We start from the raw sequence: 113,195 nt of genomic DNA on the forward strand, positions 1-113,195 counted from the left end.
CCCGCAGATCCATCGAATAGGGCCGTCCCATCGCTTCCAGCATCCATCAGTCATGATGGAAACCTTGAATCATATTTCCAAGCCGTTGGGTATCCCCTTGCGATTCAACCTAAATTCATCCCGCTCTAGCGGCGGGCGAAAGCGGTGCGCAGCACCTGCTTCAAGGGCTCCCACGCCACCAGCACCTCGCACGCGGCAAGGTTGGCCCAGCGTGCATCCAGCGCGTCATCGCCGGGCATGGGCTCGCCCGCGATCCAATCTGCCTCCACATCCACGATGGTATAGTGGAAGGCCAGCCGGCCCTCGGCGTCACGGACGATATTGTCGACGGCGGTCAGGATGGATCGCGCCTGCGCGGTGACACCTGTCTCCTCCATCACTTCGCGTTCCGCCGCTGCAAACAGCGTCTCCCCCAGTTCCTGCGACCCGCCGGGCAGGGACCATTCGCCATATCCGGGTGGCTTGCCCCGCCGGATCAACAGTACCTGCCCGTCCTTCCAGACCAGACAGCCGACACCGACGCGGGGATGGGTGGGAGGGGGCATGGGGGCCATGGGTGGGGGGTGACGAACAATCTGCCCCAACATACTCATTTATGAGGGTCTTAGGAGGCATGAACGTGAGCAGATTTGACCATATCGGGGATTTGCGGGGCATCCTCATCAGCCTGCTGACCGGCATGAGAGGCCGATCTCGTCAACCAGTGATCTATGGCGATCTGGTTGGTTTACGGGTCGATGATGATTTGTCCCTCCCAGATGGCGTTCAGGGACCTTGTACCGATGATGGGTCGTAGCGCGGATTAGCGAAGCGCAATACGCTTGCTTCCGCAGCGACGTGCCGCGGATTACGCTTTGCTAATCCGCGCTACAAAATTGGGCTATCGCGACCCCTGCAACAGGGGCGGGCGCCGTTTCCGACGCCCGCCTTGCACGTCTTAATACATGTGCTGGCCGCCATTGATGGACAGGGTGGAGCCGGTGATGAAGCCGCCTTCGTCCGCCACCAGGAACAGTACGCCACGGGCGATTTCGGAGGCCTGGCCCAGGCGGCCCACCGGGACCTTGGCGACGATCTTCTTCAGAACGTCGGCGGGCACGGCGCGGACCATGTCGGTGTCGATATAGCCGGGCGCGATGGCGTTCACGGTGATGCCCTTGGCGGCGCCTTCCTGGGCCAGGGCCTTGGTGAAGCCATGGATGCCCGACTTGGCGGCGGCGTAGTTCACCTGACCATACTGGCCGGCCTGACCATTGATCGAGCCGATATTGACGATGCGGCCAAAGTTACGCTCGCGCATGCCGTCGATCACGGCGCGGCAGGTGTTGAAGCAGCTGGTCAGGTTCGTCTGAATGACGGCGTTCCACTGCTCAAAGCTCATGCGGTGCATGGTGCCGTCGCGGGTGATGCCGGCATTGTTGACCAGCACGTCGACCGGACCCAGGTCGGCCTCGATCTGCGCGACGGACGCCTTCACCGCGTCGAAGTCCGATACGTCGAACTTGTAGGCCTTGATGCCCGTGCGCTCGGTGAACTCGGCGGCGGCCGTGTCATTGCCGGCGTAATTCGCGGCGACGGTGTAGCCGGCATCCCTCAGCGCGACGGAAATCGCCTCGCCAATGCCGCGCGTACCACCCGTCACCAATGCCACTCGTGCCATTTGTTTCCCCCGTTGTTGTGGCCTTAAGGCCGGCTGTAATTTGATGATTAAAACATGTAGGTCAGGGCAGTCCTCTCCCTGAAAGCGAACGGGGGTGCTTTTGGCACCCCCGCTGAAACTATCGTCAGTCGCGTTCGACGCAGAGGGCAACGCCCATACCGCCGCCGATGCACAGGGTCGCCAGACCCTTCTTTGCATCGCGTCGGATCATCTCATGCAGCAGGGTTACCAGCACGCGGGCACCCGATGCACCGATCGGATGGCCCAGCGCGATGGCACCGCCATTGACGTTCACCTTGGAGGTGTCGAAACCCAGGTCGCGGTTCACGGCGATGGCCTGTGCCGCAAACGCCTCGTTCGCTTCGATCAGGTCCAGCTGGTCGATGGACCAACCGGCCTTGCGCAGCGCCTCGCGGCTGGCCGGGATCGGGCCGGTGCCCATGATGGTGGGATCGACACCGGCGGTGGCCCACGACGCGATGCGGGCCAGCGGGGCCACGCCACGCTTGGCGGCATTGTCGGCCCGCATCAGCACCAAGGCGGCAGCCCCGTCATTGAGGCCCGACGCGTTGCCGGCGGTGACCGAACCCGTCTTGGAGAAGGCGGGGCGCAGCTTGGCCAGCGTTTCCGCCGTGGTGCCATGCTTGGGATACTCGTCGGTATCGACGATGACGTCGCCCTTGCGACCCGCGACCGTGACGGCGGCGATCTCATCCTTGAAGCGGCCTTCCTTCTGGGCGGCTTCGGCCTTGTTCTGGGAACCGGCGGCGAACGCGTCCTGCTCCTCGCGGCTGATGCCATACTTGGCGGCCACGTTTTCCGCCGTCTGGCCCATATGGTAATTGTTGAAGGCGTCCCACAGGCCGTCCTTGATCATGGTATCGACCATGGCGGCATCGCCCATCTTGGTGCCGCCACGCATATACATGGCGTGGGGCGACAGGGTCATGCTCTCCTGGCCGCCGGCCACCACGATGTCGGTGTCGCCCAGCAGCAGCGACTGATAGCCCAGCGCGACCGCGCGCAGGCCGGAGCCGCAGATCTGGTTGATGGCATAGGCGGTGCGACCGGCGGGAATGCCGGCGGCGATGGCGGCCTGACGGGCCGGGTTCTGGCCCAGGGCGGCGGTCAGCACATGACCCAAAACCACCTCGTTCACTTCCGCCGCGTCGGTCTTGGCGCGTTCCAGGGCGGCGCGGATGGCCACTTCGCCCAGCTTGTGCGCGGGCACGGACCCGAGCGCGCCATTGAACGCGCCGATCGGGGTGCGGGCTGCACCGGCAATTACCACTTCGACCATGGTTCCTCTCCTCACACGTGCGGGGTCCGGATCCGGCCCCTGCTTGTCGCCATCACGCCGGAAGCTTAGGCGGAAGCGCACCGGTGGCGCAAGCCAAGGGTCCGCGACAGCCCTGTCCCAGCCGCATTATTGCACTGCGACATGGTCGGTGGACAGGTCGGTCGGGGCCGGTTCCGGGGGCTTTCCGGGGCTGATCCGGGGGAAATTCAGGGTGAACAGGGCCCCACCCTGGGGGGCGGCACCCACCCGCACCGTACCGCCCATGCGCACCGTCACGATATTATACAGAAGATGCAGACCCAGGCCGGACCCGCCTGTGCCCCGGCGCGTGGTGAAGAAGGGTTCGAAGATGCGGGGCCAGAGTTCGCGGGCAATGCCCTTGCCATCATCGCTATAGGCCAGTTCGACCCGGTCGCCATCCAGCACGCGGGCGGCCAGACGCAGGGTGCCGTCGCGCCGCCCGTCCGGATAGGCATGGACGATGGAATTGATCACCAGATTGGTGATGATCTGGGCCATGGCACCGGGATGGCCATCCATCTCGATCCCGTCAGGCACGGCCATTTCCACCTTGTGCCCGGCATGGCGGATGCGAGGCGCCAGACTGGCCAGCACCTCCGCCGCATAGGCCCGCAGGTCATAGGGGCGGCGGGCATCGGAAGATTGGTCCACCGCCACTTCCTTGAAAGACTGGATCAGTTCGGCGGCGCGGGTGGCGTTCTTTTCGATCAAGGTCGCCAGTTCATCCACCACCTGCAGATATTCATCGAAGGTGGAGCGGCGCAGTTGCCCCTGTGCTGCCAGCGCCATGATGTTGGCGGTTTCGGTGCGCAGTTGCGAGGCGCCGGTGACGGCCAGCCCCACGGGCGTGTTCACCTCATGCGCCACGCCGGCCACCATCGACCCCAGGCTGGCCATCTTTTCCTGCAAGATCATCTGCTCCTGCGCCTCGCGCAGGTCCCCCAGGGTCTTTTCCGCCCGCCGCCGCCCCTCGATCGCGGCGTCGCGCGCCTGGGCCAGCATGCGGCGCGTCTTGGTGCGGGCCGATTGCGAGGACAGGTTGGCCAGGACCAGCAGCAGCAGCGCCGTCAGCAGAAAGGCGAATCGGCTGTGGATATTGGCGGGTGCCTCCCCGCTGTAAAGCTGCCAGGCATAGGTGCCGCAGATGACGGCCAGGAAGCCTGAGAAGAAGTAAAGGATGGCGCGGTTGCCGCCGAAATTGCCCGTGGTGGCCAGGGCCGTCAGGAACAGCGGCACCAGGGGGGAGGCGATGCCGTCCGTATAATGCAGCAGGATGGCGATCAGGCTGAGGCCGGCCAGATTGTTGGCGATGGTGATCTCATGAAACCGGCCCGTCAGGCGCACCAGCACCAGATTGCCGCCGACCAGCAGCGCATAGACGGCCCAGGCCAGGCTGACGGGATCGAACGGCCCCTCATTCACGGCCCAGACGGCATAGAGCACCAGGATGCCGGACAGGATCAGCAGTGTGATGCGGATGAAGGCCCGGGCCCGCAGCACGGCCTTTTCATCAAAGCCACGTTCGCGCATCGGGGCGGGCAGGAACAGGTCCGTCGCCGTGCGCAAGGCCCGTGCCGGCCATGAACGCCAGCTGTCAGCCCCCATGCGCGCGCCCTCCGACAGTCGGTTGCTCCCTCAAAAGGCTGGCCGAATTCCGACAAAAGCTCAATGGCTTAAGCGGGTGAGACTTGAGAATTTCACGGGCGGGCGATTTTTTTTGATCCCCGGCGTAACCTTCCCTGACAGGCTACGAATGAAGAGATACGGACGCCGATGACGGCGCCGCTTCTCCCTGGACCCCGTTCGAAGGAAACGCACCCATGTCGACTTCCGTCCGTCTGACCGCCCTGACCCTTGGCGCCGCTGTTGCCGGCGCCCTGTCGCTGGCCGCCATCGCCGCCCCGGCCCATGCCGCCGACGCGGAGAAGGTGAAGTGCTATGGCGTGTCCAAGGCCGGCGAGAATGACTGCGCCAACAAGGCCGCCGGCCATTCCTGCGCCACCCAGTCCAAGGTCGATTACAATGGCCAGGATTTCAAGGCCATGACCAAGGAAGCCTGTGAAGCCGCCGGCGGCAGCATGGCCGCCTTTGAAGGCACCAATGCCAAGGCCAAGAAGTAAACAGCGCCTTTCCAGTAGGTTTCCGCATGCGTCCCCCGGCTCAAACCACTACCCTCCCTCGCCTGGCCGATGCGGCCGGTGTCGGGCTTCGGCACCTGCATGTGCCGGATTTCCTGGCGGCGGCCCAGCCGGTCGGGTGGCTGGAGGTGCATGCGGAAAACTATCTGGTTCCCGGCGGTCCGCGTCTGGCGCAGCTGGAAAGGCTGCGCCGGGATTACCCCGTCTCCTTTCATTCGGTGGCCCTGTCATTGGGGGCGGCGGATGGCGTGGATGGGGAGCATCTGGCTCGGCTGAAGGCGCTTTATGCGCGGTTTGAGCCGGCGATGGTGTCTGACCATCTGGCCTGGACCGGGCTTGGCGGCATGCATGTGCCCGACCTTCTCCCCCTACCGCTGACGGCGGAGACGCTGGATATCGTCGCCGGCAATGTGGCGCGGGTACAGGATGCGCTGGGCCGGCGTCTGCTGGTGGAAAACCCGTCCGTCTATCTGCGGTTCCAGGAGGACCAGATGGAGGAGGGGGAGTTTCTGGCGGCATTGGTGGCCCGCACCGGCTGTGGCCTACTGCTGGACCTCAATAATCTCTATGTCTCGGCCCGCAACCGGGGGCAGGGCGCGGCACGGCTGCTGTCACGCTTTCCCGGTGATGCGGTGGGGGAAATCCATCTGGCCGGGCATGCCAGCCTGGATGTCGATGGTGCCACCCTGCTGATCGATGATCATGGCAGTGCCGTGCCGGACCCGGTCTGGGCGCTGTATGATCTTGCCACCCGCCAGTTCGGGCCGCGCCCCACCCTGGTGGAATGGGACACGGCCCTGCCGCCGCTGCCGGTGCTGCTGGCCCAGGCGGCGAAGGCGGATGCGGTGCGGGGGGCGGCATCATGCTGATCGACCTGCAACGCGCCATGCTGGGGGCCTGTTACGGCGATGCCGACGCGTTTGCCCGCGCGCTGCCCTTTCTGCGCCCTGCCGCCGTGCCGGTGGACAAGGCATTGTTCATCCACACCGCCACCGTCACGGCTTCCCTGACCGGTGTCCTGGCCCAGGCCTATCCCAGTGTGGAACGGGTGATGGGCGCGGATGCCTTTACGGAGGCGGCAAAACGCCATCTGCGGATCCACCCGCCGGGGCCGGCTATGCTGTCGGCCTATGGCGAAGGGTTCGGGGCGGATTTGGCGGGGGAACTGCCCGTGCTGGCCGCCGTCGATTGGGCCGCACATTGTGCCTATTTCGCTGCTGATGCCGATCCGCTGGGAGCCGCGGCGCTGGCGGCTTTCGCCCCCGATGCGCTGGCCCGCCTGCGCCTGAAGCTGGTGCCGTCTTCGGCACTGCTGGCCGGCCCCTTGCCCGTTCTCGGCCCCTGGTGGGAGGGGCGGGCGGATATCAAGGGGGTGGCGGCACCCTTGCCGCTGACGGGACCAGACGCGGTGGCGCTGATCTGGCGTGGGCCGGACCTGCTGGTGGCGGCGACCTTGCTGCCGCCCGATGCCGGTGGCTTTGTCCTGGCCCTGTCCGAGGGGGCCGATCTTTTGATGGCGACCGGGCATCTGCGGGATGCCGGTGCGCTTTCCCCGCTGCTGGCGCTGTTGCTCGGCCATGGGCTGATCGCCGCCGTAACCGATGGTGAGCAATCATGATCCGCTCAACGCTGCGCTTTCTGGTCGATCCTGGTCCCACGGTGGGGGCGACGAACCTTGTGCGCTGGGGCGGGGGATTGCTGCTGCTGGCGGGACGGCTCTGGCTGGCCTGGCCGTTCGCCACCGCCGGCTGGCACCGCGTCTTCACCTGGGACAGCCAGGCCTTTCTGTTCACCGATGTGCATCCGGTGCCGTTTGTGCCCGCCGCCATCGCGGCCCCCCTGACCACAGGCGCGGAGATCGTGCTCAGCCTGATGCTGGCCCTGGGGCTGGCCGGACGGGTGGGCGCGGCGGGGCTGGCGGTGATGTCGGCGGTGCTGTTTCTGGTGATCGGTCGCACGCCGCAGGGAATTGAGAACGGTATCGCCATTGCGGCGGAACAGATTCCATGGATCATGGTGGGGCTGGTCCTGTTCCTGACGGGGCCGGGGCTGTTGTCGCTGGACGCGGTTTTGCGCGGCCTGTGGCGACGCCTGCTTGATCCTGTCCAGATTGCGAGGTGACGCCATGTCCTTTGTTCGCCGCATCCTGCCCTTGCTGCCGGTGTTGCTGCTGGCCCTTGTTCCGCCGGCCCTGGCACAGAACAGCGCGCCCGGCATGAGTGCATCGGAAAAGGCGCAGAAGCAGACGGCGAACGAAGAAGCCGAACAGCTCTGCAAGGCCATCAAGGACCCGGACAAGTTCAATGAATGCCTTGACCTCTATTTCCTGGATGCCAAGAAATTCAAGGCCTTCCTGGAAGAACACGGCGTTGCCAAACCCTCTCAGCCGCCCAAGTGACAGGGCCGGGCCGGATGGGGTTCTGGTGACGGACAAGGATGCCGATCTGAGCCGGTTGCTGACCGCCGCGCAGGAGGGCGACCGCGCGGCCTATGGCGCCTTTCTGCGCGCCGCTGTGCCCCTGGTCCGGGCGGTGGGGCGTGGCAAGCTGGCCCGGCCCGCCGATCTGGAGGATTTCGTGCAGGATGCGCTGCTGGCCCTGCATCAGGCACTGCCCACCTATCAGCCGGGGCGACCGGTTGGGCCCTGGCTGGGCACCATCGCGCGCAACCGGCTGTCGGATGCGCTGCGCCGCACCTATCGCCGCCGGGCCGTGGAGACGGAATTCGATGACGGCCTGGCCGATACGGTGCCGCAGCCGGAGGCGGATATGCCGCCAACGGTCAATCTGGGGCCGTTGCTGTCGCAACTGCCGGAGCGGCAGCGGCTGGCCATCGACATGCTGAAGGTTCAGGGCATGAGTTTGAAGGAAGCGTCCGAGGCCAGCGGCGTCAGCGTCGGCGCGTTGAAAGTGGCCGTGCATCGCGGGATCGCGGGGCTGCGGCAATTGTTGCGGAAGGATGTGGACCATGGCTGACGTAAGCCACCTGATCGACCGGTTGAGCGCGGAGGGTACCCCCGCCCGCCGTCTGCCGCCGCCGGTTCTGCGGCTGCTGCGCTGGGCCATCCTGTCCATCGGATTGATGCTGCTGGCCACCAGTTGGCATGGCGTGCGCGGTGACTTGTCGGTGGTGGTGACGCGGGCCGACTGGCTGGCGGAGCAGGGATTGGCGCTGGTGACGGCGCTGCTGGCCGGGTTCGCGGCCATTTCCTTTTCCGTGCCGGGGCGGCGGGGGTGGGAACGGCTGATCTGGCTGCCGGCGGCCCTGTTCTGGATGCTGGTTCTCTGGGAAAGCGGGCATCAGGATGCGGCGGCGCAGGAGATGCCGGAACTGGTGCACCTGTTCTGCCCCTGGTGCTTTCCCGTCATCTCCATCGGTTCGGCCCTGTTCCTGGCCGCCGATATGCGCCGCGCGGCCCCGGTGGCGCCGGTTCGCATGATGGCGCTGCTGCTGATTGCCGGCGGGGGCATGGCGGTGTTCGGGGAACGGATGATCCATGACGACCTGGACGCCCCCCTGCTGGTGGCGATCCAGGTGGTGGCCATCGTCATGTTGGGCGCCATGCTGGCCCCGCTGGGCCGCGTGCTGTTCCGCTGGCGGCGTGACCGTAGCGCGGATTAGCGCAGCGTAATCCGCGGGGCGACGCCGGGAGGCGGGTTTCCGCGGATTACGGCTTGCGCCTAACCCGCGCTACAGACTTGGCGGGTTGGCCGCCAGTCGGGTGGGGCCAGTTCGAACTTCGCGAACTCAAAGCCCGGTACCACGGTGCATCCCACAAGCGTCCAGGCCCCTAGGCTGACCGCCGTCTGCCAATGGCCGGCGGGCACGATGATCTGGGGCCGGTGACCGGCGGCCAGATCGCTGCCCAGATAATGGGCCGACGCATCGTGGCCGTTGGGCGACAGGGTCAGGACCAGCGGCGCGCCGGCATGGAAATGCCAGATCTCATCAGCATCCAGCACCCGGTGCCAGTGGGAATATTCCCCCGCCTGCAACAGGAAATAGATGGCCGTATGCGCCGCCCGCCCGCCATCTGGGGCGGTTGCGCGGAAGGTTTCCACATAATGGCCACCTTCGGGATGCGGGCGCATGCCCAGCAGGTCGATGATCTGCCTTGGCGTCAGATGGTTCATGAAATTCATTCCGTTGGCGGAAGGGTAGCCAAAAAGCTGTTTCGTTTCGAAGCCGTGTCAAACCATTGCGCCAACGAGGGCCTGCAGGGTTTGGGGGCGGTGGGGGCGGGATCAGCCCCGGAAATCATCCTTCGCCTTGCGGATGGCGGCGAAGATGCTGGTCTGTGGCGCACCGGTCAGGCCGAAATGGGCCGCCAGCACCGGGTCATCGGCGCGCAGGAAGGGATTGGCCGCCAGTTCGTCCGACAGGCGGGCGGGAATGGTGGGCAGGCCCTTGGCCCGCAATGCCGCCACCTCCTCCGCCCTGGCCTTCAGGGCCAGATTGTCCGGGTCGATGGACAGGGCGAAACGGGCATTGCTGGCCGTGTATTCATGCCCGCAATAGACGCGGGTATCGGGCGGCAGGGCGCGCAGTTTCAGCAGGCTGTCCCACATCTGCGCCGCCGTACCTTCGAACAGACGCCCGCAGCCCAGGGAGAACAGCGTATCGCCGCTGAACAGCACTCGCGCCTCTTCACAGAAAAAGGCGCAGTGGCCGCGCGTGTGTCCCGGCGTGTCGAAGACGCGGACGGTCTGGCTGCCCAGGGTGAAGCGGTCGCCATCGCCATAGGTAGCGTCCATTTCGGGAATGCGCTCCACCTCCGCCCTGGGTCCGATCAGGGTGGCATGGCTGTCGGCGCGCAGGTCATTGATGCCACCGATATGGTCGCCATGATGGTGGGTGGCCAGGATATGGGTCAGCCGCCAGCCGCGTTCGGCCAGAAAGGCGCGCACCGGCCCTGCCTCCCCCGGATCGACCACGGCGGTGAGGCCATGGGCCGCGTCATGCAGGATGTGAATGTAATTGTCGGTCAGTGCCGGAATGACATGCACCTCAACCATGGACCAGCCTTTCTCACGCCCGTGCCGACAGGGTCTTGGCCTCATAGGTTGGGATCATCGCATCCGCCGTCACCAGCAGCAAAGCCTCCATCCTGGCCTGCGCGATCAACATGCGGTCGAACGGGTCATTGTGGTGATGGGGCAGGGCAGCAGCGGCCAGGGCGTGGGGCAGGGTGATGTCAAGGACCTGCATGCCCATGCTCTCCAACTGGGCATCAAGGTGGTCCATTGGGAAATGCAGCCGGCCAGCCGCATGCTTGATGGCGATCTCCCAGAGGCTGGCAACACTGACCATCACGCGGGCGTCACCATCCGCCAGCAAGGCGCGGACCTTGTCCGAGACTTTCTCCGGTGTCAGGGATAGCCAGATAACGATATGGCTATCGACGAGGTAGTTCATGTGCCCTCGCCCCGGAAGGCCTTGGCAATTTCCTCAGGTAGGGGATCATCGAAATCATCACCGATCCAGAACCCTTTGCCTGCCAGTTGACCGAACACGCGCTTCGGCGTTGCTGGGTTCCCGCTCTCCACCGGCGGCACCAGCCGGGCCACGGGGCGGCCGGCGCGGTAGATGATGATCTCCTCCCCCGCCTCGGCCCGTTCGATCAGGCGGGTCAGGTTGCTGGCGACATCGGTAAGGTTCACGCTGTCCATGGCCGGCCTCCGGGGCTGCGCGTCTGGGATCAGAGTGGGGGCGGCATGGCTTTCCGTCAACGGCCAGGATCGGTGCTTGACCGGGTGCGATGTGCCTTCGTAGACAGGCCACCCGTCTGACACCCGACCCAAGGACATCCCGGATGCGTTTTGCCTGGCTTCTGGCCGCCGCTCTGCTGTTCACCGTTCAGGGCTCCCCCGCCCAGGAAAGCCTTCCCGCCTATCAGGTGGAACGCACTAGCGTCCATACCGTGACATCGGCGCAGAATGACCGAACCTACGATCTCTATGTGAAGCTGCCGCCGGGATATGCGGACCCGAAGAATGCCGGCAGGCGCTATCCCGTGCTGTACCTGACCGATGGCGATTACACGTTCCAGGTCGCGTCGGGCATCACGCGGCTGGCCCATAATCTGAAACGGCTGGAGGAATTCATCCTGGTCGGGCTGCCCACAGCCAAGGGCGAGAATGGCATGGACAGCCGTCGCCGCGACCTGACGCCCTGGATCGATGAGAATGCTGGCGGCGGACGGCTTGGCGGCGGGGCGCCGGCCTATCTGGATTTCCTGGTGAAGGAGGCGATGCCATTGGTCGAGAAGACCTACCGCATCGACCCGGCCCGCCGCACCCTGGTGGGCCAATCCTATGGCGGGCTGTTCGGCCTGTGGGTGCTGTTCACCCAGCCGCAGCATTTCAGCAGCTATATCCTGACCAGCCCGTCCATCTGGTACAAGGATTATGCCCTGCGCACGCTGGAGGCGGATTATGCCAAGGGTCACAAGGACCTGAAGGCCAGGGTCTACATGACCACCGGGTCGTTCGAGGCGGCCAAGCCCGGCGATGCCCGCTATAACAGGAACCGCGACATGGTGGCCGATCAGCAGGATATGGCCAAGCGTCTGCGGGCACGCAAATATCCGGGCCTTCAGGTCGTGTCGGAAGTGTCCCAAGGCACCTATCACGAAACCACCTTCCCGGTCGGGTTGATCCAGGGGACGCAATGGCTCTATCCGGCGCCCTGAACCATCCGCCATGTGTCGATAACCGGCCATTCATGCGCCGAACCCGGCTTGTCGGCGGGGCCTGTAATTGGTACCAACCGGGCCTATGATGACCAAGCATATCAAGATCGCTCCGTCCATCCTGTCCGCCGACTTTGCCCGCCTGGGCGAGGAGGTGCGCGCCATTGACGCCGCCGGTGCGGATTACATCCATATCGATGTCATGGACGGGCATTTCGTGCCCAACATCACCATCGGCCCCGGTGTCGTGAAGGCCCTGCGCCCGCACACGGCCAAGGTTTTCGACGTGCATCTGATGATCGCGCCCGTCGATAACTTCATCCAGGCCTTTGCCGATGCCGGTGCGGACATTATCAGCTTCCATCCAGAGGCCGGCGCGCACCCCCACCGCACGGTGCAGCTGATCCGGTCCCTGGGCAAGAAGCCCGGCATCGTGCTGAACCCGCATACGCCGCTGTCGATGGTGGATTATCTGCTGGGTGATCTGGATCTGGTGCTGGTCATGTCGGTCAATCCCGGTTTTGGCGGGCAGAGCTTCATTTCGTCCCAGTTGGACAAGATTGCCGAGCTGCGCCGCCGCATCAACGCCGTGTCGGAAGCCCAGGGTGGCCGGCAGATCGACCTGGAGGTCGATGGCGGCGTGAATATCGAGACGGCCAAACAATGCATTGCCGCCGGTGCCGATGTGCTGGTGGCCGGCACGGCGACCTTTGTCGGCGGGCCCTCGGCCTATGAAGCCAATATGCGCGCTCTGCGCGGCCAGAACGGTTGATGGCGCAGCATGGCCGGGGGCATGGCGCATAAAAGGTTCAAGCCAGGATCGGGCGGCTGGTACCGCGCGACCGGCCTGTACCAGATGATGGCCCTGTCGGGGCCGGCGCCCAAGCAATTGTCGCTGGTCCCGCCCGATCCCTGGCCCGGCGATGCCCATCATGGGCAGGACCTGCTGAACAACCGTTTCCGTTTTGCCGGACAGGGTTTTTCGGGCGAGATGCCGCCCTGGCTGGAACCGACGGCGTCGGCCCCCTGGCTGGCGGAAATGCACGGTTTCGACTGGCTGCGCCATCTGCGCGCCACGGGCGGCGATGCGGCCCGGCGGCAGGCCCGTGTCCTGGTCAGCCATTGGCTGGACATGTTCGGGAAACGCTGGCATCCCGTGGCCTGGGCGCCCGATGTGCTGGCCACCCGTGTCACGGCCTGGATCGGCCAGCATGATTTCTTCCTGGCCAGTGCCGACGACCAGTTGCGCGCCCGCGTGTTCGACAGTCTGGCCCGCCAGATCCGGTTTCTGGAACACACGGTTCCGGGGCGGCTGAAGGGTGCGGCCCTGCTGGGCACGCTAAAGGGCATGGTCTATGGCGGTCTGTGCCTGTCGGGCCTGTCGCGCGCTGCGGAACGGGCCCGCGCCCTGCTGAACCGGGAACTGCCGAAGCAGGTGCTGCCCGATGGCGGCCATGTCGAACATTCGCCGGCGGCACAGTTGCTGGTGCTGCGCCACCTGATCGATATCCGCGGCTGTTACCGCGCGGGGCGCGAAGATGTGCCCGAAGCGGTGCAGCACGCCATCGACCGCATGACCCCGACCCTGCGCTTCTTCCGCCATGGCGACGGGGGCCTTGCCCTGTTCAACGGCGCGCAGGAAGGGGAGGCGGTGCTGATCGACACTGTCCTGGGTCAGGCCGACGCGCGGGGCCGTCCGTTGAAATCCACCCCGCATATCGGGTTTGAGCGCATTACGGCGGGCCGCACCTGCATCCTGATGGATACGGGCCTGCCACCGGCACCGGGCCTGGATGAACATGCCCATGCCGGCACCTTGTCGTTTGAGATGAGCATCGGGCGTGAACGCCTGATCGTGAATTGCGGGGCGCATCCGGGTGATCAGGGGCCATGGCGCGCGGCCCTGGCGGCCACGGCGGCGCATTCCACGCTGGCCATAGATGATACCAATTCCAGCGGCGTGAATGACGAGGGCGGGTTGTCCCGCCGGCCCGGCAAAGTACAGGTGGATCGTCAGGATGGCGATGCCGGCACCCTGGTCGATGCCTATCACGATGGTTACAGCGAACGCGGCAGCCTCATCCATTACCGTCGCCTGTTCCTGGCCGAAAGCGGGGAAGATCTGCGCGGCCAGGACCGGCTGACCGGTTCCGCCGGACGTGATTTTGCTGTCCGCTTCCATCTGCATCCCAGCGTGCGCGTCGCCACGCTGGAGGATGAGGCGGCCCTGCTTCTGCGCCTGCCATCGGGTGCCTTGTGGAAGTTCCGGGCCAGTGGGGCGGAGATCGAGACCACCGACAGCATTTATCTGGGGCAGGGCGCCGACCCACGGGCGACCACCCAGATCGTCCTGCGCGGTACCACGCAGCCGGGGGAAACCCTGGTCAAATGGGGCCTGCGCCGCGAAGGCAGCGATATAGATAGTTAGCGTCCCCTCAAGCGCCGGGCGGGCGCATCCGCGCCCTCGGGCTTACGCGACCATGGGGTCGCGGGCGCTCAATGCGCCAACCAAACGGCTCGTCGCCGTTTGGTATCAGTCATCCCCGGGCCGGTCCAGATGGATCGGCCCGGTTCCGTTTGTTCCATGTACCATCCGCCAGGATCACGACCCATGAGCATCGATCTCGTCCCCATCCGCCGCGCCATTATCTCCGTCTCTGACAAGACGGGCCTGATCGATCTGGGCAAGGCCCTGGCCGCGCGCGGCGTTCACATCCTGTCGACCGGTGGCTCTGCCAAGGCGCTGGCCGATGCCGGGATCGCCGTGACGGAAGTGTCCGACCATACCGGTTTCCCGGAAATGATGGATGGCCGGGTCAAGACCCTGCACCCCAAGATCCATGGCGGCATCCTGGCACGGCGTGACTTCCCCACCCATACCGATGCCATGTCGGCGCACGACATCCCCGGCATCGATCTGGTGGTGGTGAACCTGTACCCGTTCGAGGCGACGGTGGCCAAGGGTGCGGATTTCGAGACCTGCATCGAGAATATCGATATTGGTGGCCCGTCCCTGATCCGTGGTGCCGCCAAGAACCATGATTTCGTGGCCGTGATCACCGATGCGTCGGACTATGCCGAGCTGTTGAGCCAGCTGGAAGCCAATGACGGCCAGACCACCCTGTCCTTCCGCCGCACCCTGGCGGCCCAGGCCTATGCACGCACCGGTTCCTATGATGCCGCCATTTCCCGCTGGTTCGCGGGTCAGTTGGGCCAGGAATATCCCCAGCGCCTGACCTTTGGCGGGGAGCTGCGCCAGACCCTGCGCTATGGCGAGAACCCGCACCAGTCGGCGGCCTTCTACACGACCGGCGACAAGCGTCCCGGCATTGCCACCGCGACACAGCTGCAGGGCAAGGAACTGTCCTACAACAACCTGAACGACACGGATGCGGCGTTCGAGCTGGTGTCGGAGTTTGACCGTCCGGCCATCGCCATCATCAAGCATGCCAATCCCTGCGGCGTGGCCGAAGGTGACAATCTGCTGGATGCCTACACAAGCGCCCTGGCCTGCGACCCCGTGTCGGCCTTTGGCGGTATCATCGCCATGAACCGTACCCTGGATGCGGCCACGGCGGAGCAGATCGCCAAGCTGTTTGCCGAAGTGGTGATCGCGCCGGACGCGGACGAAGCCGCCAAGGCCTTCCTGGCCACCAAGAAGAACCTGCGCGTGCTGCTGACCGGTTCCATGCCCAACCCGGCGGAACCCGGCCTGTTCGTGAAGAGTGTCTCCGGTGGCTATCTGGTGCAGACCCGCGACAATGGCCGCATTGCGCAGGCCGATCTCAAGGTCGTCACCAAGCGTGCGCCGACGGACGCCGAACTGGCCGACCTGTTGTTCGCCTTCCGCGTGGGCAAGCATGTGAAGTCGAACGCCATCGTCTATGCCAAGGGCGGGGCCACCGTCGGCATCGGCGCTGGTCAGATGAGCCGCGTGGATAGCAGCCGCATCGCCGCCTGGAAATCCGCCGATGCCGCCAAGGCGGCCGGTCTGGATGAGGCCGGCACCAAGGGTTCGGTGGTCGCGTCCGACGCCTTCTTCCCGTTCGCCGATGGCCTGCTGGCCGCAGCCGATGCGGGCGTGACGGCGGTGATCCAGCCGGGCGGGTCCATGCGCGACGCGGAGGTGATCGCCGCCGCCGACGAGCGTGGGCTGGCCATGGTCTTCACCGGCATGCGTCACTTTCGGCACTAAGCCGAAGCGGGGTTTCCGCGGATTACGGCTGCGCCTAATCCGCGCTACGCGTGACGTTGGTTTGTAGCGCGGATTAGCGAAGCGTAATCCGCGGAAACCCCTCACACCGTTTCCGTCTTGAAGGGCCGCGTCATCAGGGCGTCGATGATGGCGTCCAGGTTGGCGCCATGGTTCAGCAGGGCATCCACGGCCTGACAGAGCGGCATGTCCACGCCCTTTTCCGCTGCCAGCTTCGTGACGGCGCGGGCGGTATAGACCCCTTCGGCCACCGACCGCCGCTCGCCCAGCACCTCTTCCAGGCTGCGCCCCTGGCCCAGGGCCGCACCCAGCGACATGTTGCGGGATTGCAGGGAGGAGCAGGTCAGCGTCAGATCGCCCAGGCCCGACAGGCCCATCAGCGTTTCGGCCCTGGCACCCAGCCGCGCGCCCAGCCGGGCGATTTCCGCCAGACCGCGTGTGATCAGGGCGGCGCGCGCATTGTCACCCAGGTTGCGGCCATGGACCACGCCGCAGGCGATGGCCAGCACATTCTTCACGGCGCCGCCCACCTGTGCCCCCACCAGATCATCCGACAGATAGGGGCGGAAGGTACGACCGCCCAGGGCCGCCAGCAGGCGGCGACCTAGCGCCTCGTCCCGGATGGCCAGCGTCACGGCGGTGGGCAGGCCCTTGGCGACCTCTGCCGCGAAGGTGGGGCCGGACAGCACGGCCACGGGCTGGCTGCCCAGTTCTGCCTCTGCCGCCTCGCTCATCAGGCTGCCGGTCTCGATCTCGATCCCCTTGGCGCAGATGATGACGGGCACGCCCGGCTTCAGGTCTGGCTTCAAGGCCCGGCAGGCGGCGCGCAGATGCTGTGCCGGGGTGACCAGCAGCAAGGCATCGGCATCCGCCGCCTCACGCATGGACGCGGTGGCGCGGATGGCGGGGTCAAGCGGGATGCCCGGCAGGAACAGGCTGTTCTCATGCCGCGCATTCACGCTTTCGACCACGTCGGTCTCACGCGCCTGCAGCACCACCTCGGCCCCGGCGCGGGCCGCCGCCATGGCCAGCGCCGTTCCCCAGGCCCCGGCCCCGATCACACCGATGCGCCGCATGGCTTGTCCCCTTTGCTTATCTCTGGCCGGGGCTTGCCACCCCGTTTCTGACAAAGGCTTAGCGCGCGGGACGCCAAAAATAAACAGGGCCGGGCGGGGTGATCCCCGCCCGGCCACGATTTGTCCATCACTGGATCGGTTTACTGCACGGCGGTCGTGCCGGCAGAAGACGCCTGGATGGAGCAGTTGGTGCCGCTCGCCTCGCACTGGACCAGGGCGTCGGCGCGGGCCTGTTCCTCGCTATCGCGAACCACCCAGCCGAAGGCGCCGTCATCCGACATGGCCAGCGCCTTGGCGCCGGCGGCCTTTTCATAGTCGGCCACCACCTCGCCGCGCAGGTCGGCAGCGTCGGTGTGGTTACGGGCCAGCTCGCCCAGCGTGCTGCCGCCGGTCACGGCCTGACCATCGACGGAGATCACGCGGCAGGTCTCACGCGTCACCTCGGCGCAGCGGGCCAGAGCGGCGATTCGGGCCTCACCGCTGTCAACGCCAGAGGCATAGCCGACGGCGCCATCATCGGCGATGGCCAGAGCCTTGGAGCCCTGCAGCTTGTCATACATCGCGACCGCCTCCTGGCCCACACCGGACAGGTTCTGCAGGCCCTTGTCGGTCTTGGCGGCATGGGCCAGGACGGGGAAGGCGATGATGGCGGCGGTGGTGGCCAGAACGAACTTGATCTTCGACATGATATCCCTCCGATGAATGTCGTGCCGTCCCATCCCGGGCGGCTTCGAGGGAAAAACATCCGGGAAAGGCCTTGGTTCCCACCTCAATGCGGAAGTCACGAAATCACCTTGGTTTCGCCGGATTCCGAAGCAGTCGCCACATTGACGCCATGGATCGCCGGCTTTGAACCCGGCATGATGAGTGCAAAGCATAGTAAGACCAAACCGCCGAGGGTTTGACCCTTGGCAGTTTGGAGGCCGGCGACCGCCGGCCCGGCGCCCATGCGCCGTAAGCCAAGCCGCCGGATGGCGGCGCCGGGCGCGTGAGGGAACACAAAATCCGGAGGATGCCATGCTGCTCTATGATGACGCGATCGCCCCAACGCCGCGCCGCGTGCGCATGTTTCTGGCCGAAAAGGGGATCGATATTCCGCGCCGGCTGGTGACCATCGGCAAGGGGGAGCATCTGTCGCCCGATTACCGCGCGCGGGTGCCCAGTGGCCGGGTTCCGGCCCTGGAACTGGAGGATGGCACCGTCATTTCCGAAAGCGTGGCCATCTGCCGGTATCTGGAGGAACTCTATCCCGAACCCAACCTGATGGGACGCGATGCCAAGGAACGCGCCCTGATCGAGATGTGGCAGCGGCGAATGGAATTCGAACTGCTGCTGCCCCTGGCTGGCGTGTTCCGCCACACTCATCCCAAGATGGCCGCCCTGGAATGCCAGGTGCCCGCCTATGCCGAGGCGCAGAAGCCGCAGGCGGAGAAGCGTCTGGCGCGGCTGGACAAGGATCTGGGGCAGACGGAATTCATCGCGGGTGACCGTTTCACCATCGCCGACATCACCGCCTATACCACCTTGACCTTCTTTCCGCGTCTTTGCGCCATCACGCTGGAGGCGATGCCCAATATCCAGCGCTGGCTGGCCAGCATTGCCGAGCGTCCCAGTGCCAAGGTCTGAAGCAACCCTAAGCGGGTATGCCCTCTGTATAGGTCTTTGAAAGAAGGCCATAATTTGGCGGATGTGAAGGCGTTTCTTAACGACTTCCCGCTAGACATTGATAATCATCGCCTTTAGCTTGGCGGGAAAGCGAGACATCAGACGGCGTGCAGGGGGATTGGGGCATGGGATTCACGACGGTATGGCGGCGTTCCACGGACCGTTCCCGCAAAATGGTGACCGCCGTCGCCCTCGCGGCCCTGGTCAGTATTACTGCCCCCGTCGCGGCACTCGCCAAATATGCCTCCATCGTCATTGATGCCAAGACGGGGGAGGTGCTGCATGAAGCCAGTGCCGATACCCGTAATTTCCCGGCCTCCATGACTAAGATGATGACCCTGCATCTGGTCTTCGATGCGCTGGATTCCGGCAAGATCCGCCTGAACCAGCCGCTGGCCGTCTCCCGCCATGCCTCCAACATGGAGCCCAGCAAGCTGGGTCTGCAGCCGGGCGACAGCGTGACCACCGAACAATGCATCCAGGCGCTGGTAACCAAGTCGGCCAATGATTGCGCCGTGGTCCTGGCAGAGGCGCTGGGCGGCAGCGAGGCGAATTTCGCCCGCATGATGACCGACCGTGCGCGCCAGTTGGGCATGACCCGTACCAGCTTCCGCAACGCCTCGGGCCTGCCCAATGCCGGGCAGCTGTCCACGGCCCGTGATTTCGCACGGCTGGCGCAGAGCCTGATCTATGATCACGCCAAGTACTACCCGTACTTCTCCGCCGCTTCCTTCACCTACAAGGGGGCCGTCCACCGCAACCATAACCGGCTGATGAGCCGGTATGATGGCATGGATGGTCTGAAGACCGGCTATATCCGGGCATCCGGCTTCAACCTCGCCGCCTCGGCAGAGCGCAATGGCCGCCGCCTGATCGGCGTCGTGTTCGGGGGGCAGACTGGCACCTGGCGCGACAACCACATGGCCGACCTTTTGGACGATGCCTTCACCGGCAAGCGCGGCGCGCCCATGCTGGTGGCCAGCAACCAGTCCAAGCCCGCCAAGGGCAAGACCCGCACCAAGCCGACAGCACCGGAGGCCGTGGTGGCCGCTGTGTCCGACAGCATCGTCGGCACCGCCAATGCCGCCCCGGCGGTCGCGAGCGTGCCGGCATCGCGCGCCAATGGCAGCTGGGCCATCCAGGTCGGCGCCTATAATGACAAGGGGCAGAGCCAGCGGGCCGTGAACCAGGCCACGCAGAAGGCAGGCACCCTGCTGGACAGCGCCACGCCGCACCTGATGGAAGTATCCACGGCCAAGGGCACCCTGTACCGCGCCCGCCTGACCGGCCTGGATGAGAAGACGGCGCGGCGCGCCTGTGCGCAGCTGTCGAAGGCCGGGCAGAAGTGCCTGACCCTGCCGCCGGCCTGATCCCGTCCGGAAGACCCCGATGATCGCAACGGCCCGCCCCTGAAAGGCGGGCCGTTCTGCTTTCCGGCGTCGATAAGCAGGCCGCAGATCGTATACTCGTTGACGGCACCGGGATTTTGCCTTTACTGCATCCCGTTAACCAATTTTATCGGTACGTCCATGGGCGCGCAGACGATCGCCATTGTCGAGGATGACAGCGATTTACGGGGCATGCTGACCGAGTTTCTGTCCGGTCAGGGCTTTACCATCCATCCGGCCCCCGACGGGGCCAGTTTCCGTGCGCAGATGGCGGCAGGCACGCCCGATCTGGTGATCCTGGATATCGGGCTGCCGGATGATCATGGCTACACGATCATGCAATGGCTGCGCGAACGCGGCGCCGATTGCCCGCCCATCATCATCGTGACGGGCGCCACCAGCCCGCGGGACCGCAGCGCCGGGCTGGACCTGGGTGCCGATGATTATATCTGCAAGCCGTTCGACCTGGGCGAGCTGCTGTCACGCGTGAAGGCCGTCCTGCGCCGCACGGTCCGGGCGGTTCCGTCGGTGCCCGCCGGTGACCTGCATATCCGGTTCGGGCCCTGGCTGCTGAAACGGGATGACAGGGTGCTGGTGTATGAGCCCGATGGCCGGGTCGTGGACCTGACGGCCATGGAATTCGATCTTCTGTCGGTCATGGTGCAGCGGCCCAATCAGGTGCTGAGCCGGGACGAGCTGCTGCAACTGGCCCATACGCGCAAGGCGGAACCGTTCGACCGCGCCATCGATGTGCGTATCACCCGCCTGCGCAAGAAGATCGAGGTCAATCCCAACCATCCCGGCTATATCCGCACCATCCGGGGGATGGGATACATGTTCCATCCGGAGGGAGCGGTTTAACGCTCCACCAACCCCGCCAGTTCCGGCCCGATCACCGCACCCTCCGGCCAGACCCTGACCGCCGGCGCCGGATCGCGGCGGCGGGCCATTTCCAGCAGCGGGCGCAGTTCGAAGCGGAACAGGCTGGGCGCGCCATCCAGCACGATCAGGCGGGGGCGCATGCCGGCGAACAGGGCCAGCAGGGCAGCGGCCCGCCGTTTCTTCCAGGATGGGTCGGCCACATGGCCGTCGGCATCCAGCATCAGGCCCGGCACCTCCGCACTTTCCCACGCGCCCGGCAGCGGGGTCAGTGTCACGCCGGGCGGCGGCGTTGTGGCAAGGGGCAGGCCACCCCAGGCCAGCATCACCGCCCCTTCCCGTGTCAGCATTTCCGCCTGGTCCAGCCGTGCGGACACGTCGCCCGGTCGCATCGGCTGTGCCCGGAACAGGATCGGTTGCGGATGTTGGACAAGGGTCATGGCGGGGTAGGGCTGGACAGAGGGGGGCGGTTGCGGCACCACTTATATAACAAGGCGCCCCATCATAAACCGGCGCCACAGGGAGGGAAGATTGATCGCCAGCCTGACCGCGCAGGTCGAGGCGCTTCGGCGCCTGCCCCTGTTCAAGGATGTGGAGACGTCGCAGCTGAAGCTGCTGGCCTTCACCAGCGAACCCGCCTGTTTTCGCGACGGTGACGCCCTGTTCCGCCAGGACGAGGCATCGGACGCCGCCTATGTCATCCTGGAGGGCAGGGTGGATATGGTGATCGACACCCAATCCGGCCCTATCGACCTGGGTACCTTTGCCGGTAGCGGCATCATCGGTGAGGTGTCGATTCTGTGCGACCGGCCACGCATGGCCACGGCCTTTGCCGTGGGCCATGTCGCCACCCTGCGCATCGGGCGCGATGCCTTTCTCCGGCTGATGGAGGAGTTTCCCCGCATCGCCCTGCCCATGCTGCGCGACGTGGCACGGCGTCTGGAATTCATGACTTTGGAGCTGAGCCGCGCGAAAGGCTGAGCCGGTTTCGCCAACCGGATGACTTCCCACGCCGGCCCGCCCTTTGGCATAAGGGATGTTGAACCGACCGACCGGGAAGGAACCCCCCATGGCCCGCCGCGCCCCGAAACTGCTTCTGCCCCTACTGCTGCCGCTTTATCTGGCGGCCTGTTCGACCAACCCCGTCACGGGTGATCGGCAGATGACGGGCCTGATGCCGCCGGAAAAGGAAGCGGCCATTGGTGCGCAGCAGCATCCGGAGATGCTGAAGGAATTCGGCGGCAAATACGCCGATGCCAAGGTTCAGGCCTATGTCGACCGGCTGGGCCAGCAACTGGCCGCCAAGACGGAAATTCCCGGCACCCGCTACACTTTCACGGTGCTGGACAGCCCTATCATCAACGCCTTCGCCCTGCCCGGTGGTTATGTCTATGTCAGCCGGGGCCTGATGGCGCTGGCCAACAGCGAGGCGGAACTGGCGGGTGTGGTCGGGCACGAGATCGGCCATGTTACCGCCCGGCACTCCGCCGACCGCTATGGACGCGGCGTGCTGGCGCAGGGTGGGGCGGTGCTGGCCGGCATCTTCCTGGGGCAGCAGGTGGGCCAGATGGCGCAGCAGGGGGCGCAGGCGGCGCTGGCCAGCTTCTCCCGCGGGCAGGAGCTGCAAGCCGACAATCTGGGCATCCGCTACATGACGGCGGCGAGCTATGACCCGCGTGAAATGGCGGGGTTCCTATCCTCCATGGGCCGGCATGCGCAGTTGGAGGCGCTGCTGGCCGGACAGGCGGGCAAGGCCGACCAGTTCTCCTATCTCCAGACCCATCCGCCCACGGGCGACCGGGCCGAGCGGGCGGCGGCGGCGGCCAATGTGACGCCGGGCGCCAGCTATCTGGTCCGGCAGGATGAATATATGCGGGCCATCGACGGCATGATCTATGGCGACAGCCCCGATCATGGCTTCGTCCGGGGCCGCGTCTTTGCCCATCCGGGACTTGGCCTGCGGTTCGAGGTGCCGAACGGGTTCCGGCTGCTGAACAGTGACAAGGCCGTGCTGGGTATCGGCCCCGATGGTGCGCAGATGGTGTTCAGCGAGGCGCCGGCCCAGGGTGCCTACAGCGCCGGGGACCATATTGTCAGCGTCTGGGCCAAGGGCGCGCCACTGTCCGATCTGCGCTCCCTGACCATTGACGGGATGCCGGCCGCCACCGCCATCACCCGCCTGTCCGGCAAGGATGGTCTCGTCTTCGCGCGGCTGGTCGCCGTCGCCGGCACCAATGGCAGCTATTACCGGTTCCTGTTCACGGCGGGGCTGGATCAGGCAGGCCGCCTGGATGCCGGGTTCCTGTCCACGGCCCAGGGTTTCCGCCGCCTGACCGCAGCGGAGAAAGCGGGGCTGAAGCCCTACCGGATCAAGGTGGTGCAGGTGAAGCCGGGCCAGAAGGTGGCAGATTTCGTGGCCGCCATGCCCATCAAGGATTATGCGGAGGAGCGGTTCCGTGTGCTGAACAACATCCCGCCGGGGACGGAGCCGCGACCCGGCCTTTGGATAAAGACCATTATCGAAGGCTGAGACAGGGCCGGTTATTGCCGGCCTACCCCCGCTCCTGTACCGTCCGCGCCCATGAAGACCATGCTGACCCTGCCCGGATGTGAAGAGACGACAGCCCATAAAGGCCGCTGGCGCCTGCCCATCACCCTTGTCCTGACGCTGGGTTTCGGCGGGCTGATGCTGGTGGCCGTGGCCAGCGTCTTCTGGCTGGGCGTACAGACATCGGGCCGCAACACCTACAACCTGCTGGCCGACAAGGCCGAGCTGGCCATGAATATGGTGGAGGCGCGTGTGCGCGCCCAGCTGGACCCGGCCCGCAATCAGGTGGATTACCTGACCAACCTGCTGGCCATGGGGCAGGTGTCGATCCAGGATCAGGACCGGATCGAGACGCTGACGCGCGGGGCGCTGGCCGCCACGCCGCAGGTGGCGGGCATCGGCGTGCTGCGGGCGTCGGATGGGCGGCTGTTGGGCACCACCCGTATGGTCAACACCGAATCGGCCTTTTCCATGGACAAGCCGGCGGACGCGGCGGAGATCCTGGCCGATGTGCTGAAGACCGGGTCGGCCCACTGGCTGGACCCGATCTGGGCCGACGAGATCGCCACCACCGTGATGCCGGTGCAGGGCCCGCTGCGCAAGGATGGGCAGTTCATCGGTGCCGTCGCGTCGGTCGTGGGCTTCAATGGCCTGTCGCGCTTCCTGCGGGATGCCGACAAGGGTATGGAAAACGATATCTCCGCCTTCATCCTGTTCGATGATCATTATGTCCTGGCCCACCCGGCGCTGGCGGAACGCAAGTTCGACTTTTCCAAGGTCACGGGCCGGCCGCCGCTGCCGACGCTGGAGGAAGTGGGCGACCCCGTCGCCGCCGCCATCTGGTCCGTCGTGGGGCCGGACGGGGTGGGGACCAAGCTGGCCAAATGGAACGAGGGCAAGAAGGTCGACACCCGCGTGCATGAACGGCGCAGCGATGTGCAGTTCCGGCAGGCCGAGGTGGATGGTGTCTCTTACTTCTATCTGCTGCGCTCCATCTCCGACTATGGCGAGCATCCCTTCACCCTGGTCGCGGTGATGCGGGAAGAGGATGTGGACCGCGAGATCGAACGGTTCCAGCATCTGCTGATCGTCGGGTTCAGCATCCTGATCGGGTCGGTTCTGGCTGCCATGGTCGTGGGCAAGATGATCAGCCGGCGCATCCGCCTGCTGTCCGGGGCCGCCGTCGCCCTGCGCGATCTGGATTTCCAGAATGTGCCGCGCCTGCCCGACAGCCGGTTCCGGGAGGTGGCGGATGCCGCCGCCGCCTTCAACGCCATGATCAGCGGCCTGCGCTGGTTTGAGACCTATGTGCCGAAATCGCTGGTCCTGCGCCTGATCCGCCGCGATGGGGCGCAGGCCGAAATCCCGTCGGAGGAACGCGAGGTGACGGTGCTGTTCACCGACATCAAGGGGTTCTCCGCCATGGCGGAAAAGATGTCACCACAGGAGACGGCAGACTGGCTGAACCGGCATTTCACCCGCATCGCCGCCTGTATCGAGGCGGAGGGCGGGACGGTGGACAAGTTTATCGGCGATGCCGTCATGGCCTTCTGGGGCGCCCCCGATGAACAGCCCGACCATGCCGCCCGCGCCCTGCGTGCCGCCCATGCCATCGCCAGTGTGGTGGCGGAGGAGGCGGAAGAAGCGCGCGCCGCCGGGCGTCCGCCCGTCTGCCTGCGCGTCGGTGTGCATTCCGGCCCCGTGATTGTCGGCAATATCGGCGCTGCGACCCGCATCAACTACACCATCGTTGGCGACACCGTGAACACGGCGGCCCGTCTGGAGGCGCTGGGCGGGGAGATGATGGGCGATGAATGCTATGTCGTGCTGGTCAGCGACGATACCGTCCGCGCCGCCGGCAATTGCACCATCGACATGCCCCTGGCCCCCATCGGCGCCTTCTCCCTGCGCGGGCGGGTGGCTTTGGTCGATGTCTGGCGGCTGATCGTACAGCAGCCGCTGGGCTGACAGGATTTCAGTAGAAGTTCCGTCCGGTGCGCAGGATGCTTGCGTAACGGCGGATAAGGGTAGGTATTTTGTGCGGACGTGCCAGCCGCCTGAACAGTCGGCCATCGACGATATGGGCCCATGTCTCGATAAGGATCACGAGACGCGGATAGTTGGTGACCAGACAGAGCCGGCGGAGAACCCGTTCATCTGCCGGCAGCGGATTGGGCAGTCCAAACAGCTGGTTTGTGATGGTCAGGAATGGCCGGGACCAGGGTAACCAGCCCTCTGTCCCCAGCCGCGTCGCCAGATCGGGAGGCAAGCAGGTCCAGCTTTCGCCGGCGCCGATCCGGATCACGTCCAGCGCTTTCATCAAGGGGCTGCGGCCTGTGCCGAAATCCGGTACCGCCATTAATGTTGCCTGAACCATGGCATGCACAAGCCGGTGGGGCGCAGAGGGTACCCCGATCCGCGCCCCCTCCCAATCCCGCCAGACAAGATCGTGCCGGACGTCATCGTCCGGCAGCAGGGTGGCGAAGCGCGGGTCGATCACATGACGGTGCGGTTCCACCCGGACTGGCCAGTCATCGCTGACCCGTGGCGCATAATGGTGGGACATGTACCAGTCCTCATCCCGGAAGCCCGCCATGGCGCGGTATCCCAGCCCATCGAGCAGCCCAAGCGCATCACCATGGCTGTCCGGGTCGGGAAACCAAAGGTCCAGATCATTCATGATCCGGCCCGATGCTGCCCATCCGTCTTCCAGCAGCCAGACCGCCCCCTTCAGCCAGACATGGCGGATGCCCGCCCGGGTCAAGGCGTGTGACAGGTGCAGCATCTGTGCCCGCAGCCGGCCATTGCGGTCGGCATTCAGGAAATGCACAGCCTCCAGCGTCTCCAGCACTGCTGTGGGCATCGCCAGGGCAGAGCCGTGGCGCAGGGCCGCCAGATACAGCTCTGGCAGCAGCAAATGCTGATCCGCCAGGGCCATCACGGCCCGCCATGCGTCCGGTGGCAGCGGCGTGATACTTTCAGGTGGCGTCAGCGGTGACAGGGTGCGGCACAACCACGCCAGCAAGTGATCTGACCGCGCCATCATGATGCCAAGGGTGCCAGTACCGCTTCCGCTGCCTCCAGGCTGTTAAACGCCAGATGATATTTCGGCAGCCCTTCCAACAGGTCGAACAATGGGTCCAGGCGTGCGGGTTCCAGCCTGTCGCCCGTGGTGAAGCCGCAAACCACCAGCCGCAGCAACGCATCCAGGGTGGTGATCGGCTCCAGCCTGTTGCCGCCCGCTGCATCGAAGCGCGGAAAGACCAGCGCCACGGGCACCCGGTCCATCTGGTCCGGGCCGACATGGGATGCCAGCGGCAGCGGCAAGAACCGCGCCTGCTTGCCAGCATAGGGTGTCACCGGCAGTTCCGGCAGCACCGGATACTCCCGGGCCAGCAAGTCCCAGCTTCCCGGCTTCACCGATGCCGCCGTGGCGAAGGGCAGAATCGTAAGCGGTTCCGTTTGCGACAGGGCGATGATGTCGTCACCGCCATAGGTCCAGCCGCGAGCGACCAACCCCGCCGTCAGAGTACTTTTCCCGCAGCCCGACAGGCCCGGCATTAAAACCAGACCCTTACCCACCCGCCCCACAGCGGCGGCATGGATGGTGGCCAGCGGCCGGCGGCCCGGATCGGCGGCCAGGAACAGGCTGTAGACCAGATGGCTCAAGGCGTCGTTGGACAGCCTGGTCCAGACCAGCCCCTCTGCCGTGTCGATCCAGATACGGTCGCCGCCGACGATGAAGCGGAGGTCGGCAGCACTGCCCGCGTCCTCTGCCACCGGAAAGCCGGACAGGACGGCGCGCAGCCGGGGGATCAGATCGGGATCGATCGGGTTGGCGACAGCCCCAAGCCGCACCGTTGCCGTCCCGTGCAGCAGCCGGATGGTGAAGGTCTGCAACGCCACATCCGGTACGGTGCCACGCAGCGCGTCGCCCGGCGGCACGGGAGTGACGATCCCCGCCTGCCGCGCCGCCGAACGCTTATCCGTCAGGCGCAGATGGCCATCGTCGCCGTCATCTATCCAGCCCAGGTCACGCCATTCGGCCAGACAGGAGGCCACATCCTGCGCGATCTGTTCGGGTGCGGCTGGGGCCGCCTGTCCGGCCAGCAGGGCGATGAGCCCGTCCGGCGTGCAGGGGCCAAGGGAGAGCGACAGCCAGAGGGCCGCCGCCGACGGATTCAGCACCCGCATTTCCTGTTGCCAGAGATCGATGACGACCAGATGACCATCCACCAGCCGGGCGAAGAACCGATCCGGCACGGTGGCACCGTCATTCAGCATGTCATGCTGCAGGCGCTGGCCTTCATGCTGAGCGTCGCCATGGTCACGGGTGCGGCGTAGATCGCGGCCTTGCCCAGACGGCGCAGCATTTCGCGGCGCCGTTCATCGGTGGGGGAGGTAGCCGTCTCACCTGGATTGTCGCCGGTCGTTGCGGGCGTGCCGTTTGTGTCTTTGTTGTTCATCATCCTGCCCCAATGATTACAATGGTAGGATAAGTGTGGCAGTGGGTTTGGTCAACGATACGCTGTGGCGGCGTCGGCTGTCTGCGCGTGGCACCCTCGCCGCAGTGCACACTCGACATTGCGGGCCATAAAGGCCACTCTGCCCGCCGGTTTCCTCCACCGGTTTCAGTGTGAACCAGGGGCCGACGATGCTGCGCCGCCTTCTGCCTTTGCTGCTTTGCCTGTTTTGCGCCTTGCCGGTGGCGGCGGAAACCATGCTGCGTGTCGGCAATGGCCCCGACAGTGAAAGCCTGGACCCGCACCGGGCCGTGGGCGCCGGGGACAGCCGCATCCTGACATCCCTGTTCGAGGGGCTGCTGACCCCGGATGCGGCGGGCCGCATGGTGCCGGGCGCGGCGGAGCGCTGGAGCATCAGCGAGGATGGGCTGACCTATACTTTCTACCTGCGCGCCGATGGCCGCTGGTCCGATGGCAGTGCCGTGACGGCGGCGGATTTCGTCTGGTCCTGGCGCCGCGCGGTGGACCCGGCCACCCGCCCGCTTTTCGCGGATTTTCTCTATCCGGTCCAGAATGCCGAGGAGATTGCGGCGGGCCGGCTGCCGCCCGACAGTCTGGGTGTGGTGGCGTTGGATGACCGCACCTTGCAGGTCCGCCTGAAGGCGCCCAAGCCCAATTTCACCGACTATCTCTATCACCGCGCGACATATCCCGTGCACCGGCCCAGTGTGGAGAAATATGGCGATGGCTTCGCGCGGGCCGGCAACCTTGTCTCCAACGGCGCTTACATGCTGGTGGAACAGGTGCCGCAGTCGCATGTGACGGTGGCCCGCAATCCGCATTTCCATGGTGCCGCAGCGGTCGCCTATGGCCGGGTGCTGTTTTACGCGACCGAGGATACGCAGGCCGAGCTGCGCCGCTTCCGGGCGGGCGAGCTGGATGTTACGGAGACGGTGCCGCCCAGCCAGATCGACTGGGTGCGCGAGAACCTGCCCGCCGAGTTCCGTCTGGCCCCGCGTGCGGGCATCAATTTCATCGCGCCCAACCTGAGGCGGGAGCCGTGGAAATCGAACCGCGCCCTGCGTCTGGCCCTGTCGCTGACCATCGACCGGGAGGGGATTGCCCGGCGCATCCTGCACGATGGTGAGCCGGCCTTTACCTTCGTGCCGCCGGGCCTGCCCGATTACGCGCCGGCCCTGCCGGTCCAGGCCGCCTGGACACAGGATGCGCGTGATGCGCTGGCCCGCGATCTCTTTGCCCAGGCTGGGTATGGCCCTTACCGGCCCCTGACCCTGACACTGCTCTATGCGACGAAGGAAGCGAACAAGCAGATGGCTGTCGCCATCGCCGCCCGCTGGCAATCGGTGCTGGGCGTGAAGACAGTGCTGGAGAACCAGGAATCCAAGGTGGTCCTGGGCCGGATGCGGGATGGTTCCTATCCCGACCTGATGCTGCGCGAATGGTTCTGGGTCTTCCCGGAGAAGTACCTGGAAATCATGCGCAGCCGGGAACAGCGCAATGGTAACGGCTATCAGAACCCCGACTTCGACGCCGCCATGGCCGTCGCCGACAATGCCGCCAGCCGTAGCGATTTTGCCCAGGCGTTGCAGCGGGCCGAAGGCTTGCTGCTGTCCGATGCCGCCCTGATGCCCGTCACCTTCGCCACCAGCCGCCACCTTGTCGCCCCGCACGTCACCGGCTGGACCGACAATCTGCGCGACAGTCACCCGGTGCGGTATCTGGCGCCGAAGTGATCAGTCATCTCTGAGGTAGTTCCGGCGCTGTCCCAAAGGGCCGGTTCAGGATCGACAAGATCTCGGTGGCCGCAAACAGGCGGTTGCGACGGTACCCTGTGCGCTCTGTCAGCACACCCATGGAGACCAGCGTATCGATGGCATTCGTCGCCGCCGGAAAAGTGATGTCCAGCCAACCTGCCAAGCGGTTGACGGTTATTACTGGATAGTCAGACAGCAAATCGAGGGTGCGCAGGGCGCCCGACCCACCGCGCATCTGTCGCCGTCCCTCCCACAACTTGCGAAGTGACTTCAGCGCTTGTCGTGTGGTCTTCAGTTCCGCGACCGTAGCGATCACTGCCTCTGCCATGAAACCCGCAGCCGCGCCCCAGTTCAGTTGCTGCTGGGCAGCCTTCAGGCTGGCATAATAACGATCCTTGCGCGCCTCAATATAAGGCGAGAGGTAGAGCGGCACTTTTCTGTCAGCAGCCATCATCAGGGGCAGCAAAAGACGACCGACACGGCCATTGCCATCCCTGAATGGGTGGACAGCTTCAAAATGAGCGTGTGCCACAGCCATGCGTGTCAGCAAGTTCTGGGTTTGGACCTGTATGCCTTGGTTTTGCAGATAATTGACCGTATCCAGAAGACAGCCTTCGACACGATCAGGTGGTGGCGGGTTGAGAGTGGATTGCTCGATCCGTGAGCCACCGATCCAAACGACTTGAGTTCGCCATTCCCCTGGTTCGTCCCTGTAATCCGGATTGTCCCGCATCACCGCGCGATGCAGTTGGCGAATAAGGTCCAGGTTGAAGATGCTGGGACCGGTGGCGCGCGCCGCCGGCACGAGCATATCCAGCGCCAAGGCATAAGACCGCACCTGACGCGCGTCATTTCTCGCGCCATCGTCCGCATCCGCTTCGACGCTGAGCACCTCGTCCAGTGTGCTGTGCGTGCCCTCAATGGCAGAGCTGGAAAGGGCCTCCTGCCGGGCGATGATCCGACTGACAACCCATGGGTCCGATATCTCGCCAGCCAGTGTTTCCACCTCACTCAACGCGGCGATAGCCGCTTCCATGGTGGTGCGTGCGTCACCGATGGCAATCGCCTCTTCGGGCGGCGGTGCCGGGACAATGCCGTAATGACTGGCATAGGGGGGTGGCAGTCGGGTCAGCGTCTGGCGTACCCCATGGCACAGGTCATCCCTGTTCATTGCCCGTAACCTTTAATATGACCAACTTATCCACAGTTATATTTAAGCTTATGATGATAAAATTCAATAAGGCTGTTGTTGCGCACCCCATATTAAACTTTATGTCAGCCGCCGACGGAAAAGGGCCGCCCTTTGCCAGGGCGGCCCTTCCTTACTCCTACCTCTCAGGCGGCGATCAGTGCCCGCTGCCCGACAGGTTCTTTACGATCTCTTCGGTCACCTTCTTGGCGTCGCCCAACAGCATCATGGTGTTGGGACGGAAGAAGAGTTCGTTTTCGACACCGGCGTAACCGGCACCCATCGACCGCTTGATGAACAAAACGGTCTTGGCCTTTTCCACGTCCAGGATCGGCATGCCGTAGATGGGGCTGGCCGTGTCGGTCTTGGCGGCGGGGTTGGTCACGTCGTTGGCGCCGATGACATAGGCCACGTCGGCCTGACCGAAATCGCGGTTGATTTCGTCCAGTTCGAACACCTCGTCATAAGGCACGTTGGCTTCGGCCAGCAGCACGTTCATGTGGCCGGGCATGCGGCCCGCGACGGGGTGAATGGCGTACTTCACCTCCACGCCTTCCTTCTTCAACAGGTCGCCCATTTCACGCAGCGCGTGCTGGGCCTGGGCCACGGCCATGCCATAGCCGGGCACCACGATCACCTTGGAAGCGTTCTTCATGATGAAGGCGGCATCGTCGGCGGAACCGGCCTTGAAGCTGCGGTCGATGGCGGCGCCACCGGCGGCAGCACCGGCGGCGGCATCACCACCGAAACCACCCAGGATCACGTTGATGATCGAGCGGTTCATGCCCTTACACATGATGTAGGACAGGATCGCGCCCGAGGCACCGACAAGGCTGCCGGTGATGATCAGCAGGTTGTTCTGCAACGTGAAGCCGATGCCCGCCGCCGCCCAGCCGGAATAGCTGTTCAGCATGGACACGACCACGGGCATGTCAGCACCGCCGATGGGCAGGATCAGCAGGAAGCCCAGCGCCAGGGCCAGGATGACGATGATCCAGAACAAGAGCGGCGACTGCGTGATGCAGAGCAGCACGATCAGGGCGACCAGCGCGATACCCAGGCCGGCATTCAGCATGTGCTGACCACCGAACACCAGCGGCTTGCCGCTGACGCGGCCGTCCAGCTTCAGGAAGGCGACGACGGAGCCGGTGAAGGTGATGGCGCCGATGGCCACGCCCAGGCTCATTTCAATCAGCGAGCCGACATGGATGTCGCCGGTCTTGCCGATATTGAAGCTTTCGGGCGAGTAGAAGGCGGCGCCGGCCACGAACACGGCAGCCAGACCCACCAGGGAGTGGAAGGCGGCCACCAGCTGCGGCAGCTGTGTCATCTGGATGCGCTTGGCGATGACCATGCCGGCGGCACCGCCAATGGCAATGCCGGCCACGATCATGACCAGACGCGTGAATTCCAGCGACTTGCCGGTCAGCGCCGGCAATGCGATCAGCGTGGTGACGATGGCCAGCGCCATGCCGATCATGCCGAAGCGATTGCCGGTCTGGGCGGTTTCCGGGCTGGACAGGCCGCGCAGGGCCAGGATGAACAGCACGCCGGAGGCGAGATAGAGAAGCGATGCGGTGACGAGCATTATGGTTCCTCCCCGATCACTTCTTGGCGGCGCCGGATGGCGCCTTCTTCTTGTACATGGACAGCATGCGCTGCGTGACCATGAAGCCGCCGAAGATGTTCACGCTGGCCAGAACGATGGCCAGGAAACCCATCAGGGCGGACAGGCCGTTATCGGCGGCACCGGTGGCGATCAGCGCACCGACGATGATGACCGACGACACCGCGTTGGTCACGGCCATCAGGGGGGAGTGCAGGGCCGGCGTGACCTTCCAGACGACGTAATAGCCCACGAAGCAGGCCAGCACGAAGACGGTCAGGCCGATGACGATGAAGGGCATGCCGCCGGCATTGGCAAGCTGCGCCTCCAGCACGGCGATACGTTCGGTCATCTGGACCGCCTGCTCACGCGCGGCGTCCAGGTTGCTCACGATATCCGCATCAGCAAGGATCATGATGTGCTCCTCAGGCGGCGGGCTTGTTGAACGACGGGTGGACGACGGCGCCGTCACGGGTCAGGCCCGTGCCTTTTACCACGTCATCTTCCCAATTCATCTTCAGCGCCTTCGTGTCCTTGTCGACGAAGGGCGTGATGAAGTTCAGCAGGTTCTTGGCGTACAGCGCGGAGGCATCCACGGCGATGCGGCCCGGCATGTTGATGCGGCCCACGATCTTCACGCCATACTTTTCCACGACCTGACCGGCCACGGCGCCTTCGACATTGCCACCCTGCTCACAGGCCAGATCCACCAGGATCGCACCCTGCTTCATGGTCTTCAGCATGTCGTCGGTGACCAGGATCGGGGCCTTGCGACCGGGGATCAGGGCCGTCGTGATGACGATATCCTGCTTCTTGATCGTCTCGGCGATCAGGGCCGCCTGCTTGGCCTGATATTCCTTCGACATTTCCTTGGCGTAGCCGCCGGCGGTCTGTGCCTGCTGGAATTCCTCGTCCATCACGGCGACGAAGGTACCGCCCAGGCTTTCCACCTGTTCCTTGGTGGCGGGGCGCACGTCGGTGGCGGACACGACCGCCCCCAGACGCTTGGCGGTGGCGATGGCCTGAAGACCGGCCACACCGGCACCCATGATCAGGGCGCGGGCGGGAGGGACCGTCCCGGCAGCGGTCATCATCATGGGGAAGGCGCGACCGAACTCGTTCGCGGCCTCGATCACGGCGCGGTAGCCGGCCAGGTTCGACTGGCTCGACAGGATATCCATGCTCTGCGCGCGGGTGATGCGCGGCATGAACTCCATGGCAAACGCGTCGATCTTGGCGGCGGCATAGGCGGCCACGGTCTCCGGTGCGCCATAGGGCGACAGCGCGGCGATCAGGATGGCGCCGGGCTTGATCAGCGCCAGCTCGTTCACATCGCCCTCACCCTCGGCCAGCGGACGCTGTACCTTCAGGATGATGTCGGCACCGGTCAGGGTGCTGGTGACATCAGCGGCGATGGTCGCCCCGGCGGCGGTGAAGGCATCATCGGTAATGGCGGAACCCAGGCCGGCGCCCGTTTCCACCACCACCTCGAAACCCAGCCCGATATATTTGCGCACCGTATCCGGCGTGGCTGCGACACGCAGCTCATGCGCCCGGCGCTCCTTCGGAATGGCGATTTTCATGCGATCCGATTCCCCCTCATGGAAAAGTTCCTAAAGTCTCGGCAGGCGACCCAGGGTGCCGGTGTTCCGTTTCAGGATTATGCCGGCTGTCATTATGGTTTCGCACGATGACGCATCCGGTAATCTTTGTGAAGCTTTCCGGGTGCGCCGCGTCATGGTCGGAAAGGCTTTTCCCGCCTGACGGAAAGGAACGGTGGGGGTGGGCGACAGGATCGGTCGGGCAAGCGCAGTGCCGGTTTTGTAGTGCGAACCCGGTAATTTTGTTCCCGATACCAAAAATCCCCAATGGGAATAAGGCATTAAGATGTAAGCATTTTTATGGTAACCGGTTACCATGAATTATGTAACGCCGTTACCGAAATTGGCCCCGCGACCAAAGTCGTTCTTGCGCATCGCGATGGTTTTGTGACCGACGCATGGAACCGTTGTTATGCGGTGACGGTGGGGTACGGTTGCATCCGGGCCGGGGTCTGAAAGCCGGGCTGGACCCCGTCATGCCGGTGGGGCAGAGTGTCGCCCAACCCAATCAGAGCCCAAAAAGCCCCATGACCGATCCGCAGATTCCCGAAAAGCACCCCCTCGCCGATGCCGCCCGCACCCTGTTCAAGGAATTGACGGACGCGGGCCGCCCCGTGGTGGGCACCGGCATCGGGGAAGGGCGCATCTTCCTGCGCGTGGCCGGCCCGGATCATGGCGCACCGGCAGAATATCGCGGATATCCGGTGGTGGTGCTGACGGACGAAGGGATCAAGCGGTGAAGTGTAGCGCGGATTAGGCGAAGCCGTAATCCGCGGAAATCCCGTCGACGTTGTTCCGCGGATTACGCTTCGCTAATCCGCGCTACACTCGCAGCCACTCCATGAACCAATTGGCGTCCCAGGTTCTGCCGCCGTCGCGTGACACGGTTTGATACCAGCGATGGCCGGTGGGGGTGATGCGGTCCCAGGTGCCGCGCACCTTGATGGGCTGATCCCCATCCATCTCATCGGCTTCAAACACGCCTTCACCATTGCGGAAGATGCCGGTCAGGCCGGGGGTGGTCAGCACCCCGCTTTTGGCGTTCACCCAGAAATCCGACCAGATTTTCCGCTCTGCCTCGAAAAGCCTGATCCCCACACCGGCGAAATTGCGGGCGGGGATGCGCAGTTCCTCAATGCTTCCGGCCCCGTTCAGGATGGTCCAGCAACTGGCCTCGCCCGTGAATTCATCCCATTCGCCTGTCTCCGGCTTCAGACGGCGATGGCTGATCCGCCACTCACCGGCCAGGAAATTAAAATCGCCGGGTCGCCCCTCTGCCTTATCCTCTGCCGCCGCCGGCAGCGTAGTGGCGGCCAGCCCCACGGCCAAGCCGAGGGCCGATTGCAGCACGGGGCGGCGGGCGATGCCGCCGGTCTCATCAGTCATTTTTCCCTCCATCCGATGGTCTTGCCCGTTTTGCCGGGAGACGGGGGCAGTGTGCCGCGCTATACCTGACATCCTGTGTCAGGTAATTGTCGGGTGGGTCGAAAATGCGGGCGAGCCGGCTTCTTTCCCTGCTGTTGCTGCTGCAACTGCGCGGTGGCCTGACGGCGGCGCAGATGGCAGCCGAACTGGAGGTGTCGGAACGCACCATCTATCGCGACATCGACGCGTTGAGTTCGGCGGGTGTCCCGGTCTATGGCGACCGGGGGCCGGGCGGCGGGTTCCAATTGCTGGAGGGTTACCGCACCCGCCTGACCGGGCTGGCCAGCGACGAGGCGGAGGCGATGTTCACCATCGGCCTGCCGGGGCTGGCCGGGGCGCTGGGCGTGGGACAGGCGGCGGCCAGGGCCTGGAACAAGCTGATGCTGGCCCTGCCGGCCCAGGCGCGGGAGGAGGCGGGGCGCATGGGTGACCGGTTCCACCTGGATGCCGCCGACTGGTACCGCGTGGCCGAACCCACCCCCTTCCTGCCCGATTTGGCCCGCGCGGTTCTGGATTGCCGACGGGTGGTGATGCGGTATGAAAGCTGGAAGGGCGAGCGGGAATGGACCATCGATCCGCTGGGTCTAGTTTTGAAGGCCGGCACCTGGTACTTCGCGGCACTGTCCGGGGAGCGGACCCTGGTGTTCAAGGTGGCGTCCATCCGCACGCTGACGGTGACGCGGGACGGGTTCGTGCGGCCCGTGGATTTCCACCTGCCCGGTTTCTGGGCAGGGCATCTGGCGGAATTCGAGGAAAGGCTGCATCCCGAACGGGCGGACCTGTCGGTCAGTGCGGGGGGCCGTGATCTGCTGTCCCGCCAGGGTGCCTATGCCGCCGAAGCCGTGGCGGCGGCGGGACCGATGGATGCTGATGGCTGGGCCGACCTCACCTTGCCGTTCGAGACGGTCGATCAGGCGGCCCGCCTGCTACTGGGTTTAGGGCCGGAGGTACGGGTGCGCGCACCCGATGCGCTGCGGGCAAGGGTGATGGAGATGGCGCAGGGGATATTGGCGCGGATGCAGGCGCCACCCCCTTGACCCGCAGCCCGCGCCCCGTCACACTTCAAACAATTGTTTGAATGAAGCAAGGGGAGGAGTGGAGATGGTTAAGGCGTTGCTGTGCAAGGGGTTCGGGCCGCCGGAAAGCCTGGTGCTGGAAGAGGTGGAGACGCTGCCGCTGGCGGCGGGAGAGGTGCGGATCGCCATCAAGGCGGCGGCGCTGAACTTCGCCGATACCCTGATTATCGAAGGCAAGTACCAGGAAAAGCCGCCCTTTCCATTTACCCCCGGCATGGAATGCGCGGGCGTGGTGACGGAGTTGGGCGAGGGCGTGCGGCACCTGAAGGTGGGGCAGCGCGTCATGGCCCTGTCGGCCAAGGGGGCGTTCCGGGAAGAAACGGTGGTGGAGGCGGGTGCCGTCCTGCCCATCCCCGATGGCATGGATTTCGCCAACGCCGCCGGCTTCCCCGTAGCCTATGGCACCTCCCATCTGGCCCTGACCGACCGCGCGCAGTTGCAGGCCGGGGAAACCCTGCTGGTGCTGGGGGCGTCGGGCGGGGTCGGCCTGACGGCGGTGGAGATCGGCAAGGCCATGGGTGCCAGGGTCATCGCGGCGGCATCATCGCCGGAAAAGCTTTCCGTGGCACGGGATCATGGGGCGGATGAGGTGATCGACTATGCGGCGGAGGACCTGAAAGCCCGGTTGAAGGAACTGGCGCCCAAAGGTGTGGATGTCGTGTTCGATCCGGTGGGTGGGGATTATTTCGACGCGGCTCTGCGCAACATGGCCTGGTGCGGGCGGATCATCACCATCGGCTATGCGGCGGGGCGCATCCCGCAGGTGCCGGCCAATTTGCTGCTGGTCAAGAATTGTGCAGTGCTGGGCCTGTTCTGGGGTGCCTACCGTAAGCATAACCCGCAGCGCCTGGGCCAGAGCCTGATGGAACTGCTGGCCCTGTGGGGGCAGGGGAAGCTGCGACCGCATGTGTCGCACGCCCTGCCCATCACGGATTATGCCCAGGCTTTCCATCTGCTGTCGGGGCGCAAGGCGACGGGCAAGGTGGTGCTCACGATGGAGTGAGCCGCGGTCGTCCGACCGCGGAGGCCGGCGACCGCCGGCCCGGCGCCTGAGGGAACAAAATAAAGACTACCCAAAAACAAAACCGCCGCACCGGGTGCCCGGTGCGGCGGTCTGTCTTTCAGGCCGGGGCCTGAGACTTACTGGATGCTTTCGCCATGCAGCGCCAGATCCAGGCCGTCACGTTCCGCATCCTCGTCGACGCGCAGGCCGGTGATGGCCTTGACGACGTAGAGGATGATGGTGGTGGCAATGCCGGACCACAGGATGGTGGCGCCGATGCCGTAGATCTGCGTCCAGACCTGGCCGATATTGCCTTCCAGGGCGCCGGCGGTCCCGCCGATGGCGGCCTTGGCGAAGACACCCGTCAGGACGGCGCCGACGATGCCGCCGACACCATGCACGCCCCAAACGTCCAGGCTGTCATCATACTTCAGAGCATGCTTCAGCGTGGTGGAGGCGAAGTAGCAGATGACGCCGGCGGCGACGCCGATGCCAAGTGCACCATCAACACCGACGAAACCAGCAGCCGGGGTGATGGCGACCAGACCGGCCACGGCACCGGAAACGGCACCCAGCACGGAGGGCTTGCCCTTCACACCCCATTCCACGAACACCCAGGCGAGCGTGGCGGTGGCGGCGGCGATCTGCGTCACCAGCATGGCCATGCCCGCACGGCCATCAGCGGCGACGGCGGAACCGGCATTGAAGCCGAACCAGCCCACCCACAGCATGGCAGCGCCGATCAGCGACAGGACCAGGTTGTGCGGCTTCATGTCCGACGTGCCATAGCCCTTGCGCTTGCCCAGAACGATGGCAGCGACCAGACCGGCAACACCGGCATTGATGTGCACGACGGTGCCGCCGGCATAATCCAGCACGCCATCGCCCATCAGGAAGCCGCCGCCCCACACCCAGTGGCAGATCGGGCTGTAGACGATCAACGACCACAGCGCCGTGAACAGCAGCAGGGCCGAGAACTTCATGCGGTCAGCAAAGGCGCCGGTGATCAGCGCCGGGGTGATGATGGCAAAGGTCATCTGGAAGGTGATGAACACCGATTCCGGGATGCTGCCCGACAGGCTGCCAACCTCAAGACCGGACAGGAAGGCCCGGCTGAGATCACCGATGAACAGGTTGCCGGGGCCGAAGGCCAGGCTGAAACCGACAACGGCCCACAGGACCGAGATCAGGGCGGTGATGGCGAAGCTCTGCATCGCCATGGTCAGGACGTTCAGCTTGCGGACCATGCCGCCATAGAACAGCGCCAGACCAGGAATGGTCATGAACAGCACCAGCGCCGTGGACGTCAGCAGCCATGCGGTATTGCCGCTGTCCAGCGTCGGGGTCGGTGCCGCGTCCTGAGCGAGGGCCACGCCCGGAACCAATGCCAGGCACGCCGCGAAAAGGGTCTTCAACATACGATTCATCTGGCTCCCCATTCTTGTGGGCACGGGGCCGACCGGCCGCCGCACACGCCGCTGCTCCTCTATTCAAAGTCCGTGCCGTTGTGCAAAGCGGCGGAATCCCTACGCTGTTGCAGCCAGACGCCTGAATGGAATCCACCCCGCGGACCCGCGACTCCGCCTGAAAACCGGCTATATGCACAAAAAATGTGCTGTTTCTGATGGCGACTTTTGAGGAAAAATTGTTGGAAATCAACATGATGATAGGGATGCCTCCTTTCGGGGCACCCCGATTCAGCGGCTAAAAATGTGACAGATTAAAAAATAGGCAGACATTCGGGGGCATGTCGTGCTGCGCTGCCGATTGGGACCGATCCGGGCCTTTCGCCTTTTCGTTGTCTGCCTTGCCCGCGATTGCACACGCAACATACGTATCCATACGTGACCCGGCACGCAGCATGTGACACCATCCCGGTTGAATGAGCCGCCGGTCTAAGCGGTCGGCACAGCGCGACAGAGCCGCGCGACATCAGGGAGGATGTGGAATTGGTGACCAGTCAGTCCGAACAGCGTCTGGACCGTGACCTGCGGCAGGCGCCGCGCCATGCGCTGGCCCTGGTGCTGGCGGGCGGGCGCGGTAGCCGGCTGAAGCAGCTGACCGACCGCCGTGCCAAGCCGGCGGTGCATTTCGGGGGCAAGTTCCGCATCATCGACTTCGCCCTGTCCAACTGCATCAATTCCGGCTTCCGCCGCATCTCGGTCATCACGCAGTACAAGTCGCACTCGCTGCTGCGGCATTTGCAGCGCGGCTGGAACTTCCTGCGCGGTGAAATCGGTGAATTCATCGATCTGCTGCCCGCCCAGCAGCGCATCAACGAAACCAGCTGGTACCAGGGTACGGCGGACGCCGTGTATCAGAACCTGGACATCCTGCGCTCCCACAAGGCGGAATGGGTCCTGATCCTGGCCGGCGATCACATCTATAAGATGGATTACGCCAACATGCTGGCCAGCCATGTCCGCACGGGCGCAGATGTGACCGTGGGTTGCATCGAGGTGCCGCGCATGGAGGCTACGGGCTTCGGTGTCATGCATGTCGACAGCGACAACCGCGTCGTCAGCTTCCTGGAAAAGCCCGCCGACCCGCCGGCCATGCCCGGCAAGCCCGACATGGCGCTGGCGTCGATGGGCATCTACATCTTCAATGCCGAGTTCTTGTACAAGAACCTGGAACGCGACGCGGAGGACCAGACGTCGAGCCGCGATTTCGGCAAGGACATCATCCCCTATCTGGTGGACAACGCGAAGGTCGTCGCCCACCATTTCAACGAAAGCTGTGTGCGCAACAAGGCGCAGCCCGGCACCGCCTACTGGCGTGATGTCGGCACCGTCGATGCCTATTGGGAAGCCAATCTGGACCTGTGTACCGTCTCGCCCGACCTGGATCTCTATGACCGGGAATGGCCGATCTTCACCTATCAGGAACAGCTGCCGCCCGCGAAGTTCGTGTTCGATGATGATGGCCGCCGGGGCATGGCCGTGGACAGCATGGTGTCCGCCGGCTGTATCACCTCTGGCTCCGTCGTCCGCCGCTCGCTCCTGTTTAACAAGGTCCGCATCCATTCCTATTGCGAGGTGACGGATGCCGTCATCCTGCCGGAGGTGGAGGTGAACCGGAATGCCCGCCTGACCAAGGTGGTGGTGGATCGCGGCTGCGTCATCCCCGCCGGCCTGGTGGTGGGTGAAAATGCGGAAGAGGATGCGCGCCGCTTCTACCGTTCCGAAAATGGTGTGGTATTGATCACCCAGGAGATGCTGGACCGTCTGGGGAACTGATGGTTTGGTTCGGTGACGCGGCAGCGGCTTGAGGGACGATGAAGACCTATCCGGGTAATTTCGTGCTGGACCCGCTGGGACGGCGGGTCACCCTGCATGGCAAATCGGCTTTTGCCGCCCTGCACCGGGCTGGTGCGGTGGCGGCGGCCTGCCTGGACCATATCACCCCCCACATGCAGCCCGGCGTCACGACGGCAGAGATTGACGACATCGTGGCCGCCTTTTTGAAGGCGAACGGGGCGCTGGCGGCCACGCTGGGCTATCACGGATTTCCCAAATCCTGCTGCATCTCCCCCAATTCTGTCGTCAATCACGGAATCCCGTCGGACAAGGTACGGATGAAGGCGGGTGACATCGTCAATGTCGATGTCACCGCCATCGTCGATGGCTGGTACGGCGATACCAGCCGCATGTATCTGGTGGGGGATGTCACGCAGAAGGCGGCCCATCTGGTCCGCACCACCTATGACGCCATGATGGCCGGTATCGGGCAGGCGGTACCGGGCAAGCATCTGGGCGATATCGGCCATGTCATCGAACGGGCCGCCAAGGCCGTTGGCTATTCCACCGTCCGCGACTATGTCGGCCACGGCATCGGCCGCGTCTTCCATGACGCGCCCGATGTCATGCATTTCGGCAAGCCGGGGCGCGGCATGAAGCTGGTGCCCGGCATGGTCTTTACAATCGAGCCGATGTTCAATCAGGGTGGTGCGGGCCTGCGAACGCTTCCCGATGGCTGGACCAACATCACCCGCGACCTGTCCCTGTCGGCACAGTTCGAACATACGGTCGGCGTGACCGAAGACGGGGTGGAGATTTTCACCCGCTCCCCGGCGGGGCTGGATTGTCCGGTGGGGGTGGAGCCTTAAGGCCTACCCAGTTCAACTGTTCAGGATAGTGCCTCCCCGGCGAAGGCCGGGGCCCAGGGGCCAAGCGCCCCAGGACAGTGCGACTTGATAGCGGGGCAAGTGGAAAGGCTCCAGCTTATGGCCCCTGGGCCCCGGCCTTCGCCGGGGAGGCAGTCTATGGTTTTCAATGGGTTAGAAAGCTTCTTGGGCGCGACACATCCGGTCGGCGCAGGCGATCAAGGAGTGTGGGCAATGAGCAAGGCTTCCTACGTGCTGAAACTACCGGCCTCCGTAAAAACAGCGGCACAACGTCTTGCTAAGGAAGATGGTGTGTCGCTGAACCAATGGATTGCCGTGGCGGTGGCCGAGAAAATCGGAGCGGTGGAGATGGCGTCAGAACTGCTGGCGCGGCGTGGACGGGATGCGCAGCCTGAAGATATGCTGCCTTTCCTTTGAAATGCGGGCAAGGAACCGCTCCAGCCCGGCGATGAGATGGCCTGAACCAAATCAACGCCGCCGGAACACCATAACTCCCGTCACCCCAAGGACCAGCAGCCCAGCCCCCAGGAACGCCGCCCGCATCCCCGCCGCGATCAGGCTTGGTGTGGCCGTGGCGATGTCTGCCGTACCGACGGCCAGGGTGAAGACTGCGCCCAGGCAGGCGGCGCCCGTGATTAGGCCCAGGTTGCGCGACAGGTTCAGTAGGCCGGAGACAAGGCCGCGCCGGTCCGCCGGCTGACCACTCATCACACCGGTATTGTTGGCGGCCTGGAACAAGGCGTAGCCGCTGGTCATCAAGGCGATGGGCAGCATGTAGCCGGCAACACCCCAGGCGGCGGGTGCCGTCGCCATGAACAGGCAGCCAAGGCCGACCCCGCCCAGACCGGTCAGGGTCATGCGGCCACTGCCGAACCGGTCCACCGCCCGGCCTGAGGGCACGCCCGCCAGGGCGGAGATGCAGGGACCGGTCGCCATGACCAGCCCCGTCAGGGCCGGGGACAGGCCCAGGACCCGCGTCAGGTAGAAGGGCCCCAGCACCAGGGTCGCCATCATGATCATGGAGACCAGGATATTGGCCAGCAGCGCGGCGCGCAGGCCACCATCACGGAACAGCGACAGGTCCAGCAGCGGCGATGGGGCGGCCACCTGCCACAGGATGAACATCCCGGCCAGCAGCAGGGCCGCCACCACCAGCATCGGCCCGAACCCGCCGCCCTGCCGGCCCATGGTCATGGCCAGCGCATAGGCAGCCAGGGCGCCGGCCAGCAGCATGGTGCCCAGCGGGTCACCGCTTCCCCTTTGCATACCCATTCCTGTATCCGCCGGCACCTGCGTACGGACCAGGGCGAAGGCCGCAATGCCCAGCGGCACGTTGATCAGGAACAGGCCCTGCCAGCCCGCGACGGCCAGGATCATTCCGCCCAGCGACGGCCCCAGGGCCGTGCCGACCGCCGACATGCTGCCCAGCATGCCCATGGCCCGGCCCGTGCGCGTCTTGTCCACGATGCTGCCGACCAGGGCCATCGACATGGCCATCATGGCTGCCGCCCCCAACCCCTGCAACGCCCGCGCGGCAATCAGCAGGGGCAAGGACGGGACTAACCCGCACAGGCCGGAAGCCAGCGTGAACAGGGCGATGCCAGCCAGCAGCAGGCGCCGCCGCCCGATGCGATCCCCCAGGCGGCCCGCGCTGACAATCAGGGTGGTTGTGGCCAGCAGATAGGCCAGCACCACCCACTGCACCTGCGCGAAGGGCACAGCGAAGGACGCGGCCAGACTGGGCAGGCCGATATTGGCGATGCTGGTACCCAGCGAGGACAGAAGGATGGACAAAGACAGGGCGGGCAGGGCCCAGCTGCGTGGCCTGTCATCCGTCCTCGTCGTCAATGCCTGCTCCACCACCATCGCTTCCTCCAACCCGGATCATTGCGGATGAGGCTATGCGCCGGTCTGACATGGCGGAAGGCGCAGCGATTGCATTATATTCATGCATCAGACGCCCTATATGGTGCCGGCCATGAACATTCCCGACCTGAACTTGCTGTTGACGCTGGATGTGCTGCTGTCGGAGGGCAGTGTGGCCGGTGCGGCGCGGCGTCTTCGGCTTAGCCCGTCGGCCATGAGCCGGGCGCTGGCGCGGCTGCGGGAGGCGACGGGCGATCCGCTGCTGGTGCGGGCGGGTCGGGGGCTGGTGCCGACGCCGCGCGCCCTGGAACTGCGCGGGCAGGTGGGGCCGCTGGTGGAACAGGCGCTGGCGGCGCTGCGCCCGGCCAGCGCGCTGGACCTTGCCCGCCTGGAGCGCATCTTCACCCTGCGCAGCAGTGAGGGGTTTGTGGAAACGTTCGGGGCGGCCCTGATCACGCGTGCGGCGGCGCAGGCGTCCGGTGTGCGGCTGCGTTTCATGGCCAAGCCGGAACGGGACAGCACGCCGCTGCGCGATGGCACCGTCGATCTGGAGACGGGCGTGGTGGGGCCGGATCTGGGGCCGGAATTGCGGGTTCAGGCCCTGTTCCGCGACCGGTTCGTGGGCGTGGTGCGGCCCGGCCATCCGCTGCTGGACGGGCCGATAGCGGCACAGGCCTATGCCGGCGCATCGCATGTGGCGGTGACGCGGGCGCGGCCCGACAGGGGGCCGGTTGATCGGGCCTTGCAGGTGCTGGGCCTGGAACGGCGGGTGGCGGCCTTTGTCGCGGGCTATGCCGGGGCGCTGGCTGTGGCGCGGGGTAGCGATCTGGTGGCCACCGTGTCGGCCCGGCATACGCAGGGGCTGCGGGCCGGGATGGTGGCGTTCGACCTGCCATTCGACATCCCCGCCGTCACCGTTTCCCTGCTCTGGCATCCACGGCTGGACGCTGATCCCGCCCATCGCTGGCTGCGGGGGCTGGTGCGGGCGGTTTGTGGTGATGATCCGCTTGCCGAAACCGTTGCTTGCGTTCACTCATAGGTGGCGGCCCCGCCCCCTGCGATCAACAAGCCCGGACCCGATCATGCGCGTTCTTTTTGTTACGTCGGAATGCCTGCCTTATGTGAAGACCGGTGGTCTGGGGGATGTGGCCGGCGCCCTGCCGGCGGCATTGCGGGCAGAAGGGGTGGATGTCCGCACCCTGATCCCCGGATATCCGGGGGTTCTGGACCGGCTGGAAAATATCAAGGTGCTGCGCGATCTGCGCGGGCTTCCCGGCTTGCCGTCGGCGGCACCGGCGCGGCTGGTGGCGGGCCGGGGTGTTGATGGCGGCACCGTCTATGCCCTGGATATCCCCAGCTTTTTCGGGCGCAAGGGCAATCCCTATCTGGGGCCGGATGGCAAGGACTGGTCCGACAATCATCTGCGCTTTGCCGCCTTGGGCCGCATCGCCGCCCTGATTGGGTTGGCGGGGGATGGTGCGGTGGGCCGGGCCGCGTGGAAGCCGGATGTGCTGCATGGTCATGACTGGCAGGCCGGTCTGGCCGCAGCCCATCTGCATTTCCCGCTCTGGCCGCTGGCGGGGCTGAAACGGCCGGGCACGGTGTTCACCATCCACAATCTGGCCTTCCAGGGCCTGTTCCCGGCGGAAACGGTGCCGACCCTGGGCCTGCCCTGGGACGGGTTCACGCCGCAGGGGTTTGAATTCTACAGCCAATTGTCGTTCCTGAAGGCGGGGCTGGTCTATGCTGACCGGTTGACGACGGTCAGCCCGACCTATGCCACCGAAATCCAGGGGGAGATTTTTGGCTTCGGCATGGATGGGCTGCTGCGCGCCCGCGCCGATGTGCTGGACGGCATCCTCAACGGCATCGACACCGATGCCTGGGACCCCGCCCGCGATCCGCAGCTGAGCGCCCATTATGATGCCGACACTCTGCCGGCCAAGACGGCCAACAAGGCCGATATCCAACGCGCCTTTGGCCTGTCGCCCGACATCCATGCGCCCTTGTTCGGCATCGTCAGCCGCCTGACGGACCAGAAGGGCATCGATCTGGTGGTGCAGGCCATCCCGCATATCGTGGCGCGCGGCGGGCAGCTGGCGGTGCTGGGTACGGGCACGGCGTCGCTGGAACAGGCGCTGGCCGGGGCCGCGCGGCATTATCCGGGCCGGGTCGGGCTGGTCCTGGGCTATGACGAGGCGCTGTCGCACCGGTTGCAGGCGGGGGTGGACGTGCTGATGGTGCCGTCGCGGTTTGAACCCTGCGGCCTGACACAGATGTATGCGCTGCGTTATGGCACTTTGCCGCTGGTCAGCCGTGTGGGCGGGTTGGCCGATACGGTGACGGACTGCACCGATGATGCGCTGTCCGATGGAACGGCCACGGGCTTCACCTTTGGCCCTGTCACCGTGCCGTCCCTGATCAACGCTATCGACCGTGCCTTCGCCTTGCACCCGCAGACCGACCGCTGGCGTGGGGTACAGCGTTCCGCCATGGCGCGCGACGTCTCCTGGGGTGCGTCGGCCCGGCATTATGTGGAGACGTACAAGGCTGCGATGGCGGTGGCGGAGCGGGGGTAACGGGGGCGTGGTTCCCTCACCCTCCCATTGGCGGGCGCCAATGGGCCCCTCCCTCTCCCACATTCGTGGGCGAGGGGCGAAACTCTGGGGGTGAGCCTTATTTCGCCCCTCGCCCGCCTGGCGGGCGAGGGAGGGGCCCGAACGCGTCAGCGTTTGGGAGGGTGAGGGAACAGACGTTTATTTCTTACCCACCAGCGTGCCGGCCCCGCCCTCGGTGAAAATCTCCAGCAGGATGGCATGCGGCACGCGGCCATCCAGGATCACCGCGCCCTCGACCCCGCCGACAACGGCGTCGATGCAGGTTTCCAGCTTGGGGATCATGCCGCCCTGGGCGGTGCCGTCGGCGATGGCGGCGCGGGCGTCGGATACGGACAGTTCCGGTACCAGTTCCTTGTTCTTGTTCAGGAAGCCGGCGACGTCGGTCAGCAGCAGCAGGCGCGAGGCATCGATGGCGGCGGCAATGGCGCCGGCGGCGGTGTCGGCATTGATATTATAGGTCTGGCCATCCTCGCCGATGCCGATGGGGGCGATGACGGGGATGAAGCCGGCATTGCGCAGCTTGTGCAGGATCTGCGGGTTGATGCGGAACGGCTCGCCCACGAAGCCCAGATCGACAACCTTTTCGATATTGCTGTCGGGGTCGCGCTTGGTGCGGGTGGCCTTGCGCGCTTCGATCAGGTCGTCATCCTTGCCCGACAGGCCGATGGCGTCGCCGCCGGCATCATTGATCAGGGCCACGATTTCCTTGTTGATGCTGCCGGACAGCACCATTTCGGCGATCTCCATCGTGTCCTTGTCGGTCACGCGCAGGCCGTCGATGAATTCCGACTTGATCTGCAACCGGTCCAGCAGCCTGCCGATCTGGGGCCCGCCGCCATGCACCACGATGGGATAGGCGCCCACCTGCTTCAGCAGCACGATGTCGTTGGCGAACTGCCGCGCCAGTTCCGGGTTGCCCATGGCGTGGCCGCCATACTTGACGACGATGATCTTGCCGTCATAGCGGCGCATGTAGGGCAGCGCCTCCGACAGGGTCTGTGCCTTGGCGAGCCATTCCTCGCGGGTCAGCGTCGGGGTGACGGAAACGGTCATGGGCGTGGGCTCCGGTCGGGGGCGTCAGGGCCAGGGATTGTGACGGGCAAACGGCGTCGTGTCTAACACCGGTGGCGGGCGGGGGCAATGCGCTTTCCCATGGGATAGTCCCATCGCGCGCTTGCAGGATTGTTCATGATGTGTTCACCTTGGTGGCGGGCGATGCCAGGAGGACGAACCATGTCGGGCAAACCGGTGCTGTACGGGGCCAGGGGCTGTGGCTCCGCCGTTGTGGAGGCGGGCTTCATCCTAGCGGGTGAGGGTTACGATTATGTGGAGGCCAGCCCGTGGGAGCCGTCGGACGGGCTGACGGCGCTGAAAGCCATCAACCCGCTGGTGCAGGTGCCGACCCTGGTCCTGCCCGATCACACCGTCATGACGGAATCGGTGGCCATGCTGCTATGGCTGATGGACCGGCATCCGGGCCGGCTGGGTCCGGGGCCTAGTGATCCGGCGCGGGCATCGTTCCTGCGCTGGCTGGTCTATCTGCCCGCCGCCATCTATCCCATGTATACGGTGCGCGATTTCGTGGATCAGTTTGTCTCGGGGGAGAAGGCGACGGGGGAACTGAAACAATCCACCGTCAACCGTATCCTGCTCTGCTGGAAGAATATGGAAGCCGCGTTGAAGCCGGCGCCGGGGGCGTGGCTGCTGGACACGCCGGACCTGACGGCGCTTGACCTTTATATCTGCATGATGACCCGCTGGACGCCCCGACGCGACGCCATCCGGGTCGTGGCGCCGGGCATCGTGGCCGTGGCTGAGCGTGTGGACCATGATCCGCGCGTGGTGGCGCTTTGGCGGCGGCACTTCCCGGATGCGTATAAGGATCTGTAACGCTAGACGTCAGTCCCTGTCCGGTGCCCCCAAGGGGAACAGGTGCCGGTATGGCCGCCCGCCCTCCACGGCATTCATCACCGATGGCCGGGCCAGCAAGCGAGTGCGGTAGGCGCGCAGGGCCGTGTAGCTATCGGCAATAGGGTGGGTCCAGTCGGCATAGAACAGCGCCGGGGCGGCAGCGCAGTCGGCCATGCTGAATGTGTCACCCGCCGCCCAGGTGCGGTTTGTCAGGTGGGTCTCCAGCCACGCATAAGCACGCTCCAGTTTTCCCACCGCCATGGCCATGCCGTCGCGGCGTTTTACCGGATCACCGGTAAGGGCACCGTCCACGGCATGCTGCGCAGCGTTCATGACATGCTGATCGAAGAACCTGTCCATGAAACGCACATCCAGGGCCGCCATCGCATCATCCGGCAGCAAGGGGACGGGGCCGGGATGAGCCAGATGCAGATACTCGATAATGATGCTGGTTTCCGCCAACTGCCGGTCGCCATCGACCAACAGCGGAAATTTGCGGATCGGCCAGCGCTTCAGCCATTCCGCTGCGTTGTCGGGATGATCGGGACCAAGGCAACGGAAGTCGAACGACGTCGCATTCTCCGTCAGCGCGATCAGCACCTTCTGCGTGTAGGAGGAGAAGGGGTGACCAAACAAGACCAATGGCATGGCAGCAACTCCGGCAGAGTGACCGGTCGATGGTAGGGCAGGTTTACCCGCCAAGCAATTGACTGTCCGGGCGGAAACTCACGCCGCGAACCGCACCCAATGGCCCGGTGTCACCTCCCGCAGGTCGCCCGGCCCTTCGCAGCTTTCGCGTACCTGTGCGGCCAGGGGGGCCAGGCTGTTGCCCTCCCCGAACGGGCTGCCTACCTCCGGCACGGCGGCCAGCAGCAGTCTTGTATAGGGGTGGCGCGGGCTGTCGATCACCTGGGCCGTGGGGCCACGTTCCACGATGCGGCCCCGGAAGATGACGGCGGTTTCTTCAGCCACATAGCGGGCAGTGGCGATGTCGTGGGTGATGTAGAGCATGGCGATGCCGCGTTCCCGCTTCAAATCGCGGAACGTGTCCAGCACCGACAAGCGGATGGAGACATCCAGCATGGAGGTGGGTTCATCGGCGATTACCACCGATGGGTTGACGGCCAGCGCGCGGGCGAGGTTGACGCGCTGCCGCTGCCCGCCGCTCATCTCGTGCGGGTATTTGCGCAAGCTGATGGCCGGGTCCAGGTCCACGGCGCGCATCAGGTCGGCCACCGCGTCCCGCCGCTGTGCCGCCGACAGGTCGGGCCGGTGCAGGGCCAGAGGGCGGGTCAGATGATGTTCGACAGTGTGGGCGGGGTTCAGGGCCGCGAACGGGTCCTGAAACACCATCTGCACGGCAGACCGGTATTCCAGAACGGCCTTGCGACCCGTCAGGTTGGTGACGTCGCGCCCGGCATGGAAGATGTGGCCGGCACTGGCCGTCAGCACATGGGTCAGCAGTTTGGCACAGGTGCTTTTGCCCGACCCGCTTTCGCCCACCAACGCCAGGGCGCGGCCCGCATAAAGGCTGAAATCGGCACTATCCAGGGCGCAGAAGGACCCGAAGCGCATGGTCAGGCCGCGCGCCTCCAGCACGGGGCGGGTGCCCAGTTCCGGCAAACCGTTCATTGCGGCGTCTCCTTCATGCGGACCAGCGTTTCACCGGGTTTCGGGTGCAGGGGCGGGATGGAGGCCCAGAGGCGGCGTGTATAATCCTGCTGCGGGTCGGCGATCATGGCGGATGGGGTGGACAGTTCGATCAGCTGCCCGCGCAGCATCACGCCCACCCGGTCGCAGAACTGGCTCATCAGTGCCAGATCATGGGTGATAAACAGGACGGCGAAGCCCAGCCGGTGCCGCAGGGCCGCCACTTCTTCCAGCAACTCCCGCTGCACCACCACGTCGAGCGCGGTGGTCGGCTCGTCCATCACCACCAGTTTGGGGCGCAGGGCCAGCGCCATGGCGATGACGATACGTTGGCGCATGCCGCCGCTGAACTGATGCGGGTAATCGTCCATGCGGTCGGGTTTGATGCCGACCATCTGCAACAGGTCGGCGGTGCGGGTGCGGATATCGGCCTTCCCCGATACCCCATGCGCCTTGAACATGTCCGCGAACTGCGCCGACACGCGCAGCACGGGGTTCAGCGCATTCATGGCCGATTGCAGGACCACCGACAGGTCGCGCCAGCGCCAGGACCGCAATTGCGTGTCATTGAGCGCCAGGACATCGGTGCCGGCAAGGTTGATCGACCCGCCGGTGATGAAGGCAGGCGGTCGGTGAAGCCGGGCAATGGCAAAGGCGACGGTGCTTTTGCCGGAACCGGATTCTCCAGCCAGACCAAGTACTTCACCGGCAGAAATGTCGAAAGTAACGTTTTTGACGGCGCGGGTCAGGCCGTTGGGCGTGGCGTAATCGACACAGAGATCGCGCACGGACAGGATGGGTTCGGTCATGCCTGGCCCCCTTGGTTGGAGGTGCGGTTGGTCAGGGCGGCCAGCACCTTGGCCGGCACGCGCAGGGTGCGTAGGCGGGGATTGGCAATCTCATCCACCGCAAAATTGATCAAGGACAGGCCCGACCCGAACAGGACCAGTGCCAGACAGGGCGCCGCCATTTCCCACCACGCCCCGACCTGCAGGGCGGACGTGGATTGGGCGTGATAGAGCATGGTGCCCCAGGACACGACCATCGGGTCGCCCAACCCTAAGAACTCCATCGTCGCTTCCGTGATCACCGAATAAAGGATGGAACCGATGAAGTTGAAGCCGATGATGGAGATCAGGTTGGGCAGTAGTTCCACCGCAATGATCCGCCATGCCGGCTCGCCCAGCATCTCGGCCGCCAGGATATAGTCGCGCTGCCGCAGGGACAGGGTCTGGGCGCGGGTCACACGCGCCCCCCATCCCCAAGAGGTCAACCCGATGATCAGGGCGATGACGAACGGCCCCGTTTGTCCGATGAAGGCGGCCAGCACCAGCATCAAAGGCAGGTTGGGAATGACCAGGGAGATGTTGGTGAACAGGTTCAACACCTCATCCACCTTGCCGCCGAAATAGCCGGCGGTGACGCCGATGGCGGTGCCCAGCACCGTGACCAGCAGGCCGGCGGCAAAGCCGACAATCAGGCTGGTCTGCGTGCCATGAATGGTCTGGGACAGGACATCGCGGCCCATGCGGGTGGCGCCCATGACATGGTCGATGCCGGGCGCCTCATGCGGGCTGGCCACCCGCTGGTTGATGTCGAACGGCGCCACCAGGGGGGCGGCGAGCGCGATCAGGATAAAGAAGGCCACGATGGCAGCGCCGATGGCGGCCTTCCGGTTGGCAAGCAGGATGTTGAGCAGGCCGCGCATGGATCAGCCCTTCCGCAGACGGGGGTCGAGGGCGACGTAAAGCACGTCGGCGATGAAATTGGCTGTCAGCATGGCCAGCGTCATGATCAGCAGCTGACCCTGGATCAGCGGGTAATCGCGCGCCGTGATCCCCTGGAACAGGGTGTAGCCCAGGCCCGGATAGTTGAAGACCACCTCCGTCACCAGCGCGCCGCCGAAGGAGGCACCGAGCGTCATGGCAAAGCTGGTGACCGTGGGCAGTAGGGCGTTGCGTGCGGCATAGGCCATGCGCAGGCGGCGGTCGGACAGGCCCTTGGCCGTGCCCAGCACGATGTAATCCTCGCCCAGCAGGTTGATCATGCTGTTGCGCATGGTGATCAGGTAGCCGCCGACCTGCGCCAGGGCCATGGTCACGATGGGCAGAAAGGCGTGTTTAAAGATTGAGCAGAAGAATTCCAGGGTGAAGCCGGGATCGATCTCCGGCTCATACGCGTACCCGGTCGGGAAGACCGGCCAGTGGATGGCGAAGACGAACAAGGCCAGCAGTGAGGTGACCAGCGGCGGCATGGCCTGCATCATCAGGGCGATGGGCGCGCCGATACTGTCGAACGACCCGCCGCGCCGCCAGGCGGCCAGAATGCCGGCCAGCGACCCGATGGCAAAGGCGATCAGCGAGGAGGTAAGCACCAGCATCAAGGTCCAGGGCAGAGCCCGCAACAGCACCTCATTCACCGTCAGCGGGTGGAACTTCACCGACAGGCCCAGGTCCCAGGTGAACACGCTTTTCAGGTACGTGACGAACTGTGCCGGCCAGGGCTGGTCGATGAAGCCGAAGGTCTCCTTCAGCGCGGCCAGCGCCTCGGGCGGCAGGGTGCCGCCCGCCTGGGCGAACATGATGTCGACCGGATTACCGGGCATCAGACGCGGGATCAGGAAATTGAACGTCGCGGCGACAATGAAGGCGGCGACATAGAATCCGACCCGGCGGAGAAGGAAGGCCATGGGGGGTCCTCTCCCGAAACCGAAGATCTGAAGGAAAACAGGTTGTGGTGTGGTTCGATGAGGGGCGATGGCCCCTATGGATCAGCCGCCGCCATTCACCGGCTCCAGCGCCAGCAGATGCAGCAGCCGTTCCGGCGTGCCATCGAACACATCGGGCCGGGCCACCGGATTATCGGCGTTGAACCAGCCCTTGAAGCGTTTTGTGTTGTACTCGTACCAGATCGGATTGCTGAACAGCGGCACATAGGGCGTGTTGGCGGCCAGGATCATCTGCACCTTATCCATGGCCCGGCGCTGTTCATCCGGGTCGATGGTGGCGACAAAGGCATCCAGGGCGGCGTTCAGTTCCGGATTGTTGAACCGCGTCGGCGCGGTCCGCGTCTTGCCGGAGAAACGGGCATGGAAGCCGGTGTCGAAGGACCGGTGCGGCGTCTCACCCGTGAAATAGCCATTGATAGCCATGTCGTAATCGCCCTGGATCAGCTTCTGCGCCCAGGAGGCGGGTTCGGGCGTGGAGACGCGGACATTGATGCCGATGGCGTTCAGCCCCTCCACCACCAGCTGGGTGGTGTTGACCCAGTCGGTCCAGCCATTGGGGGCCAGGATGTCGAAGCGGATGGGCTTGCCATCGGGATTATCGACATAGCCGTCGCCATCCACGTCGCGAAAGCCGCTTTCGGCCAGCAGCGCGCGGGCGCCATCCTTGTCGTACTTCGCGAACTTGCCGAATTGGCGTTCGGCATCCTGGTTCACCCAGTCCTGGTATAGACGGCCCAGGCCCGACGCATATTCGTTGACGATGGGATAGCCATAGCCCGCGATATCCACGATGGCGCGGCGGTCCATTGCCATGCTGACGGCCCGCCGGAAATTCACATTGCGGAAGGCGGCGCGGTTGCCCGGATTGGGGCTGTCGAAATTGAAATTCACGGCGACCGTACCGCCGGGCGGGAACCAGTAGCGGTGATGCACGGGATCGGCGGCGACATAGGTGCGCTCAATATCCGGCATGAAGGCGCCGAACCAGTCCAGCTTGCCATTGCGGGCGGCGGCCAGAAGCTGTTCGTTGTTGCCGATCTGCGGGAAGGACAGGCAGTCAACCTTCAGGCTGGCCGCATCCCAGTAATGGGGGTTCCGGCACTGCACATAAAGCTGGTTGGTGAAGCGCCGCACCTCCGTCATCGGGCCGGTGCCCACGGGATCGGGGTTGGTGAAGGTGACGGGGTCCGCCACCTTCGACCAGACATGCTTGGGCACCACGGGGATGCGGGCCAGTTCGAACAGGCTGTTGGCGTTCACGCGCTTCAGCGTGAAGATCACGGTATGGGCATCCGGTGCCTCCACGGCGGCCAGCCGTTCCCAGATATCCAGCGTGTCCAGCGCCTTGAAGCGCTTGAACATCTCATACGTGAAGACGACATCCTGCGCCGTGAAGGGCTGTCCATCGGACCAGAGCACGCCGTCACGCAGCGTGAAGGTCAGCTTCAACAGGTCCTTGGAGAAATCGTACCCCGTCGCCAGCCGATAATGCGGGCGGCCATTATGGAGGGTGTTGAAGATGATCAGGGGTTCGTAGGCGAATTCCCGCGCGCTGTAGAGACGCGTGGTTTCGTTATACGGGTTGAAGTTGCGCACCCAGCCGGTGGAGAAATTGGCCACGACCGTCAGCGTGGACGGGTTGTCCAGCGGGGCGGCCTGGGCCATCGCCTCTGTTGTGCCCGCTGCGGCTGGCAGCAGTGCCGCCAGCGCGGCAAGGTTGCGGAAGAACTTCATCCCGTTGACCCCTGTTGTCCCGGCCGGCCCCCTTGTTTCGGGCCTGTTCCGTTTGCACGACTGTCGGGCAGACATACCCGGCAGGGCTACACTCAACTTCGTTGATTTCGTCGTTCACCGCCATTATCGGCGGGGATTTTGCTGCAAATGGACGGATTGTTACCCGAAATTTTGTGTGTGTTGAATATTTCAATCCAGAATGGGAGCGGTGGCGATCTTCTCTTTTCGTCATCCCGGCGAAAGCCGGGACCCAGCGTAGAGCGGCGTCTGCCGCGATAAGAGTCATGTCGGCGCTGACCGCGCCTCACGCTGAGTCCCGGCTTCCGCCGGGTTGACGTTAGGGATTATCGGGCTTCACCCAACAGCATCCGGATCTCTTCCAGCGCCGCGTCGACATCAACCATGGCGCCAGGCGGCGGCAGGTGGCGGGAGAGGCGCGCGGCGGCAGCATTGGTCAGCGGCTTCACGGAGGCGGCAATGGGGGTCCATTCATCCACGTCGCCATGGCTGGACAGGACGATATCCACACCCGCCCCCTGCACCGCGGCGGCCCGTTCGGCCAGGGTTCCCCCTAAGCTTTCCATATAGATGCAGTCGGAGATCAGGACGCCGTCAAAGCCGATCCGGTCGCGGATGATCGTCTGTACCGCATCCTTTGAAATGGTGGCGGGGTTCTGCGCATCGACGCCCGTATAGACGACATGGGCGACCATGGCCCAGGGGGCCGTGCGATTCAGGCGGGCAAAGGGCAGGAAATCGGTACGGTCCAGCTCCGACAGGTCGGTATCGACAAAGGGCCGATCCTTGTGGCTGTCGACCAGGGCGCGGCCATGTCCGGGGATATGCTTGATGATGGGCGTGACGCCCACCGATGCCATGCCATCCATGAAGGCGCGGGCCAGAATGGTCACCACCTCCGGGTCGCTGCCAAAGGCGCGTTCGCCGATGACGGGGTCGGCACCGGCCACCGGCACATCGGCCAGCGGCGCGCAATCGACCGTAACCCCATGCTGGCGCAGCAGGCTGCCGATGGCGGCCCCGTTCAGACGGGTGGCGCGCAGGCCCGCCAGCGCGTCCTTTGCATAGAGACGGCCAAAGGCGGCGGGGGCGGGGAAGGCGGGCCAGACGGGCGGTTCCATCCGCTGATGCTCGCCACCTTCGAAATCGATCAGGATGGGGGCATCTTCGCGGCCCACGGCATTGCGGAAATCATCGCACAGACGGCGCACCTGATCCGGGCTTTCGCAATTTCGCTTGAACAGGATCAGGCCCAGCGGGTTCGCGTCGCGGTAGAATGCCTTCTGATCGGCGTTCAGAACCGGATCGGGGGCGCCAAAAATGACGGCCAGGGGCCGCGACGGGGCGAAGGAAGCCATGATGCCATGCCTTGCGGTGATGTCCGGGGAAGGGGCCCTGGCCGCGACTGTTGCGCGGAAATCCCAGGCTCCGCGCAAAGCCTTGATACGCCCCACCGATCCGATCAAGCCCTCCTTGCCGGATCAACGAAATTGACGGTATGGTGACGGGCATGTGCGGGGGATGCGCTATAAGTCCCTGGTGAACACACCGAAACCATAGAACAGCACAATGCGCGGTAAAGACGCCAGGGGGCATGCAAGGTGGGATTTTCCAGACCCGATGTAAAGGCGGCCCTCAAACTTGGCGGACCCCTTGTCGCTGTGCTGGTGGCCGCGCTGTTTTTCCTGTCCCTGGCCGTGGATGACAAGGTCGATATTCAGATCGACAATGCCAACCGCAGCGTTGAACGGGAATTGACGACGCTGGTCCAGAATGCCCGCAGCCAAAGCTCGGCCTTCGCTTCCACCAGTTTCATCGGCTATTCGGTCGGTCGCTATTACGGCTTTGCCTCGGCCTTTCAACAGATCTCGCCCGATCCGGAACGGGCGGCGGCCATCCTGCGCGCGACATATCCGCCAGGGGACGCGCCGCCATCGGAAATTCCGGCGGCGCTAACGGCCTATGCCGCTGTTCATGACCGGTTCCATGCCAGTTTCCGCGATCTTCTGGCCTCCACCGTCTTTGACGATCTCTACCTGATCGACCGGTTCGGGCGCGTTGTCTATTCCTTGCGCAAGGATGCTGCCTTCGGCGCCGATCTGGCCGCCGCGCGTCAGCGGGAATCGGCGTTGGGCACGCTGTTCCGGGAGGTGATGGGCCGGTTGCCGCAGGCACAGACGCCCGAACAGGTCATGGTGCTGACCCAGCCCCTGCCGCTGGATCAGGGGCATGGCATGCTGCTGGGCCGGCCCGTGGTGCGGCATGGCACCGTCGAAGGCGTCGTCGTCTTCCGTGTTCCCATCGGCAAGGTTCAGGAGCGGCTGGCCCGCCTGACCCAGGACGGGATCGGATTCGCCCTGCTGGATGGTGCCGGCAATATGGTGACCAGCGCGCCTGCCGGGGAACAGCTGAAAGGCTGGGCCCGGCAGGAGGCGCGCGTTCTGGAAGATGGCGGCTGGCGCTATGTCGTGCTGTCCGACGCGGCCAAACTGGCGGGCGGACTCAACTATATAAGGTGGCTGCTGCTGCTGGCCGGCTTTGTCGCCATCACCTTGTTCATGAAGGCTTTTCGGGAACCGGCCCCGGCCACGGATGCCGGGGGCTTCGTGCCGGTCGGTCCATCCGCCCCGCTGGATGTGGCGCCGCCCGTGCCCGTACCCGCCGCTCCCGCTGAACGGCCAGAAACCCCGGTAGCCCCATCCCCGCCGGTCGCCGCCCCCGTGGCGGAGGAACCCGAGCATCATGATCACGCGGATGAGGGCGATCATGCCGCCGCCCTGGACGCCGACGAAGGCTATCGCCGCTGTCTGGTCGATGTCATGACGCTGGCCCTTGATTACTGGCAGAAGGCCAAGCGCAAGGGGAAGATTGAGCTGGCGGAGGAAAGCGGGCTGTGGCGTGTCTATATGGACCGGTCATCGTTGCAGACCCGCACGCTGGATAAATATCTGCTGGTTGAGACGCTGCCCCGCAACCCGCGCTGGCGTGATGTGGTGCGCACCGCCGAATATGTGCTGCGCCATTGTGGGGAGCCGCAGGGTGAACGCGAGACGCTGTCGGTAGCGCTGGGCCGCCTGAAACAACATTTGCGTCAGGCCGAGAGGGTCTGATCCACCGGTTACGTCCCCAGGGAGCCGAACAGAATGTCCCGCCCGCCGATTTCCAAGATTCTGTACCCCAAGGATCCCTATGAAGGGTTCGATTATCAGGCCTATCCCCTTGATATCCAAGGGTGGGGGGCGGAGAATCTATTGTTCCAGCATCTGATCGTCACGCACCGGCCCCAGACCATTATCGAGGTCGGTACCTGGAAGGGGCGGTCCGCTGTCACCATGGCGGGATTCCTGAAGCAGTTGGGCATTCAGGGAGAGATTGTTTGTGTGGATACGTTCCTGGGCTCTGTCGAGCTATGGAGCCACCCGGTATGGTATGAAATGCTCAATCATAAGCATGGGTACCCGACGCTTTATTATCAGTTTCTGGCGAATGTCTGCCATATGGGTTTCCAGGATTACATCACCCCCTTCCCGATCAGTAGTGATGCGGCTGTCCAGTATTTGAAGCAGAAGGGTGTTCAGGCCGATCTGATCTATATCGATGCGGGCCACAGCTATAAAGAGGCGTTCAACGATATCGATCAGTACTGGCCCCTTGTGCGTCCGGGTGGCATTTTGCTGGGGGATGATTTTATAGCGCCCGAGGTTTATCGCGCCGTTATCGACTTCGCCAAGATCAACGTCCTGCCGCTGCAGTACTATCAGGAAAAGTATTTTTTCACCAAAGTCTGACCGTGGCGCACCGGCAGGTTGCCGCCCCGATTTGTCAGCCTATTCGTGAAGGTCGCCCCATATGTCCCGGCCCCCAATCTCCCAACTGATTCACGCCCTCGACCCCTATGATGGCTTCGACTATCAGGCCTACCCCGAGGACGTTCAGGGGTGGGGGGAGATCAGCGAGATTTTTGCCCACGCCATCATCACCTATCGTCCCAAAACCATTCTGGAGGTTGGGACGTGGAAGGGGAGAACCGCGATATCGATGGCCACCATCCTGAAACATTTGGGAATGGAAGGCGAGATTATCTGCATCGATACGTTTCTGGGCTCAATCGAACATTGGCTCGATCCCATGTATCTGAAGATGCTTAATCAAAAGAATGGTTATCCAACCCTTTACTATCAATTCCTTGCCAATGTCTGCCACACGGGCAATCAGAAGATCATCACGCCGTTCCCGACCACCAGCGACAATGCAGCCCAATTCTTTGTCCATAAGGGCATCCAGGTGGACATGGTTTATATCGATGCGGGGCACAGCTACGACGACGTGCTGCGTGATCTGAACCATTATTGGCCATTGATCAGGCAGGGTGGCGTCCTTGTTGGGGATGATTTCAGCGACGATTGGCCCGGCGTCATCCAGGCGGTAATCGATTTTGCCAAGGCAAACGCGCTGCCACTGCGGCGTTACAAGGATAAGTACATGTTCCCGAAATGACCCCAGGCCGTCCTCCCGGCTTGCCATGTCGGGACGAATGATTGGCCGCAACTGGGTCGAATCGAGCTACAGGGTGTAATGTTACAGTTTTTGATGGCGTTTAGAAACAAAATTCCGTCTTTTTCCGTCATTTTCGGCGTTCTGCCGGAACCGACCTTTCGGAAATCCCGCATTCCGCTTTCCTGAAGCCCACCAGCCGGGAGCAACCCGACGCGTTCGGGGACCCCGCAACGGAAATCGTGCCAGCGACAGCGCCAAGGCACGGGGAACAGGGCTTACGAGGAGGCAAAGGTCATGCAGTTCAAGAAAATGCTCATGCGGGGTACCGCCAGCGCGATCGCCATGATGGCCATCGCTGCGACGGCGCAGGCGCAGAGCGCTCCGGCGGCGGAAGGCACGCTGGACGAGATCGTCGTTACCGGCATCCGCGCCAGTCTGGTGCAGTCGATCAATACCAAGCGTTTCGCCGACGCCATCGTCGACGCCATCTCCGCCGAGGATATCGGCAAGTTCCCCGATAAGAACGTCGCTGAATCGCTGTCCCACCTGCCAGGCGTGCAGATCGACCGTGATTTCGGTGAAGGCGAGCGTGTGGCCATCCGTGGCACCGACCCGGCCCTGAACCGCACCCTGCTGAATGGCCAGACCGTTGCCTCGACCGACTGGTTCATCCTGGATGCGCCGGGCCGTACCTTCAACTATTCCATGCTGCCGCCCGAAGTGGTGGGCCAGCTGGAAGTCTACAAGTCGCCGGAAGCCCGCATCGACGAAGGCTCCATCGGCGGCACCGTGATCCTGCATACCCGCCGTCCGCTGGACCTGAAGCCGCTGGCCATCAATGCCTCGCTGGAATACGGCTATAATGACCGTGCCAAGGAGGGTTCGCCCAACGCATCCGGTCTGATCTCCTGGTCCAATGATGCCTCCACGTTTGGCATCCTGGCCTCGGTCACGCACCAGGAGCAGGACCTGCGCCGCGATGGCTTCGAGAGCTTGGGCTATCCGACCGTGACGCTGGCCAACGGCACCAAGGCGATCATGCCCAACGTGATCAACGCCGCCCTGTTCAAGCAGAAGCGCGAGCGCACCGGCGGCACGCTGGCCATCCAGGCCAAGCCCAGCGACAACCTGGAAATCAATGCCACCGGCCTTTACATGAAGGGCAAATACGACAACCTCAACCAGAGCCGGTACTACTTCAACAATTTCCGCGGGCTCCCGAATAATGCCGTCGTCAAGGATGGCGTCGTCGTCAGCGGTTCCTACACCAATGCCGGCACGCCGACGGCCGGTCTGATGCTGCTGGACGCCATCGCGCGTGAAAGCACCATCGAGACCTATGCCACCGACCTGAAGGTCGATTATACGGGCGACGCGCTGAAGGCCAGCTTCCAGGGTGGCTATACCAAGTCCACCGGCGGCACCAAGCAGCAGTTCCTGGGTGAGTTCGAGCAGCTCACCGGCTACAGCTTCGACATTTCCGGCGCCAATGGCCTGGCCTCGGTCACCCCGCAGATCGCATCGACCAGCAACCAGGGCTCCACGCTGGGCTTCGCCCAGCTGCGCCAGCAGCCGACCGCCGACGAAGAGACCTATGCCCAGGCCGACTTCACCCGCGACCTGGAACTGGGACTGCTGTCGAACGTGAAGTTCGGCGTGAAGTACCGCACGCATGAAACCAGCCAGGACGCCAAGCTGCGCCGCGTCGTGGGCGGTGCCGCCCCGCAGGATGGCTTCGTCGATGGCAGCACGCCGGGCAACTTCCTCAGCGGTTTCAACGTCAATGACACGCTGAAGAACTGGAACCAGATCGGCAGCGACAAGCTGAAGACATGGTTCCTGGGCCGTCCGGCGTCGGGCTATGTCGACAGCGCCTATTTCGACTATCTGCCCTCGCAGTTCAAGGTGTCGGAAGACATCTGGGCCGGCTATGCCCAGCTGGGCTTCGAGGCAGACGGTTTCCGCGGCAATGCCGGTGTCCGTTACGTCCATACCGACCAGACCTCCGAAGGCCGCCGCGACCGTCTGGGCGGTCAGTTCGGTCCGCCGGTGGCCCCGGCCTCGCAGATCGAAGCGATCAAGCTCAACAAGTCCTATGATGACTTCCTGCCCAACATCAACCTGACCTTCGATCTGGACCCCAAGACGGTTCTGCGCCTGTCCGGCTCGCGAGTCATGGCGCGTGCCAACTACGCCGACCTGTCCACCTTCCTGGAAACCAACAACACCCTGCACACGGCCAATGGCGGCAATCCGAACCTGGACCCGTACCGCGCCAACAATTTCGACGCCTCGATCGAATATTATCTCGACAAGGTGTCGCTGCTGTCGGCCACGCTGTTCTACAAGGATATCGGTTCCTACATCTATCGTGCCACGGGCACGGAGATGCTGATCAACACCGATACCAATCCGCTGACCAACCCCGGCGGCACCACCGTTCCGCAGGCCTTTGAGGTCAGCCGTCCGCGCAATGGCGGTTCGGCGGAGATCAAGGGCATCGAACTGGCCTATCGCGGCGACGTTTACGAGAATTTCGGTATCGAAGCCTCGTACACCTATGCCGACAGCGAGACGGCTGACGCCTCCGTGGCCCTGCCGTTCAGCTCCAAGCATTCCTTCACGCTGACGCCTTACTATGAAGACGAGATGTTCAGCGCGCGGGTCACTTACAGCTATCGTTCCAAGTATTTCCGCGAGGTCAATCGCGCCACGTCGGTGATTAATGACAGCTATAACCAGCTGGACGCATCGCTGACCGTGAACCTGACCGAGCAGGTCGCCGTCACGGCCCAGGCACAGAACCTGCTGGACGAGATGCAGTATCAGTATGTCGGCAGCAAGAACGTTCCGTTCGCCGCCTACAAGAACGGCCGCCGCTTCTTCGGTGGCGTCCGCTTCTCCTACTAAGTGTTTTTGTGAGGAGGGGGCCTCCGGGTTTCGCGGCCCCCTTCGGTTCCTCTCTCCCTTATGAGGTATCTCCCGACTTGTCCCGGCCATCCGCAAGGGTGGTCGGGTTTTTGTCGTTGGGAGTGGAGTTGCCCTCACCCTCCCAAGCCTTGGCAGGCTTGGGCCCCTCCCTCTCCCACGTTCGTGGGCGAGGGGCGAAATTCTACCCTCGCTCGCTTGCGGGAGAGGGAGGGGCCCGAACGCGTCAGCGTTGGGGAGGGTGAGGGAGCCACGCTAACCCTCAGTGCGACCCCCCCTCCAGATACGCCGCCCGCACCTCCGGGTTGGCCAGCAACTCCGCCCCGCCGCCTTCCAGCACCACCTGACCCTGGGCCAGCACATAGGCGCGGTGGGCCAGTTTCAGGGCGTGGTAGGCGTTCTGTTCGACCAGCAGGATGGTCATGCCGCGCGTCTTGTTCAGGTCGGCGATGACATCGAAGATGCGGCGGATGATCAGGGGGGCCAGACCCAGCGACGGTTCATCCAGCAGCAGCAGGCGCGGCCGGCTCATCAACGCGCGGGAGATGGCCAGCATCTGCTGTTCCCCACCCGACAATGTGCCCGCCCGCTGATCCCGGCGCTTGGCCAGGATGGGGAACAGGTCCAGGCACCAGGCGGCGTCTTCGTCGAAATGCTCAGGCTTGCCCAGGGTGGCACCCAGTTGCAGGTTCTCGAACACCGTCATGCGTGGGAAAATACGCCGCCCCTCCGGCACCTGCGCGATGCCCAGCTTCGCCGTCTCATGCGGGGGCAGATCATTGATGATCTGACCGTCGAAGATGATGCTGCCCGATGCCGGTTTCGGCTGACCACAGATGGTCATCAGCAGGGTGGATTTGCCAGCACCATTGGCACCGATCAGGGTGACGATCTCCCCCTGATCGACATGCACATCGACGCCGCGCAGCGCCTCGATAGGGCCGTAATTGGTACGGACCCCTGTCAGTTGCAGCAGGCTCATGCCCGGCCTCCTTCCTGTCCGGCCACGTCCTCGGCGACGATGGCGGGCAGTTCCTCTTCATCCGGCTCGCCCAGATAGGCCTTGATCACGCGCTCATCGCTGCGGATCTGTTCTGGCGTGCCCTCGGCGATCTTGCGGCCATATTCGACCACATGGATGCGGTCGGAGATGCCCATGACCAGCCCCATATCATGTTCGATCAGCAGGATGCCGATCCCGAACTGTTCGCGGATGCCCTGGAGCAGCTCCCCCAGCACGCCCGTTTCCTTGGGGTTCAGGCCAGCAGCGGGTTCGTCCAGGCACAGCAGCAGCGGGTTGGTGTTCATGGCGCGGGCGATTTCCACCCGGCGCTGAACGCCATAGGAAAGGTTGCCCGCCTCCTCATCCGCGACCGATGTCAGGTCCAGGCGTTCGATCCAGAAACGGGCGCGGTCGATGGCTTCCTTTTCCGCCGCACGCCAGCCCTTCAGGCCGATCAGGCCCGCCACCCCGAACGCCGCCTTCTTCATCAGCCCCACATGCTGGGCCACCAACAGGTTTTCCAGCACGGTCATGCGCGGGAACAGGCGGATATTCTGAAAGGTACGAACCACGCCGTGACGCGACACCTGATAGCCCGGCAGGGACTGCAGCGATACGGGCGCATGGTCCGGGCGGTTCAGGGTCAGTTCGCCCGATGTCGGCTTATAAAAGCCGGTCAGGCAGTTGAAGATCGTGGTCTTGCCCGCCCCGTTGGGGCCGATCAGGGCCGTGATCTTGTTGGTTTCAGCCGTCAGGTTGACGCCATCGACGGCCACCAGACCGCCGAAACGCATGGTCAGGCCCGTGACGGACAGCAAAGGCGCGTTCATGCCGCGTCTCCCTTCTGGCTGGACAGGCGGATGGTGGGCACGCGCTGTGACAGCAATCCGCCGGGACGCCAGACCATAATGGCGATCATGGCAATGCCGAACACGATCATGCGGAAATCAGCAAACTCACGGCCCACTTCCGGCAGCAGCACGATAAACAGGGCCGCGATGACCACACCGATCTGGCTGCCCAACCCGCCCAGCACCACAATGGCCAGGATCAGGGCGCTTTCCATGAAGGTGAAGCTTTCCGGGGACACGAAGCCCTGGCGGGCCGCGAAGAAGCAACCGGCAAAACCGCCCAACATGCCGCCGACCGCATAGGCCGACACTTTGGAGGCCACCGGATTGATGCCGAGCGAGCGACAGGCGATCTCATCCTCGCGCAGCGCTTCCCAGGCGCGACCGATGGGCAGGGCACGCAGACGCTTGATCACCCAGGCGGCGGCCAGCACCAGCGTCAGCGCGATCATGTAAAGAAACATCAGCCGGTGTTCGGTGGCGAAGCTGATGCCGGTCACTTCGTGGAAGCTGATCAGGCCGTCGGGCGGGCGCCTGTCGAAGGACAGGCCGAACAGCGAGGGGCGGGGAATGCCGGAAATGCCGGCGGGACCCCCGGTGAAGCTCTGCCAGTTCAGGATGACGATGCGGGTGATCTCGCCAAAACCCAGGGTGACGATGGCCAGATAATCACCGCGCAGGCGCAAGATGGGCATCGACAGCAGGGCCCCGAACAGGGCCGCGATCAAACCCGACAGCGGCAGGCAGACCCAGAAGCCCCAGCCGAGCGTCGTGGACAGGATGGCGAAACTGTAGGCGCCGATGGCGTAGAAGGCGACGAAGCCCAGGTCCAGCAAGCCCGCCAGACCGACCGTGACATTCAGACCCATGCCCAGCAGCACATAGATCAGCACGGTGGTCCCGACATCCATGATGTAGCGGTCGGAAAAGGGCATGAAGGGCAGGGTGATGGCGAACAGGGTGATGCCGATGGCGAAGCCCTTGGAGAGCTTTGCGGTCAGGGCGTCGTCACGCTTGGGCTTTGTTCCGGCGGCCAGTTTCGGTTTGGCGGCACGCCGCGCGGCCAGTGCGTCGCGCACCAGCGCCATGGCAAGACTGCCGCCCAGCACGATCAGGCCGGACCAGAAGACCCAGGGCCAGCGGGTCTGCACCACCAGCCCCTGATCGGTGGAAACGGTGTACAGGCCGATGAAGGGTACGGCCAGGACCATGGCGACAAGGCCGGCGATGATGCTGGTCTTCAGATGGTTTTGGATCGGGGTGGCCATGGCTCACACCTTCTCGATATCGGGGCGGCCCAGCAGGCCCGTGGGCCGGAAGACCAGCACCAGGATCAGCACGGAGAAGGAGGCGACATCCTTATAGGCACCAGACACATAGCCGGTGAAGAACGCCTCGATCAGGCCGATCAGCAACCCGCCCAGCATGGCGCCCGGCAGGCTGCCGATGCCGCCCAGCACGGCGGCGGTGAAGGCCTTCATGCCCGCCAGGAAGCCGATATAGAAGTCGATCACCCCGTAATACATGGTGACCAGCACCCCGGCGACGGCGGCGAGCGCCGCGCCCATGACGAAGGTCAGGCTGATGGTGCGATCGACATTGATGCCCAGCAGGCCCGCCATGGTGCGGTCCTGCTCGCACGCGCGCTGTGCCCGGCCAAGGGCGGTGCGGTTGATCATCTGCGTGAAGCCCAGCATAAGGGCCACGGTCAGCAGGATGATGAACAGCTGAATGTAGGAGACGTTCACCGCGAACCCATCGCCCTGCCACAGCGTCACGCCGCCATTCATGACAGGGGCCAGCGGCTTGGGCCGCGCACCCTGCGTCTGCATGACGTAGTTCTGAAGCAGGATCGACATGCCGATGGCGCTGATCAGCGGCGCCAGTTTCGGTGCGCCGCGCAGGGGCCGATAGGCCACCCGTTCCACCGTCCAGCCATAGGCGGCGGTAAAGGCGATGGCCATGACCAGCACCAGCAGCAGCGCCAGCGGCACCGACGTCACCCCGGCCGCCGCCAGGATGGAGAAGGTGGTGACCGCCACAAAGGCGCCGATCATATAGATCTCGCCATGGGCGAAATTGATCATGCGGATGATGCCGTACACCATCGTGTATCCGATGGCGATCAACCCATAAATGGCCCCCAGTGCCAGGCCATTGATGAGGTATTGGAGAAACGTCCCCAGCGCTGACGCGTCCATGTGCCCCCAGTCCGAATTGGCCGGCTGCCCCTTTCTCTTTGGTGGGGCTTGCACCGGCGAAGGTGCGCCACCGTAACGGAAGGGGGCGGGGGGCAGCAAGGGTGCTTGGGGGGATTTGTGCGCGGGTGCGTGGTTCCCTCACCCTCCCAAGCCTTGGCAGGCTTGGGCCCCTCCCTCTCCCACCTTCGTGGGCGAGGGGAGAAGTTTGGCCCCTCGCCCGCTTGCGGGAGAGGGAGGGGCCCGAACGCGCCAGCGTTTGGGAGGGTGAGGGAGCGTCACCCCTTAAGAACTCAACCCCTCCTCATGCACCCGCAGATGCAGCAGGGCCAAATCCAGTAGCGGCGTCGCCGCGCCATGCGCCCGCGCCCGTGCCGCCATATGGCCCAGGATATGCTCGGCTTCTGTCCGGCCACCCTTGGCCACGTCGCGGGCCATGGAGGCGTTGACCTTGCTGCCGGCATCCACGATCTGCGCGCCATATTCATCCAGCAGGGCAGGGCGGGGCGCGTACCCTTCTGCGGTAGCCACGGCGGCGCATTCGGCCAGCAGCGCCTTCATGAAATCCGTTCCTCCCGGCTGCCGGTTGATGGCCCCGACGGAGCCGCGCATCAGGCAGGTGGAACCGGCCAGCGTGGCCAGGAAGAAATATTTCTCCCACAGGTCCAGCATGATGGTGTCGGACACATGCCAGTCCACGCAGGTAGGGCGGAAAGCATCGGCCAGCGCGGTGACCGTCGCCTGTTGCGCCGCATGCCGGGCGCCGAAAACCAATTTATGGATGGTGGACAGGTGGTGGACGGTGCCCTGTTCGTCCAGCGTGATCGGCATATGGCACAGCCCGCCCATCACCCGTTCGCGCCCGAAGGCCGCATCCAGCGCCTCCATGTGACGAACCCCGTTCAGTAGCGGCATCAGGATGCTGTCGGGGCCCATCGCGGGCATGACGCTGTCGATGGCGGCGTCCATGTCCCAGGCCTTGCAGGTCAGGATCACCAGATCATAGGGCTTGCGCGCCTTGGTCACGGTCTGGGCCGGCACGCGGATATTGCCATGCGGGCTTTCCACCCGCAGCCAGTTCTCCATCAACTGCGCCTGGCGCCGGGGGCGCACCAGGAACGTGACATTGGCCCCGGCTTCCATCAGCCGCCCGCCGAAATAGCCGCCGACCCCGCCTGCGCCTAAAAACAGGATACGCATCGCTTTCTCCCCGCACATCTGCGGCGCCTTCATACCATCCGCATCGCCATCGATTCGACGGAAAATCGAGTGATATCAGGCATGGGCTGTCCTTATGGTCTGATTTTCCGCTTACCTGAATAAAGCGGCTGACAGGCCAGTCCCCGGTCCCGCGATGGTGTGTGAAGACTTTCAAGCTAAAGGGATTGTCATATCCAAGCACATGAAGGCAGACTATCCTCCGAAGATGCGTGAAGGTTTCGGCCATGGGCCGGCTTTGCGCGCCGTTGGGGCATCCAAGGCATGGGCGATGGGGACCCGGCGGCGGATTTTGGTGCTAAGGTGTGGATGAAAGCGACGTTACCGCCTGAACAGGCCGAGACGGACATCCTGCCGGAAAGCGGGACGGCGGAGACGGCTGCGGTGGCGCGCGTGCCGCTGCGTAAACGCTTGTCTTTCAAGCAGGCGCGCAACACCGCACTGGTCACCCTGATGCTGGGTCTGGTCCTGTCCACGGCCCAGATCACCATCGACCTTCTAGACATGGAACGGCAGTCCGACCAGCTGGTTCGCCAGGTCCTGTCGATCATGCGCGAGGCGGCGGCGGAGAGCGCCTATTCCTTCGACCAGGCGCTGGCCGACCGCGTCGTCACCGGTCTTTTCGAATATAAGCCCATCTACCGCGCCGTCATTCTGGAGGATTTCGGCAATCAGCTGGCCGCTCGTGAACGTCCCCAGGCGGAGGGGCAGCTGAAATGGCTGGCGGAGATGCTGCTGCCGGTGGAGAAGACCTACTCCATCCCGCTGGTGATCGAGCGGCATAACCAGAATGTCGGTGAACTGCGCGTCTCCATCGACCGGTTCCTGATTGCGCAGGAATTTTTCCGCCGGTCGGGCGTGGTTCTGTCCACGGGCATCATCTGGACGGTGGCTTTGGCCCTGATCCTGGTCGTGATGTTCTATTCCACCCTGACCAAGCCGTTCCTGCGCATGTCGTCGGCCATTGCGGAGATCAATCCGCAGCGCCCGGCCGACAAGCTTCTGTCCGTGCCCAAGCGGCATGAGGATGATGAACTGGGCCTGCTGGCCAAGACCATCAATGAGGTGCTGGTGCAGTTCGACCATTCGCTGGTCGAGCGGGTGCGCGCCGAACATGCGCTGCGGGAGCGTGAAACGCGCCTGTCCGGCATCATGGACAATGTCGCCGACGGCATCATCACCCTGGACGAGGATCTGCGCATCGAAACCATGAATAGCGCCGCCGAGGCGCTGTTCGGCTATGCCGATGGCGAGGCGGTGGGGCAGCCCTTCGTCACCCTGATCGAGGAGCGCGACTGGACCCGCGTGGCCGTGGCCCTGATGGCCTGTCTGCGCCGGTCGGAGGAGGAGCAGCGCCCCGACAATCGCGCCGAAATCCAGGGCCGCCGCCGCCAGGGCGAGGTCTTCGCCATGGCCTTCGGCGTCAGCCAGATGCGCCTAGGGGACCGCCGCACCGCCATCTGCGTGGTGCAGGACATCACGCAGCGCAAGCGTGCCGAACAGGCCCTGCGCGAGAGCGAGGAGCGGTTGAAGCTGGCCGTGCGCGCCACGCGGTCCGGCGTGTTCGACAATTCCTATACAAAGGGCACCTATTGGTGGTCGCCCGAATTCATCGAGATGCTGGGATATGACGCGGTCGACGCGATGTATGCCAACAAGCTGTTCGACGGGCTGCTGCATCCCGATGACAAGGACATGGCGCAGAACCAGATCGAGCGCTACCTGAACGGGGAGGTGGGCGATTACCTGTCGCTCTACCGCCTGCGCCACCGTGACGGGTCCTGGGTCTGGATCGAGGCGCGCGGTCAGGCCATCCGCGATGATAGCGGTCGCCCCCTGCGCTTCACGGGCACCATGACCGACGTATCGGACCGCAAGCGGTTCGAAGAACAGCTGATGTATGTCAGCACGCATGACCCGCTGACGGGCCTTCCCAACCGTACCCTGGTGCAGGACCGGTTGCAGCATGCCTTGGCCCATGCCGGGCGCAAGGGCACGGCGGTGGCCGTGCTGCTGCTGGACATTGACCGTTTCAAGCTGGTCAATGACAGTCTGGGCCATCAGGCGGGCGACAAGCTGCTGCGCGCCCTGGCGCAGCGGCTGGGTAGCTGCGTGCGGGCTGCCGATACGGTGGGCCGCTTGGGCGCGGATGAATTCCTGATCGTGGCGGAGGATCTGCCCGATCCGCAGATGGCAGCCCGCGTGGCGGAGACCATCCTGGTCAGCCTGTCGCGCCCCTTCGGCATCGACGGGCAGCAGCTGTTCGTCACCACTTCCATCGGTATCGCCCTGTTCCCGGGCGACGGGGCGGATTTCCATGCCCTGATGCGCGATGCCGACACGGCCATGCACAATGCCAAGGCGTCGGGCGGCAATGGCTACCGCTTCTTCACACCGGAAATGAACGAGGCGGCGGTGGCCCGCCTGTCACTGGAACATTCCCTGCGCGAGGCGCTGGAGCAGGGTCAGTTCTTCCTGCATTACCAGCCCAAGATCGCCATGGCCGACATGCGGGCCGTGGGCGTGGAAGCCCTGATCCGCTGGCAGCACCCGGAGATCGGCATGATCCCGCCGGGCAAGTTCATTCCGGTTGCGGAAGAAACCGGGCTGATCGTGCCGCTGGGCGAATGGGTCATGCGCGCCGCCCTGGCCCAGATCCAGGATTGGCGCCGGCGCGGCTTTGCGCCCATCCCGGTCGCGGTCAATGTCTCCGTCCGGCAGATCGCCACGCCGATGTTCGGCGAACGCGTCTTCGCGCTGTGCCAGGAATATGGCGTGCCGCCGGAACTGCTGGAGATCGAGATCACCGAAACGGCGATGATGTCCAACCTGGCCTATATCGCCGACACGCTGAACGAAATCCGGGGCCGGGGCATCCGAATCGCCATCGACGATTTCGGCACGGGCTATTCCTCGCTCTCCTATCTGCGCCGTCTGCCCATCACCACCTTGAAGGTGGACCGTTCCTTCGTCAGCGAGGCGCCGACCAATGCCGATACGGGCGCCATCGCCGCCACCATCATCGCCATGGGCCGCCAATTGGGCCTGAAGGTCGTGGCGGAGGGGATCGAGACAGAAGAGCAGCTTGAATTCCTGCGCCTGCATCATTGCGATGAGCTGCAGGGCTTCTTCTTCTCCCGACCGCTGCCGCCGGGCGATCTTGAAACCCGATTCTTGCAACCGGATGGTGTGCTGGAAGTTGCAGGTTGACGTAAACGTCACAAGGGGTTGAGAGGCATTTTCGCCATTCGCAAGTGCAAAATTACCCGTATCGCGGGAGCGTTGCCCAATAAACGGGCGTTTGACCGGAATGCCCCAAATCCGATCAAGCCATTGGAAACTGGACAAAAAATGTGTCTTTTTTGCCAGTCCGCGCATCAAACGACCCCGCCGGAGACATAACGCGCATAGAAGCCTTGACGTGCCCACATGGCGGCCTTTACGACAAGGTTACGCGAAATTCCCCCGGCTCCAAAAAAGGGGTCGGCCGCCGGCCCATAGCCGGGGAATGATAAGAATGGGATGCGAGGAGGAAACGCATGGCACGCAAATCGACGCCGCAGGTGCGCATGGACCGCCGGTTTTTGGCCGGGGTGAGTGCGGCGGCCATCCTGGCCCCGATGCTGGTGGTGGGCAGTGCCCAGGCCGTCAGCTTCAATCGGGGTGAGTTGAGCGGCAGCTTCGACACGACCCTGACCATGGGCGCCCTGTTCCGCGTCCAGGGCCGTGATCCGGACCTGATCGGCGTCGCCAATGGCGGTCGCGCCCATTCGATCAATGGCGACAATGGCAACCTGAACTATGACAAGGGTCTGGTGTCGCTCGCCGGTCGTGCCACGCACGAGCTGAAGCTGAGCTACGGCAACCTTGGTGCTTTTGTCCGTGGTACCTACTTCTATGACGTCGTGAACGCCAAGAAGTCGTCCACCAACGGTGCGCGCACTAACCGCTTCGCGTTCAATTCCGACACGACCGAACGCGTGGGTCGCGATTTTGACCTGCTGGACGCGTTCGTCTATGGCGATTTCGCGGTGGGCGACGGTTCCAACCTGTCAGTCCGCTTGGGCAAGCAGGTGCTGAGCTGGGGTGAGAGCACGTTCATTCAGAACGGCATCAACTCCATCAACCCGATCGACGTGTCCGCCCTGCGCGTGCCGGGGTCGGAGTTGAAGGAAGGGTTCCTGCCGGTTCCCATCGCCGACATCAACTTCTCGTTCAACGAAAACATCTCCCTGGAAGCCTTCTATCAGTTCAAGTGGGACAATACGGAGCCGGAAGCCTCGGGCTCCTTCTTCTCCACGAACGATGCGGCCTCTCCAGGCGGTGATCATCTGTTCATCGGCTTCGGCAACTACCTGTTCCGTGACGACCCGACCCAGGGTGCGGTGGCCGGTGGCAACGTCTTCCCCGTGGACCGTTACCCGAACCCGCTGCTGAACGGGTTCCGTGGCGTGCAGTCGCTGACGCCGTTCGGCACCGTCGTGCCGCGCAGCAAGGATGATACGCCCAGCGACAATGGCCAGTACGGTCTGGCGCTGCGTATCTTTGCCGAAGAGCTGAACAACACCGAATTCGGCTTCTACTACACCAACCTGCATTCACGCGTGCCGGTGCTCAGCTCCATCGTCGGCAGCCTGTCGCAGTTCCAGGCCGACCCGTCCAACTTCACGCGCAATTCGTCCTACCGTGCTGAATATCCTGAGGATATCCAGCTGTTCGGCGCCAGCTTCAATACCACCATCCCGTTCGGCATCTCGCTTCAGGGCGAAATCAGCTTCCGCAAGGATCAGCCCTTGCAGCTGGATGACGTGGAACTGTTGCAGGCGACGCTGGCCGCGCCGTCCATCCTGGGCTCCATTTCCCAGGGGCAGACGGCAGGTGCCGCCGCCGGTCGCACGCAGGGCAGCGCCACCTTCAACAGCGCTGTGGCTGCCGCCATCGCCGGCAACCCGGCCCTGCGTCCCTTCACGGGCCTGACCTTCGAGCAGATCCAGGCGATCAACCCCACGGTTGCGGGCGCCATCAGCGCCGGTATCGCCGCCGCCCCCGGTTCGCCGGGCGGCACGCGTACCGCCTTTGAAACCGCCGGTGCCACCGCCGGTGCTGCCGCGGGTGCCAACCAGGCTGCCGCGGCCGCTGCAGGTCTGTTCAATACCAACCAGATCGTGAAGAAGATCGGCGTGATCCAGGGCACGACGGCCGCCGCCGTCACCGCCGATCTGGCCAACCGTTACTTCGGCAAGCGCATCCAGGGCTGGGAAGAGTTCGACGTCACCCAAGCCCAGATGACCGCCACCAAGGCGTTCGAGCGTGCGTTCGGCGCCGATCAGTGGGTGATGGTGGCCGAAGTGGGCGGCACCTGGATTTCCGACATGCCGGACAAGTCCGTGCTGCGTCTGGAAGGCCCGGGCACCGTCGTCGGCGGCAACCCGGTCTTTGTGGGCCGTGGCGGCATGGCCGATCTGGCCACTGACGGGTTCGCGGATGCCTTCTCCTGGGGGTACCGCGCGGCCCTGCGTTTCGATTATCTGAACGCACTGCCGGGCGTCAACCTGTACCCCTCCATCTCCTGGCAGCATGACGTCAACGGCACCACGCCGACGCCGCTGGGCAATTTCGTGGAAGGTCGCAAGGCTGTCAGCCTTGGTCTTCGCGCCCTGGTGCGTGAGACCATCACGATCGACCTTGCCTATTCCAACTTCTTCGGGGCCGGAAAGTTCAACCTGATCAACGATCGCGACTTTGTGTCGGCCAGCGTCAAGTACTCGTTCTGACGCCGCGAAACGACCAGATAAGAAGATAGCGATCGAGGAGGAAACGCATGTTCCGTATGAAATCTATTCTGCTGGGGGGCGCCATCGCCCTGGCTTTCAGCCTTCCCGCCCTGGCGCAGTCCGCCGCCGATCTGGGCAAGACCCTGACGCCGATGGGCGCCATCAAGGCGGGTAATGCCGATGGCTCCATCCCGGAATGGACGGGCGGCATCACCAAGCCGCCCGCCAACTGGCAGCCCGGCACGATCGAGGTGGACCCGTTCCCCGAAGACAAGGTGAAGTTCACCATCACCGCCGCCAACATGGCGCAGTATGAGGATAAGCTGCCGGAGGGTTTGAAGGCCCTGCTGAAGCGCTATCCCACCTACAAGATGAATGTCTATCCGACCCGCCGCAGCGCGTCGTACCCGGACCGCATCTATAAGGAAACCATCGCCAACGGATCGCGTGCCAAGCTGGCCGATGGCGGCAATGGTGTGGAAGGGGCGAAGGAGGGCGTGCCCTTCCCGATCCCGAAGGAAGGCGTGGAAGCCGTCTGGAACCACCTGCTGCGCTATCGCGGTGAGGCCACCGAACGCAATGTCGGTCAAGTGAACCCGCAGACCGACGGTTCCTACACCCTGATCATGCTGCATGAGCAGGTGAAGTACCTGTATCAGGCACCGGGTGGCGCACCGGCCAACACCTCGCTTTACTTCCTGCAGGAAGTGACCAGCCCGGCCCGTCTGGCCGGTGAAATCCTGCTGGTGCATGAGACGATCAATCAGGTGAAGGAGCCGCGTTCGGCCTGGACCTACAATCCCGGTCAGCGCCGCGTGCGCCGTGCCCCGAACGTCGCCTATGACAATCCCGGCACCGCGTCCGACGGCCTGCGTACCACCGACAATTTCGACGTCTATTCCGGCGCGCCCGACCGTTATGACTGGAAGCTGATCGGCAAGAAGGAAATGTACGTGCCGTACAATTCCTACAAGCTGCACTCCAAGGACACGAAGTACGACGATATCGTCAAGCCCGGCCATATCAACCAGGATCTGGCCCGCTATGAACTGCACCGCGTCTGGGTCGTGGAAGCGACCCTGAAGCAGGGCACCAGCCACATCTATGCCAAGCGCCGCTTCTATATCGACGAGGATAGCTGGCAGATCCTGGTCGCCGACCATCTGGATGCCCGTGGCGAGATGTGGCGCGTCGCTGAAAGCCATCCGGTGAACTATTATTCCATGCCGACCTTCTGGTCGACGCTGGATGCGCTCTATGACCTGCAGTCCGGCCGTTACACCGCGATCGGTCTGGACAATCAGGAGGCGCCGTACAAGTTCGACGCCAAGTTCACCGACGCCGACTTCTCGCCCGACAGCCTGCGCCGCGCTGGCGTGCGCTGATCACGGATGCGGCAACGGGCCGGCCGGTGGCGAACCGGCCGGCCCTTTTCCGTCTCTTGGGCCGCGTTAACCAACCTCGCCGGTGATCCGATGCTCCGTTCCTCCTCCGCCCTTCGTCCCCTGGCCGCAAGCCTGTGTCTGCTGGCCCTGGGTGCCCTGCCCGCGGCAGCACAGGAGGCGGCCGCCCCGGCCCTGCGCCCTGCGGTCATTGCTCCGCTGGCCAGCCAGTCCCTGATCCTGGGTGCGGCACGGGCCGGTGACCGGCTGGTCGCCGTGGGGGAGCGCGGGCACATCCTGCTGTCCGACGATAATGGCAAGGCCTGGCGTCAGGTGCCGGTACCGGCCAATGCCGCCCTGACGGGTGTGCATTTCGCCGGGCCCAAGCGTGGCTGGGCCGTGGGTCATGATGCCGTCATCCTGCATACCGAGGATGGGGGCGAAAGCTGGAAGGTCCAGCATGCCGATCCGGAACTGGAACAGCCGCTGATGGATGTGCTGTTCGCCGCCGATGGTCAGCATGGCATCGCGGTCGGTGCCTATGGCCTGTATCTGGAAACCGCCGATGGCGGCGCCACCTGGAACAGCCGGCAGATCAGCGAGGATGATTTCCATTTCAACGCCATCCTGGCCCCGACCCCGGAAACCCGCCTGATCGCGGGTGAGGCGGGGACCCTGCTGTACAGCGCCGATGCCGGTGCCACCTGGACCAAGCTGGAAAGTCCCTATGACGGGTCTTTCTTCGATGCGCTCAGCCTGGGACCGCAGAGCTTCCTGGCCTATGGGCTGCAGGGCAATATCCTGCGCAGCGATGATGGCGGCAAAAGCTGGACCGCGATTGAGAGCAATACCACGGCGGGCCTGATGGGCGGTGCCGTTCTGGCCGACGGGTCGGTGGTGCTGGTTGGTGCCCAGGGGGCCGTCCTGACCAGCGGCGATGGTGGCCGGACCTTCAGCACCACCAAGCGTGCCGACCGCGTGGCGCTGGCCGATGCCATTCAGGCACCCGACGGCAGCCTCATCCTTCTGGGTGAACACGGGCCGATCCCGGCGCGCCCCTGACGCGCTGTCTTCGCCCCGCCCCGATCCCTTGAACGCCAAGGCGAACCGATATGTCCCAGTCCACCTCCTTCCTGTCCCGTCTTGAACATTGGACCTTCCGCAACCGGGTGCTGATCCTGGTCGTGTTCGGTCTGCTGACGGCCTTCATGGGCTGGCAAGGTGCCAAGCTGCGCGTCGATGCCGGGTTCGAGAAGACCCTGCCGCTCGACCATCCCTACATGCAGACCTTCACCAAGCACATGAAGGAATTCGGCGGCGCCAACCGCGTGCTTGTGGCCCTGTCGGTGAAAGAAGGGGACATCTATACGCCGGAATTCATGACCCGGCTGAAGCAGGTGACGGAAGAGGTGTTCTTCGTCCCCGGCGTGGACCGCGCCAGCGTCACCAGCATCTTCACGCCCAATGTGCGTTTCATCGAGATTGTGGAGGACGGGTTTGCGGGTGGCAATGTCATCCCTGCCGAGTTCCAGCCCAATGATCAGTGGCTGCCCATCGTCCGCGAAAACGTCCTGAAATCCGGGCAGGTGGGCCGTCTGGTCGCCGAGGATTTCACCGCCGCCCTGGTGTCGGTGCAGTTGGTGGAGAAGGACCCGCGCACCGGCCAGAAACTGGACTATATGGCGGTGGCAAAGCAGTTGGAGACCATCCGCGCCAAGTTCGAGGATGACAAGATCCAGGTCCATGTCATCGGCTTTGCCAAGGCCATGGGTGATATCGCCGACGGTGCCAAGAGCGTGGTGTTGTTCTTCGCCATCGCCTTCGTCATCACCGCCGTGCTGGTCTATGGCTATGGCAAAAGCTGGATGATGACCTTCGCGATGCTGGGCATATCGCTCTGCACCGTGATCTGGCAGTTCGGCCTGCTGGTGTTGCTGGGCTATGGCATCGATCCTTTGTCCATTCTGGTCCCGTTCCTGGTCTTCTCCATCGCCATTTCCCATGGCGTGCAGAATGTCGGCACCATCACGCAGGAGATGGGCAAGGGGGCGGACGCCTTCACGGCCTCGCGGATCAGCTTTGAACGCTTGCTGGTGCCCGGTGCCTCGGCCCTGGTGACCGATGCGCTGGCCTTTGTCACCATCGCCATCATCCAGATCCAGATGATCCAGGAACTGGCCGTTTCGGCGTCGGTCGGCATGCTGATCATCATCATCACCCATCTCTGGGTGCTGCCGGTGGTGCTGTCCTTCCTGCCGCTGGGTGACAAGTATCGCGCCCGCGTATCGGGTCAGGTGGACCGGTTCGACCGCGTCTGGGGCTGGTTCGCTGTCTTCGCCCGGCCCAAGGGTGCCATTGTCATGGTGCTGATCGGTCTGGGCGTGTTCGGCATCTCGCTGTGGGAGCAGCGCAAGATGACGGTGGGCGATACCGAGGCCGGCGTGCCCGAACTGTGGCCCGACAGCCGCTATAACCAGGATGCCCAGTTGATCGTGGACCGGTTCGCCATCGGCGTGGATATCATCCAGGTCATCGTGGAGACCAAGGCCGACGGTTGTATCGATTACAACATCATCAAGCAGGTGGATGATTTCACCTGGGCCATCTCCAATGTCGATGGCGTGCAGTCGACCATGTCCATGGCCACCGCCATGCGGACCGTCAATACCGGCTGGAACGAGGGCAACCTGAATTGGCGCGTGCTGCCGCGCAATTCCCAGGTTCTGGTCCGTACCGTTTCGCCCATCGAGACATCGACAGGCCTGTTGAATTCCAACTGCTCCGTCATGCCCGTGATGATCTTCACCAAGGATCACAAGGCAGAAACCATCCAGCGCATCGTGGATGCGGTGGAGCAGTATAAGAAGGACAACCCGTCCGATACGGTCAGCTTCAACCTGGCCACGGGCAATGTCGGCGTAATGGCGGCCACCAATCAGGCGGTGATGACGGCGGAAAAGCCCATGCTGCTGCTGGTCTATGCCACCGTCGTGCTGTTCTGCGTCATCACCTTCCGCTCCATCGTCGGTTCGCTGGCCACGGTTCTGCCGCTGATCGTCGTGTCGATCCTGTGTAACGCCATGATGACCTGGCTGGGCATCGGGTTGAAAATCTCAACCCTGCCGGCGGCGGCGCTGGGCGTGGGTATCGGCGTGGATTACGGCCTCTATATCTTCAACCGGCTGCAATCCTATCTGAAGCACGGGCTTAACTTTGCCGAAGCCTATTACCGCACGCTGCAGGAAACCGGCAGTTCCGTGCTGTTCACGGGCCTGACCCTGGCCGTGGCGACGGCGACCTGGATCTTCTCCGACCTGAAGTTCCAGGCCGATATGGGCGTGCTGCTGACCTTCATCTTCCTGGCCAACATGATCGGGGCAGTCGTCCTGCTGCCGGCGGTGGCGGCCCTGCTCTACAAGATGTTCCCCAAGCTGTACGAGGCGGAAGTGCGCCGGGCGTCCAAGCGGACCTTCGCGGTGCATTGATGCGGGGATAGGGTGTTGAAAAAGGGCCGCGACGTGCAAGCGTCGCGGCCCTTTCTCTTTGCGTATATTGGGGACCGGTGCCGCAGGCTGGTGCCCGTCCTGGCCAATCATCCGACAAACAAAAAGGCCGCGACGGTTTCCCGTCGCGGCCTTTGCCTTTACGCCAGAACCCTGGATCAGAAACCGATCTTCAGGTGTGCCGTCAGGGCATGGTCGGTGCGGTCGCCGCCGGCGAAATGACCATTATAGCCCAGGGCCACGGCCACATTCTCCGCCGTCTCATGCACCAGGCTGGCGCCCACGGCCAGACGACCGCGCTTGCCCGCACCCGGATCGGTCACGGCCAGTTCGCCATTGGCGAAGCGACCGACGATCGCGCGGCTGTCGCCCTTCATCTCGTACTCATAGGCCACGCGGACCTGCGGCACGAAGCTGGTGCCCACGCCGCTGATCTGACCGCCGACGGAGCCCAGCAGGCTTTCGGCGTCGTAATCATCCCAGGTCAGGGCCAGCGGGCCGGCGCCCTTTTCCGCGAAGCCTTCGACCTTGCTCTTGGCATAGCGCAGGCCGAAGATCGGACCCATGGCGAAGGAACCGGCCACCGGCGTGTAGCCGATGGTGGTGCCCAGCGCGTAGGTATTGCCCTTGTAATCGCCGCTGGCCTTGGCGAAGGGCGTGAAGCGGGTCGCACGCTCCGACTGATAGTCGTCGAAGCTGTAGGACATGGTCGTGTCCAGCCACAGATCGTCCGCCGCCGCCGTGACATAGGCGGTCAGGTTATAGGCGGTCGTGTCCAGCTTCGAATAGGCGCCGTCCGTCTTGGAATTCAGGTTGCCATAGGAGAAGGCCACACCTGCGATGACATGGCGGTCGACCTGATAATCGACGCCGATACCGGCATTGAAGCCGTCATAATCATAGCCGAACTGACCGCGCACTTCCTCACGGTCGCCATCGACATAGGAGCCGAAGACGAACAGGCCGAAACGGTCATCCTGGCCGGCCTGCGCGCCGATGACATTGACCGAACCCTGGCCGGTGCGTGCACCCGACATGCGGGCCGACACGCCCTCATTCGCCAGATCCAGCAGACGCTGCGAGGTATCGGTGCTGATGGCCAGTGCTGCCGGCGCCTCAAACGTTGCCGACAGGGTGCCATAGGCATATTCGGCGATCATCTGATGCGCGGCAGCCGTGGGGTGCAGCGCGTCGAAGAACACCGAACCGGCGGCACCCGCCGCCGTGGCGCAGACACCCGTCGCCACCAGCGACCCGCCCGGCCCGATGGGGGCATAGCAGGGGGTGGTGACATTGGTGAAGCCATAGGTGGAAGGAGAGGCGACCAGACCCTGGAACAGGGTCTGCACATCCACCACCGTCACGGTCGCGCCCTGGGCGCGCAGGGCGTTGGCGGAGGCCTTGATGGCCTGGGAATGCAGGTCGGAAACGGTGTTGGCGCTGGCCTTGTCGGCAGCCGACAGGCTGCTGGTCAGCGGGATGGAGCCCAGCGGCGGCAGGTTGAACAACACGAACTGCCGCGCGCCGGCGCTGTACAGGCGACCGGCCTGGGTGGTGATGGCGCCGGTGGTGGCCGCAATGGCGGCCTGGGCGGCGGCGGTCGGGTTGGCCTGCGGCTGCGTCAGGACGGCGATATAATCATTGCCGCCGATCCAGATGCCCACGCCACGGCTGGCCGGGATGGAGGTGCCGCCCGCCAGATAGGCGTCAACCTGGGCCGTCAGGTCGATGGGGGTGGCGCGGGTGGCGCGGGCGCCGCCATAGGCGCGGCTGCTGACACTGATGCCGGTCAGGGTGGCCAGATCCTCGGCCCAGACGGGGCCGTTGGAGAAGCGGCCATTGACATAGGGCGCGCCGGGCCGGGTGGCCGGGTTCAGGTTCTTCAGATTGTCGGTGTCGCTCAGGCTGTCGCCGAACACGACCAGCGAGGAGATATCGATCCCCTGGGCCTTGGCGGCCGGGGCGTCCATGGCGATGGCGGACAGGGACAGGACGGCGGCAAGGGCGGTGCCGCCCAGAAGCTTGTGGCTCATCAAAAGGTTCCTCCCATGGTCGGGCTTACGTTTCATTGCCCGATTCAGCACGAGAGAGACGGTATCCAATGAAGGCAGGCCACGGAAGGGGGTGACGTTACGTAAAGGGCGGTTCCATATGCATTATTCCGGCGATTGCGGCCCCGATGACACAACCACCCACCTGGATTGCCCCGAAAGATGAAAAAAATGGGCGACCCCAAGGGACCGCCCGCAAAAGGAATAGTGAGAGTGTGCCTCATAACCCCTGTACTGGATATTACAGGATGCTGGGACCGTCGAAGAAATTGCCGACCGCCTTCAGCGTGAAGGGATCGAAGCTGCCCAGCTCCACCAGTTCTTCGGTGGCCGAGCTGTAGTAGGCAACGGGCGCCAGGGAACCCGGCTGGTACGGCGCGAAGTCACCCACCGCCGCGACGATGATGTCCTCGATCCCGTCGCCGTCGATATCCTGCGTACCGACGAAGTCCCAGCCGAAATCCAGCTTGAACACCGTTTTGAAGTAATCGATGCCGACCATGTAGCTGGTGGCAATGTCGAACGGCGGGTGCACCCAGATGCTGAATTCACGCGAGCTGGCATCGTAGAACAGGATTTCGTCCAGGCTGTCATCGCCCTGGAAATTGCCGACGGCGGCAACCGAAACCGTGCCGTCAGAGGTGATGCCGCTGACGAAATAGGCGTCGGACAGGTCATTCTTTACATAAAGATCGCCCGTGGTCTTGTCCGTGAACAGGACGTCGACGCCGCCGCGCGCATCCAGATTGCCCAGGGCCACAAATTCCTTGTTGCGGTCCAGATTGTCCCAGATGACGTAAACATTACCCGTGTCGGTATCGACGCCGTAAATCTGCTTGGCGGGTTCGGCGTAACGACCGGTGCCGGGATGGGGTTCACCCACGGCGATGCCCTGTTCGGGGCCGGGGATATAGACCTCGTTCCCCGTGGTCATCAGCACGCCGCGCAGATCGACCTTGATGTTCGAGAAATCGATCTTCGTCAGATCGCTGCCGGGATACGGCTCCCCCACGGCGATGGGGCGCGGCGGCATGGGATAGGGCAGGATCGTGAAGATCGGCTCTTCCGCCGGCGCACCCGCCGACGGCGGCGGCAGTGCGTCGTCGCCATAAGGGTAGGGCAGGATGTGAACCTCACCATCCGGTCCTGGATCGACTGCGACGTTCGGCGTGTCGCTGTAGAGCAGGTATGAGCTGAAAATCACATCGTTGCGGCCATCGCCATTGGCATCGGCGATACCGGCCAGTTCCGTCACGCGCTGGATGCCCACCATGGCGGGCGTGGGGAGCGGCAGGTCCAGCTTATGCTCGACCGGCGTTTCGCCATCCTTCTGCCCATCGAACCAGGAGAAGGTGCCGTCGTCACGCCCGACCACGACATCGGCGACACCGTCCGCGGAAAGGGTCCCGGCCACAACCGCATTGACGCCATGGGTATCGACACCCGGCAACGGCATCGACATGCCCGTCAGCGAGCGCAGGATCAGACCCGATTTGTCGAAAGTGAGAATCTGCGAACTCATCGCACGCATGCCTCTGATAAGGACGGCGCGGTCCACAAGGGACCATCAGCCGTCAGATTTGCCAGCCCGGAAAAACAGATAACGCTGATGCTGTTGGGGGTCAATAAGTTGCTTAATTCGAAATGACGAAATACGGTATTACTGTATAATGCCGGCTTGCTACCCCCTTGGAAAATCTCACTATATCCGGGCCTGGGCTTTGGTCGGCTCTGGCCACCGGTCTGGCTTCCCGATGGTTGCAACGGTCAATCCGGCGCGACTCGCGCAAAGGGAGACCCGGTGTCCATTGTTTCAATCGTTTCCGTTTGGCAAAGAAAAAGCCCCGCCGGTGAGGGCGGGGCTTGATCCAGGGCCGGGGATGAACCGGGCGCTTACACGTTGAAACGGAAATGGAAGATGTCGCCGTCCTGGACCAGGTATTCCTTGCCTTCCATGCGCATCTTGCCAGCTTCCTTGCACCCGACCTCACCGCCCAGCGTGGTGTAGCTGGTGAAGTCGATGGTCTCGGCCTTGATGAAGCCGCGCTCGAAATCGGTATGGATGACGCCGGCGGCTTCCGGTGCCTTGGCGCCCTTGCGGACGGTCCAGGCGCGGGCTTCCTTGGGGCCGACGGTGAAGAAGGTCAGCAGACCCAGCAGGCTATAGCCGGCGCGGATCAGACGGTTCAGGCCCGGCTCCTCCAGACCCAGCGAGGACAGGTATTCCAGCTTGTCTTCATCCGGCAACTGCGACAGCTCCGCCTCGATGGCGGCGGAGATGACGACGCTGGCGGCACCCTGGCGGGCGGCCATCTCGGCAACCTTGGCAGACAAGGCGTTGCCGGTGCCGGCCGACGCTTCCTCAACATTGCAGACATAGAGGACAGGCTTGCCGGTCAGCAGCGCCATCTGCTTGAACGCGTCGCGCTCCTCGTTGGAGACCTCGACGGTACGGGCCGGCTTGCCGTCGCGCAATGCGGCCAGCACGCGCTCCATCAGATCGGACAGGGCCTTGGCGTCCTTGTCGCCGGCCTTGGCCTTCTTCTGCAGGGGCGGCAGGCGCTTTTCCAGGCTGTCCATATCGGCCAGCATCAGCTCCGTCTCCACCGTCTCCGCATCGCGGACCGGCTCGATGGAGCCTTCGACATGGGTGATGTCGCCATCTTCGAAGCAGCGCAGGACATGGACGATGGCGTCCACTTCCCGGATATTGGCCAGGAACTGGTTGCCCAGACCCTCGCCCTTCGACGCGCCGCGCACCAGACCGGCGATATCCACGAACTCAAGCTGCGTGGCGATGATCTTCTGCGACTTGGCAATCTCGGCCAGCTTGTCCAGGCGCGGATCGGGCACGCCGACGCGGCCCACATTCGGCTCGATCGTGCAGAACGGGTAGTTCGCGGCCTCGGCCGCTGCCGTGCTGGTCAGCGCGTTGAACAGGGTGGACTTGCCGACATTGGGCAGACCGACGATACCGCAGTTGAATCCCATGGGACGATGCTTTGCCGAAAAGATGGAAAGGATTGGCCCGGTTATGGGCGATCCGCGCGCGGAAAGCAAATGACGGGGGTGCAGGGCATCCCCGTCATTTGGCCAGTGGGCACGAACTTGTCACTGGTCCATCCAAGCCGTGCCACGCTACCGCCAAGATTGGGGGTCAAATCGAAGGGGTGAGGGGTTCGCCCTTGCCTTGGCCCCCGGCGGTTTGGCAGTAGAGAAGCCAACCTTACGGGTCCATGCGGTTTTGGGGAAATGATGAACAAGCGCAGCCTGGGTTTGATCTGTCTGATGCTGGTGGTTGCCGGATGCCAGACGAAGCCGCCGCCGGCACCGGCGCCGGTTGCGGAGGCGCCGCCCCCCCCGCCGCCCAAGCCGCGCACCATCGTCATGGAGGACAGCGACATTGCCGGCTTCCAGGGCGCGCTCCGTGAAATGTCGGCCAAGCCGATCGATGCTCCGGTCGGCTGGGCCAATCCCATCACCGGCAAGCGCGGTGCCGTTAAGGTGCTGCGCGACGGCTATGACGGGCAGAACCGTCCCTGCCGTGAGTTCCATTCCGTCGTCATCCTGGAGGAGATGTACCAGCATGCGACCGGTTTCCTGTGCCGTCAGCCCGATGGCGTGTGGGAAGTGGTGCAGGCCAGGGACTATCCCCTCTACCGTCACGTCCAGTAAGCGGACGGACGCTTGAATAGGGAAGAAGTACCATGCGCCGTCCGGTCCTGATCGCATCCGCCCTGTTGTTGGGAACCGCCCTGGGGGCGGTGTGGTGGCTGGGCGGCGACCGGGAGGAACGGCGCGATCCCGCCGGTATCCTGATCCCGGAAAAGGTGGAAGGACCGGTGGCGGTGGATCGGTCCTTGGCGTCGGGTCCCGGCACCGTCCTGCCCATGGCCGATCCCGATGCCGGCGTGCTGTCGGATAAGGGGGTGAAGGAAATCAACGCCCTGTTCACGGCAACCAAGAGCCGTGCGCTGCTGGTCTGGCACGCGGGCGCTCTGCAGTTGGAGCTTTATGCCCCCGATGTTCAGGCCGGCGACATGCTGGAGGCATCGGGTCTGATGCCGGCCATCATGGCGCTGCTGACCGGACAGGCGCTGCGCGACGGGGTGCTGCCGGGGCTGGATACGGGTATTGCTACCTGGGTTCCCGAATGGGCCGGCGATGACCGGGGCCGCATCACGGTGCGCCAGCTTCTGGAAGGCACGTCGGGCCTGACGCTGCCGGCGGCGGCTCCGGACGGGAATGCCATCGCCTGGACCCTGTCGGCCAAGCTGGACAGCGAGCCGGGCAGCCGCTTCGCCCCCAACCTGTTCGAAGCCCAGGTGCTGGGACTGGTGCTGTCGCGTGCGGCGGGCGTGCCGGCAGCCGACCTTCTGTCGACCAAGCTGTGGCAGCCCATGGGCGCGCGACCGGGCAGCCTGACCGCCGGCGGCGGCGATGGTGCCGCCTATCTGCAATGCTGTGTGAAGGCGACGGCGCGTGATTGGCTGCGGCCCGGCCTGCTGCTGCTGGAAGGCGGGATGGTGGGGGGCACGCAACTGGTGCCCACCCCCTGGCTGGATCAGATGGAACGGCCCATCACCCATTCCCGGCATGATGGCTGGCGCGTGCGCCTGGGCTGGCCGTTTGAGCCGGTGAACGGCAATGGCGCCAAGAAACCGTTCGCCGACGGGGATACGATCTTCCTGTCCGGCGCGGACGGGGCGCGGCTTTACGTATCGAAGGGCCGTGATCTGGTTGTGCTGCGCCTGGGGCCGGCGGTTCCCGACTGGGACGAATCGGCACTGGCCAATCTCGTGTCGCGATCCCTGACCACGCCGCCGGCGGAGTTTCGTTCCAAGAACGGCATGAAGGTGGGACGCGCCCGCGACCTGAATGGTCAGGTGGAGATGCCACCCATCGTCAAGCCGCCGCCCGTGCCGAAGGTTACGGTGGAGCCGTTGGGCCCCCCGCCGGGTGGTGCGTCCAACCCCGTCCCGGCAGCCAATCGCTGACAGAACGGGGATAGGGGCAGCCTGGGAATAGGCTGTTGATTACTTGGACTTGAAGGCGCGCAACTGCTTGTTGAACTCTGCCGCCAACTTCTCCATTCGGGTCGAAGCATCATTGTACTTCTTGGTCCAGTCGCCACCGGCGCGGCCCTTGCCCTCGAATTCCAGGCAGGCGAGATATTCCTGCGTTTCAGCCACATAGGCCTTAACGGACTGCTGCGCCGCCACCATGTCCGCCTCTGCCGCCGATGCGCCATCGGGCAGGACGGGTGCATCCTTCAACGTGCATTCGGCATGAGCCGCGCCGACAAACCCGAACGCCGCCACCGCCAGCATGGCCGCAACCATTTTCTTCATCGTGAAAGCCCCTTTTTCATCGCCACTTATCGTTGACACACTTTCGATTAGGCGGGGGACATTCCGTCCCTCCGGCGCCCCTCCCTAGGGCTTCTGATTGCCGAGTTTACCGGCAATTTATTAACCAGTTGTTTGCGACCTCCGCGCCTCCTGCGAATCCACCGCTGGTACAGTAGATACGCCTACATTTTCGTTACAAGCTCGGTTATACCTATGCGAAAGTATGTCGGGTCGGCAAGGGGCATTCCCGCCGGACCGAACATGGGGTGAGTTTTAATAAAAATGTCGATAATTAACTACTCATTCCATCGCGTGTAATGGTTGCCCGGTCCTTCTTGGTGGGGATCGGCGACCTGTCATCACAATTGATGGCACGGTCGTTCTAATCGGGATGTTTTCGCTTGTGCGGGATTTGTGTGCCTGTGCAGTAATCAGGTTACGCGTGCGGAAAAGGACAGGAGAGGTTCAGCGAGATGAGCACTATCAATCGGACCATGCGACCGACCGGCAAGTCTGCGCCGGCCGCCGGCTCCGCCGGGGGGTTGGGCGCCCTTTTTGGTAACTGGTCCATCAGCCGGAAGATTACCTTCTCCATCGCTGTGCCGGTTATTATCGGCCTGGGTGCTGTGATCGGGCTCAGCGCGTCGTCGATGAACGACGCCATGCTGGACCTGTCCAAGCGCTCTGAAAGCCAGGTCACGGAGATGATGGCGGCCCAGATGGCCGCCGCCGTCCGCTTCAAGAATTCCGACGCCGTCGCCGACAGCTACGCCGACCTTGCCACCGCCAAGGGCACCAGCCTGGCGGCCGTGAAGGTGGTGGATGCCGATGGTGAAGTGCTGAACGAGTATCCCACCAAGGACAAGCCGCTGCCGGCCGGCATGACGGGCTTCGATTTCGCCAAGGCGAAGATCGACAAGACCGTCGGCGAAGTGAAGGTGCAGGATCTGGGTGATTTCCTGATTGCCCAAGCACCGGTACGCGCCGGCGCCAACCGTGATCAAGTCGGCACGCTGACCGTGGCCTGGAGCCGCGCCAATGTGCAGTCCTCCATCTCCGCCGCCGTCATGGGCAATCTGCTGATCGCCGCCATCGTGCTGGCGGTCCTGATCGGTCTGCTGGTCTTCCTGCTGCATAAGATCGTGGGTGCGCCCCTGAAGGACATGCAGTCCGCCATGTCCAAGCTGGCGGGTGGCGACCTGACTGTGGCCGTGTCCGGTCTGGGCCGTGGCGACGAGATCGGCGCCATGGCGCAGTCGGTACAGGTCTTCAAGGACAACGCGCTTGAGGTGGAAAACCTGCGCCGCCGTCAGGAAGAGGCCGAGCGTCAGGCCGCCGTCGAGAAGAAGGCGTCCATGGAGCGGCTGGCGTCCGACTTCGAAAACTCGGTGAAGGGCGTTGTGGCGGAGCTGTCTGGTGCTTCCAGCCAGGTGCAGTCCACCGCCGAAGGCCTGTCGGCCTCTGCCGAGGAAAGCCGTGCGCAGACCAGTGCGGTGGCCGCGGCCACCCAGCAGGCCAGCGCCAATGTGCAGTCGGTGGCCAGCGCCACCGAGGAACTGGCCGGTTCGCTGGCTGAGATTTCCAATCAGGTCAATACCTCGGCCCGTATCGCCCGCGATGCCGCCAAGACCGCCGAGAAGACCAACGGCACCGTGCAGTCGCTGGCCCAGCGTGCACAGTCGATCGGTGACGTGGTGAAGCTGATCAGCGACATCGCCAGCCAGACCAACCTGCTGGCCCTGAACGCGACGATTGAGGCGGCACGCGCCGGTGAGGCCGGCAAGGGCTTCGCCGTTGTGGCATCGGAAGTGAAGTCGCTGGCCAATCAGACGGCCAAGGCCACGGAAGAGATTGCCAGCCAGATCACCACCATGCAGGACGCCACCAAGGAGGCCGTCGACGCCATCGTCGTCATCAGCCGTACCATCGCGGAGATCAATGACATCTCCGAAATGGTCGCCGGTGCCGTTGAGGAGCAGGACGCCGCCACCAAGGAAATCGCCCGCAATGTGCAGCAGGCTTCAATGGGCACGATGGAAGTGACCCGCAATATCGAAAGCCTGGAGCAGGTGGCCCATCAGACCGGTTCGTCGGCCACCGACATGTTGTCGGCTGCCCGCAACATGGCCCGCCAGTCTGGCGAGCTGGGCAATACCGTCGACCGCTTCCTGGCCCAGGTGCGCAGCGCCTAAAAGACGCCAGCGCAGTTGGACCAGTCCTGATTTTTTCCGCAGACCCCCGTCCTTCCGGACGGGGGTTTTGCGTTTTTGCCCTATCCGTAAGGGGGGCTTGTCCGGCTGGTGGAGTCGGTAGTGATTTGTTAATATAGGTTAACGCGTGCTCCTCCTGGGGCCATGCCACCATCAATGCCCAGGTATCAGATGCGGTCCTGCCGGATCGGATTTTTGCTGCTTTCGATGATCGCCCCCACCATGCCCGTGGCGGTGACCGCCCAGACATTGCCGATTGCAGCGCGGGCAGAGGACAGCCCCCTGATCGGCACTGTGCTGCGGACCGTCGCGGCGGAGATTTTGACCGATCAGGTGGTGTTGACCGGCCTGCGGCAGGCCGCGCGGGAAAATGACGCCTACACCATGGACGCCATCATCCAGCGTGATGTCACCTGGCGTTTGCAGGCCAAGCGGGGAACCGGGCCGCTGCTGGACACGGTCATGCAGGGGGAGATGTCGCGCCATCTGGCCCTGGCGCGTGTGCCACGGCAGGCCGTGCTGGCCGATCTGATACTGACCGATGACCGGGGCCTGCTGGTGGCGGCAACACGGATTCCCAGCGATTATGATCAGTCGGACGAGGCCAAATATATCGTCCCCACCACCTCCGATCCCGGCATGGTGCATGTGGAAGAGGCGGCCTATGACGAATCGGCGGATGACTATGTTGTGGCGGCCAGCATCCTGCTGATCGACCCGGTGGACGGGCGCATGCTGGGCGTGCTCTGCGCGAATTTCACGCTGGCAGCATTGGCCCGAGATTAGATCGGTTTTACATTGACTGGGATCGCGTTTTCTTCGTCATCCCCGCGCAAGCGGGGACCCAGCGTGAGGCGCGGTTAGCGCCGATATGACTCATGTCGCGGCGGACGCCGCTCTACGCTGGGTCCCGGCTTTCGCCGGGATGACGATAGGGGGTGCTTCCCGTCAACAGAGATCCGCTCTAGGGACTGTTGAGCTTGAGGAAATCGGCCTTCGCCGGGGAGGCAATCTATGAGCTTCAATGGGTTAGAAAGACCATACCCTGAATCTCAAGGCACCCTAAACAAGGGGCGCCTTGCGGCACCCCTTTCATAAAGATCAGGCCTTGGTCTCGTTCCCACCATTGCTGGCCGACCAGGCTTCCGGCGCGTGCAGGAACTTCTCGACCTCGCTCAGCGTATGGCTGTCGAAGTAATTGCCCTCGCGCGCGACGCGCAGAACGTCCCACCAGGTGGCCAGGGCGTGCAGTTTCACGCCCATCTCGGCCATGGTCGTTTCCGACTGTGGGAAGATGCCGTAATGGAAGACGACCCAGATATGCTCGACAATGGCGCCGGCATTACGCAGCGCATTGACGAAATTGATCTTCGATCCGCCCTCGCTGGCCAGATCCTCGACCAGCAGCACGCGCTGGCCTTCCAGCAGCTGGCCCTCGATCTGGGCGTTGCGACCGAAACCCTTGGGCTTCTTACGGACATAGAGCATGGGCAGGTCCAAGGCATCCGACACGAAGGCCGCATAGGGAATGCCCGCCGTCTCACCACCCGCCACGGCGTCAAACGCCTCGAACCCGGCTTCGCGGCACAGCTGATCCTTGGCCGCATTGATCAGGAAGCGGCGGGCGCGCGGGAAGCTGATCAGTTTGCGGCAGTCGATATAGACGGGGCTGGCGCGGCCGGAGGTGAAGATGAAAGGCTTTTCCGCATTGAACAGGACCGACTTGGTCTCAATCAGGATGCGGGCCGTTTGGGTGGCGGCGGTTGCGGCGTCGATCATGGCATGTTCCTGCGGGGTGGGATGGGTGTAGGTCAGGTCGAGCGCGGCGCGCGAGCCCTGACAGCAAAGGCTTTCAATCCGTTTCCGTCAGGGCTCGCGCGCCGCGCTCGACCTGACCTACGGTATGGGTCAAACCAACCGCCAATCCAGCCGCTCACCGGAGCGGAAGGGCAGCACGGCGGCCTTGCCGTCGATATCCAGGATGTCGGGAACGGTCAGGCCGCTCCGTTCCAGCGTGATGGTATCGTCATTGGGGGACAGGCCATAATAGGCGGGGCCGTTCAGGCTGGTGAAGGCTTCCAGCCGGTCCAGCTTGCCCTCCTCATCGAAGACCTGGGTGTAAAGCTCCACGGCGGTGGCGGCGGTATAGATGCCGGCGCAGCCGCAGGCACTTTCCTTGGCGCCGATCGGGTGCGGCGCGCTGTCGGTGCCGAAGAAGAACCAGGGTTCGCCTGAGGTTGCCGCCTCGCGCAGGGCCAGGCGGTGCGTCTCACGCTTGGCGATGGGCAGACAGTAGAGATGCGGGCGGATGCCGCCGGCAAAGATGCTGGAGCGGTTGATCATCAGGTGATGCGCCGTGATCGTGGCCGCCAGCTTGCCGGTCGGGCCATATTTGCGCACCACGTCCACGCCCTCTGCCGTCGTGATATGTTCTAGCACGATCTTCAGGTCGGGATGGCGGTCGCGAATCTTGGGCAGGACGGTATCGATGAACACGGCCTCGCGGTCGAAGATATCGACCTTCTGATCCGTCACCTCACCATGCACCAGCAGGGGCAGACCGACCTTGGCCATGCGGTCCAGCGCCGGGGCCACCTTGTCCAGATCGGTGACGCCATGGGCGGAATTGGTGGTGGCGTGGGCCGGGTACATCTTCACCGCGGTAAAGATGCCGGCCTTCTTGCCCGCTTCCAGATCGTCCGGGTCGGTGCCGTCGGTCAGATAGGCGGTCATCAGCGGCTGGAAACGGCTGCCGTCGGGCAGGGCGCCCAGGATTTCCGCGCGATAAGTTTCGGCCTGGGCCGCCGTCATCACGGGGGGCACCAGATTGGGCATCACGATGGCCCTGCCCAGTTGCGCCGCCGAATGCGGCAGCACCGCGCGCAGCATGGCGCCGGTTCGCAGATGCAGGTGCCAGTCGTCCGGGCGGCGGATGGTCAGGCGTTGCGGTTGCTGGGTCATCGCGGTCGGGTCCCCTGGGGCCAAGTGCCCGATGTCTAGGGCCAAAGCCCGCGACACTCAAGCGCCGCTGCGGAAGGCCGGGCTTGCGCCCCGCCGGGGGCTGTACCTGGCGTGCCGCGTCGGCATGATTGACCGCAGGGGTTGAAGGGTCATAGGCTTGGACACACGCCCAACGGGCTATCGCCCCAGGCAGGTGTCGTGACAGGTTATCGTGGCCGCCGCTGGCGGCATCTTCGGGCCGCCCTTGTGGCGCTGCCGCTTTTGCTTCCGGCCCCTGACGCCGGGGCCAGGGTGGCGGACAGCCCGGCCTCCCGTGCTGCAACGGTCACCCTGGTCTGCGGCCCGCTGCCCTTCGTGTCGGATGGTAGCGGCTGTGAGCAGGGAATCGGGGCTGAACTGGCGCGTGCCGCCTGTGACCGTGCCCGCCTGACCTGCACCTTTCAGCAGTTCCCCTGGCCCCGCGCCCAGAAAGAGGTGGAGATGCGGCAGGCCGACATTCTGATCGGCCCGTTCCGCACGCCGGAGCGGGAGGCCTGGATGGAGTTCAGCCGCGAACATTTCTATGTCGATCAGATGTGGCTGTTCCGCGCTGTGCCTGACCATGGGCCGATGCCGGGGGCGGATGGCCTGTCACATATCGGCGTGCCCCTGGGCTGGGCGGTTGGCGGCGATCTGGCAAGCCGGACAGGTGTGACGGTGGAAATTGTGCGCACCGTCGATATCGGGCTGAACCTTATCACGGCCGGGCGGCTGGATGCGGTGGCGGCCCATGCCCGTGCCGTGGCCCGCTATCTGGATGAACATCCGGGCGTACGCTTCCTGCCGGTGGGGCAGCCTTTGTCGGTGCAGCGCTCCTACATGGGTTTTTCCAGGACCTTCGCGGGAAGCCTGGAACGCCGCTTGTTCGAGGCGGCTTACGAGTCGCTGCTGGCGGACAGGCTTTACGCTGACATCCTGGCCCGCAACAAGCCGTTCCCGGACATGCGGACAGAAGTGGCCACACGCGGCCATCAGTTCACCAAAGAGCCATAGCACAAGCCCGTTTGGCACCGTGCTGACCGGCGATATTGGCCCGGCTGCTGGCCCCGATCCGCCATAGGATGCCGGCGTTTGATCCGTATCGGAAAGGATTTCAGCGATCATGTCCGGCAAGGAACATCACTATGTCGTCACCGTCACCTGGACCGGCAACCAGGGGACGGGCACCAGCGCCTACCGCGCCTATTCCCGTGACCATCTGATCAGTGCGGGTGAAAAGCCTGCCATCGCCGGTTCGTCCGACCCGTCCTTTCGCGGCGATCCCGCCCGCTGGAACCCGGAAGACCTGCTCGTCGCTTCGCTGTCGGCCTGTCACAAGCTCTGGTACCTGGGCCTGTGTGCGGGTGCCGGCGTGGTCGTCACCGATTATGAGGATCGGGCCGAAGGCTGGATGGTGGAGGAAGGCAGCGGGGCCGGACAATTCACCCGCGTCCTGCTGCGCCCGCGCGTGACGCTGGCGCCAGGGTCGGATGTGGAAAAGGCCCGGCACCTGCACCATAAGGCACATGAAATGTGCTTCATCGCCCGTTCGGTGAATTTTGCCGTCGAGGCCGAGCCGGAGATTGTGGCGCGTAGCGCGGATTAGCGAAGCGTAATCCGCGGAAACTCCGTTGCCGTTGTCCCGCGGATTACGGCATGCGCCTAATCCGCGCTACGTCCGCGGTCGTCCTCTGAGGCGAGGGTGAACGTCCGGTCATGGCGGAGGCTGGGCACCATGCGCCGTGCCTCCGCTACCTTGGACAGGTCCAGGTCGGCGATGATCACGCCCGGCGCCTCACCGGCATCGGCCAGCACCTCGCCCCAGGGGCTGATGATGACGGAATGGCCATAGGTGCCGCGCCCGCCATCATGGATGCCGGTCTGGGCCGGGGCGAGGATAAAACATCCCGTCTCAATGGCCCGCGCCCGCAGCAACACATGCCAGTGCGCCCGGCCCGTGGGCACCGTAAAGGCGGCGGGCACGGTGATGATCGCCGCGCCCGCCTTGGCCAGGGCGCGGTAAAGATAGGCAAAGCGCACATCATAGCAGATGGACAGGCCCAGCCCGCCCCAGGGCGTGTCGGCCACCACCGCCTGCTCCCCAGGACGGTAGGTGGCGCTTTCGCGATATGATTCGCCGCCAGCCAGATCCACATCGAACATGTGGATCTTGTCGTACCGCGCCGTGATCTCACCCTGCGGGCTGATCACGAAGGCGCGGTTGGCAACCCGCCCGTCGGGCAGCAGACAGCCCAGCGTGCCGGTCATGATCCAGGTGCCGGTTTCACGTGCCAGATCGCGGAAGAAGGAGACGCCGGGATGGCTCTCCTCTGGCTTGACGCGGGACAGGATATTCTCGCGCCCCTGCACCATCAGGGACACATTCTCCGGCAGGCAGATCAACTGCGCACCGTCTGCCGCCGCCTGACGCACGAAGATACCCGCCTGTTCCAGGTTGGGCAGAATTTCCGGCCCGGCATTCACCTGAACCAGGGCAACGCGGACGGTGGTGGGGGCGGCGCTGTCGCTCATCTGTCAGGCCCCGATGCCCAGCAGCGGGTTCAACTTGCCGGCCTTGTCCAGGGCGTGGGTATCGTCGCAGCCGCCGATATGCTGTCCGTCGATGAAGACCTGCGGCACGCTGGTGCGGCCGCCGGCCCTGTCGATCATTTCCGGTCGGCGGGCGGGTTCGGCCATGATGTCGATTTCTTCATAGGCCACACCCTTGCTGTCCAGCAGCCGCTTGGCGCGGGTGCAGTAGCCACACCAGGGGCTGGTATAGATCTCGACCTTGGGCGCGGACATGATGATCGGTTCCTGCGTGTGTGATGGTTTGCTGACCATAATATGACGCGGCAAAGCCTCCTGGCAAAGGGCAGGGTGCCGCAATCCCCCCATGCCGGGGATGTCCATGCCCCCTCAGGCGCCGGGCGCCGACATCCGTCGGCTTGGCTTGCGCGGCATGGGCTGCGCGGCGGCAGTCGCCGCCGTACCACCAGTCAAAAATTTTGACTGGTGGTCGTATTCACCGCATCGCCTAAGGTGACAGGCCGCACCACGCGTGCCAGGGTCACGACATCGATGGCGCGTGCCCCGGCACGGCGCAGGACCTTGGCGCATTCGCCCACCGTCGCCCCCGTCGTGAACACGTCGTCGACCAGCAGCACGCGGGCACCCTTCACCGCATCCCGGCACCGGGGATTGACCATGAAGGCCCCTTCGACGTTGCGGGCCCTGCCCTTGGCGGACAGCCCGCCCTGGCTGGGTGTAGCGCGGCGGCGGATAAGAAGGTCGGGCATGGCTACCCGCCCGGTCATCCGCCCCAGGTTGAGTGCCAGCAGGGCCGATTGGTTGTACCGCCGTTTCAGCAGCCGCCAGCGGTGCAGCGGCACCGGCGCGATGACCCCGTCAGCCTCCGTCAGCAGGCCGGCACCTGCCCGCGCCAGCCATTGGGCGAAGGCCGGCGCACAATCGGTCCTGTCGCCATGCTTGAAGCCCAGCACCAGCGACCGGCTGGCATCATCATAGGCAAAGACGGAACGGCAGCGGTCGAACAAGGGCGGATGGGCGATACAGGCGCCGCAGATCAGATCGGGCGTTCCCAGCGGATCGTAATCGAAGGGCAGGCCACACCGGGCGCAGTGGGGGGCCGCGATGAAGCGGATGCCGCGCCAGCATTCCGGGCACAGCGCCCCGACGGCCCCCACCTCCACCCCGCAGGACAGGCAGCGCGGCGGCAGGACAAGGTCCAGCAGCCGCAGCGCCCCCTGGCGCAGCGGGCTGGCTACCCTACTGATGCGTGCAGAAATGTCCGCGAACATGCCGACAGGTTATCAGCAGGCCTGTGCTGCGGCAAGGGCGGGCGGATTGGCAGCACTCTCCCATGCGTGCTGCTAAATTATTGATAATAAACAAATTTATTCACAAATCTGAAAAACTTTGGCAGGCTTTTGTTGGTGGGGCGGCGTGACCGTCCCGGATTGGCGGAAGGAGGTCACATGATCATTTCCCGGTCCACCCTGTCGCGGCAATTGCAGGATTACCGCCTGACCACGGCTGAAATCCTCTATCATATGCCCGACCATCCCGGCCTGCTGCAGACCTATGTCTGGCAGGAACTGGACTTGGCGCCACGTTTTCCGGTTCTGCGCAAATTCCTGGATTTCTGGTCGCACAATCTGGATGGCAAACTGCATTCGGTGCGGGTCGCCAATCTGGACCTGATCAGTCCGGGCCAGATGCGGCATGTCGATGCCCTGATGACGTTGCAGTGATCAGGGCGCCGTGTTGGTGGCGGTTTCGACCAGACGGCGGGCGATCATCCGGCGCTGCCGGTTCATATGGGTATCGACCGGCGCCTGATAGAGGCCGCGCAGCAAGGACCTGTCCCATTCGGTCAAGGCCGTGACGCGCGGTGCCCCCGGCTGAAACAGGTTCAGGATGCTGGGCAGTGCCGCCTCCCCCTCTGCTGCGAAGGCGCCCAAGACCCGCATGCCGACATGGTCCGCCACGGCACCCAGTGGCAGGCCGCGCAATGCGTTGGCATCCAGAACCACCATGGTACGGAAGATGTCGAATCGCGTTTCCTTGCTCAACCGTGACAGGCCGCCTGGGGCCGCGCGAAGGGAGACGGCGGTGGACAGGGCGCCGCCCATGTCCACCGCATCCGGTGTGGTGCCATGTTTGTGGTTCAGCATCGTGACATACCACATCCGCACCGCCCGTTCCCGCTCCAGCGCCTTGCGGACATCGGCGATGGGTACCGGTCTGAACAGCCGCGCCTGCTTTTCCAGCATCAGATCAACCAGACGGTCAGGTTGATCCGTCAGGATCACCAGCACATTGGGCCGGCAATCTGTTTTCGGGGCTGGCATATCGATCAGGGCGGCCACCGCCGATACCCGACGCTGGAAAAGCTCTACCTGCCCCTCGTCGAAGCCACGATAGGCGACACAAATCTGACGGTGCCAGCGGGCCAGCTGCCGGTCACGCGTGTCGGGCAGGGCCTGTCCCACGAACGCCGTGATCTCGGCCTCTTCCGGCGCATCGACCACAATCTCGGGCAGAAGATCAGGGGCCGTTTCCTGTGCCCACCCCGTTGATGGCAGCAGCAGGAGCAGGAACAGTGTCAGTGCGCGACCAATCATTCTCGTCTCCTGTTGCTGCATGTCTGTTCAGGGTTCCGATCCCGCCGTTTCGGTCAGCCGACGTGCGATCTGGCGGCGCTGGCGGTCGGCGGTGGTCGCGGTCGGGGCGATGTACAGTTCGCGCAGAAGGGCGCGGTCCCACTCGGTCAGGGCCAGGGGCCGCGAACCGGCCTTTGTCTGAAACAGCGACAGGATGCTGGGCAGACGACCGCCCTCTGCCTCCCCCATCTGCCCCAGCAGCCGCATGGCGACATGATCGGCCACGGCCTCCAGCGGCAGGCCGGCCAAGCCCTTCACGTCCAGGATGACCATGGAGCGGAACAGATCGGCGCGGGTGGCGCTGGCCAGCCGCGTGGCATTGCCTGGCGCGATCTTGACAGAGGTTATGACGGCACCGCCCTTCATGGCCGCATCCGGTGTGCTGCCGTCGGCACCCATGGTCAGCGCCACGGACCAGACCCGTGCCACATCGCCATCCGCCAGTTTCCGCCGCACCTCCGACGGTTTGGCGGGCGCGAAGATGCCGGGATGCTGCACCAGCATGCGGTCGATCAGCCGATCCGGTGCATCGGTCAGCAGGATGATGGCGTTGGGCTTGCACGCGGCCTTGGCCGGCGGCAGGCCGGCGATGGAGGCCACGTCCTGCAACCGCTTTGTGAACCGGCCTTCCTGATCCGGCGTGAAACCGCGCAGGGTGACGCAGAGCGGCTGATGCCAGCGGGCCAGCTGCTTGCCATGGGTATCGTCCAGCACATCGCCGACAAAGGCCTGGGATGCATCCTCCCCCGGTGCCTGCACCACGATCTCGGGCAGTACCTCCTGCGCCGTGACGGGCAGGGCCAGCAGCGGCAGAAGCAACAGCGGCAGGAGGCGGTGGTGGGGCATGCGGGCGCATCCATGGACGTGATCCCCATCAAGGTCCTGCAACCCGGCCCATCTGTAAACCTGTCCGATCGGCGGAGGCCGCTGCCGGGATGCTTCCCCGGCGGGCCTTACCGTCGCATGATGGGGCAAAGACACCGGAAGGAATGGTCATGATCGAGCTTTACACCGCCGCCACGCCCAACGGGCACAAGGTCTCCTGCACGCTGGAGGAACTGGGCCTGCCCTATAATGTCCATGTCGTGTCGCTGTCGAAGAATGAGCAGAAGGAACCCTGGTTCCTGGGCATGAACCCCAATGGCCGCATCCCCGTCATCGTTGACCGGGCGGAGGATCATACTGTCTTCGAATCGGGCGCCATCATGATCTGGCTGGCGGAAAAGACGGGCCGTCTGATGCCGACCGACGCCAAGGGCCGCAGTCAGGTGCTGCAATGGCTGATGTTTCAGATGGGCGGAGTGGGGCCGATGATGGGGCAGGCCAATGTCTTCCACCGCTATTTCCCGGAAAAGATCCCCGCCGCCATCGACCGGTACCAGAAGGAGACGAAACGCCTGCTGACCGTTCTGGACGGGCGGCTGAAGGATCATGAATTTCTGGCCGGCGATTTCTCCATCGCCGATATCGCCAACTGGTGCTGGGCCAGGACGCATGACTGGTCGGGTGTGGCCATCGATGACCTGCCGCACCTGTCGCGCTGGATCGCGCAACTGGATGCCCGACCGGGCTGTGCCGCCGGCCTGCTAAAGCCGCCCAAGAATGTGACGGCGGCCGAACTGGTGCAGTCGGCGCAGAATATCGTGGTGAGATAAGGGGTCACCCCTCCCGCCGGCGGCGCAGCAGGACGTAGTACGCCCCGCCGCCGCCATGCTGTGGCTGGGCCTGATGAACCGACAGGATGAGCGGGCCCACATCCGCCTCGCGCAGCCAGCGGGGAACAGACAGGCGCAGCACGCCCTCGCCGCGCGGCATCTGACCCTTGCCGGTGATGACCAGGACCATGCGCCGGCCGGCGGCATGGGACCGGCGGATGAAGCCGGAAAGGGCGTGATGCGCCTCGCTCTGCGTCATGCCATGCAGGTCGATGCGGCCATCAATGCCCATCCGGCCCTTGCGCACCTTTTCATCCGTCCGCCTGTCCACCCCCGGTATCCGGCCCAGAAGGGAAGGGGCCAGTTGCACGCTGACCTTGCCCTTTTCCTTCAGCGGGACACTGCGCAGCAGCTCGGCCAGCCGTTCGGCAGGGGCGGCAACGGGGGCGGCGGGCAAGGGGATGGCGGGTTTTGCCGTCACCAGACGGGTCGCCACGGGCTCCGCCGCCGCCTTCACCGCCGGCTTCTTTGGCGGGGCGGATTTACGCTTGGCAGCGATGGGCGTGGCATCGCGGACTACGGTATGCCAGAGGTCCAGCTCGGCATCCGTGGGCATTTTGGGGCGGCGATTATCGGTCATGCCGTGGCGGGGTCCGGTTCGCCCACCAGGATGATCTGCACCCGGCCCGGCCCGTGCGCATGGGGCAGGGAGGTCTGTTCGATGTCCGCCGTGCGCGACGGCCCTGTCACCATGTTGACGGTGCGCGGCATGCCCAGGCCGCGTGCCTGCTGCCGGATGGCAAGGCCGTGCCAGGCTTCCTCATAGGTGCCGACAATATGGTGCAAAGGCAGGATCACGATATGGATGCGTGGCAGGAAAAGAAGGCTGGTCGCCTGATCGGACCCGCTGGGTATCACCAGCGTGCCGGTTTCCGCAACGCCGGCCAGGGCCGTGGTGACGCCGACCTGATCCCCGGCCTGCGCACGGCCAAACGCCAACGACAGGCTGGGCCGCCGGTCCCAGGGGATGGCGCGCAGCCAGGGATCAGGCGCCACCCGCACCTGCAAGCCATGCCCCAGGCCCGACAGATAGTCGGCGACGGCGTGCGGCACACGGGCCGGATCGGCCACCCGTTCCACGCCCGCCCCCACCGTCGTCGCCATTTTCGTGAACAGCTCAATCAGGCCCAGCGCCGTCAGCCCCTTTACCCGGCCCGGCGTGGGATGGGCGGGCGGGGTTGCCAGGCGGGCGGCCACATCGGCGGCGGCGCGGCCTTCATCGCGTCCCCCCGCCTGTGCTGCGGCGCGGATGTGGCCCAGGATGGCACTGCGGCTATCCATGGCGGCGATCCTTGTACAGCGACTGGAAGGTGCGGCCCTGCGGTGCGGGGAAGTCGCGGGTCCCGGTCCAGCCGCCGGCCAGCGGCAGCGATTTGAATGACCCTTCCTTGCCCATCCACCCCATCACCCGCATGGCGATGGCGGTGACAAGGCGGTATAGGCGTGGCCGTTTGGCGAACAGCGCCCAGGCCCACAATCCCTGCCGCACGGAAGGGGGTGACAGGCGCCTTTCAAACTCCACCTCGCGCCAGCGATGCATGATCTTGGGCAGGGGGATTTTGACCGGGCACACACTTTCGCATTTGCCGCAGAAGGTGCTGGCGTTCGGCAAATGCCGCGCCTCCTTCACCCCGATCAGGGCGGGATCCAATGCTGCCCCGATAGGTCCCGGATAGACCCAGCCATAAGCATGGCCGCCGACCGCGTGATAGACGGGGCAATGGTTCATGCAGGCGCCGCAACGGATGCAGCGCAGCACCTCCTGCATCTCCGTGCCCAACAGGGCGGAGCGGCCATTATCCAGCAGCACGACATGGAACTCACGCGGCCCGTCCGCGTCATCCGCCCGGCGCGGGCCGGTGGAGAAGGTGGTATAGGCCGTGATCTCCTGCCCCGTGGCAGAGCGCGCCAGCAGGCGCAGCATCAAGGTGGCGTCCGCTAGCGTCGGCACCACCTTCTCGATCCCGGTCAGCACGATGTGACAGCGGGGCAGGGTCTGTGTCAGATCGCCATTGCCCTCATTCGTGACAATGATGGTGCTGCCCGTTTCCGCCACCAGGAAATTGGCGCCCGTGATGCCGATATCGGCATTCAGGAACACATCGCGCAACTCCCCCCGCGCCTCCGCCAGAAGGTCGGTCGGCTGATCCAGGGGGCGGTCGGGGGGCAGATGGGTGTGGGTGCGGCGGAAATCGGCGGCCACCTGTTCCTTGGACAGGTGCAGGGCCGGGGCCACGATGTGGCTGGGCACCTCCCCCCTTATTTGCAGGATATATTCGCCCAGGTCGGTTTCGACCGCTTTGATCCCGGCTGCCTCCAGCGCGGCATTCAGGCCGATCTCCTCCGACACCATCGACTTGCCCTTGGCGATCAGGCGGGCGTCGCGTTCCGTCGCCAGTCGCAGGATGATGGACCGCGCCTCCGCCGCGTCGCGCGCCCAATGCACATGGCCGCCGCTGTCGCGCACCTGCGCTTCAAACGCTTCCAGATAATGGTCAAGATGGGAAAGCGTATGGTCCTTTACCGCCTTGGCGGCGTCGCGCAGGGCCTCGAATTCCGGCAGGTTGGCGACGGCGCGGGCGCGGTTGACGGGAAAGCCCGTCTTGAACTTGGTCAGCGCCCGGCGCAGGTCCGGATCGGTCAGGGCGTCTGCGGCGCGGGCGGGAAAATCGGCGGAATGTGGCTGCATCACCCCTCCGCCCGGCCGATGGGGGCCGTGTCGGGATCACCGGCCAGCACCTCTGCCACATGCCGCACATCGATATCATGGCCCAGGCGCGACAGGCGGCCCGCCATGTTCATCAGGCAGCCGAGATCACCGGCCAGCAGTGTATCGGCCCCCGTGGCGACAATCGCCTCCACCTTCTCATTCACCATATGGGTGGAGATGTCGGGATATTTCACACAGAAGGTGCCGCCAAAGCCACAGCAGACATCCGCCCCCTGCATCTCCGTCAGGTCGACGCCGGGCAGGCTGGCCAGCAGGCGGCGGGGCTGTTCCTTCACCCCCATCTCTCGCAGGCCCGAACAGCTGTCATGATAGGTGACGGTGCCGGCAAAGCCGGGGATGGCCGTGTCCATGCCCATGATGTCGGTCAGGAACCGCGTCAGTTCCCAGGTGCGGTCGGCCAGTGCCGTGGCCCGCGCGGCCCAGGCCGGATCATCGCGGAACAGTTCCGGGTAATGTTTGCGCAGCATGCCCGAACAGGACCCGGACGGTGCGACCACATAATCACAGCCCTCGAACGCCTGGATCATGGTCCTTGCCAGCGCCTCCGCCGTGGTCCGGTCGCCATTGTTCCAGGCCGGCTGCCCGCAGCAGCTTTGCGATGGCACGGTGACCTGACACCCGGCGCGTTCCAGCAAGGTGACCGCCGCGAACCCCACCGCCGGGCGGAACAAATCCACCAGACAGGTGACCAGCAGGCCGACTTTGGGCGGATTTGCAGGGGGCATGCGGGCAGGGTCCGTCGCCGATCAGGGAGGTGCGCAGAGTACATGATCTGGGGCGCGGGCGTGGCGAAAAAAGGGGCCGGATCAAGCCTTTGCCCTGTCAGGCTCCGGTATCGTGCGGATGCTGGGGCAGGGTCCAGGCACCGCTGCGCAGCTTCTCCTCGAACTGCCGCCCCAGGTCACCCAGGCTGGTCTGTGCCAACCGCGACACAAGCAGGGTGCGCGCGGCGGACAGGCTGTCCTCCAGCGCCTGATTGACGGCCTGTTCCACCAGACAGGTGGGGTTGTCCACCGACGGGCCGATGGCGAAAAGCTGTGGCTCGCCCAGCGCCTGATAGATGTCCAGCAGGCTGATCGCGTCCAGTGGGCGGGCCAGGACCCAGCCGCCGCCATGCCCCTTTTCTGACCTGACCAGCCCTTGCTGACGCAGGCCCGCCATGGTCCGGCGCACCACCACGGGGTTGGTATTCAGCATGGCGGCCAGCGTTTCGGACGTGGCTGCCCCTTCCAGCCGATCCATGTGGATCAGGGCATGCAGCATGCGGGAAAGGCGGCTGTCGGGTCGCATGGTTCTGCTTACCGCATGCCGGTTTTCGTAACAAGAGATGTTGCGTAATTCCGCTATCGCCTCCATCATGTAACTTATGAAGTAACATGATGGAGGCGATAATGCTTCATGACGTGATTATCATCGGTGGCGGCTTTGCCGGGCTGGCCGCCGCCATGCCCCTGACGCGGGCGCGGCGGCGCGTGCTGCTGATCGATGCGGGGCAGCCGCGCAACCGGTTCGCGGCGCATTCCCATGGGTTCCTGGGGCAAGACGGGGTGGCACCGGTGGACATCCAAGCACGCGGCATGGCCGAACTGTCCGCCTATCCGACCTTCACCCTGGTGCGGGGGGAGGTGGTGGGGGCGGGGGGCACTCCGGATGCCTTTACTGTCACCCTGGCGGATGGCAGCACCCTTGAGGGCCGGCGTCTGATCCTGGCCACCGGCGTGCGGGATGAATTGCCGGCCATTCCGGGCATGAAGGAACGCTGGGGCGTGGGTGCCCTGCATTGCCCCTATTGCCATGGTTGTGAGGTGGCGGGGCAGCCACTTGGCGTTCTGGGCACCCAGGCCGGATCGGATATGAAGGTGCTGCTGGTGTCGGATTGGGGGCCTGTCACCCTGTTCACCCAGGACGCGTTCTTGCCAGGGGCGGAGATGATGGCGCGGCTGAGCGAACGCGGTATCACCGTGGAAAGGGTGCCGATCACGGAAATGCTGGGCGAGGCACCGTCACTGTCGGCGGTGAAGCTGGCCGATGGGCGGGTTCTGCCCCTGGCCGCCCTGTTCGTCGGACCCCGCACCCATATGGCCAGCCCCCTGGCCCTGCAATTGGGCTGCGCCTTTGAGGAGGGGCATAGCGGCCCCTATCTGCGGATCAATGAGGGCAAGGAAACCAGCGTGCCCGGCATCTTCGCGGCGGGTGACGCCACCATGCAGATGCACAGCGCCACCTTGTCGGTGGCGTCGGGTATGCTTGCGGGGGTGGGGGCACACCGGTCGCTGCTGGGGCTTTGATCGGACCTACAGCTTCACGGGCATGGCGGGCAGGCGGCAGCGGATGGTGCTGCCATTCTGCCCGTCGCTTTCAATCTCAACCGCACCGCCATGCAGTTCCACGAAGCTCTTCACCAGCGACAGGCCCAGGCCAGCACCGCCCGACCCTGTATTGCCGGCGGCCCCGCGTTCGAACCGTTCGAAGACGCGGCTCTGTTCCTCGCTGGTGATGCCCAGGCCGGTATCGGCGACGCCCAGCACGACCTGATCGCCCTGCCGTTCCGCTGACAGGGTGATGCGGCCGCCGGCGGGGGTGAACTTGATGGCGTTGGAGACAAGGTTGAACAAGGCCTGTTTCAGCCGCTTCTCGTCCCCCTGCATGGCCCCGACATGGTCGGGAACATCGACGCGCAGGTCCAGCCCCTGCTTGCGGGCCCAGTCGCGGGTCAATCCTGCGACCGAATGCAGAAGCTGGGGAATGTCGAACTGTTCTTGTTCCAGCACCATGAACCCGGCCTCGATGGTGGCCAGATCCAGAATGTCATTGACCAGGGACAAGAGGCGCCGGCTCGCCTCCAGCACGCCCTTGGCATATTCCTGCTGCCGGTTGTTCAGCGGCCCGAAATACTGATTATGCAGGATTTCAGCGAAGCCCATGATGGCGTTCAGCGGCGTGCGCAGCTGATAGGAGACGTTGGCGATGAATTCCGCCTTCAACCGGTCGGCCGCCTCCAGTGCCTCGTTGCTGGAGCGCAGCGCCGTCTCCACCTTGTCGCTGTCGGTAACGTCCAGGCAGGAGAACAGCACCGCCCCGTCGGGCAGCGGCACCAGGGCATAGCGCAGGACCGATCCATCGACCCGGCGCATGATGCCGGCATCCGCGGCGCGTTCCAGCAGGCGGCTGACCAGCCGGTCCCGCTCCTGATCCCAATCCCCGCCTTCATCCAAAAGCGGGCGCACGAAATCGACCAGCCGGTTGGCATGCGGCTCGCCCCGCACCTGTTCGGCATCGACGGACCAGAGGCGCTGGAAGGCCGGGTTGCAGAGTTTCAGGCGGCCATCGCCGCCGAACACGGCCACCCCCTCCGCCAGATTGTCCAGCGTCTCCTGCTGCACAGCCATCAGGGTGTTGTAGGAGCTTTCCAGGGCCAGGGTGTGGGTCACATCCTCCGCCACGAACATCAGTCCACCAAACGGATGCGGCACCACGAGGGAGCGCAGCGTCCGCCCGTCGGGCAGATGCATCAGCTCTTCCATCGGTTCGATCAGCGAGGTGAACAGGCCCAGCTGCTGCTTCTTCCAGCGCGGGAAATCCGCCTCTTCCGTCAGCTTGCGGCGGTCACGCAGGTCTTCCAGCACCTCGCCAAAGGTTGGTTCCTCCGCCAGCCAGCCCGTATCCATGTCCCACAGCCGCGCAAAGGCGTGGTTATGGAACTTGATCCGCATGTCGGGGCCATAGATGGCAATGGCGGAGCCCAGCTGGTGCAGCACCTCGCCATGCGCATCGATATGGCGGGTCAGCTCGTCTTTCAGGCCGCGTTCGGTGGTCCGGTCCACGGCCATGCCGATCATGCAGCCCTGCGGCAGGGGGACCTCGGTCAGTTGGAACAGACGGCGGTCGCCATCCACCACCAGGAACCGTTCCTCGCTCTGCGCCGCCCCCGTCTCCCGCGCGCGCTGAGCCAGGTCGCGGGGCGCGCCGAACAGGCCGCCGCCGGGCAGTTCGCGGCCTGCCTCCAGCACCTGTTCCGGGCTGCTGTCCAGCAGGTTGGCATAGGCCTGATTGCACCAGTCCAGGTCCAGCGAAGCATTGCGCCGCCAGAGCGGGATGGGCAGGGTGGACAGAAGGCAACGCAGCTTTTCCAGCTCCATCGCCTGCGCACCTTGCAATTCCTGACGGCGCACCTGTTCCTGGCCCTGCGGTGTGACATCGCGCAGCCAGAGCAGATGAAGGGCGGTACCATCCGTCGCCTTGCCCCGCCGGCCACTGGCCAGGAAGAAGGCGGAGCCGTCGGCAAGCCGGACATTGATCTGGAAGGGCTGCCCACTGTCGGTCAGATGGCGGAAGGAACCGTGCAGAGCGGCGGCATCGCTAGGCGCCAGCGCCTGCTCCACATCCTCCAGCCCGCGCACCTGTTCCAGGCCCAGTAGGGCCGCGAATCCGGCGGACTGCGCCAGATCGCCATCGTTGCCCAGGGCGAACCAGGCATCGGGGCTGGCATCCATCAGGGCCAGCAGACGGGCATTCTCCGTCCGCGTCTCCTGCATATCCAGTTCCCGCCCCCGGCCCCAGGCCAGAAGCCGCAGGAACATGGCGGCGATGGTCAAAAGCAGGGCCAGCGTCAGCAGGCCGAGCACGGGGGATTGCGCTTCCCACAGGGGAAGCAGCATCCAGCCGATCGCAGCCAGCCCCAGCAGGGCGGCACCGGCGATCGCGATGACATGGGCGACAGCGGGCTTCACAATGGGCCAGAGTGTAGGGGGTGAAACCATTGAAATGCAAGCATCAGGGGGCAGAGCCGGGGCCAGGGTGGGACTGTCCCATGGTGCCCATGCTTGACGTTGTCCGCCGCCTGCCCACATAGCAGGGCGTGTTCTTCCTTCCTTTGCCTTGAGTGAGCCCGATGACCGGCAATCCAAACCCCCACGACCCTATCCAGTGGCATGGCACCACCATCATTTCTGTCCGCAAGGATGGGCAGGTGGTCATCGCCGGTGACGGCCAGGTGTCGATGGGGCAGACGGTGATGAAGTCCAATGCCCGCAAGGTCCGCCGCTTGGCGGGCGGGTCCGTCATGGCCGGATTCGCCGGCGCCACCGCCGATGCCTTCGCCCTGTTCGAACGGCTGGAAGCCAAGCTGGAGCAGCATCCGGGGCAGTTGACCCGTGCGGCGGTGGAAATGGCCAAGGATTGGCGCACCGACCGCTATCTGCGCCGTCTGGAGGCGCTGATGGCCGTGGCGGACAAGGATGTGTCCCTGGTCATCACCGGCAATGGTGACGTTCTGGAACCCGAGGACGGCATTATCGGTATCGGATCTGGCGGCTCCTATGCCCTGGCGGCGGCCCGCGCGCTCAAAGATATTGATGGTTTCGATGCCGAAATGATCGCCCGGCGCGCGATGAAAGTGGCCGCCGACATCTGTGTCTATACCAACCATTCGGTCACGCTGGAGAAGATGTGATGAGTGCCACCGCCTTCTCCCCGCGTGAGATCGTTTCGGAACTGGATCGATTTATTGTCGGCCAGAACGAGGCCAAGCGCGCCGTCGCCATCGCGCTGCGCAACCGTTGGCGTCGTCAGCAATTGACCGGCCAGATGCGTGAGGAAGTATATCCCAAGAACATCCTCATGATCGGCCCGACCGGCGTGGGCAAGACCGAGATCGCGCGGCGTCTGGCCAAGCTGGCCCAGGCCCCGTTCGTGAAGGTGGAGGCCACCAAGTTCACCGAAGTCGGCTATGTCGGTCGCGACGTGGAACAGATCATCCGTGATCTGGTCGAAGCCGCCATCGTCATGACCCGCACCCGCCTGCGCCAGGAAGTGGCCGCCAAGGCCGAATTGCATGCCGAGGAACGGGTGCTGGACGCGCTGGTTGGTGACGGGGCGGGTGCGGAGACCCGCGCCAAGTTCCGCAAGATGCTGCGCGAAGGCACGCTGAACGACCGGGAGATCGAGGTGCAGGTGGCCGACAATGCCGTTCCCGGCATGCCGACCTTCGATGTGCCCGGCATGCCGGGCGCCCAGATGGGCATGGTCAATCTGGGTGACATTTTCGGCAAGGCCTTTGGTGGCGGTCGCACCAAGACCCGCAAGATGAGCGTGTCTGAAAGCTATGAAGTGCTGATGGCCGAGGAAAGCGACAAGCTTCTCGATAATGAGAAGGTGGTCGCCGAGGCTATCCATGCGGTGGAGCAGAACGGCATCGTCTTCCTGGACGAGATCGACAAGATCTGTGCGCGTGGCGAACATCGCGGTGGTGGCGACGTGTCGCGTGAAGGCGTGCAGCGCGACCTGCTGCCCCTGATTGAGGGCACGGTGGTGTCCACCAAGCATGGGGCCGTGAAGACCGACCATATCCTGTTCATCGCGTCCGGCGCCTTCCATGTCGCCAAGCCCAGCGACCTGCTGCCGGAATTGCAGGGCCGTCTGCCCATCCGCGTGAATTTACAGCCGCTCACCCAGGCCGATTTCCGCCGCATCCTGACGGAGCCGGAATGCAGCCTGATCAAGCAATATGTGGCCCTGCTGAAGACGGAGGAGGTCGAACTGGTCTTCACCGACGACGCCATTGACGAACTGGCCCGGCTGGCCGCTGAGATCAACCGGACGGTAGAGAATATCGGCGCCCGCCGCCTGCACACTGTGATGGAGCGACTGCTGGAGGAAATCAGCTTCGCTGCGACGGAAAAGAGCGGGGAGGTGATCACGGTGGATGCCGCCTATGTCCGTCAGCAGTTGGACGGCTTGTCGCAGAATACCGATCTGTCGAAGTTCATTTTGTAATGACAGGAAGGTTCAGTGCAGTGACTCTAAGTGAAGATGCAGACAAACAGCTTGAGAAGCCTTACGTCCTATGTGTTGATGTCGGTGGCCCAACAAAGATTGGCTGGGCTGATTCTAAAGGGCTGTGTGGAACCGGGGAGAGCTTAGGCGAGGCCTTGGACCAGCTAGCGATCCATCTTCTCTCCGGGCGACCGGTCGCGCTAGGTTTCGAAGCTCCGATCTGGACACCGGTTCGCGTCGAACTTGGACGGATCACAAGTCGTCGCGGAGGAGTTGAGATAACCTATAATCGCGCCTGGTCGGCAGGTGCTGGCGCTGGCGCACTTGGTGCTGCGTTGGCACTAATGCCATGGTGCTTACGCAGAATTGCTTTACGAGCGGGGCCCGTAGCGACAACGATCGATCCGCAGCACTTTCGCACAGCCGGGGGTCTGTTGATCTGGGAGGCGTTTGTCAGCGGGGCAATGAAGACGACTGGCGGATCTCACAATGACGATGCCCGGCTTGCGTGTGACGCATTTGTGAACCGATGGCCGGACCTTAGCTCCGACATACCAGCGGAATCAGCAATTAATCATGCGGTTTCTTCCGCGATGGTAGCTGGACTGTCGGTTCACGAGAGCGAATTGGCAAAATCAGCCCTTGTTGTGGGCGTTAATGCCAAGACGTGAACATTGGGTAAACCAATTGGAAGGATAAATGGCGGAGAGGGTGGGATTCGAACCCACGGTACCCTTGCAGGTACTTCGGTTTTCGAGACCGACGCGTTCGACCACTCCGCCACCTCTCCGCATGACCCCGCCGCGCATGATTTCCGGCGGTCAACCGGGGCGTCCTGGCGAAGTGGCGCGGAAGCTACACAAACAGCCGACGCGATGCAACAGTCCTTTTTTGTCGCATCGCTACAATATATAAGGAACTCCATGCGGCGGATGGGCCCCACCCTTGCAGGGCGCGGGGGTCCAGGACCCCAGGAAAAGAGTCGGTTCCTGGTTGACAGCCCGTCTCGGACAGGTATATTCCGCCGCCTCTGGAAACGGAGCCTCTTTGGCTGCCGTATTCCTTTTTGCGGCAGAATGGAAGGGGCCATCCCATTGGCGGGGGTTCCCGGATCTTTAAGAAGTGGTGGTTAGAATGTTCGCAGTCATCCGCACCGGCGGTAAGCAGTACAAGGTCGCGGCCGGCGACGTCATTCGGGTTGAGAAGCTGGCCGGTGAGGCTGGCGCCTCCCTGAAGCTGGACGAAGTCCTGCTGGTCAGCAACGAGGGCACCACCACCGTCGGTACGCCCCTGATCGCCAATGCCGTCGTCACGGCTGACGTTGTCGCCCAGGATCGCAACGACAAGATCATCATCTTCAAGAAGAAGCGCCGCCAGAACTACCGCCGGAAGAATGGCCATCGTCAGGAAGTGACGGTGCTGCGCATCACCGGTATCCAGGCCTGAGCGCCTTTTTGAAGCATTCGGTAAGGAGTAACTACCATGGCACATAAAAAGGCAGGCGGTTCGTCCCGCAATGGTCGCGATACCGCTGGTCGCCGTCTGGGCGTCAAGCGCTTCGGCGGTGAGCTGGTTCTGGCCGGCAATATCCTGGTCCGTCAGCGCGGCACCAAGTTCCATGCTGGCGAGAATGTCGGCATCGGCAAGGACCACACGCTGTTCGCGCTGGTTCACGGCAATGTCGAGTTCAAGACCGGCCTGAAGGGCCGCACCTTCGTGGCCGTCAACGAAGTCAGCTTCGATGACGAGCCGGCGATTGCTGCCGAGTAAGGTCTGTCCATCGGCCTTTGGGCCGGTGACCGGAATTTGACGGGTCGGGGGAGCGGGCAACCGTTCCCCCGATTTGTTTTGTTTGGCATTTGGTTGCCGGTGGGGCTTTGAACTCAACAAGCCCGCTTGCCCAACCTTGCTACCCCCGCGAAGGCAGGGGTCCTGGGGGACAAGGGCCGGCGTTGGGGTCCTGTGGCCCCTGGGTCCCCGCTTTCGCGGGGAAGGCAATTGATGGTGCGGGCGGGTTTCGCTGTCTGTGGCCGTTTTCTCTCTTTGATCCTTTGCGTGCGGTGCCGCCATGAAGTTCCTTGATCAGTGCAAAATCTACCTGCGTAGCGGTGATGGCGGGCCGGGTGCGGTGGCGTTCCGGCGTGAGAAGTTCATCCCCTTCGGCGGGCCGGATGGCGGCAATGGCGGGCGTGGCGGCGATGTGGTGATCGAGGCCGTGGACGGCCTGAACACGCTGATCGACTATCGCTATCAGCAGCATTTCAAGGCCAAGAAGGGCGACCATGGCATGGGGTCGTCGCGCAATGGCGGTCGTGGCGCCGATGCGGTGCTGCGCGTCCCCGTGGGGACCCAGGTGCTGGATGAGGATCAGGAAACGGTCATCGCCGACATGACCGAGGCCGGTCAGCGCATCGTGCTGCTGAAGGGCGGCGATGGTGGATTCGGTAACGAGCATTTCAAGACCAGCACCAACCGTGCCCCCCGCAATTTCGGCCCCGGCTGGCCGGGGGAGGAGCGCTGGGTCTGGCTGCGTCTGAAGCTGATCGCCGATGCCGGGCTTCTGGGCCTGCCCAATGCCGGCAAGAGCACCTTCCTGGCCGCGGTCAGCCGTGCGCGGCCCAAGATCGCCGATTACCCCTTCACGACCCTGGTGCCCAACCTGGGCGTGGTGAAGGCCGGCGAGGAAGAATTCGTCATCGCCGATATCCCCGGCCTGATCGAAGGTGCGCATGAAGGCCACGGCCTGGGCACCCGTTTCCTGGGCCATGTGGAGCGCACGCGCGTGCTGCTGCACCTGATCGATGGTACGCAGGAAGATGTGCAACTGGCCTACCGCACCATCCGCCGCGAGCTGCGCATGTATGGCGGCGGTCTGGCCGACAAGAAGGAAATCGTCGTCCTGAACAAGGTCGATGCATTGACCGAGGAAGAGATCGAGTTCAAGCGCACCAAGCTGCGCAGGTCGGCCAAGAAGCCCGTGTTCGTGATGTCGGGTGCGGCGGGCGAGGGCGTGCAGGAAGTGCTCTACGCCCTGCTGAACATCATCAAGGAAGGCCGTGCCGAAGAAGGCATGGCGGCGGAAGAGGCGGCGTACAGGGCGCGGTATCGGCCGATTGAGGAGTGAGCGGTGGGGGGGCTGTTGCTCCCTCACCCTCCCACCCGCTGACACGGGCGGGCCCCTCCCTCTCCCACATTCGTGGGCGAGGGAGGAAGTTTTTGCCCCTTGCCCGCACGGCGGGAGAGGGAGGGGTCCATTGGCGCCAGCCAATGGGAGGGTGAGGGAGCTCCCTTGTCCCGCCCCATGCACCCCATCGCCCCCGCCCATCCGTGCTGCGGCGTTGACAGGTCGTCAAACATCCCTATCTTGCAGCAATCGAACGGCGGCCCCTGGTTTGCCGTGCCCTTTGTCATGCGGAAAGGCTCCCTCACGGGGGTGACGGCGTTGAAGAAGAAGCTGTTCATCAAGACCTATGGCTGCCAGATGAATGTCTATGACAGCGACCGCATGGCCGATGTCCTGGGGCCGCTGGGCTATGAGCCGACGGATACGCCCGACGGCGCCGACATGGTGATCCTGAACACCTGCCATATCCGCGAAAAGGCATCGGAAAAGGTCTATTCCGAGCTGGGCCGCATCCGGCACCTTCAGAATGAGAAGGCGGCGGACGGTGGGCGCATGGTCGTTGCGGTTGCCGGCTGCGTGGCACAGGCGGAGGGGGCGGAGATCATGATGCGTGCCCCGCATGTCGATATGGTGTTCGGGCCGCAGACCTATCACCAGCTGCCCGAGATGGTGACACGCGCGGTGCGCGGGGCCGGCGGGGTGGTGAATACCGACTTCCCGGTGGAGAGCAAGTTCGACCTGTTGCCCGAGGAAAGCGCCAAGCCGCAGGGGCCGGCGGCGTTCCTGTCCGTGCAGGAAGGCTGCGACAAGTTCTGCACCTTCTGCGTCGTCCCCTACACGCGCGGGTCGGAGTACAGCCGCCCCGTGGGTCAGGTGCTGAACGAGGCCCGGCGGCTGGTGTCGCATGGCGTGCGGGAGATCACCCTGCTGGGCCAGAATGTGAATGCGTTTCATGGTGAGGCTGCGGACGGCAGCGTCTGGGGCCTGGGGCGTCTGATCCGCGCGCTGGCAGAGATCGAGGGGCTGGAGCGTATCCGCTATACCACCAGCCACCCGCGCGACATGGATGATGACCTGATCGACGCGCATGGTACGGTACCGCAACTGATGCCGTTCCTGCATCTGCCGGTACAGTCGGGCAGCGACCGTATCCTGGCGGCCATGAACCGCAAGCATACGGGCGATGATTACCGCCGCCTGATCGACCGGCTGCGCGCGCGTCAGCCCGATCTGGCCCTGTCGTCGGATTTCATCACGGGCTTTCCCGGTGAGACGGATCAGGATTTCGCCGACACGCTGCGCCTGATAACCGATATCGGCTATGCCCAGGCCTATAGCTTCAAATATTCTGCCCGTCCGGGCACGCCCGCCGCCGGTCTGGAAGGCCGTCAGGTGGACGAAAAGGTGAAGGATGAGCGGTTGCAGGCGGTTCAGCAGCTGCTGAACGCCCAGCAGGTGGCCTTTAACCAGACCATGATCGGGCGGAACCTGACAGTGCTGTTCGACCGGGTGGGTAAGTTGGAGGGTCAGTTGCTGGGCCGTAGCGCGTATATGCAGTCGGTCTATGTGCAGGCGCCGGCCCGGTTGATGGGCCAGATGGTGGAGGTGCATGTCACCGGCGCCTTCGCCAACAGTCTGTCCGGCCATGTTGTGACTGGTGAAACCATGAGTCAGGCCGCCCGCCCGGCGGTGGAGGCACACGCTTGACCAACCTGGAACTGTCGTTCGACGATAACCGCCTGCTGCCGCTGCTGTTCGGGGAGCATGGCCAGTTCCTGACACGGCTGGAAAAGCAGACGGGCACGCGGCTGATGTCGCGCGGCAATGTGCTGTCCATCGCCGGTGATGATGAATCCGCCCAGGCCGCGCGGGCCGCCATTCTGGCCCTGTGGGACCGGGTGAAGGCTGGCATGCCCGTGGGACCGGGGGAGGTGGATGCCGCCGCCCGTCTGGCCATCAGTGCGGACGTGCTGAGCAGCGGCAATGCGCTCGCCCAACTGTCGGACCCGCGCGCGGGCCTGAAGACCAAGCGCCGCACCATCACCCCGCGCAGCGCCACCCAGGCGCGCTATCTTGAGGCGCTGGCCGAAAGCGAGCTAGTGTTCGGTCTTGGCCCCGCCGGAACGGGCAAGACCTATCTGGCCGTGGCGCAGGCGGTCAGCCTGCTGATGCAGGGTTCCATCGAACGCATCATCCTGTCGCGCCCGGCGGTGGAGGCGGGGGAGCGTCTGGGTTTCCTGCCCGGCGATATGAAGGAGAAGGTCGATCCCTATCTCCGCCCGCTCTATGACGCGCTGCATGACATGCTGCCGGGGGATCAGGTCACCAAGCGGCTGGAGACCGGGGTCATCGAAGTGGCGCCGCTGGCCTTCATGCGCGGTCGCACGCTGGCCCATGCCTTCGTCATCCTGGACGAGGCGCAGAACACCACGCCCATGCAGATGAAGATGTTCCTGACCCGTCTGGGTGAGGGAAGTCGGATGGTGGTGACGGGCGATGTCACCCAGATCGACCTGCCCACCGGACAGAAATCTGGCCTTCGCGAGGCACTGACCATCCTGCGCGGGGTGGAAGGCGTGTCCTTCGTTGAGTTTACCGACCAGGATGTTGTGCGCCACCCGCTGGTGGGCCGCATCGTCCGGGCCTATGACGCGGCTGATCGCGCGCGGGAAGGGGCGTGAACATGCCGGATCGTGTCGAGATTGCGCTGTCCATCGAGGATGAGCGCTGGGAAGCGTCGGTTGCCGACGTGGAAATGTTGTGCGAGCGCTCGGCCCGCTCCGCCCTGGCGGCGGCGCATGCCCAGGACCCGGACTGGCTGCCCGTAGGCCCGATTGAGATGTCGGTGATCCTGGCCGATGACAATACGGTTCAGGAACTGAACAAGAATTATCGCGGCAAGGACAAGCCCACCAACGTCCTGTCCTTCGCCCTTTACGCCGATGGCGGCGATGAAGAGGGCGAGGAGGAGGATTATGAGGATGAAGAACAGGAAGAAGACGAGCCTGATGACGGCGATGTGGAATTCCTGTCGCCAGAGGCCCCGGTTCCTGTAATATTGGGCGATGTGATTCTGGCGTTTGAAACGGTGGAACGCGAGGCGCGTGAGCAGCGCAAAGCCTTTGCCGACCATCTGGCCCACCTTGTGACCCACGGCGTTCTGCATCTCCTGGGTTACGACCATATTGAGGATTCCGAGGCCGAACAGATGGAACGGCTGGAAACCCAGATACTGTCGGGGCTTGGTATCGCCGACCCCTATGCCGGGCTGCCGGAAGGACACCGCGCGCCTGATGATCCCGGCGGCTCCGCCGCGAATGGTCCCGGCGGCTCCGCCGCGAATGGTCCCGGC

The 113,195-nt window shown here is 64.3% G+C and carries 104 protein-coding genes and 1 tRNA gene; 53 read left to right on the top strand and 52 right to left on the bottom strand.

Features of this window, described 5'->3' with window-relative positions; genetic code table 11:
• Positions 1-125: 125 nt before the first annotated feature.
• The 4 genes from ACODSP_RS14050 to ACODSP_RS14065 form a co-directional block, all read right to left on the bottom strand.
• On the bottom strand, positions 126-545 hold the full coding sequence (locus ACODSP_RS14050) for an NUDIX hydrolase (protein ID WP_488966193.1): 420 nt from the start codon (positions 543-545) through the stop codon (positions 126-128).
• Positions 546-937: 392 nt separating this feature from the next.
• On the bottom strand, positions 938-1,660 hold the full coding sequence (phbB, locus tag ACODSP_RS14055; RefSeq protein WP_488966194.1) for an acetoacetyl-CoA reductase: 723 nt from the start codon (positions 1,658-1,660) through the stop codon (positions 938-940).
• Between the two features lie 124 nt (positions 1,661-1,784).
• The gene (locus ACODSP_RS14060; RefSeq protein ID WP_488966195.1) at positions 1,785-2,960 is read right to left on the bottom strand and encodes an acetyl-CoA C-acetyltransferase; all 1,176 of its coding nucleotides are present in this window, start codon (positions 2,958-2,960) and stop codon (positions 1,785-1,787) included.
• A gap of 126 nt (positions 2,961-3,086) precedes the next feature.
• Positions 3,087-4,586, bottom strand: coding sequence for a sensor histidine kinase (locus ACODSP_RS14065; RefSeq protein ID WP_488966196.1), 1,500 nt, complete (start codon positions 4,584-4,586; stop codon positions 3,087-3,089).
• A gap of 215 nt (positions 4,587-4,801) precedes the next feature.
• On the opposite strand from ACODSP_RS14065, the gene ACODSP_RS14070 reads away from it, so the two are divergent.
• The 7 genes from ACODSP_RS14070 to ACODSP_RS14100 are packed head-to-tail and all read left to right on the top strand — an operon-like array spanning position 4,802 to position 8,740.
• Entirely contained in the window at positions 4,802-5,101 is a 300-nt protein-coding gene (locus tag ACODSP_RS14070) for a BufA1 family periplasmic bufferin-type metallophore (protein ID WP_488966197.1), read from the top strand.
• Between the two features lie 26 nt (positions 5,102-5,127).
• Positions 5,128-5,988 carry an MNIO family bufferin maturase gene (gene bufB / locus ACODSP_RS14075; protein ID WP_488966198.1) on the top strand — a complete coding sequence of 287 codons (861 nt, stop codon included), beginning with the start codon at positions 5,128-5,130 and terminating at the stop codon, positions 5,986-5,988.
• On the top strand, positions 5,982-6,737 hold the full coding sequence (locus tag ACODSP_RS14080; RefSeq protein WP_488966199.1) for an HvfC/BufC family peptide modification chaperone: 756 nt from the start codon (positions 5,982-5,984) through the stop codon (positions 6,735-6,737). Before bufB ends, ACODSP_RS14080 begins: the two co-directional genes overlap by 7 nt.
• Positions 6,734-7,240 carry a DoxX family protein gene (locus tag ACODSP_RS14085; RefSeq protein WP_488966200.1) on the top strand — a complete coding sequence of 169 codons (507 nt, stop codon included), beginning with the start codon at positions 6,734-6,736 and terminating at the stop codon, positions 7,238-7,240. Before ACODSP_RS14080 ends, ACODSP_RS14085 begins: the two co-directional genes overlap by 4 nt.
• A gap of 4 nt (positions 7,241-7,244) precedes the next feature.
• A complete protein-coding gene (locus ACODSP_RS14090) occupies positions 7,245-7,517 on the top strand; it encodes a hypothetical protein (protein ID WP_488966201.1) in 273 nt (90 codons plus the stop codon).
• Positions 7,518-7,542: 25 nt separating this feature from the next.
• Entirely contained in the window at positions 7,543-8,094 is a 552-nt protein-coding gene (locus ACODSP_RS14095) for a sigma-70 family RNA polymerase sigma factor (protein WP_488966202.1), read from the top strand.
• On the top strand, positions 8,087-8,740 hold the full coding sequence (locus ACODSP_RS14100; protein ID WP_488966203.1) for an NrsF family protein: 654 nt from the start codon (positions 8,087-8,089) through the stop codon (positions 8,738-8,740). The genes ACODSP_RS14095 and ACODSP_RS14100 overlap by 8 nt, the downstream gene beginning before the upstream one ends.
• Before the next feature lie 59 nt (positions 8,741-8,799).
• On the opposite strand, the gene ACODSP_RS14105 is transcribed toward ACODSP_RS14100, so the two are convergent.
• The 4 genes from ACODSP_RS14105 to ACODSP_RS14120 form a co-directional block, all read right to left on the bottom strand.
• Entirely contained in the window at positions 8,800-9,252 is a 453-nt protein-coding gene (locus tag ACODSP_RS14105) for a cupin domain-containing protein (RefSeq protein ID WP_488966204.1), read from the bottom strand.
• Positions 9,253-9,363: 111 nt separating this feature from the next.
• On the bottom strand, positions 9,364-10,134 hold the full coding sequence (gene gloB / locus ACODSP_RS14110; RefSeq protein WP_488966205.1) for a hydroxyacylglutathione hydrolase: 771 nt from the start codon (positions 10,132-10,134) through the stop codon (positions 9,364-9,366).
• Between the two features lie 13 nt (positions 10,135-10,147).
• Positions 10,148-10,534, bottom strand: coding sequence for a type II toxin-antitoxin system VapC family toxin (locus tag ACODSP_RS14115; protein WP_488966206.1), 387 nt, complete (start codon positions 10,532-10,534; stop codon positions 10,148-10,150).
• Positions 10,531-10,788 (bottom strand): type II toxin-antitoxin system Phd/YefM family antitoxin, encoded by a 258-nt coding sequence (locus ACODSP_RS14120; protein ID WP_488966207.1) that lies wholly within the window; start codon positions 10,786-10,788, stop codon positions 10,531-10,533. Before ACODSP_RS14120 ends, ACODSP_RS14115 begins: the two co-directional genes overlap by 4 nt.
• Before the next feature lie 143 nt (positions 10,789-10,931).
• Here ACODSP_RS14120 and ACODSP_RS14125 point away from each other — a divergent pair, with 143 nt between their 5' ends.
• The 4 genes from ACODSP_RS14125 (at position 10,932) to purH (ending at position 16,005) form a co-directional block, all read left to right on the top strand.
• Entirely contained in the window at positions 10,932-11,810 is an 879-nt protein-coding gene (locus ACODSP_RS14125) for an alpha/beta hydrolase (RefSeq protein ID WP_488966208.1), read from the top strand.
• A gap of 85 nt (positions 11,811-11,895) precedes the next feature.
• Positions 11,896-12,582 carry a ribulose-phosphate 3-epimerase gene (gene rpe, locus ACODSP_RS14130; protein ID WP_488966209.1) on the top strand — a complete coding sequence of 229 codons (687 nt, stop codon included), beginning with the start codon at positions 11,896-11,898 and terminating at the stop codon, positions 12,580-12,582.
• Positions 12,583-12,603: 21 nt separating this feature from the next.
• On the top strand, positions 12,604-14,238 hold the full coding sequence (locus ACODSP_RS14135) for a heparinase II/III family protein (RefSeq protein WP_488966210.1): 1,635 nt from the start codon (positions 12,604-12,606) through the stop codon (positions 14,236-14,238).
• A gap of 183 nt (positions 14,239-14,421) precedes the next feature.
• Positions 14,422-16,005 (top strand): bifunctional phosphoribosylaminoimidazolecarboxamide formyltransferase/IMP cyclohydrolase, encoded by a 1,584-nt coding sequence (purH, locus tag ACODSP_RS14140; RefSeq protein WP_488966211.1) that lies wholly within the window; start codon positions 14,422-14,424, stop codon positions 16,003-16,005.
• A gap of 101 nt (positions 16,006-16,106) precedes the next feature.
• Here the strand turns inward: purH and ACODSP_RS14145 are convergent, their stop codons facing one another.
• Positions 16,107-17,099 (bottom strand): NAD(P)H-dependent glycerol-3-phosphate dehydrogenase, encoded by a 993-nt coding sequence (locus tag ACODSP_RS14145; protein ID WP_488966212.1) that lies wholly within the window; start codon positions 17,097-17,099, stop codon positions 16,107-16,109.
• A 140-nt stretch (positions 17,100-17,239) separates the two neighbouring features.
• Positions 17,240-17,785 (bottom strand): hypothetical protein, encoded by a 546-nt coding sequence (locus tag ACODSP_RS14150; protein WP_488966213.1) that lies wholly within the window; start codon positions 17,783-17,785, stop codon positions 17,240-17,242.
• Between the two features lie 331 nt (positions 17,786-18,116).
• Here ACODSP_RS14150 and ACODSP_RS14155 point away from each other — a divergent pair, with 331 nt between their 5' ends.
• The 3 genes from ACODSP_RS14155 to ACODSP_RS14165 all read left to right on the top strand — a co-directional run bounded on the left by ACODSP_RS14155 (position 18,117) and on the right by ACODSP_RS14165 (position 21,013).
• Positions 18,117-18,725: a glutathione S-transferase family protein gene (locus ACODSP_RS14155; RefSeq protein WP_488966214.1), complete on the top strand. Its 609-nt coding sequence runs from the start codon at positions 18,117-18,119 to the stop codon at positions 18,723-18,725.
• Positions 18,726-18,889: 164 nt separating this feature from the next.
• A complete protein-coding gene (locus tag ACODSP_RS14160) occupies positions 18,890-20,134 on the top strand; it encodes a D-alanyl-D-alanine carboxypeptidase (RefSeq protein ID WP_488966215.1) in 1,245 nt (414 codons plus the stop codon).
• 159 nt (positions 20,135-20,293) lie between these two features.
• Positions 20,294-21,013 (top strand): response regulator transcription factor, encoded by a 720-nt coding sequence (locus ACODSP_RS14165; RefSeq protein ID WP_488966216.1) that lies wholly within the window; start codon positions 20,294-20,296, stop codon positions 21,011-21,013.
• On the opposite strand, the gene ACODSP_RS14170 is transcribed toward ACODSP_RS14165, so the two are convergent.
• Complete coding sequence (locus ACODSP_RS14170) at positions 21,010-21,471, bottom strand: hypothetical protein (protein WP_488966217.1); 462 nt, start codon at positions 21,469-21,471, stop codon at positions 21,010-21,012. The two genes, ACODSP_RS14165 and ACODSP_RS14170, sit on opposite strands and share 4 nt — an antisense overlap.
• 91 nt (positions 21,472-21,562) lie before the next feature.
• On the opposite strand from ACODSP_RS14170, the gene ACODSP_RS14175 reads away from it, so the two are divergent.
• The 3 genes from ACODSP_RS14175 (at position 21,563) to ACODSP_RS14185 (ending at position 25,547) form a co-directional block, all read left to right on the top strand.
• On the top strand, positions 21,563-22,012 hold the full coding sequence (locus tag ACODSP_RS14175) for a cyclic nucleotide-binding domain-containing protein (RefSeq protein ID WP_488966218.1): 450 nt from the start codon (positions 21,563-21,565) through the stop codon (positions 22,010-22,012).
• Between the two features lie 88 nt (positions 22,013-22,100).
• Complete coding sequence (locus tag ACODSP_RS14180; protein WP_488966219.1) at positions 22,101-23,561, top strand: M48 family metalloprotease; 1,461 nt, start codon at positions 22,101-22,103, stop codon at positions 23,559-23,561.
• Positions 23,562-23,621: 60 nt separating this feature from the next.
• A complete protein-coding gene (locus ACODSP_RS14185) occupies positions 23,622-25,547 on the top strand; it encodes an adenylate/guanylate cyclase domain-containing protein (protein WP_488966220.1) in 1,926 nt (641 codons plus the stop codon).
• A gap of 7 nt (positions 25,548-25,554) precedes the next feature.
• On the opposite strand, the gene ACODSP_RS14190 is transcribed toward ACODSP_RS14185, so the two are convergent.
• Genes ACODSP_RS14190 through ACODSP_RS14200 form a run of 3 tightly spaced genes read right to left on the bottom strand, consistent with a single transcriptional unit; the run spans position 25,555 to position 28,048 of the window.
• A complete protein-coding gene (locus ACODSP_RS14190; protein WP_488966221.1) occupies positions 25,555-26,625 on the bottom strand; it encodes a nucleotidyltransferase family protein in 1,071 nt (356 codons plus the stop codon).
• Positions 26,622-27,863 (bottom strand): PqqD family peptide modification chaperone, encoded by a 1,242-nt coding sequence (locus ACODSP_RS14195; protein WP_488966222.1) that lies wholly within the window; start codon positions 27,861-27,863, stop codon positions 26,622-26,624. The genes ACODSP_RS14190 and ACODSP_RS14195 overlap by 4 nt, the downstream gene beginning before the upstream one ends.
• Positions 27,857-28,048: a hypothetical protein gene (locus ACODSP_RS14200; protein ID WP_488966223.1), complete on the bottom strand. Its 192-nt coding sequence runs from the start codon at positions 28,046-28,048 to the stop codon at positions 27,857-27,859. Before ACODSP_RS14200 ends, ACODSP_RS14195 begins: the two co-directional genes overlap by 7 nt.
• A 185-nt stretch (positions 28,049-28,233) precedes the next feature.
• Here ACODSP_RS14200 and ACODSP_RS14205 point away from each other — a divergent pair, with 185 nt between their 5' ends.
• The gene (locus tag ACODSP_RS14205; protein WP_488966224.1) at positions 28,234-29,796 is read left to right on the top strand and encodes a peptide ABC transporter substrate-binding protein; all 1,563 of its coding nucleotides are present in this window, start codon (positions 28,234-28,236) and stop codon (positions 29,794-29,796) included.
• A 4-nt stretch (positions 29,797-29,800) separates the two neighbouring features.
• Here ACODSP_RS14205 and ACODSP_RS14210 read toward each other — a convergent pair whose 3' ends face one another.
• The 4 genes from ACODSP_RS14210 to ACODSP_RS14225 form a co-directional block, all read right to left on the bottom strand.
• Positions 29,801-30,988, bottom strand: a complete 1,188-nt coding sequence (locus tag ACODSP_RS14210; RefSeq protein ID WP_488966225.1) for a Fic family protein — start codon at positions 30,986-30,988, stop codon at positions 29,801-29,803.
• Positions 30,989-31,163: 175 nt separating this feature from the next.
• Positions 31,164-32,594, bottom strand: coding sequence for an NAD(P)(+) transhydrogenase (Re/Si-specific) subunit beta (locus tag ACODSP_RS14215; protein ID WP_488966226.1), 1,431 nt, complete (start codon positions 32,592-32,594; stop codon positions 31,164-31,166).
• A 16-nt stretch (positions 32,595-32,610) separates the two neighbouring features.
• Positions 32,611-33,027, bottom strand: coding sequence for an NAD(P) transhydrogenase subunit alpha part 2 (locus ACODSP_RS14220; RefSeq protein ID WP_488966227.1), 417 nt, complete (start codon positions 33,025-33,027; stop codon positions 32,611-32,613).
• A gap of 10 nt (positions 33,028-33,037) precedes the next feature.
• Positions 33,038-34,195, bottom strand: coding sequence for a Re/Si-specific NAD(P)(+) transhydrogenase subunit alpha (locus ACODSP_RS14225; protein ID WP_488966228.1), 1,158 nt, complete (start codon positions 34,193-34,195; stop codon positions 33,038-33,040).
• A 545-nt stretch (positions 34,196-34,740) separates the two neighbouring features.
• Here ACODSP_RS14225 and ACODSP_RS14230 point away from each other — a divergent pair.
• Complete coding sequence (locus tag ACODSP_RS14230; protein WP_054166743.1) at positions 34,741-34,953, top strand: hypothetical protein; 213 nt, start codon at positions 34,741-34,743, stop codon at positions 34,951-34,953.
• 82 nt (positions 34,954-35,035) lie between these two features.
• Here ACODSP_RS14230 and ACODSP_RS14235 read toward each other — a convergent pair whose 3' ends face one another.
• Complete coding sequence (locus ACODSP_RS14235) at positions 35,036-35,599, bottom strand: hypothetical protein (protein ID WP_488966229.1); 564 nt, start codon at positions 35,597-35,599, stop codon at positions 35,036-35,038.
• A gap of 104 nt (positions 35,600-35,703) precedes the next feature.
• Between ACODSP_RS14235 and ACODSP_RS14240 the strand changes: the two genes are divergently transcribed.
• Both ACODSP_RS14240 and ACODSP_RS14245 read left to right on the top strand, forming a co-directional pair.
• On the top strand, positions 35,704-36,675 hold the full coding sequence (locus ACODSP_RS14240; RefSeq protein WP_488966230.1) for a helix-turn-helix transcriptional regulator: 972 nt from the start codon (positions 35,704-35,706) through the stop codon (positions 36,673-36,675).
• A gap of 64 nt (positions 36,676-36,739) precedes the next feature.
• Positions 36,740-37,717 (top strand): NADPH:quinone oxidoreductase family protein, encoded by a 978-nt coding sequence (locus tag ACODSP_RS14245; RefSeq protein ID WP_488966231.1) that lies wholly within the window; start codon positions 36,740-36,742, stop codon positions 37,715-37,717.
• Positions 37,718-37,854: 137 nt separating this feature from the next.
• Here ACODSP_RS14245 and ACODSP_RS14250 read toward each other — a convergent pair whose 3' ends face one another.
• Positions 37,855-39,144, bottom strand: a complete 1,290-nt coding sequence (locus ACODSP_RS14250; RefSeq protein ID WP_488966232.1) for an ammonium transporter — start codon at positions 39,142-39,144, stop codon at positions 37,855-37,857.
• A gap of 522 nt (positions 39,145-39,666) precedes the next feature.
• Between ACODSP_RS14250 and glgC the strand changes: the two genes are divergently transcribed.
• The 3 genes from glgC (at position 39,667) to ACODSP_RS14265 (ending at position 42,260) form a co-directional block, all read left to right on the top strand.
• Positions 39,667-40,956, top strand: a complete 1,290-nt coding sequence (gene glgC, locus ACODSP_RS14255; protein ID WP_488966233.1) for a glucose-1-phosphate adenylyltransferase — start codon at positions 39,667-39,669, stop codon at positions 40,954-40,956.
• 38 nt (positions 40,957-40,994) lie between these two features.
• Positions 40,995-41,825: a type I methionyl aminopeptidase gene (gene map / locus ACODSP_RS14260; RefSeq protein ID WP_488966234.1), complete on the top strand. Its 831-nt coding sequence runs from the start codon at positions 40,995-40,997 to the stop codon at positions 41,823-41,825.
• A gap of 231 nt (positions 41,826-42,056) precedes the next feature.
• The gene (locus ACODSP_RS14265; RefSeq protein WP_488966235.1) at positions 42,057-42,260 is read left to right on the top strand and encodes a pilus assembly protein HicB; all 204 of its coding nucleotides are present in this window, start codon (positions 42,057-42,059) and stop codon (positions 42,258-42,260) included.
• 51 nt (positions 42,261-42,311) lie between these two features.
• On the opposite strand, the gene ACODSP_RS14270 is transcribed toward ACODSP_RS14265, so the two are convergent.
• Positions 42,312-43,709: an MFS transporter gene (locus tag ACODSP_RS14270; RefSeq protein ID WP_488966236.1), complete on the bottom strand. Its 1,398-nt coding sequence runs from the start codon at positions 43,707-43,709 to the stop codon at positions 42,312-42,314.
• 82 nt (positions 43,710-43,791) lie between these two features.
• Here ACODSP_RS14270 and ACODSP_RS14275 point away from each other — a divergent pair, with 82 nt between their 5' ends.
• Positions 43,792-44,748 carry a LysR family transcriptional regulator gene (locus ACODSP_RS14275; RefSeq protein WP_488966237.1) on the top strand — a complete coding sequence of 319 codons (957 nt, stop codon included), beginning with the start codon at positions 43,792-43,794 and terminating at the stop codon, positions 44,746-44,748.
• Positions 44,749-44,791: 43 nt separating this feature from the next.
• Complete coding sequence (gene glgA / locus ACODSP_RS14280; RefSeq protein WP_488966238.1) at positions 44,792-46,288, top strand: glycogen synthase GlgA; 1,497 nt, start codon at positions 44,792-44,794, stop codon at positions 46,286-46,288.
• A gap of 177 nt (positions 46,289-46,465) precedes the next feature.
• Here the strand turns inward: glgA and argB are convergent, their stop codons facing one another.
• Positions 46,466-47,380, bottom strand: a complete 915-nt coding sequence (gene argB, locus ACODSP_RS14285; RefSeq protein WP_488966239.1) for an acetylglutamate kinase — start codon at positions 47,378-47,380, stop codon at positions 46,466-46,468.
• 180 nt (positions 47,381-47,560) lie between these two features.
• Between argB and ACODSP_RS14290 the strand changes: the two genes are divergently transcribed.
• Positions 47,561-48,217 carry a glutathione S-transferase gene (locus ACODSP_RS14290; RefSeq protein WP_488966240.1) on the top strand — a complete coding sequence of 219 codons (657 nt, stop codon included), beginning with the start codon at positions 47,561-47,563 and terminating at the stop codon, positions 48,215-48,217.
• A 9-nt stretch (positions 48,218-48,226) separates the two neighbouring features.
• On the opposite strand, the gene ACODSP_RS14295 is transcribed toward ACODSP_RS14290, so the two are convergent.
• From ACODSP_RS14295 to ACODSP_RS14325, 7 genes are all read right to left on the bottom strand, one after another.
• The gene (locus ACODSP_RS14295; RefSeq protein WP_488966241.1) at positions 48,227-48,886 is read right to left on the bottom strand and encodes a glutathione S-transferase family protein; all 660 of its coding nucleotides are present in this window, start codon (positions 48,884-48,886) and stop codon (positions 48,227-48,229) included.
• A gap of 78 nt (positions 48,887-48,964) precedes the next feature.
• Entirely contained in the window at positions 48,965-49,870 is a 906-nt protein-coding gene (locus ACODSP_RS14300; protein ID WP_488966242.1) for an ABC transporter ATP-binding protein, read from the bottom strand.
• The gene (locus ACODSP_RS14305) at positions 49,867-50,697 is read right to left on the bottom strand and encodes an ABC transporter ATP-binding protein (protein ID WP_488966243.1); all 831 of its coding nucleotides are present in this window, start codon (positions 50,695-50,697) and stop codon (positions 49,867-49,869) included. Before ACODSP_RS14305 ends, ACODSP_RS14300 begins: the two co-directional genes overlap by 4 nt.
• Positions 50,694-51,596, bottom strand: a complete 903-nt coding sequence (locus tag ACODSP_RS14310; protein WP_488966244.1) for an ABC transporter permease — start codon at positions 51,594-51,596, stop codon at positions 50,694-50,696. The genes ACODSP_RS14305 and ACODSP_RS14310 overlap by 4 nt, the downstream gene beginning before the upstream one ends.
• Before the next feature lie 3 nt (positions 51,597-51,599).
• Positions 51,600-52,577 (bottom strand): ABC transporter permease, encoded by a 978-nt coding sequence (locus tag ACODSP_RS14315; RefSeq protein WP_488966245.1) that lies wholly within the window; start codon positions 52,575-52,577, stop codon positions 51,600-51,602.
• A gap of 81 nt (positions 52,578-52,658) precedes the next feature.
• Positions 52,659-54,350: an ABC transporter substrate-binding protein gene (locus ACODSP_RS14320; RefSeq protein WP_488966246.1), complete on the bottom strand. Its 1,692-nt coding sequence runs from the start codon at positions 54,348-54,350 to the stop codon at positions 52,659-52,661.
• Positions 54,351-54,694: 344 nt separating this feature from the next.
• On the bottom strand, positions 54,695-55,726 hold the full coding sequence (locus ACODSP_RS14325; RefSeq protein WP_488966247.1) for a glycoside hydrolase family 3 N-terminal domain-containing protein: 1,032 nt from the start codon (positions 55,724-55,726) through the stop codon (positions 54,695-54,697).
• A gap of 243 nt (positions 55,727-55,969) precedes the next feature.
• Here ACODSP_RS14325 and ACODSP_RS14330 point away from each other — a divergent pair, with 243 nt between their 5' ends.
• The 4 genes from ACODSP_RS14330 to ACODSP_RS14345 all read left to right on the top strand — a co-directional run bounded on the left by ACODSP_RS14330 (position 55,970) and on the right by ACODSP_RS14345 (position 61,775).
• Positions 55,970-57,478 (top strand): hypothetical protein, encoded by a 1,509-nt coding sequence (locus ACODSP_RS14330; RefSeq protein ID WP_488966248.1) that lies wholly within the window; start codon positions 55,970-55,972, stop codon positions 57,476-57,478.
• Positions 57,479-57,511: 33 nt separating this feature from the next.
• Entirely contained in the window at positions 57,512-58,156 is a 645-nt protein-coding gene (locus ACODSP_RS14335) for a class I SAM-dependent methyltransferase (RefSeq protein WP_488966249.1), read from the top strand.
• A 61-nt stretch (positions 58,157-58,217) separates the two neighbouring features.
• Complete coding sequence (locus ACODSP_RS14340; RefSeq protein ID WP_488966250.1) at positions 58,218-58,865, top strand: class I SAM-dependent methyltransferase; 648 nt, start codon at positions 58,218-58,220, stop codon at positions 58,863-58,865.
• Positions 58,866-59,159: 294 nt separating this feature from the next.
• Positions 59,160-61,775: a TonB-dependent receptor gene (locus ACODSP_RS14345; RefSeq protein ID WP_488966251.1), complete on the top strand. Its 2,616-nt coding sequence runs from the start codon at positions 59,160-59,162 to the stop codon at positions 61,773-61,775.
• Positions 61,776-62,055: 280 nt separating this feature from the next.
• Here ACODSP_RS14345 and ACODSP_RS14350 read toward each other — a convergent pair whose 3' ends face one another.
• From ACODSP_RS14350 to ACODSP_RS14370, 5 genes are all read right to left on the bottom strand, one after another.
• Positions 62,056-62,769: an ABC transporter ATP-binding protein gene (locus tag ACODSP_RS14350; RefSeq protein WP_488966289.1), complete on the bottom strand. Its 714-nt coding sequence runs from the start codon at positions 62,767-62,769 to the stop codon at positions 62,056-62,058.
• A gap of 2 nt (positions 62,770-62,771) precedes the next feature.
• Positions 62,772-63,626, bottom strand: a complete 855-nt coding sequence (livG, locus tag ACODSP_RS14355; RefSeq protein ID WP_488966252.1) for a high-affinity branched-chain amino acid ABC transporter ATP-binding protein LivG — start codon at positions 63,624-63,626, stop codon at positions 62,772-62,774.
• A complete protein-coding gene (gene livM, locus ACODSP_RS14360) occupies positions 63,623-64,915 on the bottom strand; it encodes a high-affinity branched-chain amino acid ABC transporter permease LivM (protein WP_488966253.1) in 1,293 nt (430 codons plus the stop codon). Before livM ends, livG begins: the two co-directional genes overlap by 4 nt.
• 3 nt (positions 64,916-64,918) lie before the next feature.
• Positions 64,919-65,848, bottom strand: coding sequence for an ABC transporter permease subunit (locus ACODSP_RS14365; protein ID WP_054166723.1), 930 nt, complete (start codon positions 65,846-65,848; stop codon positions 64,919-64,921).
• A gap of 282 nt (positions 65,849-66,130) precedes the next feature.
• Complete coding sequence (locus ACODSP_RS14370; RefSeq protein ID WP_488966254.1) at positions 66,131-67,045, bottom strand: 2-dehydropantoate 2-reductase; 915 nt, start codon at positions 67,043-67,045, stop codon at positions 66,131-66,133.
• A gap of 327 nt (positions 67,046-67,372) precedes the next feature.
• Between ACODSP_RS14370 and ACODSP_RS14375 the strand changes: the two genes are divergently transcribed.
• The 5 genes from ACODSP_RS14375 to ACODSP_RS14395 all read left to right on the top strand — a co-directional run bounded on the left by ACODSP_RS14375 (position 67,373) and on the right by ACODSP_RS14395 (position 77,704).
• Positions 67,373-70,273, top strand: coding sequence for an EAL domain-containing protein (locus tag ACODSP_RS14375; protein WP_488966255.1), 2,901 nt, complete (start codon positions 67,373-67,375; stop codon positions 70,271-70,273).
• 329 nt (positions 70,274-70,602) lie between these two features.
• Positions 70,603-72,837: a DUF1302 domain-containing protein gene (locus ACODSP_RS14380; RefSeq protein WP_488966256.1), complete on the top strand. Its 2,235-nt coding sequence runs from the start codon at positions 70,603-70,605 to the stop codon at positions 72,835-72,837.
• Between the two features lie 47 nt (positions 72,838-72,884).
• Complete coding sequence (locus ACODSP_RS14385; RefSeq protein ID WP_488966257.1) at positions 72,885-74,222, top strand: DUF1329 domain-containing protein; 1,338 nt, start codon at positions 72,885-72,887, stop codon at positions 74,220-74,222.
• Between the two features lie 90 nt (positions 74,223-74,312).
• Positions 74,313-75,281: a WD40/YVTN/BNR-like repeat-containing protein gene (locus tag ACODSP_RS14390; RefSeq protein ID WP_488966258.1), complete on the top strand. Its 969-nt coding sequence runs from the start codon at positions 74,313-74,315 to the stop codon at positions 75,279-75,281.
• A 50-nt stretch (positions 75,282-75,331) separates the two neighbouring features.
• Positions 75,332-77,704, top strand: coding sequence for an efflux RND transporter permease subunit (locus ACODSP_RS14395; RefSeq protein WP_488966259.1), 2,373 nt, complete (start codon positions 75,332-75,334; stop codon positions 77,702-77,704).
• A 176-nt stretch (positions 77,705-77,880) separates the two neighbouring features.
• On the opposite strand, the gene ACODSP_RS14400 is transcribed toward ACODSP_RS14395, so the two are convergent.
• The 3 genes from ACODSP_RS14400 to ychF form a co-directional block, all read right to left on the bottom strand.
• Complete coding sequence (locus ACODSP_RS14400) at positions 77,881-79,755, bottom strand: autotransporter domain-containing protein (protein ID WP_488966260.1); 1,875 nt, start codon at positions 79,753-79,755, stop codon at positions 77,881-77,883.
• Between the two features lie 259 nt (positions 79,756-80,014).
• Entirely contained in the window at positions 80,015-81,295 is a 1,281-nt protein-coding gene (locus tag ACODSP_RS14405) for a hypothetical protein (protein WP_488966261.1), read from the bottom strand.
• A gap of 371 nt (positions 81,296-81,666) precedes the next feature.
• On the bottom strand, positions 81,667-82,764 hold the full coding sequence (gene ychF, locus ACODSP_RS14410) for a redox-regulated ATPase YchF (RefSeq protein WP_488966262.1): 1,098 nt from the start codon (positions 82,762-82,764) through the stop codon (positions 81,667-81,669).
• Between the two features lie 261 nt (positions 82,765-83,025).
• On the opposite strand from ychF, the gene ACODSP_RS14415 reads away from it, so the two are divergent.
• Together ACODSP_RS14415 and ACODSP_RS14420 are read left to right on the top strand one after the other, a co-directional pair.
• Entirely contained in the window at positions 83,026-83,448 is a 423-nt protein-coding gene (locus ACODSP_RS14415; RefSeq protein ID WP_488966263.1) for an RT0821/Lpp0805 family surface protein, read from the top strand.
• 32 nt (positions 83,449-83,480) lie between these two features.
• The gene (locus tag ACODSP_RS14420; RefSeq protein ID WP_488966264.1) at positions 83,481-84,770 is read left to right on the top strand and encodes a serine hydrolase domain-containing protein; all 1,290 of its coding nucleotides are present in this window, start codon (positions 83,481-83,483) and stop codon (positions 84,768-84,770) included.
• A 39-nt stretch (positions 84,771-84,809) separates the two neighbouring features.
• Here ACODSP_RS14420 and ACODSP_RS14425 read toward each other — a convergent pair whose 3' ends face one another.
• Positions 84,810-85,124: a hypothetical protein gene (locus ACODSP_RS14425; RefSeq protein WP_488966265.1), complete on the bottom strand. Its 315-nt coding sequence runs from the start codon at positions 85,122-85,124 to the stop codon at positions 84,810-84,812.
• Positions 85,125-85,597: 473 nt separating this feature from the next.
• On the opposite strand from ACODSP_RS14425, the gene ACODSP_RS14430 reads away from it, so the two are divergent.
• Both ACODSP_RS14430 and ACODSP_RS14435 read left to right on the top strand, forming a co-directional pair.
• Positions 85,598-87,316, top strand: coding sequence for a methyl-accepting chemotaxis protein (locus tag ACODSP_RS14430; RefSeq protein WP_488966266.1), 1,719 nt, complete (start codon positions 85,598-85,600; stop codon positions 87,314-87,316).
• A 213-nt stretch (positions 87,317-87,529) separates the two neighbouring features.
• The gene (locus tag ACODSP_RS14435; RefSeq protein WP_488966267.1) at positions 87,530-88,120 is read left to right on the top strand and encodes a hypothetical protein; all 591 of its coding nucleotides are present in this window, start codon (positions 87,530-87,532) and stop codon (positions 88,118-88,120) included.
• A 315-nt stretch (positions 88,121-88,435) separates the two neighbouring features.
• On the opposite strand, the gene ACODSP_RS14440 is transcribed toward ACODSP_RS14435, so the two are convergent.
• Positions 88,436-89,113 carry an orotate phosphoribosyltransferase gene (locus ACODSP_RS14440; RefSeq protein WP_488966268.1) on the bottom strand — a complete coding sequence of 226 codons (678 nt, stop codon included), beginning with the start codon at positions 89,111-89,113 and terminating at the stop codon, positions 88,436-88,438.
• 129 nt (positions 89,114-89,242) lie between these two features.
• The gene (gene pyrC / locus ACODSP_RS14445) at positions 89,243-90,295 is read right to left on the bottom strand and encodes a dihydroorotase (protein WP_488966269.1); all 1,053 of its coding nucleotides are present in this window, start codon (positions 90,293-90,295) and stop codon (positions 89,243-89,245) included.
• A 198-nt stretch (positions 90,296-90,493) separates the two neighbouring features.
• Here pyrC and ACODSP_RS14450 point away from each other — a divergent pair, with 198 nt between their 5' ends.
• The gene (locus tag ACODSP_RS14450) at positions 90,494-91,327 is read left to right on the top strand and encodes a substrate-binding periplasmic protein (protein ID WP_488966270.1); all 834 of its coding nucleotides are present in this window, start codon (positions 90,494-90,496) and stop codon (positions 91,325-91,327) included.
• Between the two features lie 109 nt (positions 91,328-91,436).
• Positions 91,437-91,919: an OsmC family protein gene (locus ACODSP_RS14455; RefSeq protein WP_488966271.1), complete on the top strand. Its 483-nt coding sequence runs from the start codon at positions 91,437-91,439 to the stop codon at positions 91,917-91,919.
• Positions 91,920-91,975: 56 nt separating this feature from the next.
• Here the strand turns inward: ACODSP_RS14455 and ACODSP_RS14460 are convergent, their stop codons facing one another.
• The 3 genes from ACODSP_RS14460 to ACODSP_RS14470 all read right to left on the bottom strand — a co-directional run bounded on the left by ACODSP_RS14460 (position 91,976) and on the right by ACODSP_RS14470 (position 94,134).
• Positions 91,976-92,845: a carbon-nitrogen hydrolase family protein gene (locus ACODSP_RS14460; protein WP_488966272.1), complete on the bottom strand. Its 870-nt coding sequence runs from the start codon at positions 92,843-92,845 to the stop codon at positions 91,976-91,978.
• Positions 92,846-92,848: 3 nt separating this feature from the next.
• Entirely contained in the window at positions 92,849-93,118 is a 270-nt protein-coding gene (gene grxC, locus ACODSP_RS14465) for a glutaredoxin 3 (RefSeq protein ID WP_054165988.1), read from the bottom strand.
• Between the two features lie 194 nt (positions 93,119-93,312).
• Positions 93,313-94,134: a double zinc ribbon domain-containing protein gene (locus ACODSP_RS14470; protein ID WP_488966273.1), complete on the bottom strand. Its 822-nt coding sequence runs from the start codon at positions 94,132-94,134 to the stop codon at positions 93,313-93,315.
• 177 nt (positions 94,135-94,311) lie between these two features.
• Here ACODSP_RS14470 and ACODSP_RS14475 point away from each other — a divergent pair, with 177 nt between their 5' ends.
• Positions 94,312-94,587: an usg protein gene (locus ACODSP_RS14475; protein ID WP_488966274.1), complete on the top strand. Its 276-nt coding sequence runs from the start codon at positions 94,312-94,314 to the stop codon at positions 94,585-94,587.
• Here ACODSP_RS14475 and ACODSP_RS14480 read toward each other — a convergent pair whose 3' ends face one another.
• Both ACODSP_RS14480 and ACODSP_RS14485 read right to left on the bottom strand, forming a co-directional pair.
• A complete protein-coding gene (locus tag ACODSP_RS14480) occupies positions 94,588-95,460 on the bottom strand; it encodes a hypothetical protein (protein ID WP_488966275.1) in 873 nt (290 codons plus the stop codon).
• A gap of 27 nt (positions 95,461-95,487) precedes the next feature.
• Positions 95,488-96,345, bottom strand: a complete 858-nt coding sequence (locus ACODSP_RS14485; protein ID WP_488966276.1) for a hypothetical protein — start codon at positions 96,343-96,345, stop codon at positions 95,488-95,490.
• 149 nt (positions 96,346-96,494) lie between these two features.
• Between ACODSP_RS14485 and ACODSP_RS14490 the strand changes: the two genes are divergently transcribed.
• Positions 96,495-97,154: a glutathione S-transferase family protein gene (locus ACODSP_RS14490; protein ID WP_488966277.1), complete on the top strand. Its 660-nt coding sequence runs from the start codon at positions 96,495-96,497 to the stop codon at positions 97,152-97,154.
• A 4-nt stretch (positions 97,155-97,158) separates the two neighbouring features.
• Here the strand turns inward: ACODSP_RS14490 and ACODSP_RS14495 are convergent, their stop codons facing one another.
• From ACODSP_RS14495 to ACODSP_RS14515, 5 genes are all read right to left on the bottom strand, one after another.
• The gene (locus tag ACODSP_RS14495; protein WP_488966278.1) at positions 97,159-97,794 is read right to left on the bottom strand and encodes a Smr/MutS family protein; all 636 of its coding nucleotides are present in this window, start codon (positions 97,792-97,794) and stop codon (positions 97,159-97,161) included.
• Positions 97,791-98,495 carry a LutC/YkgG family protein gene (locus ACODSP_RS14500; RefSeq protein ID WP_488966279.1) on the bottom strand — a complete coding sequence of 235 codons (705 nt, stop codon included), beginning with the start codon at positions 98,493-98,495 and terminating at the stop codon, positions 97,791-97,793. The genes ACODSP_RS14495 and ACODSP_RS14500 overlap by 4 nt, the downstream gene beginning before the upstream one ends.
• Entirely contained in the window at positions 98,488-99,903 is a 1,416-nt protein-coding gene (locus ACODSP_RS14505) for a LutB/LldF family L-lactate oxidation iron-sulfur protein (protein ID WP_488966280.1), read from the bottom strand. The genes ACODSP_RS14500 and ACODSP_RS14505 overlap by 8 nt, the downstream gene beginning before the upstream one ends.
• Positions 99,903-100,670, bottom strand: a complete 768-nt coding sequence (locus ACODSP_RS14510) for a (Fe-S)-binding protein (protein WP_488966281.1) — start codon at positions 100,668-100,670, stop codon at positions 99,903-99,905. Before ACODSP_RS14510 ends, ACODSP_RS14505 begins: the two co-directional genes overlap by 1 nt.
• A 97-nt stretch (positions 100,671-100,767) precedes the next feature.
• Entirely contained in the window at positions 100,768-101,235 is a 468-nt protein-coding gene (locus ACODSP_RS14515; protein ID WP_488966282.1) for an Rrf2 family transcriptional regulator, read from the bottom strand.
• 101 nt (positions 101,236-101,336) lie between these two features.
• Between ACODSP_RS14515 and ACODSP_RS14520 the strand changes: the two genes are divergently transcribed.
• Entirely contained in the window at positions 101,337-102,233 is an 897-nt protein-coding gene (locus ACODSP_RS14520; RefSeq protein ID WP_488966283.1) for an NAD(P)/FAD-dependent oxidoreductase, read from the top strand.
• A 6-nt stretch (positions 102,234-102,239) separates the two neighbouring features.
• Here the strand turns inward: ACODSP_RS14520 and ACODSP_RS14525 are convergent, their stop codons facing one another.
• Complete coding sequence (locus tag ACODSP_RS14525; protein ID WP_488966284.1) at positions 102,240-104,705, bottom strand: PAS domain-containing sensor histidine kinase; 2,466 nt, start codon at positions 104,703-104,705, stop codon at positions 102,240-102,242.
• Between the two features lie 131 nt (positions 104,706-104,836).
• On the opposite strand from ACODSP_RS14525, the gene hslV reads away from it, so the two are divergent.
• Together hslV and hslU are read left to right on the top strand one after the other, a co-directional pair.
• Positions 104,837-105,397 (top strand): ATP-dependent protease subunit HslV, encoded by a 561-nt coding sequence (hslV, locus tag ACODSP_RS14530; RefSeq protein WP_102111999.1) that lies wholly within the window; start codon positions 104,837-104,839, stop codon positions 105,395-105,397.
• A complete protein-coding gene (gene hslU / locus ACODSP_RS14535; RefSeq protein WP_488966285.1) occupies positions 105,397-106,719 on the top strand; it encodes an ATP-dependent protease ATPase subunit HslU in 1,323 nt (440 codons plus the stop codon). Before hslV ends, hslU begins: the two co-directional genes overlap by 1 nt.
• Positions 106,720-107,419: 700 nt before the next feature.
• Here the strand turns inward: hslU and ACODSP_RS14540 are convergent.
• Positions 107,420-107,509 (bottom strand) — tRNA-Ser (locus tag ACODSP_RS14540).
• A 344-nt stretch (positions 107,510-107,853) separates the two neighbouring features.
• Between ACODSP_RS14540 and rplU the strand changes: the two genes are divergently transcribed.
• The 6 genes from rplU to ybeY form a co-directional block, all read left to right on the top strand.
• The gene (rplU, locus tag ACODSP_RS14545) at positions 107,854-108,165 is read left to right on the top strand and encodes a 50S ribosomal protein L21 (RefSeq protein WP_054165740.1); all 312 of its coding nucleotides are present in this window, start codon (positions 107,854-107,856) and stop codon (positions 108,163-108,165) included.
• Positions 108,166-108,201: 36 nt separating this feature from the next.
• Positions 108,202-108,489: a 50S ribosomal protein L27 gene (gene rpmA / locus ACODSP_RS14550; protein ID WP_054165741.1), complete on the top strand. Its 288-nt coding sequence runs from the start codon at positions 108,202-108,204 to the stop codon at positions 108,487-108,489.
• Positions 108,490-108,787: 298 nt separating this feature from the next.
• On the top strand, positions 108,788-109,843 hold the full coding sequence (obgE, locus tag ACODSP_RS14555) for a GTPase ObgE (protein WP_488966286.1): 1,056 nt from the start codon (positions 108,788-108,790) through the stop codon (positions 109,841-109,843).
• A gap of 318 nt (positions 109,844-110,161) precedes the next feature.
• Entirely contained in the window at positions 110,162-111,550 is a 1,389-nt protein-coding gene (gene miaB / locus ACODSP_RS14560) for a tRNA (N6-isopentenyl adenosine(37)-C2)-methylthiotransferase MiaB (protein WP_488966290.1), read from the top strand.
• The gene (locus ACODSP_RS14565) at positions 111,547-112,524 is read left to right on the top strand and encodes a PhoH family protein (protein WP_488966287.1); all 978 of its coding nucleotides are present in this window, start codon (positions 111,547-111,549) and stop codon (positions 112,522-112,524) included. Before miaB ends, ACODSP_RS14565 begins: the two co-directional genes overlap by 4 nt.
• A 2-nt stretch (positions 112,525-112,526) precedes the next feature.
• On the top strand, positions 112,527-113,195 hold a 669-nt coding region (gene ybeY, locus ACODSP_RS14570), incomplete at its 3' end, for an rRNA maturation RNase YbeY (protein WP_488966288.1).

Source organism: Niveispirillum sp. FG156 (assembly GCF_057809555.1).

Excerpts from the sequence above, each read along its gene's own strand:
- ACODSP_RS14160 (WP_488966215.1), top strand. The coding sequence starts at position 18,890 with ATGGGATTCACGACGGTATGGCGGCGTTCCACGGACCGTTCCCGCAAA.
- gloB (WP_488966205.1), bottom strand. The coding sequence starts at position 10,134 with ATGGTTGAGGTGCATGTCATTCCGGCACTGACCGACAATTACATTCAC.
- ACODSP_RS14060 (WP_488966195.1), bottom strand. The coding sequence starts at position 2,960 with ATGGTCGAAGTGGTAATTGCCGGTGCAGCCCGCACCCCGATCGGCGCG.
- ACODSP_RS14065 (WP_488966196.1), bottom strand. The coding sequence starts at position 4,586 with ATGGGGGCTGACAGCTGGCGTTCATGGCCGGCACGGGCCTTGCGCACG.
- livM (WP_488966253.1), bottom strand. The coding sequence starts at position 64,915 with ATGGCCACCCCGATCCAAAACCATCTGAAGACCAGCATCATCGCCGGC.
- ACODSP_RS14115 (WP_488966206.1), bottom strand. The coding sequence starts at position 10,534 with ATGAACTACCTCGTCGATAGCCATATCGTTATCTGGCTATCCCTGACA.
- ACODSP_RS14460 (WP_488966272.1), bottom strand. The coding sequence starts at position 92,845 with ATGAGCGACAGCGCCGCCCCCACCACCGTCCGCGTTGCCCTGGTTCAG.
- ACODSP_RS14440 (WP_488966268.1), bottom strand. The coding sequence starts at position 89,113 with ATGATCGACGCCGCAACCGCCGCCACCCAAACGGCCCGCATCCTGATT.
- bufB (WP_488966198.1), top strand. The coding sequence starts at position 5,128 with ATGCGTCCCCCGGCTCAAACCACTACCCTCCCTCGCCTGGCCGATGCG.
- ACODSP_RS14135 (WP_488966210.1), top strand. The coding sequence starts at position 12,604 with ATGGCGCATAAAAGGTTCAAGCCAGGATCGGGCGGCTGGTACCGCGCG.
- rpmA (WP_054165741.1), top strand. The coding sequence starts at position 108,202 with ATGGCACATAAAAAGGCAGGCGGTTCGTCCCGCAATGGTCGCGATACC.
- ACODSP_RS14380 (WP_488966256.1), top strand. The coding sequence starts at position 70,603 with ATGGCACGCAAATCGACGCCGCAGGTGCGCATGGACCGCCGGTTTTTG.
- ACODSP_RS14345 (WP_488966251.1), top strand. The coding sequence starts at position 59,160 with ATGCAGTTCAAGAAAATGCTCATGCGGGGTACCGCCAGCGCGATCGCC.
- ACODSP_RS14105 (WP_488966204.1), bottom strand. The coding sequence starts at position 9,252 with ATGAACCATCTGACGCCAAGGCAGATCATCGACCTGCTGGGCATGCGC.
- ACODSP_RS14120 (WP_488966207.1), bottom strand. The coding sequence starts at position 10,788 with ATGGACAGCGTGAACCTTACCGATGTCGCCAGCAACCTGACCCGCCTG.
- ACODSP_RS14150 (WP_488966213.1), bottom strand. The coding sequence starts at position 17,785 with ATGTCGAAGATCAAGTTCGTTCTGGCCACCACCGCCGCCATCATCGCC.
- ACODSP_RS14050 (WP_488966193.1), bottom strand. The coding sequence starts at position 545 with ATGCCCCCTCCCACCCATCCCCGCGTCGGTGTCGGCTGTCTGGTCTGG.
- obgE (WP_488966286.1), top strand. The coding sequence starts at position 108,788 with ATGAAGTTCCTTGATCAGTGCAAAATCTACCTGCGTAGCGGTGATGGC.
- ACODSP_RS14420 (WP_488966264.1), top strand. The coding sequence starts at position 83,481 with ATGCGCCGTCCGGTCCTGATCGCATCCGCCCTGTTGTTGGGAACCGCC.
- ACODSP_RS14340 (WP_488966250.1), top strand. The coding sequence starts at position 58,218 with ATGTCCCGGCCCCCAATCTCCCAACTGATTCACGCCCTCGACCCCTAT.
- purH (WP_488966211.1), top strand. The coding sequence starts at position 14,422 with ATGAGCATCGATCTCGTCCCCATCCGCCGCGCCATTATCTCCGTCTCT.
- ACODSP_RS14495 (WP_488966278.1), bottom strand. The coding sequence starts at position 97,794 with ATGACCGATAATCGCCGCCCCAAAATGCCCACGGATGCCGAGCTGGAC.
- ACODSP_RS14395 (WP_488966259.1), top strand. The coding sequence starts at position 75,332 with ATGTCCCAGTCCACCTCCTTCCTGTCCCGTCTTGAACATTGGACCTTC.
- ACODSP_RS14265 (WP_488966235.1), top strand. The coding sequence starts at position 42,057 with ATGAGCAAGGCTTCCTACGTGCTGAAACTACCGGCCTCCGTAAAAACA.
- ACODSP_RS14185 (WP_488966220.1), top strand. The coding sequence starts at position 23,622 with ATGCTGACCCTGCCCGGATGTGAAGAGACGACAGCCCATAAAGGCCGC.
- argB (WP_488966239.1), bottom strand. The coding sequence starts at position 47,380 with ATGACCGTTTCCGTCACCCCGACGCTGACCCGCGAGGAATGGCTCGCC.
- ACODSP_RS14180 (WP_488966219.1), top strand. The coding sequence starts at position 22,101 with ATGGCCCGCCGCGCCCCGAAACTGCTTCTGCCCCTACTGCTGCCGCTT.
- ACODSP_RS14270 (WP_488966236.1), bottom strand. The coding sequence starts at position 43,709 with ATGGTGGTGGAGCAGGCATTGACGACGAGGACGGATGACAGGCCACGC.
- ACODSP_RS14165 (WP_488966216.1), top strand. The coding sequence starts at position 20,294 with ATGGGCGCGCAGACGATCGCCATTGTCGAGGATGACAGCGATTTACGG.
- ACODSP_RS14245 (WP_488966231.1), top strand. The coding sequence starts at position 36,740 with ATGGTTAAGGCGTTGCTGTGCAAGGGGTTCGGGCCGCCGGAAAGCCTG.
- ACODSP_RS14310 (WP_488966244.1), bottom strand. The coding sequence starts at position 51,596 with ATGCGCGGCCTGCTCAACATCCTGCTTGCCAACCGGAAGGCCGCCATC.
- ACODSP_RS14070 (WP_488966197.1), top strand. The coding sequence starts at position 4,802 with ATGTCGACTTCCGTCCGTCTGACCGCCCTGACCCTTGGCGCCGCTGTT.
- ACODSP_RS14320 (WP_488966246.1), bottom strand. The coding sequence starts at position 54,350 with ATGAAGTTCTTCCGCAACCTTGCCGCGCTGGCGGCACTGCTGCCAGCC.
- ACODSP_RS14315 (WP_488966245.1), bottom strand. The coding sequence starts at position 52,577 with ATGGCCTTCCTTCTCCGCCGGGTCGGATTCTATGTCGCCGCCTTCATT.
- ACODSP_RS14520 (WP_488966283.1), top strand. The coding sequence starts at position 101,337 with ATGCTTCATGACGTGATTATCATCGGTGGCGGCTTTGCCGGGCTGGCC.
- ACODSP_RS14500 (WP_488966279.1), bottom strand. The coding sequence starts at position 98,495 with ATGGATAGCCGCAGTGCCATCCTGGGCCACATCCGCGCCGCAGCACAG.
- ACODSP_RS14225 (WP_488966228.1), bottom strand. The coding sequence starts at position 34,195 with ATGAAAATCGCCATTCCGAAGGAGCGCCGGGCGCATGAGCTGCGTGTC.
- ACODSP_RS14470 (WP_488966273.1), bottom strand. The coding sequence starts at position 94,134 with ATGTTCGCGGACATTTCTGCACGCATCAGTAGGGTAGCCAGCCCGCTG.
- ACODSP_RS14475 (WP_488966274.1), top strand. The coding sequence starts at position 94,312 with ATGATCATTTCCCGGTCCACCCTGTCGCGGCAATTGCAGGATTACCGC.
- ACODSP_RS14490 (WP_488966277.1), top strand. The coding sequence starts at position 96,495 with ATGATCGAGCTTTACACCGCCGCCACGCCCAACGGGCACAAGGTCTCC.
- ACODSP_RS14455 (WP_488966271.1), top strand. The coding sequence starts at position 91,437 with ATGTCCGGCAAGGAACATCACTATGTCGTCACCGTCACCTGGACCGGC.
- ACODSP_RS14125 (WP_488966208.1), top strand. The coding sequence starts at position 10,932 with ATGCGTTTTGCCTGGCTTCTGGCCGCCGCTCTGCTGTTCACCGTTCAG.
- ACODSP_RS14290 (WP_488966240.1), top strand. The coding sequence starts at position 47,561 with ATGTCGGGCAAACCGGTGCTGTACGGGGCCAGGGGCTGTGGCTCCGCC.
- ACODSP_RS14085 (WP_488966200.1), top strand. The coding sequence starts at position 6,734 with ATGATCCGCTCAACGCTGCGCTTTCTGGTCGATCCTGGTCCCACGGTG.
- ACODSP_RS14305 (WP_488966243.1), bottom strand. The coding sequence starts at position 50,697 with ATGACCGAACCCATCCTGTCCGTGCGCGATCTCTGTGTCGATTACGCC.
- ACODSP_RS14195 (WP_488966222.1), bottom strand. The coding sequence starts at position 27,863 with ATGCTGAATGACGGTGCCACCGTGCCGGATCGGTTCTTCGCCCGGCTG.
- ACODSP_RS14205 (WP_488966224.1), top strand. The coding sequence starts at position 28,234 with ATGCTGCGCCGCCTTCTGCCTTTGCTGCTTTGCCTGTTTTGCGCCTTG.
- ACODSP_RS14390 (WP_488966258.1), top strand. The coding sequence starts at position 74,313 with ATGCTCCGTTCCTCCTCCGCCCTTCGTCCCCTGGCCGCAAGCCTGTGT.
- ychF (WP_488966262.1), bottom strand. The coding sequence starts at position 82,764 with ATGGGATTCAACTGCGGTATCGTCGGTCTGCCCAATGTCGGCAAGTCC.
- ACODSP_RS14295 (WP_488966241.1), bottom strand. The coding sequence starts at position 48,886 with ATGCCATTGGTCTTGTTTGGTCACCCCTTCTCCTCCTACACGCAGAAG.
- ACODSP_RS14505 (WP_488966280.1), bottom strand. The coding sequence starts at position 99,903 with ATGCAGCCACATTCCGCCGATTTTCCCGCCCGCGCCGCAGACGCCCTG.
- ACODSP_RS14510 (WP_488966281.1), bottom strand. The coding sequence starts at position 100,670 with ATGCCCCCTGCAAATCCGCCCAAAGTCGGCCTGCTGGTCACCTGTCTG.
- ACODSP_RS14145 (WP_488966212.1), bottom strand. The coding sequence starts at position 17,099 with ATGCGGCGCATCGGTGTGATCGGGGCCGGGGCCTGGGGAACGGCGCTG.
- ACODSP_RS14365 (WP_054166723.1), bottom strand. The coding sequence starts at position 65,848 with ATGGACGCGTCAGCGCTGGGGACGTTTCTCCAATACCTCATCAATGGC.
- ACODSP_RS14155 (WP_488966214.1), top strand. The coding sequence starts at position 18,117 with ATGCTGCTCTATGATGACGCGATCGCCCCAACGCCGCGCCGCGTGCGC.
- ACODSP_RS14220 (WP_488966227.1), bottom strand. The coding sequence starts at position 33,027 with ATGATCCTTGCTGATGCGGATATCGTGAGCAACCTGGACGCCGCGCGT.
- ACODSP_RS14190 (WP_488966221.1), bottom strand. The coding sequence starts at position 26,625 with ATGATGGCGCGGTCAGATCACTTGCTGGCGTGGTTGTGCCGCACCCTG.
- ACODSP_RS14480 (WP_488966275.1), bottom strand. The coding sequence starts at position 95,460 with ATGATTGGTCGCGCACTGACACTGTTCCTGCTCCTGCTGCTGCCATCA.
- ACODSP_RS14485 (WP_488966276.1), bottom strand. The coding sequence starts at position 96,345 with ATGCCCCACCACCGCCTCCTGCCGCTGTTGCTTCTGCCGCTGCTGGCC.
- ACODSP_RS14275 (WP_488966237.1), top strand. The coding sequence starts at position 43,792 with ATGCATCAGACGCCCTATATGGTGCCGGCCATGAACATTCCCGACCTG.
- map (WP_488966234.1), top strand. The coding sequence starts at position 40,995 with ATGAAGACCTATCCGGGTAATTTCGTGCTGGACCCGCTGGGACGGCGG.
- grxC (WP_054165988.1), bottom strand. The coding sequence starts at position 93,118 with ATGTCCGCGCCCAAGGTCGAGATCTATACCAGCCCCTGGTGTGGCTAC.
- rplU (WP_054165740.1), top strand. The coding sequence starts at position 107,854 with ATGTTCGCAGTCATCCGCACCGGCGGTAAGCAGTACAAGGTCGCGGCC.
- ACODSP_RS14200 (WP_488966223.1), bottom strand. The coding sequence starts at position 28,048 with ATGATGAACAACAAAGACACAAACGGCACGCCCGCAACGACCGGCGAC.
- ACODSP_RS14430 (WP_488966266.1), top strand. The coding sequence starts at position 85,598 with ATGAGCACTATCAATCGGACCATGCGACCGACCGGCAAGTCTGCGCCG.
- pyrC (WP_488966269.1), bottom strand. The coding sequence starts at position 90,295 with ATGACCCAGCAACCGCAACGCCTGACCATCCGCCGCCCGGACGACTGG.
- livG (WP_488966252.1), bottom strand. The coding sequence starts at position 63,626 with ATGAACGCGCCTTTGCTGTCCGTCACGGGCCTGACCATGCGTTTCGGC.
- ACODSP_RS14515 (WP_488966282.1), bottom strand. The coding sequence starts at position 101,235 with ATGCGACCCGACAGCCGCCTTTCCCGCATGCTGCATGCCCTGATCCAC.
- ACODSP_RS14300 (WP_488966242.1), bottom strand. The coding sequence starts at position 49,870 with ATGAACGGTTTGCCGGAACTGGGCACCCGCCCCGTGCTGGAGGCGCGC.
- ACODSP_RS14090 (WP_488966201.1), top strand. The coding sequence starts at position 7,245 with ATGTCCTTTGTTCGCCGCATCCTGCCCTTGCTGCCGGTGTTGCTGCTG.
- ACODSP_RS14240 (WP_488966230.1), top strand. The coding sequence starts at position 35,704 with ATGCGGGCGAGCCGGCTTCTTTCCCTGCTGTTGCTGCTGCAACTGCGC.
- ACODSP_RS14235 (WP_488966229.1), bottom strand. The coding sequence starts at position 35,599 with ATGACTGATGAGACCGGCGGCATCGCCCGCCGCCCCGTGCTGCAATCG.
- ACODSP_RS14425 (WP_488966265.1), bottom strand. The coding sequence starts at position 85,124 with ATGAAGAAAATGGTTGCGGCCATGCTGGCGGTGGCGGCGTTCGGGTTT.
- ACODSP_RS14215 (WP_488966226.1), bottom strand. The coding sequence starts at position 32,594 with ATGCTCGTCACCGCATCGCTTCTCTATCTCGCCTCCGGCGTGCTGTTC.
- ACODSP_RS14100 (WP_488966203.1), top strand. The coding sequence starts at position 8,087 with ATGGCTGACGTAAGCCACCTGATCGACCGGTTGAGCGCGGAGGGTACC.
- ACODSP_RS14400 (WP_488966260.1), bottom strand. The coding sequence starts at position 79,755 with ATGAGCCACAAGCTTCTGGGCGGCACCGCCCTTGCCGCCGTCCTGTCC.
- ACODSP_RS14415 (WP_488966263.1), top strand. The coding sequence starts at position 83,026 with ATGATGAACAAGCGCAGCCTGGGTTTGATCTGTCTGATGCTGGTGGTT.
- phbB (WP_488966194.1), bottom strand. The coding sequence starts at position 1,660 with ATGGCACGAGTGGCATTGGTGACGGGTGGTACGCGCGGCATTGGCGAG.
- hslU (WP_488966285.1), top strand. The coding sequence starts at position 105,397 with ATGAGTGCCACCGCCTTCTCCCCGCGTGAGATCGTTTCGGAACTGGAT.
- ACODSP_RS14335 (WP_488966249.1), top strand. The coding sequence starts at position 57,512 with ATGTCCCGCCCGCCGATTTCCAAGATTCTGTACCCCAAGGATCCCTAT.
- hslV (WP_102111999.1), top strand. The coding sequence starts at position 104,837 with ATGACCGGCAATCCAAACCCCCACGACCCTATCCAGTGGCATGGCACC.
- ACODSP_RS14325 (WP_488966247.1), bottom strand. The coding sequence starts at position 55,726 with ATGGCTTCCTTCGCCCCGTCGCGGCCCCTGGCCGTCATTTTTGGCGCC.
- ACODSP_RS14385 (WP_488966257.1), top strand. The coding sequence starts at position 72,885 with ATGTTCCGTATGAAATCTATTCTGCTGGGGGGCGCCATCGCCCTGGCT.
- ACODSP_RS14170 (WP_488966217.1), bottom strand. The coding sequence starts at position 21,471 with ATGACCCTTGTCCAACATCCGCAACCGATCCTGTTCCGGGCACAGCCG.
- ACODSP_RS14405 (WP_488966261.1), bottom strand. The coding sequence starts at position 81,295 with ATGAGTTCGCAGATTCTCACTTTCGACAAATCGGGTCTGATCCTGCGC.
- ACODSP_RS14370 (WP_488966254.1), bottom strand. The coding sequence starts at position 67,045 with ATGCGTATCCTGTTTTTAGGCGCAGGCGGGGTCGGCGGCTATTTCGGC.
- ACODSP_RS14210 (WP_488966225.1), bottom strand. The coding sequence starts at position 30,988 with ATGAACAGGGATGACCTGTGCCATGGGGTACGCCAGACGCTGACCCGA.
- ACODSP_RS14375 (WP_488966255.1), top strand. The coding sequence starts at position 67,373 with ATGAAAGCGACGTTACCGCCTGAACAGGCCGAGACGGACATCCTGCCG.
- glgA (WP_488966238.1), top strand. The coding sequence starts at position 44,792 with ATGCGCGTTCTTTTTGTTACGTCGGAATGCCTGCCTTATGTGAAGACC.
- ACODSP_RS14525 (WP_488966284.1), bottom strand. The coding sequence starts at position 104,705 with ATGGTTTCACCCCCTACACTCTGGCCCATTGTGAAGCCCGCTGTCGCC.
- ACODSP_RS14080 (WP_488966199.1), top strand. The coding sequence starts at position 5,982 with ATGCTGATCGACCTGCAACGCGCCATGCTGGGGGCCTGTTACGGCGAT.
- rpe (WP_488966209.1), top strand. The coding sequence starts at position 11,896 with ATGATGACCAAGCATATCAAGATCGCTCCGTCCATCCTGTCCGCCGAC.
- ACODSP_RS14230 (WP_054166743.1), top strand. The coding sequence starts at position 34,741 with ATGACCGATCCGCAGATTCCCGAAAAGCACCCCCTCGCCGATGCCGCC.
- ACODSP_RS14250 (WP_488966232.1), bottom strand. The coding sequence starts at position 39,144 with ATGAATCGTATGTTGAAGACCCTTTTCGCGGCGTGCCTGGCATTGGTT.